At 65.6% G+C, this 112,107-nt stretch carries 109 protein-coding genes, 1 tRNA gene and 1 pseudogene (2 of these 111 cut by a window edge); 50 read left to right on the forward strand and 61 right to left on the reverse strand.

Going from position 1 to position 112,107, the window contains the following annotated elements:
* On the forward strand, positions 1-587 hold the 3' portion of the coding sequence (locus G9408_RS11885) for a dipeptidase (RefSeq protein WP_168454227.1). 670 nt of this gene lie to the left of the window's left edge; 587 of the gene's 1,257 nt are visible here — the last part of the coding sequence; the start codon falls outside the window, past its left edge; its stop codon occupies positions 585-587.
* 95 nt (positions 588-682) lie between these two features.
* Here the strand turns inward: G9408_RS11885 and G9408_RS11890 are convergent, their stop codons facing one another.
* Entirely contained in the window at positions 683-1,087 is a 405-nt protein-coding gene (locus tag G9408_RS11890) for a DoxX family protein (RefSeq protein ID WP_168454228.1), read from the reverse strand.
* A 22-nt stretch (positions 1,088-1,109) separates the two neighbouring features.
* Positions 1,110-2,402, reverse strand: a complete 1,293-nt coding sequence (locus tag G9408_RS11895) for an FAD-dependent oxidoreductase (protein ID WP_168454229.1) — start codon at positions 2,400-2,402, stop codon at positions 1,110-1,112.
* Positions 2,403-2,571: 169 nt separating this feature from the next.
* Between G9408_RS11895 and G9408_RS11900 the strand changes: the two genes are divergently transcribed.
* A tRNA-Gln gene (locus tag G9408_RS11900) sits at positions 2,572-2,645 on the forward strand.
* Positions 2,646-2,670: 25 nt separating this feature from the next.
* On the opposite strand, the gene G9408_RS11905 is transcribed toward G9408_RS11900, so the two are convergent.
* Positions 2,671-3,534 (reverse strand): helix-turn-helix transcriptional regulator, encoded by an 864-nt coding sequence (locus tag G9408_RS11905; RefSeq protein WP_168454230.1) that lies wholly within the window; start codon positions 3,532-3,534, stop codon positions 2,671-2,673.
* 122 nt (positions 3,535-3,656) lie between these two features.
* Between G9408_RS11905 and G9408_RS11910 the strand changes: the two genes are divergently transcribed.
* The 4 genes from G9408_RS11910 (at position 3,657) to G9408_RS11925 (ending at position 6,162) form a co-directional block, all read left to right on the forward strand.
* Entirely contained in the window at positions 3,657-4,430 is a 774-nt protein-coding gene (locus tag G9408_RS11910) for an SDR family oxidoreductase (protein WP_168454231.1), read from the forward strand.
* 268 nt (positions 4,431-4,698) lie between these two features.
* Positions 4,699-5,307, forward strand: a complete 609-nt coding sequence (locus G9408_RS11915) for a hypothetical protein (RefSeq protein WP_168454232.1) — start codon at positions 4,699-4,701, stop codon at positions 5,305-5,307.
* Complete coding sequence (locus tag G9408_RS11920) at positions 5,294-5,842, forward strand: RNA polymerase sigma factor (RefSeq protein WP_168454233.1); 549 nt, start codon at positions 5,294-5,296, stop codon at positions 5,840-5,842. The genes G9408_RS11915 and G9408_RS11920 overlap by 14 nt, the downstream gene beginning before the upstream one ends.
* The gene (locus G9408_RS11925; RefSeq protein WP_168454234.1) at positions 5,839-6,162 is read left to right on the forward strand and encodes a hypothetical protein; all 324 of its coding nucleotides are present in this window, start codon (positions 5,839-5,841) and stop codon (positions 6,160-6,162) included. The genes G9408_RS11920 and G9408_RS11925 overlap by 4 nt, the downstream gene beginning before the upstream one ends.
* A gap of 44 nt (positions 6,163-6,206) precedes the next feature.
* Here G9408_RS11925 and G9408_RS11930 read toward each other — a convergent pair whose 3' ends face one another.
* From G9408_RS11930 to G9408_RS11950, 5 genes are all read right to left on the reverse strand, one after another.
* Positions 6,207-7,916, reverse strand: a complete 1,710-nt coding sequence (locus G9408_RS11930) for a flotillin family protein (protein ID WP_168454235.1) — start codon at positions 7,914-7,916, stop codon at positions 6,207-6,209.
* 63 nt (positions 7,917-7,979) lie between these two features.
* Positions 7,980-8,600 carry an OB-fold-containig protein gene (locus G9408_RS11935; RefSeq protein ID WP_168454236.1) on the reverse strand — a complete coding sequence of 207 codons (621 nt, stop codon included), beginning with the start codon at positions 8,598-8,600 and terminating at the stop codon, positions 7,980-7,982.
* Between the two features lie 60 nt (positions 8,601-8,660).
* Positions 8,661-9,374 carry a hypothetical protein gene (locus G9408_RS11940; RefSeq protein WP_235957769.1) on the reverse strand — a complete coding sequence of 238 codons (714 nt, stop codon included), beginning with the start codon at positions 9,372-9,374 and terminating at the stop codon, positions 8,661-8,663.
* 16 nt (positions 9,375-9,390) lie between these two features.
* Positions 9,391-10,602, reverse strand: coding sequence for a toxic anion resistance protein (locus tag G9408_RS11945; protein WP_168454238.1), 1,212 nt, complete (start codon positions 10,600-10,602; stop codon positions 9,391-9,393).
* 64 nt (positions 10,603-10,666) lie between these two features.
* On the reverse strand, positions 10,667-11,626 hold the full coding sequence (locus G9408_RS11950) for a bile acid:sodium symporter family protein (protein ID WP_168454239.1): 960 nt from the start codon (positions 11,624-11,626) through the stop codon (positions 10,667-10,669).
* Positions 11,627-11,986: 360 nt separating this feature from the next.
* Between G9408_RS11950 and G9408_RS11955 the strand changes: the two genes are divergently transcribed.
* Positions 11,987-12,637, forward strand: a complete 651-nt coding sequence (locus G9408_RS11955; RefSeq protein WP_168454240.1) for a 5'-methylthioadenosine/S-adenosylhomocysteine nucleosidase family protein — start codon at positions 11,987-11,989, stop codon at positions 12,635-12,637.
* A 17-nt stretch (positions 12,638-12,654) separates the two neighbouring features.
* Here the strand turns inward: G9408_RS11955 and G9408_RS11960 are convergent, their stop codons facing one another.
* From G9408_RS11960 to G9408_RS11975, 4 genes are all read right to left on the reverse strand, one after another.
* Complete coding sequence (locus G9408_RS11960) at positions 12,655-13,173, reverse strand: PilZ domain-containing protein (RefSeq protein ID WP_168454241.1); 519 nt, start codon at positions 13,171-13,173, stop codon at positions 12,655-12,657.
* Positions 13,174-13,494: 321 nt separating this feature from the next.
* Complete coding sequence (locus G9408_RS11965; RefSeq protein ID WP_168454242.1) at positions 13,495-14,502, reverse strand: cytochrome d ubiquinol oxidase subunit II; 1,008 nt, start codon at positions 14,500-14,502, stop codon at positions 13,495-13,497.
* Positions 14,499-15,887, reverse strand: coding sequence for a cytochrome ubiquinol oxidase subunit I (locus tag G9408_RS11970; RefSeq protein WP_168454243.1), 1,389 nt, complete (start codon positions 15,885-15,887; stop codon positions 14,499-14,501). Before G9408_RS11970 ends, G9408_RS11965 begins: the two co-directional genes overlap by 4 nt.
* Positions 15,874-16,536, reverse strand: coding sequence for a GbsR/MarR family transcriptional regulator (locus G9408_RS11975; protein WP_168454244.1), 663 nt, complete (start codon positions 16,534-16,536; stop codon positions 15,874-15,876). The genes G9408_RS11970 and G9408_RS11975 overlap by 14 nt, the downstream gene beginning before the upstream one ends.
* 185 nt (positions 16,537-16,721) lie before the next feature.
* Between G9408_RS11975 and typA the strand changes: the two genes are divergently transcribed.
* A complete protein-coding gene (gene typA / locus G9408_RS11980) occupies positions 16,722-18,554 on the forward strand; it encodes a translational GTPase TypA (RefSeq protein WP_168454245.1) in 1,833 nt (610 codons plus the stop codon).
* 181 nt (positions 18,555-18,735) lie between these two features.
* Positions 18,736-19,293, forward strand: coding sequence for a pseudouridine synthase (locus G9408_RS11985; RefSeq protein WP_168454246.1), 558 nt, complete (start codon positions 18,736-18,738; stop codon positions 19,291-19,293).
* 125 nt (positions 19,294-19,418) lie between these two features.
* Here G9408_RS11985 and G9408_RS11990 read toward each other — a convergent pair whose 3' ends face one another.
* Positions 19,419-20,420 carry a DUF4238 domain-containing protein gene (locus G9408_RS11990; protein ID WP_168454247.1) on the reverse strand — a complete coding sequence of 334 codons (1,002 nt, stop codon included), beginning with the start codon at positions 20,418-20,420 and terminating at the stop codon, positions 19,419-19,421.
* 234 nt (positions 20,421-20,654) lie between these two features.
* Here G9408_RS11990 and G9408_RS11995 point away from each other — a divergent pair, with 234 nt between their 5' ends.
* The 5 genes from G9408_RS11995 to G9408_RS12015 all read left to right on the forward strand — a co-directional run bounded on the left by G9408_RS11995 (position 20,655) and on the right by G9408_RS12015 (position 26,661).
* Complete coding sequence (locus G9408_RS11995) at positions 20,655-21,665, forward strand: hypothetical protein (protein ID WP_168454248.1); 1,011 nt, start codon at positions 20,655-20,657, stop codon at positions 21,663-21,665.
* Positions 21,666-21,928: 263 nt separating this feature from the next.
* Positions 21,929-23,080, forward strand: coding sequence for a hypothetical protein (locus tag G9408_RS12000; RefSeq protein WP_168454249.1), 1,152 nt, complete (start codon positions 21,929-21,931; stop codon positions 23,078-23,080).
* Between the two features lie 270 nt (positions 23,081-23,350).
* Positions 23,351-23,779, forward strand: coding sequence for a hemerythrin domain-containing protein (locus tag G9408_RS12005; protein ID WP_168454250.1), 429 nt, complete (start codon positions 23,351-23,353; stop codon positions 23,777-23,779).
* Between the two features lie 122 nt (positions 23,780-23,901).
* On the forward strand, positions 23,902-26,241 hold the full coding sequence (locus tag G9408_RS12010; RefSeq protein WP_168454251.1) for a TonB-dependent receptor: 2,340 nt from the start codon (positions 23,902-23,904) through the stop codon (positions 26,239-26,241).
* Positions 26,242-26,373: 132 nt separating this feature from the next.
* On the forward strand, positions 26,374-26,661 hold the full coding sequence (locus G9408_RS12015) for a DUF3297 family protein (protein ID WP_168454252.1): 288 nt from the start codon (positions 26,374-26,376) through the stop codon (positions 26,659-26,661).
* A gap of 210 nt (positions 26,662-26,871) precedes the next feature.
* Here the strand turns inward: G9408_RS12015 and G9408_RS12020 are convergent, their stop codons facing one another.
* The 3 genes from G9408_RS12020 to G9408_RS12030 all read right to left on the reverse strand — a co-directional run bounded on the left by G9408_RS12020 (position 26,872) and on the right by G9408_RS12030 (position 31,849).
* Positions 26,872-27,447: a CHAP domain-containing protein gene (locus G9408_RS12020; protein ID WP_168454253.1), complete on the reverse strand. Its 576-nt coding sequence runs from the start codon at positions 27,445-27,447 to the stop codon at positions 26,872-26,874.
* A 176-nt stretch (positions 27,448-27,623) separates the two neighbouring features.
* Positions 27,624-29,933 (reverse strand): putative bifunctional diguanylate cyclase/phosphodiesterase, encoded by a 2,310-nt coding sequence (locus G9408_RS12025; protein ID WP_408021875.1) that lies wholly within the window; start codon positions 29,931-29,933, stop codon positions 27,624-27,626.
* Between the two features lie 164 nt (positions 29,934-30,097).
* Positions 30,098-31,849 (reverse strand): fatty acyl-AMP ligase, encoded by a 1,752-nt coding sequence (locus G9408_RS12030; protein WP_168454255.1) that lies wholly within the window; start codon positions 31,847-31,849, stop codon positions 30,098-30,100.
* A 179-nt stretch (positions 31,850-32,028) separates the two neighbouring features.
* Here G9408_RS12030 and G9408_RS12035 point away from each other — a divergent pair, with 179 nt between their 5' ends.
* The 4 genes and pseudogenes from G9408_RS12035 to G9408_RS16610 all read left to right on the forward strand — a co-directional run.
* Positions 32,029-32,601, forward strand: coding sequence for a RecX family transcriptional regulator (locus G9408_RS12035; protein WP_168454256.1), 573 nt, complete (start codon positions 32,029-32,031; stop codon positions 32,599-32,601).
* A gap of 32 nt (positions 32,602-32,633) precedes the next feature.
* Positions 32,634-33,089 (forward strand): DUF192 domain-containing protein, encoded by a 456-nt coding sequence (locus G9408_RS12040; RefSeq protein ID WP_168454257.1) that lies wholly within the window; start codon positions 32,634-32,636, stop codon positions 33,087-33,089.
* A gap of 170 nt (positions 33,090-33,259) precedes the next feature.
* Entirely contained in the window at positions 33,260-33,643 is a 384-nt protein-coding gene (locus G9408_RS12045) for an NADH:ubiquinone oxidoreductase subunit NDUFA12 (protein WP_168454258.1), read from the forward strand.
* Positions 33,644-33,873: 230 nt separating this feature from the next.
* Positions 33,874-34,044, forward strand: a pseudogene (locus G9408_RS16610) (DUF2155 domain-containing protein); the annotation flags it as partial.
* A 35-nt stretch (positions 34,045-34,079) separates the two neighbouring features.
* On the opposite strand, the gene aat reads toward G9408_RS16610, so the two are convergent.
* Both aat and G9408_RS12060 read right to left on the reverse strand, forming a co-directional pair.
* Positions 34,080-34,856 (reverse strand): leucyl/phenylalanyl-tRNA--protein transferase, encoded by a 777-nt coding sequence (gene aat, locus G9408_RS12055; protein ID WP_168454563.1) that lies wholly within the window; start codon positions 34,854-34,856, stop codon positions 34,080-34,082.
* A complete protein-coding gene (locus G9408_RS12060) occupies positions 34,853-35,686 on the reverse strand; it encodes a class I SAM-dependent methyltransferase (protein WP_168454259.1) in 834 nt (277 codons plus the stop codon). The genes aat and G9408_RS12060 overlap by 4 nt, the downstream gene beginning before the upstream one ends.
* A gap of 67 nt (positions 35,687-35,753) precedes the next feature.
* On the opposite strand from G9408_RS12060, the gene G9408_RS12065 reads away from it, so the two are divergent.
* Positions 35,754-35,927: a hypothetical protein gene (locus tag G9408_RS12065; RefSeq protein WP_168454260.1), complete on the forward strand. Its 174-nt coding sequence runs from the start codon at positions 35,754-35,756 to the stop codon at positions 35,925-35,927.
* Between the two features lie 101 nt (positions 35,928-36,028).
* Here G9408_RS12065 and G9408_RS12070 read toward each other — a convergent pair whose 3' ends face one another.
* The 6 genes from G9408_RS12070 to G9408_RS12095 all read right to left on the reverse strand — a co-directional run bounded on the left by G9408_RS12070 (position 36,029) and on the right by G9408_RS12095 (position 42,912).
* Positions 36,029-37,525, reverse strand: a complete 1,497-nt coding sequence (locus tag G9408_RS12070) for a CpaF family protein (protein WP_168454261.1) — start codon at positions 37,523-37,525, stop codon at positions 36,029-36,031.
* A gap of 387 nt (positions 37,526-37,912) precedes the next feature.
* Positions 37,913-38,170, reverse strand: coding sequence for an ATP synthase F1 subunit epsilon (locus tag G9408_RS12075; RefSeq protein WP_168454262.1), 258 nt, complete (start codon positions 38,168-38,170; stop codon positions 37,913-37,915).
* Positions 38,171-38,319: 149 nt separating this feature from the next.
* Positions 38,320-39,855 (reverse strand): F0F1 ATP synthase subunit beta, encoded by a 1,536-nt coding sequence (gene atpD, locus G9408_RS12080; RefSeq protein ID WP_168454263.1) that lies wholly within the window; start codon positions 39,853-39,855, stop codon positions 38,320-38,322.
* A gap of 24 nt (positions 39,856-39,879) precedes the next feature.
* The gene (locus tag G9408_RS12085; protein ID WP_168454264.1) at positions 39,880-40,755 is read right to left on the reverse strand and encodes a F0F1 ATP synthase subunit gamma; all 876 of its coding nucleotides are present in this window, start codon (positions 40,753-40,755) and stop codon (positions 39,880-39,882) included.
* A gap of 57 nt (positions 40,756-40,812) precedes the next feature.
* Positions 40,813-42,342: a F0F1 ATP synthase subunit alpha gene (gene atpA, locus G9408_RS12090; RefSeq protein WP_168454265.1), complete on the reverse strand. Its 1,530-nt coding sequence runs from the start codon at positions 42,340-42,342 to the stop codon at positions 40,813-40,815.
* A 3-nt stretch (positions 42,343-42,345) separates the two neighbouring features.
* Positions 42,346-42,912, reverse strand: coding sequence for a F0F1 ATP synthase subunit delta (locus G9408_RS12095; protein WP_168454266.1), 567 nt, complete (start codon positions 42,910-42,912; stop codon positions 42,346-42,348).
* A gap of 304 nt (positions 42,913-43,216) precedes the next feature.
* Between G9408_RS12095 and G9408_RS12100 the strand changes: the two genes are divergently transcribed.
* Positions 43,217-43,906, forward strand: coding sequence for a dienelactone hydrolase family protein (locus tag G9408_RS12100; RefSeq protein WP_168454267.1), 690 nt, complete (start codon positions 43,217-43,219; stop codon positions 43,904-43,906).
* Positions 43,907-43,911: 5 nt separating this feature from the next.
* Positions 43,912-44,691, forward strand: a complete 780-nt coding sequence (locus G9408_RS12105) for an alpha/beta hydrolase (protein ID WP_168454268.1) — start codon at positions 43,912-43,914, stop codon at positions 44,689-44,691.
* 3 nt (positions 44,692-44,694) lie between these two features.
* Here the strand turns inward: G9408_RS12105 and G9408_RS12110 are convergent, their stop codons facing one another.
* The gene (locus tag G9408_RS12110; protein WP_168454269.1) at positions 44,695-46,236 is read right to left on the reverse strand and encodes a S1C family serine protease; all 1,542 of its coding nucleotides are present in this window, start codon (positions 46,234-46,236) and stop codon (positions 44,695-44,697) included.
* 102 nt (positions 46,237-46,338) lie between these two features.
* On the opposite strand from G9408_RS12110, the gene G9408_RS12115 reads away from it, so the two are divergent.
* The 3 genes from G9408_RS12115 to G9408_RS12125 are packed head-to-tail and all read left to right on the forward strand — an operon-like array spanning position 46,339 to position 48,601.
* Positions 46,339-46,809, forward strand: coding sequence for a DUF1203 domain-containing protein (locus G9408_RS12115; protein ID WP_168454270.1), 471 nt, complete (start codon positions 46,339-46,341; stop codon positions 46,807-46,809).
* On the forward strand, positions 46,806-47,843 hold the full coding sequence (gene ada, locus G9408_RS12120) for a bifunctional DNA-binding transcriptional regulator/O6-methylguanine-DNA methyltransferase Ada (protein ID WP_168454271.1): 1,038 nt from the start codon (positions 46,806-46,808) through the stop codon (positions 47,841-47,843). The genes G9408_RS12115 and ada overlap by 4 nt, the downstream gene beginning before the upstream one ends.
* On the forward strand, positions 47,843-48,601 hold the full coding sequence (locus tag G9408_RS12125) for an isocitrate lyase/PEP mutase family protein (RefSeq protein ID WP_168454272.1): 759 nt from the start codon (positions 47,843-47,845) through the stop codon (positions 48,599-48,601). Before ada ends, G9408_RS12125 begins: the two co-directional genes overlap by 1 nt.
* Positions 48,602-48,607: 6 nt before the next feature.
* Here the strand turns inward: G9408_RS12125 and G9408_RS12130 are convergent, their stop codons facing one another.
* The 6 genes from G9408_RS12130 to G9408_RS12155 form a co-directional block, all read right to left on the reverse strand.
* Positions 48,608-50,146, reverse strand: coding sequence for a hypothetical protein (locus G9408_RS12130; protein ID WP_168454273.1), 1,539 nt, complete (start codon positions 50,144-50,146; stop codon positions 48,608-48,610).
* 79 nt (positions 50,147-50,225) lie between these two features.
* Positions 50,226-51,806: a tetratricopeptide repeat protein gene (locus tag G9408_RS12135; RefSeq protein WP_168454274.1), complete on the reverse strand. Its 1,581-nt coding sequence runs from the start codon at positions 51,804-51,806 to the stop codon at positions 50,226-50,228.
* Positions 51,807-51,861: 55 nt separating this feature from the next.
* The gene (locus tag G9408_RS12140) at positions 51,862-53,406 is read right to left on the reverse strand and encodes a tetratricopeptide repeat protein (protein WP_168454275.1); all 1,545 of its coding nucleotides are present in this window, start codon (positions 53,404-53,406) and stop codon (positions 51,862-51,864) included.
* Positions 53,407-53,487: 81 nt separating this feature from the next.
* Positions 53,488-55,656 carry a primosomal protein N' gene (locus tag G9408_RS12145; RefSeq protein ID WP_168454276.1) on the reverse strand — a complete coding sequence of 723 codons (2,169 nt, stop codon included), beginning with the start codon at positions 55,654-55,656 and terminating at the stop codon, positions 53,488-53,490.
* Positions 55,657-55,800: 144 nt separating this feature from the next.
* Complete coding sequence (locus tag G9408_RS12150) at positions 55,801-56,895, reverse strand: PepSY-associated TM helix domain-containing protein (RefSeq protein ID WP_168454564.1); 1,095 nt, start codon at positions 56,893-56,895, stop codon at positions 55,801-55,803.
* A gap of 2 nt (positions 56,896-56,897) precedes the next feature.
* Positions 56,898-59,087, reverse strand: coding sequence for a TonB-dependent receptor (locus G9408_RS12155; RefSeq protein WP_168454277.1), 2,190 nt, complete (start codon positions 59,085-59,087; stop codon positions 56,898-56,900).
* Positions 59,088-59,388: 301 nt separating this feature from the next.
* Between G9408_RS12155 and G9408_RS12160 the strand changes: the two genes are divergently transcribed.
* Positions 59,389-61,692, forward strand: a complete 2,304-nt coding sequence (locus G9408_RS12160; protein ID WP_168454278.1) for a patatin-like protein — start codon at positions 59,389-59,391, stop codon at positions 61,690-61,692.
* Positions 61,693-61,797: 105 nt separating this feature from the next.
* On the opposite strand, the gene dnaJ is transcribed toward G9408_RS12160, so the two are convergent.
* On the reverse strand, positions 61,798-62,916 hold the full coding sequence (gene dnaJ / locus G9408_RS12165; RefSeq protein ID WP_168454279.1) for a molecular chaperone DnaJ: 1,119 nt from the start codon (positions 62,914-62,916) through the stop codon (positions 61,798-61,800).
* A 174-nt stretch (positions 62,917-63,090) separates the two neighbouring features.
* The gene (gene dnaK, locus G9408_RS12170) at positions 63,091-64,995 is read right to left on the reverse strand and encodes a molecular chaperone DnaK (protein ID WP_120217340.1); all 1,905 of its coding nucleotides are present in this window, start codon (positions 64,993-64,995) and stop codon (positions 63,091-63,093) included.
* 152 nt (positions 64,996-65,147) lie between these two features.
* On the opposite strand from dnaK, the gene G9408_RS12175 reads away from it, so the two are divergent.
* The 5 genes from G9408_RS12175 (at position 65,148) to G9408_RS12195 (ending at position 68,697) form a co-directional block, all read left to right on the forward strand.
* Complete coding sequence (locus tag G9408_RS12175; protein WP_168454280.1) at positions 65,148-65,672, forward strand: copper chaperone PCu(A)C; 525 nt, start codon at positions 65,148-65,150, stop codon at positions 65,670-65,672.
* Positions 65,673-65,781: 109 nt separating this feature from the next.
* Complete coding sequence (locus G9408_RS12180; protein ID WP_168454565.1) at positions 65,782-66,258, forward strand: vgr related protein; 477 nt, start codon at positions 65,782-65,784, stop codon at positions 66,256-66,258.
* Positions 66,255-66,827, forward strand: coding sequence for a hypothetical protein (locus G9408_RS12185; protein WP_168454281.1), 573 nt, complete (start codon positions 66,255-66,257; stop codon positions 66,825-66,827). Before G9408_RS12180 ends, G9408_RS12185 begins: the two co-directional genes overlap by 4 nt.
* A gap of 15 nt (positions 66,828-66,842) precedes the next feature.
* Complete coding sequence (locus G9408_RS12190; RefSeq protein ID WP_168454282.1) at positions 66,843-67,286, forward strand: PH domain-containing protein; 444 nt, start codon at positions 66,843-66,845, stop codon at positions 67,284-67,286.
* A gap of 52 nt (positions 67,287-67,338) precedes the next feature.
* The gene (locus G9408_RS12195) at positions 67,339-68,697 is read left to right on the forward strand and encodes a DNA recombination protein RmuC (RefSeq protein ID WP_168454283.1); all 1,359 of its coding nucleotides are present in this window, start codon (positions 67,339-67,341) and stop codon (positions 68,695-68,697) included.
* Positions 68,698-68,804: 107 nt separating this feature from the next.
* Here G9408_RS12195 and G9408_RS12200 read toward each other — a convergent pair whose 3' ends face one another.
* The 8 genes from G9408_RS12200 to G9408_RS12235 form a co-directional block, all read right to left on the reverse strand.
* Positions 68,805-69,512 carry an META domain-containing protein gene (locus tag G9408_RS12200; RefSeq protein WP_168454284.1) on the reverse strand — a complete coding sequence of 236 codons (708 nt, stop codon included), beginning with the start codon at positions 69,510-69,512 and terminating at the stop codon, positions 68,805-68,807.
* Positions 69,513-69,767: 255 nt separating this feature from the next.
* Positions 69,768-70,580, reverse strand: coding sequence for a TrmH family RNA methyltransferase (locus G9408_RS12205; RefSeq protein WP_168454285.1), 813 nt, complete (start codon positions 70,578-70,580; stop codon positions 69,768-69,770).
* A 4-nt stretch (positions 70,581-70,584) separates the two neighbouring features.
* Positions 70,585-70,863, reverse strand: coding sequence for an HPr family phosphocarrier protein (locus G9408_RS12210; protein ID WP_120217332.1), 279 nt, complete (start codon positions 70,861-70,863; stop codon positions 70,585-70,587).
* Positions 70,860-71,264, reverse strand: coding sequence for a PTS sugar transporter subunit IIA (locus tag G9408_RS12215; protein ID WP_120218326.1), 405 nt, complete (start codon positions 71,262-71,264; stop codon positions 70,860-70,862). The genes G9408_RS12210 and G9408_RS12215 overlap by 4 nt, the downstream gene beginning before the upstream one ends.
* Before the next feature lie 38 nt (positions 71,265-71,302).
* Positions 71,303-72,241, reverse strand: a complete 939-nt coding sequence (gene rapZ, locus G9408_RS12220) for an RNase adapter RapZ (RefSeq protein WP_168454286.1) — start codon at positions 72,239-72,241, stop codon at positions 71,303-71,305.
* On the reverse strand, positions 72,238-72,684 hold the full coding sequence (locus tag G9408_RS12225; protein ID WP_120217330.1) for an HPr kinase/phosphorylase: 447 nt from the start codon (positions 72,682-72,684) through the stop codon (positions 72,238-72,240). Before G9408_RS12225 ends, rapZ begins: the two co-directional genes overlap by 4 nt.
* An 81-nt stretch (positions 72,685-72,765) precedes the next feature.
* Complete coding sequence (locus G9408_RS12230; protein ID WP_168454287.1) at positions 72,766-74,370, reverse strand: sensor histidine kinase; 1,605 nt, start codon at positions 74,368-74,370, stop codon at positions 72,766-72,768.
* Complete coding sequence (locus G9408_RS12235) at positions 74,363-75,073, reverse strand: response regulator transcription factor (protein WP_137870510.1); 711 nt, start codon at positions 75,071-75,073, stop codon at positions 74,363-74,365. The genes G9408_RS12230 and G9408_RS12235 overlap by 8 nt, the downstream gene beginning before the upstream one ends.
* A 246-nt stretch (positions 75,074-75,319) precedes the next feature.
* Between G9408_RS12235 and G9408_RS12240 the strand changes: the two genes are divergently transcribed.
* Both G9408_RS12240 and G9408_RS12245 read left to right on the forward strand, forming a co-directional pair.
* A complete protein-coding gene (locus G9408_RS12240) occupies positions 75,320-76,921 on the forward strand; it encodes a phosphoenolpyruvate carboxykinase (RefSeq protein ID WP_168454288.1) in 1,602 nt (533 codons plus the stop codon).
* Positions 76,922-76,969: 48 nt separating this feature from the next.
* Positions 76,970-77,422: a hypothetical protein gene (locus G9408_RS12245; protein WP_168454289.1), complete on the forward strand. Its 453-nt coding sequence runs from the start codon at positions 76,970-76,972 to the stop codon at positions 77,420-77,422.
* A 203-nt stretch (positions 77,423-77,625) separates the two neighbouring features.
* On the opposite strand, the gene G9408_RS12250 is transcribed toward G9408_RS12245, so the two are convergent.
* Positions 77,626-79,509 carry a DUF885 domain-containing protein gene (locus G9408_RS12250; protein WP_168454290.1) on the reverse strand — a complete coding sequence of 628 codons (1,884 nt, stop codon included), beginning with the start codon at positions 79,507-79,509 and terminating at the stop codon, positions 77,626-77,628.
* A gap of 205 nt (positions 79,510-79,714) precedes the next feature.
* Positions 79,715-80,116, reverse strand: coding sequence for a DUF3597 domain-containing protein (locus G9408_RS12255; protein WP_168454291.1), 402 nt, complete (start codon positions 80,114-80,116; stop codon positions 79,715-79,717).
* Positions 80,117-80,292: 176 nt separating this feature from the next.
* Here G9408_RS12255 and G9408_RS12260 point away from each other — a divergent pair, with 176 nt between their 5' ends.
* Entirely contained in the window at positions 80,293-80,895 is a 603-nt protein-coding gene (locus G9408_RS12260; protein ID WP_168454292.1) for a DUF937 domain-containing protein, read from the forward strand.
* 90 nt (positions 80,896-80,985) lie between these two features.
* Here the strand turns inward: G9408_RS12260 and G9408_RS12265 are convergent, their stop codons facing one another.
* From G9408_RS12265 to rplU, 3 genes are all read right to left on the reverse strand, one after another.
* Complete coding sequence (locus G9408_RS12265; protein WP_168454293.1) at positions 80,986-81,582, reverse strand: GNAT family N-acetyltransferase; 597 nt, start codon at positions 81,580-81,582, stop codon at positions 80,986-80,988.
* Positions 81,583-81,821: 239 nt separating this feature from the next.
* Positions 81,822-82,091, reverse strand: a complete 270-nt coding sequence (gene rpmA / locus G9408_RS12270) for a 50S ribosomal protein L27 (RefSeq protein WP_037513604.1) — start codon at positions 82,089-82,091, stop codon at positions 81,822-81,824.
* A 49-nt stretch (positions 82,092-82,140) separates the two neighbouring features.
* Entirely contained in the window at positions 82,141-82,617 is a 477-nt protein-coding gene (gene rplU / locus G9408_RS12275) for a 50S ribosomal protein L21 (RefSeq protein ID WP_168454294.1), read from the reverse strand.
* 229 nt (positions 82,618-82,846) lie between these two features.
* Between rplU and G9408_RS12280 the strand changes: the two genes are divergently transcribed.
* A complete protein-coding gene (locus G9408_RS12280) occupies positions 82,847-83,368 on the forward strand; it encodes a hypothetical protein (protein WP_168454295.1) in 522 nt (173 codons plus the stop codon).
* Here the strand turns inward: G9408_RS12280 and G9408_RS12285 are convergent.
* Both G9408_RS12285 and G9408_RS12290 read right to left on the reverse strand, forming a co-directional pair.
* On the reverse strand, positions 83,343-83,990 hold the full coding sequence (locus G9408_RS12285; protein WP_168454296.1) for a nucleotidyltransferase family protein: 648 nt from the start codon (positions 83,988-83,990) through the stop codon (positions 83,343-83,345). The two genes, G9408_RS12280 and G9408_RS12285, sit on opposite strands and share 26 nt — an antisense overlap.
* Positions 83,987-84,904 (reverse strand): XdhC family protein, encoded by a 918-nt coding sequence (locus G9408_RS12290; RefSeq protein ID WP_168454297.1) that lies wholly within the window; start codon positions 84,902-84,904, stop codon positions 83,987-83,989. Before G9408_RS12290 ends, G9408_RS12285 begins: the two co-directional genes overlap by 4 nt.
* Before the next feature lie 238 nt (positions 84,905-85,142).
* Between G9408_RS12290 and G9408_RS12295 the strand changes: the two genes are divergently transcribed.
* Positions 85,143-85,709: a MarR family winged helix-turn-helix transcriptional regulator gene (locus G9408_RS12295; protein WP_168454298.1), complete on the forward strand. Its 567-nt coding sequence runs from the start codon at positions 85,143-85,145 to the stop codon at positions 85,707-85,709.
* Between the two features lie 3 nt (positions 85,710-85,712).
* Here the strand turns inward: G9408_RS12295 and pspF are convergent, their stop codons facing one another.
* Positions 85,713-86,753 carry a phage shock protein operon transcriptional activator gene (pspF, locus tag G9408_RS12300; protein WP_168454299.1) on the reverse strand — a complete coding sequence of 347 codons (1,041 nt, stop codon included), beginning with the start codon at positions 86,751-86,753 and terminating at the stop codon, positions 85,713-85,715.
* 177 nt (positions 86,754-86,930) lie between these two features.
* On the opposite strand from pspF, the gene G9408_RS12305 reads away from it, so the two are divergent.
* The 10 genes from G9408_RS12305 (at position 86,931) to G9408_RS12350 (ending at position 90,625) form a co-directional block, all read left to right on the forward strand.
* Positions 86,931-87,101 carry a hypothetical protein gene (locus G9408_RS12305; protein ID WP_168454300.1) on the forward strand — a complete coding sequence of 57 codons (171 nt, stop codon included), beginning with the start codon at positions 86,931-86,933 and terminating at the stop codon, positions 87,099-87,101.
* 103 nt (positions 87,102-87,204) lie between these two features.
* Positions 87,205-87,870 (forward strand): phage shock protein PspA, encoded by a 666-nt coding sequence (gene pspA / locus G9408_RS12310; RefSeq protein ID WP_168454301.1) that lies wholly within the window; start codon positions 87,205-87,207, stop codon positions 87,868-87,870.
* A 12-nt stretch (positions 87,871-87,882) separates the two neighbouring features.
* The gene (pspB, locus tag G9408_RS12315) at positions 87,883-88,158 is read left to right on the forward strand and encodes an envelope stress response membrane protein PspB (RefSeq protein ID WP_120217315.1); all 276 of its coding nucleotides are present in this window, start codon (positions 87,883-87,885) and stop codon (positions 88,156-88,158) included.
* Position 88,159: 1 nt separating this feature from the next.
* Positions 88,160-88,540: an envelope stress response membrane protein PspC gene (gene pspC / locus G9408_RS12320; RefSeq protein WP_120217314.1), complete on the forward strand. Its 381-nt coding sequence runs from the start codon at positions 88,160-88,162 to the stop codon at positions 88,538-88,540.
* Between the two features lie 46 nt (positions 88,541-88,586).
* Positions 88,587-88,886 (forward strand): hypothetical protein, encoded by a 300-nt coding sequence (locus G9408_RS12325; protein WP_120217313.1) that lies wholly within the window; start codon positions 88,587-88,589, stop codon positions 88,884-88,886.
* 47 nt (positions 88,887-88,933) lie between these two features.
* Positions 88,934-89,215, forward strand: a complete 282-nt coding sequence (locus tag G9408_RS12330; protein WP_210423359.1) for a hypothetical protein — start codon at positions 88,934-88,936, stop codon at positions 89,213-89,215.
* Between the two features lie 11 nt (positions 89,216-89,226).
* Positions 89,227-89,475, forward strand: coding sequence for a hypothetical protein (locus tag G9408_RS12335; protein ID WP_137754210.1), 249 nt, complete (start codon positions 89,227-89,229; stop codon positions 89,473-89,475).
* Between the two features lie 47 nt (positions 89,476-89,522).
* Positions 89,523-89,789: a hypothetical protein gene (locus tag G9408_RS12340; RefSeq protein WP_168454303.1), complete on the forward strand. Its 267-nt coding sequence runs from the start codon at positions 89,523-89,525 to the stop codon at positions 89,787-89,789.
* Between the two features lie 27 nt (positions 89,790-89,816).
* Complete coding sequence (locus G9408_RS12345; protein ID WP_408021876.1) at positions 89,817-90,074, forward strand: hypothetical protein; 258 nt, start codon at positions 89,817-89,819, stop codon at positions 90,072-90,074.
* A gap of 140 nt (positions 90,075-90,214) precedes the next feature.
* A complete protein-coding gene (locus G9408_RS12350; protein WP_168454304.1) occupies positions 90,215-90,625 on the forward strand; it encodes a SufE family protein in 411 nt (136 codons plus the stop codon).
* 102 nt (positions 90,626-90,727) lie between these two features.
* Here the strand turns inward: G9408_RS12350 and G9408_RS12355 are convergent, their stop codons facing one another.
* The 6 genes from G9408_RS12355 to G9408_RS12380 all read right to left on the reverse strand — a co-directional run bounded on the left by G9408_RS12355 (position 90,728) and on the right by G9408_RS12380 (position 100,049).
* Entirely contained in the window at positions 90,728-93,412 is a 2,685-nt protein-coding gene (locus G9408_RS12355) for a TonB-dependent receptor (protein WP_168454305.1), read from the reverse strand.
* 302 nt (positions 93,413-93,714) lie between these two features.
* A complete protein-coding gene (gene clpX, locus G9408_RS12360) occupies positions 93,715-94,986 on the reverse strand; it encodes an ATP-dependent Clp protease ATP-binding subunit ClpX (RefSeq protein ID WP_120217306.1) in 1,272 nt (423 codons plus the stop codon).
* A 260-nt stretch (positions 94,987-95,246) separates the two neighbouring features.
* Complete coding sequence (locus G9408_RS12365) at positions 95,247-95,897, reverse strand: ATP-dependent Clp protease proteolytic subunit (protein WP_168454306.1); 651 nt, start codon at positions 95,895-95,897, stop codon at positions 95,247-95,249.
* A gap of 560 nt (positions 95,898-96,457) precedes the next feature.
* Complete coding sequence (gene fdxA / locus G9408_RS12370) at positions 96,458-96,796, reverse strand: ferredoxin FdxA (RefSeq protein ID WP_168454307.1); 339 nt, start codon at positions 96,794-96,796, stop codon at positions 96,458-96,460.
* 113 nt (positions 96,797-96,909) lie between these two features.
* Positions 96,910-97,260: an RNA-binding S4 domain-containing protein gene (locus tag G9408_RS12375; protein ID WP_168454308.1), complete on the reverse strand. Its 351-nt coding sequence runs from the start codon at positions 97,258-97,260 to the stop codon at positions 96,910-96,912.
* Positions 97,257-100,049, reverse strand: a complete 2,793-nt coding sequence (locus G9408_RS12380) for a helicase-related protein (protein ID WP_168454309.1) — start codon at positions 100,047-100,049, stop codon at positions 97,257-97,259. Before G9408_RS12380 ends, G9408_RS12375 begins: the two co-directional genes overlap by 4 nt.
* A gap of 298 nt (positions 100,050-100,347) precedes the next feature.
* Here G9408_RS12380 and G9408_RS12385 point away from each other — a divergent pair, with 298 nt between their 5' ends.
* From G9408_RS12385 to G9408_RS12405, 5 genes are all read left to right on the forward strand, one after another.
* Entirely contained in the window at positions 100,348-101,862 is a 1,515-nt protein-coding gene (locus tag G9408_RS12385; protein ID WP_235957775.1) for a M23 family metallopeptidase, read from the forward strand.
* 128 nt (positions 101,863-101,990) lie between these two features.
* Positions 101,991-102,989 carry a porphobilinogen synthase gene (hemB, locus tag G9408_RS12390; RefSeq protein WP_168454311.1) on the forward strand — a complete coding sequence of 333 codons (999 nt, stop codon included), beginning with the start codon at positions 101,991-101,993 and terminating at the stop codon, positions 102,987-102,989.
* Complete coding sequence (locus G9408_RS12395) at positions 102,986-103,528, forward strand: GNAT family N-acetyltransferase (protein ID WP_168454312.1); 543 nt, start codon at positions 102,986-102,988, stop codon at positions 103,526-103,528. The genes hemB and G9408_RS12395 overlap by 4 nt, the downstream gene beginning before the upstream one ends.
* Positions 103,513-105,786, forward strand: coding sequence for a fused MFS/spermidine synthase (locus G9408_RS12400; protein ID WP_235957776.1), 2,274 nt, complete (start codon positions 103,513-103,515; stop codon positions 105,784-105,786). Before G9408_RS12395 ends, G9408_RS12400 begins: the two co-directional genes overlap by 16 nt.
* Positions 105,783-106,337 (forward strand): gamma carbonic anhydrase family protein, encoded by a 555-nt coding sequence (locus G9408_RS12405; RefSeq protein WP_168454313.1) that lies wholly within the window; start codon positions 105,783-105,785, stop codon positions 106,335-106,337. The genes G9408_RS12400 and G9408_RS12405 overlap by 4 nt, the downstream gene beginning before the upstream one ends.
* Before the next feature lie 159 nt (positions 106,338-106,496).
* Here the strand turns inward: G9408_RS12405 and G9408_RS12410 are convergent, their stop codons facing one another.
* The 6 genes from G9408_RS12410 to G9408_RS12435 all read right to left on the reverse strand — a co-directional run.
* Positions 106,497-107,069 (reverse strand): urate hydroxylase PuuD, encoded by a 573-nt coding sequence (locus G9408_RS12410; protein WP_168454314.1) that lies wholly within the window; start codon positions 107,067-107,069, stop codon positions 106,497-106,499.
* 292 nt (positions 107,070-107,361) lie between these two features.
* Positions 107,362-108,042 carry an inner membrane-spanning protein YciB gene (locus G9408_RS12415; RefSeq protein WP_168454315.1) on the reverse strand — a complete coding sequence of 227 codons (681 nt, stop codon included), beginning with the start codon at positions 108,040-108,042 and terminating at the stop codon, positions 107,362-107,364.
* A complete protein-coding gene (gene ftsY / locus G9408_RS12420) occupies positions 108,039-108,965 on the reverse strand; it encodes a signal recognition particle-docking protein FtsY (protein WP_168454316.1) in 927 nt (308 codons plus the stop codon). Before ftsY ends, G9408_RS12415 begins: the two co-directional genes overlap by 4 nt.
* Positions 108,962-110,299 (reverse strand): MiaB/RimO family radical SAM methylthiotransferase, encoded by a 1,338-nt coding sequence (locus tag G9408_RS12425; RefSeq protein ID WP_168454317.1) that lies wholly within the window; start codon positions 110,297-110,299, stop codon positions 108,962-108,964. The genes ftsY and G9408_RS12425 overlap by 4 nt, the downstream gene beginning before the upstream one ends.
* Complete coding sequence (gene dapF, locus G9408_RS12430; RefSeq protein ID WP_168454318.1) at positions 110,296-111,102, reverse strand: diaminopimelate epimerase; 807 nt, start codon at positions 111,100-111,102, stop codon at positions 110,296-110,298. Before dapF ends, G9408_RS12425 begins: the two co-directional genes overlap by 4 nt.
* A gap of 169 nt (positions 111,103-111,271) precedes the next feature.
* On the reverse strand, positions 111,272-112,107 hold the 3' portion of the coding sequence (locus tag G9408_RS12435) for a putative bifunctional diguanylate cyclase/phosphodiesterase (RefSeq protein WP_168454319.1). It continues 808 nt past the right edge of the window; 836 of the gene's 1,644 nt are visible here — the last part of the coding sequence; the start codon falls outside the window, past its right edge; it ends in the stop codon at positions 111,272-111,274.

Raw genomic sequence — 112,107 nt, forward strand, 5'->3', positions numbered from 1 at the left:
AAGCGACGATGAAGGACGCGCTGGAAGCAACCAAGGCGCCGGTGATGTTCAGTCATTCGGGGGTGCGCGCGGTCAACGACCATCCGCGCAACGTCCCCGACAGCGTGCTGCCCGCCGTGAAGGCGAGTGGCGGGGTGATCATGGTGGTGTTCTATGCCGCCTTCGTCGACCCCAATTTGCGCGAACATGGCCTGAAGCGGACCGCCGAGCGGGCGCGGCTCGATGCGCTCTATCTCGGCAACCCCGACGGCGCCGCCGCGGCGCTCAAGGCTTGGGACGCGGCCAATCCGCCGCCGTCGACCCCGCTCGGGCTCGCCGCCGACCATATCGACCATATCAAGAAGACGATCGGCGTCGACCATATCGGGATCGGCGGCGACTATGACGGCATGGACGCGACCCCGGTCGGGCTGGAGGATGTCACCGGCTATCCGGCGCTGTTCGCCGAACTGGCGCGGCGCGGTTATACGCAGGCGGAGCTCGAGAAGATATCGAGCGGCAACATGCTGCGCGTGCTGAAGGCGAACGAAGCCTATGCCGCCAGCCAGAAGGGGCGGCCGCCCGTAGAGACGCCGGTCGCAAAGTAGGGAACCTCGTCATTGCGAGGAGCCGCAGGCGACGCGGCAATCCAGAGCGCGCGTAAACCCGCTCTGGATTGCTTCGCTGCGCTCGCAATGACGGATCAGGGTTTGCGCACTCCAAACGGCCACTCCACTGCCCCGCTGGCCCACAGCGCCCACCAGATGATCACCGGCTGCAACGCCAGCCGCGGGCCGTGGTACCACCAGCTCAATGTCTCGCCGCCGATCGCGACATTGGCGAGCGCGTGGTGGACATTGGCGGGCCATACGCAGAGAGCATAAAGCGCCAGTCCCCACCCTGCGGCCTTGCGCATCCGCGGAATCATCAGCCCGAGCGCTCCCAAAATCTCGGCGACGCCGGTGGCGGTGACCACCAGCTCGGGCTGCGGCACCCACGGCGGGGTGATCGCCAGAAACGGCTCGGGTCGCACCAGGTGCAGATAGCCTGCATAGCCATAAGCGAGCGCGAGCAGCCAGCGGAGCGCCGTGCGAACGGCGCGCTTCAACGCGCTTTGCCGTCTGCGGGCGTCACCGCCCGATCGCCTCCAGCATCGCCTCGACGCTGACGAATTTCTCGCGCGGGTTGCCGTCGAGCGCTGCGGCGACCTCGGCGGCCTCGATCCGCCGCCAGTCGGCGAAGGTCACCGGCGCCACCCCGCGGCTCGCCAGCAACGCATCGAGCCCCGGCCGCCCGGCCTTGCCCGCGCCGCGCCCGACATCCTCCAGCACCAGTTCGGCGATCCGCGCGCCGTCGGGCTTGTTGGTGCCGATCGTCCCCGACGGCCCGCGCCGCGCCCAGCCGACGCAGTACAATCCCGGCAAGATCCGGCCCTCGTCATTGGCAAAGCGGCCGCGGCCATGTTCATAGGGGACGCCGGGGATCGGCGGGGTCTGATAGCCGATGCAGCTGATGACCAGTCCGGCTTCGATGGCATAGGTTTCGCCGGTGCCATGGCTGCGCAGCTCGTCGTCCAGCGTGGTGCGCTCGACAATCACGCGCTGCGCTTTGCCGTCGCCCTCGATCGCCACCGGCATCGCGAAAAAGTCGAAATCGATCGTTACCGGCTTGGCGACCGGGTTGGCGGCAAAGCTCCGCAAATGCGTCACCGACTTGCGCATCCCGGGTTCGAGCAGCGCATCGTCGCCTTCCTGCGGCAGGTCGGCGGGGTCGACGCGCGGGCTGGCGCGCTCGAGATGCCCCAGTTCCCCCAGCTCCTTCGGCGTCATCGCAATCTGGTGCGGGCCGCGGCGACCCAATATGTGGATATGGCGCACCGCGCTTTCGGCGAGCTGCGCGCGCGCGTGCGCGACGATGTCGCTGCCCGCAAATTCCTGCGGGGTCTTCGCCAGAATGCGCGCGACGTCGAGCGCGACATTGCCGTTGCCGATCACCGCGACTCCGGCGGCGTCGAGCGGCGGATTCAGCCCGGCAAAATCGGGATGACCATTGTACCACCCGACAAAGGCGGCGCTGCCGATCACCCCCGGCAGGTCGGCGCCGGGAATATCGAGCGGCCGGTCGTTCGGCGCGCCGGTTGCCAGCACCACCGCGTCGTATAATTCGACCAGCTCGTCGATCGTCACGTCGCTGCCGACCGCGACATGGCCGACGAAACGGACATTGTCGGTCAGCGCGACGCCTTCGTAGCGCCGCGACACCGCCTTGATCGACTGATGGTCGGGCGCGACGCCGGTGCGAATCAGGCCATAGGGGACGGGCAGCCGGTCGATGACGTCGACCGCAATATCCTCGGCTTTCTGAAGTGTTTCGGCGGTGTAATAGCCCGCGGGACCCGACCCGACGATCGCGACATGACGCATCAACCCACTCCTTGCGGGTGTCCGCGCGGGCGCGCGGCCCCCCAACTGTTCTTTATCTGTTATGCCGTGATGCTAGCGGCGAAATGCGGCAGGGCAAGCGACCTTGTGCGGACCGGAACGGCGGTCTTGACAGCGCGGCGCTGGAATCATATTGCGCCCGCCTCACGATTGCCCTGTCGTCTAATGGTAAGACTGCGGTTTCTGATACCGCCTATCGAGGTTCGAATCCTCGCGGGGCATCCAATCCTTCCATCGCTGGATCCTGGCCCTAAGGACGAACTGCCGCGCGATAGCGTGACGGTGCCATGCCGAAGCGCCGGGCAAAGGCCGTCGCAAAGTGACTCGGCGTGGCAAAGCCGGTTGTCAGCGCGATGTCGGTCACCGATTCGTTGGTGTTCCGGAGCCGCCGCGCCGCTTCGTCGAGCCGCACGCGCATGACATATTGCCACGGCGACAGGCCGAACGCTTGCTGGAAGGCTGCCGTGAAGCGGCGAACATCCATCCCGATGAGCCTCGCCAGCACGTCAAGACTGTGGCGGGCGTCGAGCTGCCCGCGGATAGTGTCGGCCAGCAGGATCCGGTCGGACGCCGACAGCTGACGGCGCCGCGATCGTGGGGTGCCGGGCCCATATTGCCGACGAATATGCCATTCCAGGGCAACGCCAAGTCCGCGCGCCGCCATGATCGACAGATCGTCATCGGCGCTGCGCAAGAGATTCGCCAGCCGGACCGTGGCGCCGAAAAGGCTGTCGTCGCGATACTGGACGCGCGCAGCGAGCGGAGCATCGTCAAGCAGCGCGGTCGGCACGCGGAACTCGACGAACTCGGCCCGTTCGCCCTGCGCCAATGCCGCATAGCGGCACGCCGCCGGGACGACCCAGACATCGCCGCGCGATGGCAGCGCGCTGCCCGACGGCCCAACCGAAAATTCGCAGTCCATCCGGACCACTTGTCCGCCCAGATGGACAACGATGATGTGGTGATCTTCCTCGAACGCCCAGTCGGTCGGGCGCGCCAGATTTTCGGTCGCAGCCAATATGCCGAGACGACCAATCTGCGCCTGGTGCCGTGCGACGACGTCGCGCGGGGATCGCGGCCGGATCCCGTCCCATATCTGTGCGGCTTCGGTCAATCGCCCACCTCGCGAGTCCCCACGACTCGTCTTGCCTAAACCCAAAAACTGCGCCGGAATTGGAAAGCGGACAAGGCGAAAGCTTCTTATCCTCTGGAAAACAGACCCAAAGGAGACATTTGATGGCCGATCACAGCATTAAGGGAAAAACCGTTCTGATCGCGGGCGGCGGCAAGAATCTGGGCGGTCTTGTCGCCCGCGACCTGGCCGCGCACGGGGCCAAGGCGATCGCGATCCACTATAACAGCCCCGCCTCTGTTGCCGAGACGGAGGAAACGCTTGCCGCAGTCCGTGCCGCCGGGGCTGAAGCGGTTGCCTTTCAGGCTGACCTCACCTCTGCGGTCGCGGTCGAAAAGCTTTTTGCCGACACAATCGCCGCGATCGGTCGTCCCGACATCGCGATCAACACGGTCGGGAAAGTGCTGAAAAAGCCGTTCGCCGAGATCAGCGAGGCCGAATATGACGAGATGACGGCGGTCAATTCAAAGACCGCCTTTTTCTTTCTCAAGGAAGCGGGCAAGCATCTGAATAACCATGGCAAGATCTGCACCCTGGTGACGTCGCTGCTTGGCGCTTTCACGCCCTTCTACGCGGCCTATGCGGGCACGAAGGCACCGGTCGAACATTACACCCGCGCGGCGTCGAAGGAATTTGGCGAACGCGGCATTTCGGTCACGGCGATCGGACCCGGGCCGATGGATACGCCCTTTTTCTATCCTGCCGAAGGCGCCGATGCCGTGGCCTATCACAAATCAGCCGGCGCCCTGTCGGCCTTCTCGAAGACCGGCCTTACCGATATCGAGGATATCGTTCCCTGGATCCGTATGCTGGTGTCAGAGGGCTGGTGGATGACCGGCCAGACGATTCTGGTCAACGGCGGCTATACGACCAAGTGACCCCTCCCGGCGGGCGGCGGTTGCCGTCGCCCGCCGCTTTCGGGGCGATCAGGCGGCGTCCGTCGGTCCCCCGGAAAAAATGTTCCTCTCCTGCATCCATTGCCGCTCGCCGCGCCGTCTAGCTGATGATCGGCCGCTGCGCCGGTCCGGGCGACGGTTTCGCGCGGCGGTTGATTATGTGCTCCCCGGTGCAGTTCAGCCCCGTCTTGCGGGAAGCCGTCGCCTGTGGTTTCACCATGCCGGTGCGGCGTGACGGAGATTTATGTCGATGGATTTTTTGATTGCCGCTGCGGCCGCTGCCGCCACTGCATCCACCCCTGCGGCACCGCCGCCGACCCCGACGACCGTTTCGGTGCCGGTGTCCGAATCGATCAGCGCCGAAGAGATCGCGGCCTATATCAGCCCGCGCGAAATCGCCTCCTATGTCCCGGCGCCGCCGCCGACGACCGAGCTGGTGGCGGTCAGCGACCAGCTGTTCAGCCTGCTCGAAAATGTGACGGTCGTTGCGCTTTTCTGCGTCGGTTTTTTCCTGCTCGCGCGGCTGCTTCATGCGTGGATGCTCCACCGTTCGATCCGCCGCGCGCTCGAAGCGAAGTCGGAGGCGGTCGGCCCGCTGATCGAAAAGCTCAACAAGCCCTATGAGCATCTGAGCTGGCAGGGTGGCAAGGAAACGGTCAGCGTCGGCGACGACCGCAACGCGCTGGTCTTGCTGGCGATCGGCCTTGCAATGGCCGGCTTCGGGCTGATCCAGGGGCATGAACAGCTGATCCGCACGTCGGTCGGCGCGGCCCTCTTCCCCATCTTTGTCGGTGTCGCCCTGCTTGTCCGCCGCCGCCTCGCGCGCGCCGCGGCTGCCGAGGAGCGTGCCGCTGCGTGATGATGGGAGCGCCGAAGAAGATTGGGCTCTCAACCAGCGGGTTGCCGGGGGAGATCGCGCCGCTTTCCAGCTCCTCGTGCTGCGGTACGAAGGGCGGTTGCGCGCCTTCCTTGCACGCGCCGCGGGATGCGACGCCGACGATCTGGTGCAGGAAGCCTTCGTCCGCGCGTGGCAGCGTGCGGGCGATTATCGGGGGCAGGGGAGTTATGCGGCATGGATCATGGGAATCGGCTGGCGGCTGTTTCTCGACCAGCGGCGTACCGCAAAGCGGCGGGAGGGTCTGGCGGGCGCCGATGACGACGCGCCGACGTCGACCGATCCGCGCGGTGCCAGCGACGCGGCGATCGACGCCGACCGCCTGCTCGCCGCGCTGTCGCCGCAGGAACGCGCCGCGCTTACCTTATGCTTCGGCCACGGCTGGTCGCATGGCGAGGCGGCCGAGATCATGGGGGTGCCGCTCGGCACGCTCAAATCCTTGGTCTTGCGCGGGCGCGCCAAGGCGCAGAAGATGATCGGCGAAGGAGCGGACGGATGACGGCCCCGAACGACGCAGCGATGGACGCAATGCTGGCCGCGATGCTGGCGCCGCCGCGGCGCGCCGGCGACCGCGCCTTTACGCTCCAGGTCGAACGCGCGATCGACGCGCAGGCCGCCTACGCCCGCGCCCGCGCGCGCTTCTGGCGCAGCTTCGCGTTCGAGGCGCTGGCGATCGCGGCGCTGCTCGCGGCGCTGTGGCTGCTGTCATCGGCGCCGATCTTCGCGCCGCTGGCCAGCTCGACCCACTGGGGACTCGCCTCGCCGCTGCTGCTGATCCTGCTGCTGTGGTTCGGCACCCAGCGCTGGCGGAGCGCTTAGGGTCAGAACCCGAGGGTCCTGACCCCAGCGGGCCGCGCTGCCGGTCAGTCGTTCTCGATCTCGGCGTCGGGTGTCGGACGCGATTTTCGCGCCTTGGGGCTCGACGCAATCGATACCGGACGGTCCGCTTCATTTGCCGCCGCACCCTTGACCAGTGCGTCGAGCGAGCCGCCGTCAAAGCCGAGTTCCTTCATCAGGCTGTCGATCACCGGCGCCTGCGCGCGGTAAGCCAGCGCAGCCGACACAGCATTGCTCGCGAGGTTGCCATTGTCGGCACTGCCGCCGCTGCCGTTGCCGCCGCCGCTTCCGGCGCCGGTCTGGTTGATCCCGTCGACCTGGATGATCTTGATCGAATCGATCGCTTCCATCGGCTTGGCGGCTTCGCGCACGACTTCGGGCAGCACTTTCAACAGCGCCATCTTGGTTTGCAGCGAAATCTGGTCCGACGACAGCAGGTTCGCCGCCTCGTTGATCGCGCGCTGGCCCGCCGCTTCGACTTCGAACCGGATGCGCGCGGCTTCGGCGCGCAGCTTTTCGGCCTCGGCCTCGCCTTCGGCTTCCAACCGGACAGCGGCCGCGCGGTTCGCCGCGGCTTCCTTTTCGGCTTCGGCTTCGACCTTTACCGAAATCGCCTGCCGTTCGGCCTCCTTTGCCGCTTCGATTAGTTCGATGCGCTTCAAGCGCTCGGCGACTTCGGTTTCGCGCGCGGTCGCGACCTGTTCCTCGGCGGCAACAGCGATCGCGCGCGCGGCGTCGGCCTCGCCGCGCGCCTGACTTTCTTCGCGGCTCTTGTTCTGGATCAGGATCTGCTGTTCCTGGCGCGCCAGTTCGATCGCCTGCTCCTGCGCGATCCGCGCCTCTTCGATCGCGCGGTCAGCTTCGATCTGTTTGGCATCGACCAGCTGTTTCGCCTGGATGCGCGCATTTTCGGCTTCCTGGTTGCGCTGCGCCTGTTCACGCGCCACCTCCGCGGCCTGCTCGGCGCGCCGGATCTCGATCTCGCGCTGCTGGCCCAGCTTGGCAAATTCATTGTCGCGCGCGATTTCAAAGCTGCGCTTGTCGGCCTCCAGATTCTTGGTTTCGATCTGGACGCGCGTGTCCTGTTCGATGTCGTTGCGGGTTTTCTTGCGCAGTTCGATCTGTTCGGTCAGCTTGGTCAGACCTTCGGCGTCAAAGGCGTTGTTGGCGTTGAAATGTTCGATCGAGGTCTGGTCGAGCCCGGTCAGCGACACCGATTCCAGCTCGAGCCCGTTCATCGACAGATCGTTCGAGCTCACCTGCTGCACCTTCTGGACAAAGTCGGCGCGCTGTTCGTGCAGCTGGTTCATCGTCATGCCCGCGGCGACGGAGCGCAGCGCGTCGACGAACTTGCCTTCGACCAGATCCTTCAGCGCTTCGGGGTTCATCGTGCGCAGGCCCAGCGTCTGCGCCGCCATGGCGATCGATCCCGCATCGGGGCGGACGCGGACGTAGAATTCGGCCTTCACGTCTATTCGCAGGCGATCGAGCGTGATCAGCGCATCGACATTCTTGCGTTCGACCGCCAGCCGCACGGTGTTCATATTGACCGGCATCGTTTCGTGCAGCACGGGCAGGACCAGGGCGCCGCCGTTCATGATTACCCGTTCACCGCGAAATCCCGTGCGGACAAAGGCAATTTCCTTTGTCGCGCGATGATAAAGCCGCGTGACGATCAGTCCCAGAATAAGCAGCGCGGCCAGTCCGATACCCGCGTAAATAGCAATTTCGATCATGAACTCACCCGTTGCTGTCGATTCGTGCCGCCATCATTGGAAGCCCCTCGACGGATATTAGGGTCAGTCGAGCCGGGGTAAATAGAAATCGCCGCGGGTGAAGGCTTTGAATATATCGCCCTCGCGTTTTACCAGCAGCACGCTCTCGCCGGTCTGGAAAATCTGGTCGGCGCTGTCGGGTTCGACCATGATCTGATGTGGTTGCCCATGCTCGTCGGTCACGCGCGCCCGCGCCGGATGGCCCACGCGCGCGGTGCCGATGCTGATTTCTGCGAACCGCCCGATCAGGTCGTCGCGTTCGATCGCGGTGGTTTCGATCCCGGGCAAAACCCGCGCGACGACGCGCGCCGCGACGCCGGTCACCGGCAGCGCGCCGACGGCGGTCAGCGGCACCATCAGCAAATTGGTACCCGGACCGCCGGTCAGCGCGGTGATCAACTGTTGCAGCCCCAGCCCGAGCGCCCCGAACAGCGCCAGGAAAATCACCAGCCACATCAGGAACGGCACGCGGCCGATCCCGGCCCAGGCCAGCAATGTGTCGGCGACGCCCGCGTCGCCATCGGCATCGCCGTCCGCGTCGATGTCACCCGCCAGCCCGATTGCCTGCACCGCACCGACCATCAGCATCAGCAGCAGGGCGGCGCTGAAGACGACGTTTTCGGGCGCGAGAAATTGATCGAGCATCGGGTCTATGTGACGACGGCGACGAAGCTTGGCAAGCGAAGCCGCGCGATGCGTCGGACCCTAGGCCAGATCCTCACTCTCCGGCCCCTGATATTTCAGCTGCAAATAGCGTTCGCGCGTCGCCAGCTTGTCGAGTTCGCCCGCGGCCAGGCTGCGCGCGGCGCTGCCGATTTCGGCCTCCAGCATCTTGAGGCCGCCGACCAAAGTCTCGTCGGGGGTGCGACCGGCATGGGCTTCGCCGCGCAGCCCCGCCGGGATGCGCTGATAGCCCGCGACCAGTTCGGGCAAATCCTCGCCGACCAGCTTGCGGATGTTCGCCGCGGCGGGTTCGCCCGGGTCGAGCGTCTGGAGCTGCGGCGCTAGCAGGTCGAGCTGCACCCCGATGCCGTCGACCAGCTGGCGCGCCGGGGCGGGCAGCATCGGGCGCTGCGCCTCGAGCCAGATTTCGGTGCGCCCCGCAAGCTGCTTGAGGTCGGTCTTGGGCAAATCGGCCTGGCGCGGTTCGGGAAAGGGCGTCCGCCCGAACAATACCGCGACCCCGATCAAGAGCACGAACAGCGCGAGCAGCCCGGTGAACCCCAATGGCTGGATCAGCGCCCCGAACAGCGCCGCGCCGAGCAGGACGACCCCGCCCGCGATCAGCACCCGGCCCAGTTTCTTGTAGAGATGCTGGCGGCGCAGCGCGACGCTCTTGGTACCGATCGGGCGGCGGCGTTCGCGCGACCGTTCGATCGCACTTTCCGCCGACAGCCGGATCTTGTCGACCTCGCTCATGCTCATCGGTCCGCCGTCAACCTTCGATCGCCGCGAGCGGGCTGTCGGCGCCGCCGACGCTGGCCTGCGCCTGGCTCGCGCCCTCGGCGCGCGCAATATAGCCCTTCGACTTCGCGACCTCGCCCTCCAGCGTGTTGACCGTGGTCTTCATGCTGTCGAGCGCCTTCAGTTTGAAGGTGTCGATCGCGTCCATCGTGTCATAGATATTCTGGAACGCGCGTTGCAGTGTTTCCATCGGGATCGTGCTCGACGCCGCCTGCTCGTGGATGCGCGCGGTATTGTCCTTCAGCATCTTCGACGTGCCGTCGATGATGTTGGCGGTGGTGGTGTTGAGCGCGGTGATCTGTTCGAGCACCAGCTTCTGGTTGGTCATCGCCTGCGCGACGGTGATGGCGGTTTTCAAGGCGCCGACGGTGGTGGTGCTGGCGCGCTCGACCCCTTTCACCAGCTCGATATTATTCTTTTTGACGAGATCGAGCGCGAGATAGCCCTGCACCGTCACCGCCATTTGCGTCAGCAGATCCTGCGTCCGCTGGCGCGCGTAAAACAGCGCATTTTCGCGCAGCACTTTGGCCTTCGCGGGATCGACCCCGTCGAGTTCGGCGGCCTTGTCCTCAAGCTTGCGGTCGAGCGTCTGGGCGATGTGTACCATCTGCTCCAGCTTGCCCATCGCTTCCCACAATTTCCGCCGCTCGACGTCGATCGCGGCATTGTCCATCAACAGCTCGTCCTTGCCGTTCGCGAGCGCGGTCAGCACGCTCGAGATATGCGACTGGGCGCTGCGATATTTGGCGAAATAATTGGTGACGCTGCTGCCGAAAATCTTGTCGAGAAAGCCGCGCTTCGAAATCAGCTTGCCGTTCGCCGACGGGTCGAGCCGTTCGACGGTGTTTCGGAGCTCGATCAGATTCTGGCCGATGTCGGTGTCGCGGTCCATCGCCTTGATCGGGCGGTCGAGGAAGCGGTTCGACTGGTTCGCCGCCTCCAGCATTTCCTTGCGGCCCATGTTGGTGATCTGGTCGACCTTCTGGCCAAAGGCGGGCGAGTTGACGTCCTGCGCGACGAGGTCGTCGATAAAGCCGTCGACGCGCTCCTCCAGCTTCGATTTCTGTTCGCCGGACAGCGGCACCAGCCCCGCCGCCTTTTCGGGCGCGACCGCGGGAACGGGGTCGGGCGGGGTCAGCTTCAGCTCGTCGGTTGCGGTTGCCGTCGCGGTCTGCTCGCTCATTCGTCTTCCTTCCAGCCCCTTGCCGTCCCGCCTATATGGCATGCAGCACTGTGTTATTCAAGCATTACACTTGATTTGCGCGGTCCAATGCCGGCGCAATCCACGCCGACAGGATCAGCTGCGCCATGTGATAGACCAGGATCGGGACCAGCACCATGCCGGCGATCGCGGGCGGAAACAGCGTCGCCGCCAGCGGCGCGCCCACAGCGATGCTCTTTTGCGCGCCTGCGAACAGCAGCGTGATGCGGTCGGGCCGCGCGAGCCGCAGCAGCGCGCCAAATACCCACGCCCCGCCGAACGACAGCGCCAGCAACACCGCGACCGCGCCGCAGACGATGCCGATCTCGCGGCCGTCAAGCTGGTCCCATATCCCCGCGACCACCGCCGCCGAAAAGGCGACATAGACCGCGACCGCGATCGCGGTGCGGTCCATCGCGGTGGTCAGCCCCTTGTGCGCCAGCACCCACGGCCGCAGCCAGCGCTGCGCCAGTTGCCCGGCGATGAAGGGCAAGAGCAGGATGGCAACGATACGCAGCACTGCCTCGCCGCTGATCGCGCCCGCGCTGCCCGCGAGCGCCGCGAACAACAGCGGCGAGGCGATCACGCCGGTCAGGTTGAGCAGCGCCGCCGCAACGACGCTCGCCGCGACATTGCCCCCTGCCATCGAACTTGCCGCGGTCGCCGACTGGACCGTCGAAGGCAAGATGCCAAGGAACAGGAAACCCAGCGCCAATGTCGCAGGCAGAAATGGCGCCGTCGCGAGCTGCGCGCCAAGCCCGAACAGCGCCATGATCCCGAAGCAAAAGGCCAGCGCGCCGCCCTGCAATTTCCAGTTGCGGATACCGTGCAGCACTTCGTCGCGCGGGAGCCGGACCCCGTTGAGGAAGAACAGCAGCACGATCGCCGCGGTCGACACCCCCTGCGCCATCGGCACCGCCGCGCCGCGCACCGGCAACAGGCTGGCGAGCAGGATCGTGCCGAGCAGGATGGGGACGAAGCGGTCGGGAAAGATGCGGGATAGCATGGGAGGGCGATGGCGGGGCGGCGCGGATTTGGCAAGAATATGATCCTCCCTGTGGCGAAGCCATGGGGAGGGGGAGTGCAGGGTTGGATTGCCCCCGGCAATCCAAGTCCAGTCCGGGGGACTGGACGACCCCGCACTTTCGCGAAGCGAATGGTGGAGGGGCGACAACGTCTGAGCCAAAGCCCCTCCGTCAGCGCTTCGCGCTGCCACCTCCCCATCGCTACGCGACAGGGAGGATCGCCGCTGTCGCTTCCTCGCGCCCAGTCCGTTTGTCCCGAGCGAAGTCGAGGGACGCATCGCGCCGCGCCAGCGCGTCTCGACTTTGCTCGACACGAACGGGCAGGGAGCTAGATAGCAGGCATGCCCAACCTCCTCATCCTCGCCGCGCTCCCCGAAGAAGCCGAGTCCCTGTTCCCGAACGTCGGCACATCCGCCGCCGCCCCGATCCCCCTCCGCCGCCTCACCGCCCACGGTCACGCTCTCACCATCGCCACCTGCGGGCTCGGCAAGGTCAACGCGGCGCTCGCCGTCGGCCTGTTCGGCGCCGACGCCGACCTGATCCTGATGACCGGCACCTGCGGCGCGCTCGGCGCGGCACCGGGCGCGTACTGGATCGCCGAGGCGCTCCAGCATGACTATGGCGCCGCCCATCCCGGCGCCTTTCGCCGCTACCGCGCCGGAGACTGGCCGATGGGCGAGGCCGGGGCAGCACATTTCGCCGCGATGCCCGACCCCGGGCTCGGCCTGCCGCATGCCCGCATCGCCAGCGGCGACAGCTTCGTCGCCTGCCCCGATGCCGCCGCAGACCTCGCATCGCTCGGCGCGACGCTCGTCGATATGGAGGTCGGCGCGGTGGCGCAGGCGGCGGCGCGGCTGGGCAAGCCGTGGGCGGCGATCAAGGCGGTGACCGACGAAGCCAATGATGCCAGCGGCGGCGAATTTCAGGCGAATCTGGCGCGCGCAGCCCGCGCCGCTGCGGGGCAGATCGAACGGCTGGTGGCGATGCAGTGACCCGCCATCGATAAAGGCTAATAGTCGATGGTAATCCGCACCCGGTCAGGGCTGACCCCGGCGGCGCGCGCGATCTGTTCGCGGCTGCGGTCGACCACCTCCTGAAATCCCCCGGGCGCCGCGTCGTCGAGCAGGTCGGTGGGCGGAACGTCCGATGTGTCGGCAATTTCCGGCGCCGGTTCGAGCGGCGGGCCAATTGCGCTTTGCAGCTCTACGGCACTTTTCAGTTCCACCGCGCTCAGCGTCGCTGAAGACACCGGCCCTTCGAACTGGCAACCGAACAACCTCCCGCTGGCCCAGATCACGACCGCGGTGATGTCGCCCGCGTGGGGCAGCTCGATTTCGATCCGGTCGCACGGCGCCAGCTTGATGTCGCTTTCGAACAACAGGCCGGTGCCCGAGATATTGTGGATCTGCACTTCGATCCCGGTGCCGTCATGCTGCACCCCCCTGGCCAGCAGGCTGAGCTTCCGGCGCACGTCCTGGCGCTGGTCGGCGCCGGATGCCGCTGGCAGGAAATGTCCGAAAACAGCCATAGGCCGTTGTTGAGGTCGCGGCGTTAATAGAAGGTTAGCGGCGGCCGCCAAAGCTGACCGGGTGAATGGGCGGGATGGCAGCTGGCGACAGATAGCGAACGTAGCGAAGAGCAAGCCCCTCCCCTTCAGGGGAGGGGCAACGAAGACTTGGCAGCTTGCTGCCTAGTCGTAGTGGGGTGGGGGCCAGCGGCCATGGACAAGGCCGCTGGCCCCCACCCGCTGCGACTAACGAACAAGTTCGTAAGTCTCGCTGCCCTCCCCTGAAGGGGAGGGCGTGCCTTTGTCGCTACGTCCGCTCCCCACCCCAAAACCGCCATCCCGCTACTCATAACTCAGATGCGTCGCCTTCCCCCGGAAAATCCAGTGTGCCAGCACCGAATATCCCAAGATCACCGGCAGCACGAACAGCGCGCCGATCAGGATGATGCTCAGCGCCTCGGGGCTCGCCGCCGCCTGCCAGATGTCGAGCCGGTCGGCGATCAGATAAGGATAAAAGCTGTACGCGATGCCGACGAAGCCCAGCGCAAAGAGGATGCCCGCGACCGCCAGCGGCACCCATGACAGCTCGTCCTTCTCCCGTAGGGGGCGGCGCAGGAAGATCGCGAGGCCGACGAACAGCGTCGCCGACGCGATCGGGATCGGCAACAGCGCGATAATCTCGGGCAGGCGGAACCAGCGGTCGAAGATGCGTTCGGAGAGCAGCGGCGTCGCGATCGAGATGATCGCCATCGCCAGCGCCGTCGCCCACAGGCTGATTTCGGCCCAGCGCACCGCGCGTTTCTGCAAATCACCCTCGACCTTGTAGATCAGCCAGCAGGCGCCGACGAAGATATAGCCCGCGACCAGTCCCAAGGCGGCGAGCAGGCAGAACAGCACCGCGGCAAAGCTCTGGTCGAACCCCAGCACATAGGCGCCGAGCATATAGCCCTGACAGAGCGCGGTGAGCAGCGACCCGCCGAAGAAGGCATTGTCCCAGCGCTGCTTGTGCTCGGGCGGTGCCTTGGCACGAAACTCGAACGATACCCCGCGCAGGATCAGCGCGATCAGCATCAGCACGACGGGCAGGTAGAGCTGGGTCAGGATCAGCCCGTGCGCGACCGGAAAGGCGACGAGCAAGAGCCCGATGCCGAGCACCAGCCAGGTCTCGTTGGCATCCCAGAACGGCCCGATCGAGGCGACCATCAGGTCGCGGTTGGCGTCCTTTTCCAGCCGCGTCAGCATGCCGACGCCGAGGTCATAGCCATCGAGGATGACATAGAGCAGGATCGACAGCCCCATCAGCCCGGCGAAGATGACCGGCAGCCACCAGGGGTCGACGAACGGGGTCATGCGGGCGCCTCCGATTGCGGCTCGGCCGGGCCTTCGGCGACACCGGGCAGCGGGAACATCGGCTTGCCCTCGGGTGCCGCCTTGCCCAGCCGTGCGAGCCGGTACAGCACCGCGACATAGGCGGTCAGCAGCACCGCATAGACCGTCAGATAAAGCGTCAGCGAGCTTGCGACCATCGCGCCGCCGACCGGGCCGACCGCGTCGGCGGTGCGCAGCACCCCGGTGACCAGCCAAGGCTGGCGCCCGATTTCGGTGACATACCAGCCCGCGAGCGTCGCGACCCAGCCGGCAAAGGTCATCGCGACGAGCGCGCGCGCATACCAGCGCGGCAGGGCGTCGACTCCGCGCCGCCAGACCAGCCAGGCACCGAGCCACGACACCGCCAGCATCAGCATGCCCAGTCCGACCATGATCCGGAATCCCCAGAACAGGGGCGCGACCGGCGGATGATCGCCCCGATAATCGTTGAGCCCGGGGACGACGCCCGCCGCTTCATGCTTCAGGATCAGGCTGGCGCCCGACGGAATGGCCACTTCCAGATGGTTGGTGCGCGCCTTTTCGTTGGGGATGGCGAAAAGGATCAGCGGCGTGTGCGGCTGCGTCTCCCAATTGGCTTCCATCGCCGCGACCTTTTGCGGCTGGTGCTCCAGCGTGTTGAGCCCGTGCATGTCGCCGACGAAAATCTGGACCGGGATCAGCAGCGCCGCGGCATAGAGGGCGGCCTTCAGCGTCCGCCTGACGCCTTCGCCGCCGCCGTCCTTCAACCAGCGCCACGCCGACATGCCTGCGATCAGGAAGGCGACCGTGAGCGCCGAGGCGAGCAGCATATGCGTCAGCCGGTACGGCATCGACGGGTTGAAGATGATCGCCCACCAGTCGGTCGCATGGACGACGCCGTCGCGGATCTCATAACCCACCGGCGTCTGCATCCAGCTGTTGAGCACGATGATCCAGAACGCCGACAGCGTCGTGCCGGCGGCGACCAGAAAGGTCGCGAGCGTGTGGACCCAGTTCGGCACCCGGCTGAACCCGAACAACATGATCCCCAGAAAGACCGCCTCCAGGAAGAAAGCGGTGAGCACCTCATAGGCGAGCAGCGGCCCCGCGATATTGCCGACCTTTTCCATATAGCCCGGCCAGTTGGTGCCGAACTGGAAGCTCATCGTGATCCCCGACACGACCCCCATCGCAAAGCTCAGCGCAAAGACCTTCACCCACAGGCGATAGGCGTCCATCCACGCGCCGTCCTTGGTGCGGTTATAAGCGAGCTTGAAGCCGAGCAGCGCCCAGCCGAGCGCGATCGTGATCGTCGGGAACAGGATGTGGAAACTGATGTTCGCGGCAAACTGGATGCGTGCGAGGATCAGCGGGTCAAGCGCGTCCATGGTCGGCCTCCGAACTCAAAGCTCCGTTCGTGTCGAGCGAAGTCGAGACACCTTTTCCCCGCCCCAGCATGCGATCCTTGAACTCGAGCGCCTTCACCACGCGCTCGCCGAGCCGCAGCAGCTGGAGCAGCCGCTCATTGTCGAGCCGCCGCATCTCGGCATACCAGTCGGTCAGCAGCTCGATCTGCTCGTGCATCGCCGCCATCCGCTCCTGCGCAAAACGGTCGGCCGGATCGGTGGCGGGCTCCATCATCAGCGCGCGGAGCGTCGTCAGCGTCGGGTCGATCTCGCGCTTCTTGCGCTCCTCGACCAAAGTGCGGAAGATCGCCCACACGTCGCGCGGCGTCTCATAATAATCGCGGCGGTCGCCGGGGGCGTGGCGGAGCTGGACGAGGTTCCAGCTCGCCAGTTCCTTGAGGCCCATCGACACGCTGCCGCGCGACAGGCTCAGCGCCTCGCTGATCTCCTCGGCATGGCGCGGCGCGTCGGCCAGGAACAGCATGGCGTAGATCTGGCCGACCGTCCGGTTGATCCCCCAGCGGCTTCCCATCTCACCGAAATGCAGGACGAACGCCTGCGCAAGCGGGGAGAGCCGGAACGGCGGTGATGGCGAGGCCGCTGGAGAATCGGGGGCAGGCGACAAATCCATGTCCGCGCCATACGCTTCAATTTCTGAAGTTTCAATAATTATTGAAACTTGTCGCAGCCAATTCGACGCTACGCGCCACCTTCGACCACTTCGGCAATGATGTTGCGCCGCAGCACCGCTTCTGTTAGGGGCGCGGCGTTTCGCGGCGCTCCGGGCGCTGCCCCCTCCCATCAAGGCTCTCCCGCATGTCTTTGCGCAATATTGCCATAATCGCGCATGTCGATCATGGAAAAACCACCCTCGTCGACCAGCTGTTCCGCCAGTCGGGTACCTTCCGCGACAACCAGCGTGTCGAGGAAAGGGCCATGGATTCCAATGACCTGGAAAAGGAGCGCGGGATCACGATTCTCGCCAAGTGCACCAGCGTCGAATGGGGTGAGGGCGCCGACCAGACGCGGATCAACATCGTCGACACCCCGGGCCACGCCGATTTCGGCGGCGAGGTCGAGCGCATCCTCTCCATGGTCGACGGCGTCATCCTGCTGGTCGACGCCGCCGAAGGCCCGATGCCGCAGACCAAGTTCGTCACCGGCAAGGCGCTGGCGCTCGGCCTGAAGCCGATCGTCGTCGTCAACAAGATCGACCGCAGCGACGCCCGCGCCGCCGAAGTGCTCGACGAAGTGTTCGAACTGTTCCTGACGCTCGAAGCCAATGACGAACAGCTCGACTTCCCGATCCTCTACGCCTCGGGCCGCGGCGGCTATGCGTCGGAAAGCCCCGACGCGCGCGAAGGCGACCTGAACCCGCTGTTCGAAACGATCGTCCGCCACGTCCCCGAACCCGGCCTCGACGAGAATGCCCCCTTCACCTTCCTCGCGACCCTGCTCGACCGCGACAATTTCATCGGCCGCATCCTGACCGGCCGCGTCCAGTCGGGTACGGTCAAGGTCAACCAGCCGATCCACGCGCTCGACATGGACGGCAAGGTGATCGAAGCCGGCCGCGCGTCGAAGCTGCTCGCCTTCCGCGGTCTCGACCGCGTCCCCGTCGAGGAAGCCAAGGCGGGCGACATCGTCGCGATCGCGGGGCTGACCAACGCCACCGTCGCGAACACGATCGCCGACACCAGCGTCAGCGAACCGATCGCCGCGCAGCCGATCGACCCGCCGACGCTGTCGATGCGCTTTGCCGTCAATGACAGCCCGATGGCGGGCCGCGAAGGCAGCAAGGTCACGAGCCGCATGATCCGCGACCGCCTGTTCCGCGAAGCCGAAACCAATGTCGCGATCCGCATCACCGAAAGCGCCGACAAGGACAGTTTCGAAGTCGCGGGCCGCGGCGAGCTCCAGCTCGGCGTGCTCATCGAAACGATGCGCCGCGAAGGCTTCGAACTCGGCATCAGCCGCCCGCGCGTGCTGTATGGCGAGGACGAGGCCGGCAAGCGCACCGAACCCTATGAAACCGTCGTCATCGACGTCGACGACGAACATAGCGGCACGGTCGTCGAGAAGATGCAGATCCGCAAGGCCGACCTCACCGACATGCGTCCGTCGGGCGGCGGCAAGACGCGCATCACCTTCAGCGGCCCGTCGCGCGGCCTGATCGGCTATCATGGCGAATTCCTGTCCGACACGCGCGGCACGGGGATCATGAACCGCCTGTTCGAGAAATATGGCCCGTACAAGGGCGTGATCGAGGGCCGCAAGAATGGCGTCCTGATCTCGAACGGCAATGGCGAAGCGGTGGCCTATGCGCTCGGCCCGCTCGAAGAGCGCGGCATCCTGTTCGTCTCGCCCGGCGAGGCGCTGTATGAGGGCATGATCATTGGCGAGAATGCCAAGCCCGAGGATCTCGAGGTCAACCCGATGAAGTCGAAGCAGCTCACGAACTTCCGTTCGACAGGCAAGGACGACGCGATCCGGCTGACCCCGCCGAAGCGGATGACGCTGGAACAGGCGATCGCGTATATCGACGATGACGAGATGGTCGAGGTGACCCCGAAGAACATCCGCATCCGCAAGGCGATCCTCGACCCGCATGAGCGGAAGAAGGCGAGCCGCAAGAAGGAAGCGGCGTAAGACCAAGGGGGCGGCCAGCGATGGTCGCCCCCTTTCTTTTTCGACGGCTTGTTCCAGTCGTTTCCCCGCCTTCGTCATCCCGGGCTTGACCTGGGATCCATCGCAGCGCTGAAGTCATGGACCCCCGATCAAGTCCGGGGTGACGAGACAAAGGGACGGGGCGTATGGCAGGAAGCACAGCATGAGCCGCCTGATCCTGTTCAACAAGCCGTACGGCGTGCTGTCGCAATTCACCGACAAGGGAACGACCGCACCCGCCGACGGCCCGCGCGCGACCTTGTCCGACTATATCGACGTGCCGGGCGTCTATCCCGCCGGGCGGCTGGACCGCGACAGTGAAGGCCTTCTGATCCTGACCGACGACGGCGCGTTGCAGGCGCGGATTTCGTCGCCGAAGCACAAGATGCCCAAAACCTATCTGGCGCAGGTCGAGGGCGAGCCGGATGACGCCGCGCTGGCGGCCCTCAGCCGCGGCGTCACGCTGAACGACGGCCCGACCCGCCCCGCGACCGTCCGCCGCATCGAGGCGCCAAAGCTGTGGGACCGCGACCCGCCGGTGCGATACCGCAAGAGCGTGCCCGACAGCTGGATCGAACTCACCATCACCGAAGGCCGCAACCGCCAGGTCCGACGGATGACGGCGGCGGTCGGCTATCCGACGCTGCGGCTGGTGCGGTGGCGGATCGGGGCGTGGGAGATTGGGGATTTGGCGGTGGGGACGTGGCGGGAGGTTGGGTGAAAGTTCAGCCTAGAAGCGATTGGCCATTAATAGATCGAGCGCATTCAAAGCTGTCGCGCTTTCGGCGAGCAGACGTTCGCATCGTTCGCCAGCAAATTTGCGGCACCGCAGGATCTACGCAGGCGCTACCAGTCGCCGCCGAGACGGTCGAGCAAGCCATCACCGTCGAGCCACCGGCTGAACTGGCGGCGGCGGGCGATCGCGGGGCTACCGCCCTCGCCCCAGTTATTATATTGCGAGAGATCGTCGAGCAGCATGTCCGCCCAGTCGTGCCGGTGGTAGCGGAATTCGCGGTGCCCGTCGGCCGCATAGACCGGGAGCAAGTCAGGCTGCTCGGTCCGGAAAAACAGGAATTTCGATGCATAGACTTGCACCAACTCGTTGAGGCGCCCGGTCTCGTCACTGTCGACGCGCAAGGTCACGAGACTAGGTTCGCTAGGATGACTCATCGGCAGCATATATGCGATCGTAATGGTTGGAAGTATCGGCAGGATCAGCTTTCTTCCAGAGTGGACGGCGTTGGCCGACGCTGGAAAATTGTGGAAGAAGCCGTCGCCGGCGATGAACTCGCGGCTGTCACCGAACAGAATCGCCCATCGACCGCTGGTCTCCATCGGCGCCCTGTAGGCATCATAAAGGTGCTGCTGGTTGAGTGCGATGAGGGTTTTGTCGACCTTTGTCGCGGGAACACCGAAATTGGCCTGATATGCTGAAGTCGTACGGCGGATCACATGCCGGATTCGCGGGCTACGGGCGAGCAGGGAGGCGGTTATCCGCGCGAGCTGCAGTCGTCGATCTTCGGGAAGTGGTTGGGCGAGGATCCGCTCTACCATCGGCCGGTCACTGCCGGTGATTGAAGCTTCGAGCGTAGAGAGCCAATCGACGAAGTTTCCTATCTCGCCGTCGGGCTGGTTGAAGATGGGCTCGAAGGTCGAGTCCCACGGACCGCCCATCTTCATGTGATGCGCATTGGTTATTGCCCCAAACTGTCCGGCCGGTGCGCGCTTGATCTTGCCGTTGGGCGCGATGACCGACACCATCTGGTCGGGAGCGACCCAATGGTCGGCGAGCGTGCGCGGCCACCAGTGATGGAGTTCCGTTTTGAGCGGCTTCTTGGGATTATTCACGGGCGGGTCGGGCCTTCGAATGAGCAGTCTGTTCGAAGCTGGTGCCAGCATCGTACTCGCGAGCCAAGCATGTCATGATTTCGACAGTCACGGAAGTTGGACGCTGCTAATTTGAATGGGGAATTTAAGGCATCGCCCGCAACTGTTCCTCATTCGATTTCGAACGAAATCGGCGACGGCTTGCCGGAAGCGTTGACGCTGGTTGCGATTCCGAAAGTGAGCTAGGGGCGGAACATGACCCAGAAGCCCGGAAATCGTCCTATTGATCGCCTAAGGGAAGGGCCAGGTAGCGCCGAAATCCCACCGGGACACGGCAGCATAATCAGCATGAAAGTCATCGGCGACCGGATGTATTTTCTAGCTGAGCGCGGTTTCACTTCCGGAGTGATGGCGGACCAAATAGACCCAGAGCGGACCAACCCTAGAATTCCGTTTGTGATCCAGAGGGTCGAAATACCTTACGGCGTCGAGCATCCATTTATGCAGAAGACGGTTTGCGTGGCCTTCGAGCTCATAAATCAGACATATCTGCAGAACGGCGTTGATGTGGACGAGTGTCTAACTTTAGCCGTGAGCAATGCAATATCGCTCGCATCAGTGATGGACGTCGTCAACGAAATGACCGGTCATCAAGGCGCTACGCGAGCAGCCGGCAAAGCGGGTAAACTCTCCGCCGGTCACTTGCCCCACACGCTAAATCTCAAGAGCAAAGTGCATCAAAGCCTTGCGGCACTCCGAGATGTGGAAGTGGCCATTAAAAAAACCGTTTCAAAATTTTATCCGAAGGACGCCCCTAACGATGCTTGGGACAAAAAGTTCAAGGCAGAGCTGATCTCATCGCGTGACAAGACGGAAGGGTTTGTCGACCACGTAAATATGATCTGGAAATTTATGGAGGAAGTAGCGGATCACCGTCACGCGATGATCCATGCCGATGAATCAAAATCGCTCACAATCTATGACTACGAACTCGATCCCACGGGTGCATTTGTGGCCCCAACTATCGAAATCCTGCATCCACGTAGTCCTGTCACACGTCGTGACACCGCCCAATTTCTGGAATCCCAGACAATGAAAATTGCGAACGTCTATGAGAATTTGCTCGGTTATCTTTGTGACCTCAACGCCCGCGAACCGAGTGTCAAATTCGAACACCATGTGACAAGCCTACCGGCAGAGCAGCGTCGACACGGCTCAAAACTGGTTTGGACCACAAAAATCAGAGACGGAGAGACCTTCCCTTAATGATCCATCAAAATAACGGGTCTTAACCACATCGTTCGTGAGGCGAACAGCGTTAGGCGCTCAATACATAGTCAGCCCATAGGTTTGAATGTCCCTTTTTAGCTTCAACTCGGCCACCAACACGGCGGATCAGAACCAAAGCGACCAGTGGCTTAGGTGGAACAAAGCATAAACAAAACCCTTTCCTACAAATTTTCCGTCTGTCATATGCTGTCCGGTTTGGTCTCGCGGCTTCGCCCGGGACATATGGAGGAGGGCATATCATGCAGAATCGCACCCCGATCGCGAAGGAGGCGCGGCCGCCGCTTCCCGAGTTTACGCCGGTGCCGCGCAAGTACCGGCACGACGGGTGGACGCCCGAGCGGCAGAAGGCGTTTATATCGGCGCTGGCCGATACCGGGTCGGTCAGCCGCGCGGCGGCGATGGTCAATATGGCGCAGACGAACTGCTATACGCTGCGGCGCGCGCCCGGCGCGGAGAGCTTTCGGCGGGCGTGGGAGGCGGCGCTCGATTTTGGGCTCGCGCGGCTGAAAGACATCGCGTTCGAGCGCGCGATCGACGGTTATCTGGTGCCGGTCTTTGTCGCGGGCAAGCTGATGGGCTTTCGGCGGCGGCACAATGATGCGCTGCTGATGTTCTGCCTGCGCCATTATGGGCAGGATGCGGGGGGCAAGCGCACGACGATCAACTATTTTTCGACGCGGGCGAGCGCGGGTGCGGTGACTGCGGGCGGGGGTGTCGGGGGCGGTGTCGGGGCGATGGGTGTCTCGACTGCGCTCGATACGAACGGAATTGAGGGGAGTGCCGGGGCCGCCGGTGCGGTGGCCGAAGCGTCGACGACGACGGTGCGGACGGTGATCCATGGTCCGTCGGCTTCGCCCGGGGCGAACGGGGATGGGGTCGCGGCGCAGGATGCAGCGGCAGCGGCGATCGAGGGGTTTGAGGGGGCGGCGCTCGACGCGCAAGCGGAGGCCGAGATCGGCGCCGCGCTGCTCGCGCTGGCGGCGCGGCAGCGCGCGATGGTGGCGGCGATCGACGCGGGTGACGTGGACGCGGTGGCGATGCAGATCGACGACCCCGGGGTGCCGCTGGTCCAGCTGGGCGCGCATGGTTCACCCTATTACGGACCGCTGCAAATGCACCCGGGGCTGGTCGATGCCGACGCCGATGCCGAACCGCCGCTGCGCATCGGCGGCGAGGCGAGCTGGGTGGTGGCGGGGGCGGAGGTTCCCGAGGTGTATCGCGAGTGGATCGCCGCGGCCGAGGCGGAGGGGCGGTCGGTGCCGGTGGTGCCGCTGATGCCTGAGGTGGATGACGGGATCGCGGCGGTGCGCAAGCCGCCGTCGTGGCGGCAGGCGCGCAAGGCGAAGGCGGCGCGGGAGGCGGCGGCCGAGGGGGAGGGAGAGGCGGCGTGATCCTCCCTGTCGCGCAGCGATGGGGAGGTGGCCGTGCGCAGCACGGACGGAGGGGCTTTGGCGCTGGCGTCGCCGCCCCTCCGTCAGCCCTGCGGGCTGCCACCTCCCCATGCCTGCGGCACGGGGAGGATTGTCGGACGGCGCGCCATTGTGGCCTAAGCCGCCGCCGGGCGTGCGGCGCGCGCCGATAAGGGCTAATGCGCGTTTACCGTCTTTTCATGCCGACCCCATAGGACGGCGTTGAAGGGACCATTTACGGAAAGGCGCGTCATGCCCATTGGTCCCGAGATGCGACGGTTGCGCGCCGAACATGCGGCGCTGGCGACGCTGTCGCAGCTGTTGCTGGACCTGGTGCGCAAGCCCGAGCCGCCGCGCCCGACCGAGCTGGCGTCGGTGCGCGGAATGCTGCGCGATACATTGCTGCGCCACCTGAAGTGCGAGGACTGGATCCTCTATCCGCGATTGAAGTCGAGCGGCAATCCCGAGGTCGTCGCGATGGCGGGCGAGTTCGTCCGCGAAATGGGGCATATCGCGCAGGATTTCGCGGCCTATGACGCGAAATGGACCGCCGAGCGGATCGCGGACGACTGGCCGGGGTTCTGCCGCGAGACCGAGGCGGTGATGCACGTGCTGGGCATGCGGATCGAGCGCGAGAATTGCGATCTTTATCCCGCCGCCGAGCAGCTCGATTTCATGTGACGCCGAACCTTCTTTTTACCGTCATCGCTGCGTCACGCCTTCGCCGCAGCGCAGCAATATCGCCTCCCTAAAGCCCCCGCGACCACCGCGCCATTTCGGCGGCGGGATAGGGGGATTGATCGATGACCATTCAGTACAGGAACCGCCTGCTGGCCGGGGCCGCTTTGATCGTGATGCTGGCCGCGGCGCCGGTGTCCGCCGCGGAGGCCGCGGTGGAGGCGGCGGTCGAAGCGGACGCGGGCGAGGGCGATGTCGCCGAAATCGTCGTGCTCGGGCAGGGGCAGGCGCGGCAGGTGCAGGAAATCGCCGCCGCCGACATTGCGCTCGAAGTGGCGGGGATCAGCCCGCTCAAGGCCATCGACAAGCTGCCGGGGGTGAATTTTCAGGCGGCTGACCCGTTCGGCGCCTATGAATGGTCGTCGCGCATCTCGATCCGCGGCTTCGCGCAGCAGCAGTTGGGCTTTACCCTCGACGGCGTGCCGCTCGGCGACATGAGCTATGGCAACCACAACGGCCTGCACATCAGCCGCGCGATCATCAGCGAAAATGTCGGCCGGGTCGAGGTCGCGCAGGGCGCGGGTTCGCTGGGCGCCGCGTCGTCGAGCAACCTTGGCGGGACGATCGAATTTTTTGCGCGCGAACCCGGCGAGGCGTTCGGGGTCGAGGCGTCGGGCACCTATGGCAGCGAGGAAACCAAGCGCGCGTTCGTGCGCATCGACAGCGGTGCGATCGGCGCGAACGGCCCGCGCCTGTCGCTGAGCTATGCCTGGGCTGACGCCGACAAGTGGAAGGGCGACGGCGTCCAGCGCCAGCATCAGGTCAATGCGCGGATCGTCCAGCCGGTCGGCGACGGGCAATTCTTCGGCTTCGTCAACTATTCGGACCGCGCCGAGAACGACTATCAGGACCTGAGCGCCGGGATGATCGACCGGCTGGGGTACCGCTGGGACAATTTCGCCAAGGATTGGGACACCGCGGTGCGGGTCGCCAAAGTGTATCAGAACCAGGTGGCGCGCGCCGCGTTCAACACCGGGGTCGCCAATGGCTCGCTGCCGCTGGGGGCGGTGTTCACCGCCCCCTATGCCGGGGTTGGCGAGGCGTTTCCGGCGCCGGTCGCGAGCGTCGACGACGCCTATTATGACGCATCGGGTCTGCGCAAGGACTGGCTGGCCGGGGTCGGCGTCGAAGCGCCGCTGAACGAATTTTGGACGCTGAACGCCATGGGCTATTACCATGGCAACAAGGGGCGCGGGCTGTGGTTCACCCCCTATGTGACCACCCCGGGCGGCGCACCGATGACGATCCGCACCACCGAATATCATATCGAACGCTATGGCATCGTCGCCAGCAGCCTGTTCACGCTGGGCGACCACAAGGTCGAGCTTGGCATGTGGTACGAGGATAATGACTTCAATCAGGCGCGGCGTTTCTATGGCCTTGCCGACACCGCCGGGGCGCCGAGTCGCGGCAGCCTGAAATTCCCGAAAGACCCGCTGGCGACCCATTGGAATTTCGATTTCAACACCCAGACGCTGCAATATCATGTGCAGGACACGCTCGATCTGGGGCGGTTCCAGATCAACAGCGGGTGGAAAGGGCTGCGCGTCACCAACCTCGCGACCCCGATCGTCCGCGGCGGGCTCGCCGCGGGACGCACCGAGGCGAAGGACTGGTTCCTGCCGCAGACCGGCCTGCTCTATCGCGTCAACGACGATAATGAGCTGTTCGCGAGCTACACCGAAAATATGCGCGCGTTCGAAAGCTCGGCGACCGGCGGGCCGTTCGCGACGACGCAGGCGGGGTTCGACGCGCTCGACCTCAAACCCGAAACCTCGACGACTTACGAGCTCGGTTTCCGCACCAGGTCGCCGCGCTTTCAGGGGGTGATCGCGGGCTATTATGTCGATTTCAAGGATCGCATCATCGCCTTTGCCAATGGCTCGGGGATTCAGGGCAACCCCGCGATCCTGCAGAATGTCGGCGATGTGCGCTCATGGGGCGTCGAGGCGGCGGGGACGTTCCGCGTCACCCCCCAATTGTCGCTGTTCGCTTCCTACGCCTATAACGACTCCGAATATCGGGACGATGTCGTGAATGCGGCGGGAGCGATCGTCGCGGCGACCGCGGGCAAGACGGTGGTCAATTCGCCCAAGCATCTCGCCAAGGGCGAAGTCACCTGGGACGATGGCAGCTTCTTTGCCCGCGTCGGCGCGAACTACACCGGCAAGCGTTATTATTCGTTCGAAAATGACGCCGAGGTTGGCGGTTTTGTGATCGTCGATGCCAGCATCGGGTACCGGCTGAACGACCGGATTTCGGTGCAGGCCAATGCGACGAACCTGTTCGACAAGGAATATGTGTCGACGATCGGGACCAACGGCTTTGCCAACCGCGGCGACAACCAGACGCTGCTCGCGGGCGCGCCGCAGCAGTTTTTCGTGACGCTGAAGGCCGGGTTCTGAGCTTTGCGAAGAGGGGGAGCGGACGGGCGCCGTCCCGGTTCCGGATGACGGAACCAACGGATACGCCTTTCCGTTGACGATGGTGGCGCGGTCCCGCTAGGGCCGCGCCATCATTTATTGGGAAATATGTTCATGACCGATACGCCCCCCGACCGCATGTCGACCAACCCGCGCTCGCCCCATTTCGACATGGAAGTGCTACAGCGCGGCATCGGAATCCGCTTCAAGGGCAAGGAGCGCACCGACGTCGAGGAATATTCGATTTCCGAAGGCTGGATCCGCGTCGCGGCGGGCAAGTCGAAGGACCGTTTCGGCCAGCCGATGACGATCAAGCTGTCGGGCGAGGTCGAGGCGTGGTTCGAGGATACGGCTGCCGCCAGTGAGGGCGAAGCGCCCAAGGATGCGGGCGACGAAGCCTAGAGCCTGTCCTGCTCAGGCTGAATCAATTCACCGTAGCCCTGAGCCTGTCGAAGCACCGTCCTTCTTCTTTCGACGCTGGGAAGAAAGAACGACCCTTCGACAAGCTCAGGGCGAACGGATTTTGGAGACGGCAGTCGCCATGCGACTTCGCGCGCCGACCACGACGCGGCACGAATTCTCTTCGCATCAGCGATGGTTTGAATTGAGCCGTTACTGGCCGAGCGACGCGGCCACGACTTCCAGGCCGTTGCCGGGTTTCCAGTCGTTCTGCGCCCATACCGGCGCCTTGAAGCTCGGCGCCTTGTTCGGGGTGCCGCCCGCATAGATGAAACCCTGCACCGGGTTGGCGCGGAGGCCAAGGTCGCCGATCGGCGCGTACCACACGCGAACCATGCTCCAGTCGCCGGCGTCGCTGACGTCGACGACGCGGACGTTGCGCTCGATCTGGCCGCGGCGGCCGTTGATCGGCGACCAGTTGGCGTGGTCGATGCGGATTTCGCGGTCGCTGATGATTTTCTTGACCACCGCGACATGGCCCATCGGCATCCCGCGGGTCCCGGCGAACGCCATCACCGCGCCCTCGCGCGGTTCGTCGCCGCGGGCATAGTCATTGGCGGCCTGCGCCCACCAGGTCTTGGCATTGCCGCGAATGTCGATGCCCGATTCGGCGCGGGCAAAGGGAACGCACTGGAGATAGCTTTGCGCGGCGGCGGGGGTGCTGACGAGCAGGCCGGTGAGCGTCATGACGGACGCCACGGCGGCAGCCAGAAAGCGACGATAGAGCATGAAATGCGACCCCCAAGGCTTGTGTTCAAGCGTTGGAGCGTCCTTGCCATGCTTTGCGCCGTGCACCACCTGCCGAGCGACGAATTGCGCCGCCGATGCGGTAAGCGGCGGAACCTTTTGTTAAGCCCGTCAATTCGTCGTGCGACGGGTTCGGTTGGTCGCCGCCAGCACCATTGTCAGGCCGCGGCGCTCGCTGCCGAATCGGCCGGTCGGAACAGTGCCAGCACGTCGGTCGCGGGCATCGGGCGGCCGTAATAATAGCCCTGGATGTTGCTGCACCCCATCGTGCGCAGCGTTTCGACTTCCAGCTCGGTTTCGGCGCCCTCGGCGGTCGTGGACATGCCCAGGCTGTCGGCCAGCGCGACCACGGCGCGGATGATCGCGATCGATTCGATGCTGCCCTTGGCGGCGCCGACGACGAAGCTGCGGTCGACCTTGATCGTCGAAAATTGGGTCTTGCGCAGATAGCCGAGCGACGAATAGCCGGTGCCGAAATCGTCGAGGCTGAGGCGGATGCCCAGCCCGATCAACTGGTCGAGCAATTGCGCCGCGCCGCCGCCATCGCGCAGGAACACGCTTTCGGTGACTTCGATTTCGAGCCGCTGCGGCGGCAGCCCGCTCTGCGCCAGCGCCGATACGACGACCGAGGCGAAACTGGGGTCGGTGAGCTGTTCGGCCGACACGTTGATCGCGACCTTCAGGTTTGACGGCCATCGCATCGCTTCGTGGCACGCGGTGCGCAGCACCCATTCGCCGATCGGCGCGATCAGGCGGGCGTCTTCGGCCAACGGGATGAAGCGCCCCGGCGACACATTGCCAAGCTTCTGGTTGTTCCAGCGGATCAGCGCCTCGAACCCGTTCAATGTGCCGTCGGCCGCGGTCACCACCGGCTGATAATAAAGTTCGAATTCGCGGCGTTCGAGCGCGCCGCGCAATTCCTGTTCCATCACCCGCCGTTCTTCGGCCTGTGCGTGCAGCGACGCGACATAGGCGGCGACGACATTGCCGCCGCGGTCCTTCGACTTGTAGAGCGCCAGGTCGGCGTTGCGGGTCAGCGTTTCGACCGTCGCGCCGTCCTGCGGCCCGATCGCAAAGCCGATGCTGGCGCCGACGAACAATTGGTGATTGTCGACCACATAAGGCCGGCTGATCGTCGCGATCAGGCGCTTGGCCAGTTCTTCGGCGGCGTCGGCCGACGGGACATTGTGCAGCACGACCGCAAATTCGTCACCGCCAAGGCGCCCGCAGGTCATCCCGCGCTCCATCAGCCCCTTCAGCCGCGCCGCGACCTGCGCGAGCAATTTGTCGCCGACCGGGTGACCCAGCGTATCGTTGACCGCCTTGAACCGGTCGAGGTCGATCATCAGCATCGCGCAGCGCGATTTGGCGTCGATCGCATGGTTGAGGGCGCGCGCCAGATCCTCGTTGAGGCTGAGCCGGTTGGGCAGGCCGGTGAGATTGTCGAAGCGCGCCATCTTGGCGATTTGTTCGGCGGTGGCGCGCTGTTCGGTGACGTCCGATCCGACGCCGCGGAAGCCGAGGAACTTGCCCGCTTCGTCGAGGCGCGGCGAGGCCGACAATTCCCACCAGCGCGGCGCGCCGCCGATCGTCACCGGTACGATCAGGTTCGAAAAACTCTCGCGCCGCTTCATCCGTTCGGCCATTTCGTGCAGGCTTTTGGGAAACAGCCCGGTGTCCCACGCATCGCCGGACAGCGCCTGGAGCAGCGGAACGCCCTCCAGCGCTTCGGCGCTGGCACCCAGCGCAAAGGCCAGACGCGGCGACACATGGACCAGGCGGCGGCTGTTGTCGGTCTGCCACAGCCAGTCGGCCGAGGTTTCCTCAAATTCGCGCAGCAGCAGGCTGACCGTTTCGGTCTTTTCGTGCAGCGTTTCCTCGGCGCGGCGATAGCGGATGTGGTTTTGCGCGAAACGCACGCAGAAGCTGCACAGCAGGAATCCGGCGACCAGCGCGACGGCGGCCAGTTGCGGCGCCCCGGCGCGAACGAGCGCCGCAACCGCGGACAGCGTGACCGGCGCGATGAACAGGATGCACGCCATCGGGACGCTGTGCGCCACGATCGCCAGCGTGACCATCATCAGCACCGCGATCGTCCACATCGACAGGACATGATCGAGCGGCGGGGTGAGCCCGTGCAGCCAGAAGGGTGCGCCCCACAGCAGGGCCGAATAGAAGCCGTGGCGGTTGCACAGCCGATATTCGGCGATCCCCGACAATTTCGGATCGCCCAGCGGCAAGCGACGGAACTGGTTGTACGACCACAGGCTGAAGATCAGGCTGACACCCAGCCAACCGCCCGCGATCGCGATCGGAACGCTGAGGATCATGGTGAGGGCGGCGACCAGCGCCATCCCGAGCCCCATGAACAGGCGCAGCGAGCCGCGGCCGCGCAGCGGCGCCAGTTGCAACTGGCGGAGGTTGCCGATGTCCGCATCATGCGGTCCCAGCCCCAACAGGGTCCGCACGGGAATCTCTTCGGCTGGTATCTGGTCCAACGGGCTCTTCACCCGCCCTGTTTAGCGGGCGGGTGTTACCCGAAGGTAACCAGCGCGTTCATGTAACGCCTTTTTTGTCCAGCGGCGGGACAAGAATTTACGCGCAAGGTCAGGGGCTTGGATCGCCCTTGGCCCTAGGCCGCCATGGCAAAGGGCTGGATTTCCCCGGCCAGATATTGGGCGCGGGCTTTCGAGCGGCTGAGCTTGCCCGAACTGGTGCGCGGCAGGGTGCGCGGCGGGATCAGCTCGATCAGGCAATTCATGCCGGTGATCGCGCGGACGCGGTCGCGAATCGTCTCGCGCAGCGCAAGCCGTTCGGCATCGTCGCTGGTGCGGCACTGGACGAGCACCGCGGGGGTTTCCTCGCCCCCCGGTGCGGTGATCGCGAAGGCCGCGATGTCGCCCGATTTGAAGCCCGGCAATTGCTCGACCGCCCATTCGATGTCCTGCGGCCAGTGGTTCTTGCCGTTGATGATGATCATGTCCTTGGCGCGGCCGACGATATAGATGTAACCGTCTGACAAATAGCCCATATCGCCGGTGTCGAGCCAGCCGTCGACCAGACAGGCGGCGGTCGATTCGGGATCGCGATAATAGCCGGTCATCAGCGACGGGCCGCTGCACCACACTTTGCCGACCGTCTGGTCGGGGAGCGCATTGCCGAGCTCGTCGCGCACCTCGATCACCATGTCGCGCGCGGCGCGGCCGCAATTGACGATGGCGCGATAACGCGTCGGGCGTCCGGCGTCGCCCGCCGCGCCCGACAGTTCGGTTTCCTCGACCAGTTCGACGACAATGCCTTCGCCGGGCGGCATGATGCTGACCGCGAGCGTCGCTTCGGCAAGGCCGTAGCTCGGCAGGAAGGCGCTGGCCTTGAAACCCGCGTCGGCAAAGGCATCGACGAAGCTCTGCATCACGTCGGGGCGGATCATGTCGGCGCCATTGCCCGCGACGCGCCAGCGCGACAGGTCGAAGCGGTCGGCGACATGCGTCTGGCTCGACACGCGGCGCGCGCAAATGTCGTAACCAAAGGTCGGCGAATAGCTGAGCGTCGTCCCTTCGTTGCGGCTGATCAGGTCGAGCCAGGCGAGCGGTCGGCGCGCGAAATCTTCGGTCTTGAGATAGTCGACCGACACCTGGTTGGCGACGGGCGAGAGCAGGCAGCCGACGAGGCCCATGTCGTGATACCAGGGCAGCCAGCTGACGCAGCGGTCGCTATCCTGCACTTCCATGCCGTGGCTGTGCGCGGCGAGATTGTTGAGCAGCGCGGCGTGGGTCACCGCGACGCCGTGCGGGAAGCGCGTCGAGCCGCTGCTGTACTGAAGATAGCAGGTTTCGTCCGATTGCTGCGCGGGCAGGTCGGCAACCGGGGCGGGGCTCGCGGCAAATTCGCTCCAGTCGACGGGTTTGACGCCTTCCTTTTCCGCCGCTTCGACTGCCATCGCGGCGATTTCGGGCGGGAAGAACAGCATCGTCGGGTCGCAGCTCGTGAGCTGGACAACGAGCTGGCCGACATAGGAGTCGCGGCCGCCGAAGCTCGTCGGCAGCGGCAGCGGCACCGGCCAAGCGCCGGCATAGATGGTGCCGAAGAACAGCGCGGCAAATTCGGCGCCGGTTTCGGCGATCAGCGCGATGCGGTCGCCGGGCTTCACCCCTGCGGCGATCAGGCGATAGGCGGTCGCCAGGGCGTCGGCCTTGAGCTCGCTGTACGGATAGGGGCGGATCAGCTTCCCGCGCGGATCGTGGAAATTGAGCCCGCGGCTGCCCCTCGCGGCATAGTCGAGCGCCTCGCCAACGGTGGCGAAGTCCGAAAAGCGGCGCGGCAGGGCGCATTCGGTCGGCGTCGGCGCGAGCGCGTCCGCTTCGGTGGCAGTGAAATCGGTCATAGGGGGTGCGACATCCCGCGAAACGGGCCGCGCGGCAACAAGCATGTCATCTTTTTGAGCCATGTTACCGTGCGCGAGCCCTGTGTTGTTAGAACAATCGCCCATTTCCGGGCTTTGGCGCCCGATATGGCGGTGTTGATCGTTCTCAATCAGGCCCGACTGTGGCACAAACATGGCATATGCCCAAGCATCGCGCTCACCCCGACCGATCGAAAAGGCCGCTCGGCGCAGCGAAGCTCGACGAGCTGGCACTCGCCTATGTCGCGCGATTTGCGACCAGCCGCGCCAAGCTGACGCGCTATCTTGCCCGAAAAGTACGCGAATCCGAGTGGATGGACGAAAGTGACGCCATGGCGGCGTGCGAGGCGATCGCCGACCGGATGGAGCGGCTGCGCTATCTCGACGACCGCCAATATGCGGCGATGCGCGCGGGCGCGATGACACGCCGCGGCTTGGGGGTGCGGCGAGTGAAGGCACAGCTTTATGTCGACGGAATCGCCGAAGCGGACAGCGGCGAAGCGATCGAGACGGCGGAGGGCGCCGCGGTGGCGGCCGCCGTGGGATTCGCGCGGCGTCGACGGTTCGGGCCGTTTGCGGTCAGCGGCAGCGACGATCCAAAGCTGCGCGAGCGGCAGATCGCTGCCTTTCTGCGCGCGGGGCACAGCATGACGATCGCGCGCCGCATCCTCGCCGTCCCGCCGGGAGACGAGATGGCGCTGGCGGCGCTGGACGACGAAGCGGGGCTTGACTAGGTCGGGCGTCATCACGGGATAAGGAATTGCCGATGCGTGCCATTTTTACCGCCCTTGCCCTCGCGCTGGCGCTGCCGATCGCGGCGTGCAGCAGCGACGCCAGCGAGGAGGCGCGCGTCGCGACGATCCCGGTGACGATCACGGCGGCGGGCACGGCGCATGTCTTCAACGTCGAAGTGGCGCGAACCGACGCCGAACAGGACCAGGGACTGATGTTCCGCACCAGCCTGCCCGCTGACGGCGGCATGTTGTTCCCGTTCGAAAAGCCGCGGATCGGCAGTTTCTGGATGAAGAACACGCTGATCCCGCTCGACATGATCTTCATCCGCGCCGACGGCAGCATCGACCGCATCGCCGAAAACACGATCCCCGAATCGCTCGAACCCGTGGTCAGCGGCGGCGAAGTGTCGGCGGTGCTCGAACTCGCGGGCGGCACCGCGGCGAAGCTTGGCATCGACGAGACGGCGAAGGTGACGTGGAAGGATTAAGCCGTCCCCGTTTCCGTTTGTCCTGAGCTTGTCGAAGGACCGTTTTTGCTTTCGACGCCGACAAGAAAAAGGACAGCCCTTCGACAAGCTCAGGGCGAACGGACAAAGGGGAAGCTCGATGCCGCTTTGACGCTTGCGCGACCGCTCTCCTTGCCTGTAAACGCCTCGCCATGAGCATCCTTGGCAAGATTTTTACCTGGTGGGACGGTGCGACCGTCGGCACGCTGCTGAACAGCTGGAAAACCGGCGAAAAGGTGGGCGTGGACAGCCTCGGCAACACCTATTATCGCGCGCGCAAGGGCGACCGCCGCTGGGTGATCTACAACGGATCGAACGACGCCAGCCGGGTGCCGCCCGAATGGCATGGCTGGCTGCACCGCACCTATGACGAGCTGCCCGCCGATGTGCTGCCCGCGCCGCGCGCGTGGGAGCAGGCGCCGAGCGTCAACCTGACCGGGAGCACGGGTGCCTATCGCCCCGCCGGCGCGCTCGAGCGCGGCGGCCAGCGCGCTGCGGCGACCGGCGATTATGAGGCCTGGCGGCCCGGCGAATAATGTCGCGGCGGACGACGACCGCGCTGATCGCGCTGCTGACCGCGAGCACGCTTGCGGCCTGCGACCGGACGCCGTCGAAAGGGAATGGCAGCGCGACGGTGCAGACCGTCGCCAAATCCGAACGCGTCCCCGACGAGGTCGGCGGGATCGAAGGCGCGACCCCGATGGCCGAGCGCGTGGCCGTCGTCGGCCTGCTCAACAAGCGGAACGGGCTGGTCCGCGAGCTTGAAATGAAACCCGGCGAAGCCGCGCGGGTCGGCCGGGCGATCGTCCGGCTGCGCGCGTGCGAGCAAACCGCGCCGTGGGAGGATCCGCCCGAAACCGGCGCCTTTGTCCAGCTGACGGTGCAGGATCAGAGCGACGACAAATGGCGGCGCGTCTTTTCGGGCTGGATTTTCCGTGAACGCCCCGACCGCAATATCATCCAGCACCCGATCTATGACGTGTTCGTCAAAAGCTGCGCGATGACATATCCCGGCGGCGAACCCGTCGCCCCCGCGGCGACGAAATCGGGCTCAGCGGCAGCGCCCAAGGCGTCGAGCGCGCCCCAGTCGCCCGCGACGAACGGCGGCGAAGGCGGCGAAACGCCCGCAGCTCCGACGCCTGCGCCCGCCGCGGCGCCATCGCCGCCCGCCAACACCGAATAGAGCCGCGCCAGATAATCCGCCTGACGGATCTCGATCGCGCCGAGACTGGCGAGGTGGGGGGTGATGAACTGGCAGTCGAGCAATTTCCAGCCGCCCGCAACAAGGCGCGCGACGAGGTGCGCGAGCGCGACCTTCGACGCGTCGCGCACCCGGCTGACCATCGATTCGCCGAAAAAGGCGCGCCCGAGCGAGACGCCGTAAAGGCCGCCGACCAGCTCATCGCCCTGCCAGCATTCGACGCTGTGGGCATGACCGATCTGGAACAGCCGGTCATAACTCGCCTTGATCACCGGGTTGATCCACGTCGTCGGCCGGTCGCTGGCGGGTTCGGCGCAGAGCGCGACCATGTCGGCAAAGGCACGGTCGGTGGTGACGCGAAAGCGATCGGCGACGATCGTCTTCTTCAGGCTGTGCGACAGGCGGAAGCCATCCAGCGGCAGGATCGCGCGCAGCCGCGGCTCCACCCAATGGACCGACGGATCATCCGCCCCGTCGGCCATCGGGAAAATACCCTGCGCATAGGCGCTGAGCAGCAGCGCAGGGTCGATGGATTCGAAATGCTTCAGGACGCGGGCTTCACGAATTTCAGCGTCATGCGGTCCGATTCGCCGATCGCGACATATTTGGCGCGGTCGGTGTCGCCTTCGCGCAGGCTGGGCGGCAGCGTCCAGACGCCCTTTTCATAATCCTTCGTGTCTTTGGGATTGGCGTTGATTTCGCTCTTTTCAGCGAGCTTGAACCCCGCCGCCTCGGCAAAGGCGATGATCGAGCTTTCCTTCATATAGCCCGATTTTTCTTCCTTCGCGGCATCGTCGCTCTCGTTCAGCCGATGCTCGACGACGCCCAGCGTGCCGCCGGGTTTCAGCATCGCGAAAATCTGCTTGAACGCATTGGCGGTGTTGTCGGTGCCGCCGAAACGCCAGTTGTGGACGTTGCGGAAGGTCAGGACGACGTCGGCGCTGCCGTCGGGAACCTTGGGATTGGTGCCGGCATTGGGGAATTCGGCGAGCTTGATGCCACCATAGAGGTCGGCATTCGCACCCTGCCATTCCTTGATCCGGTTGAGCCCGCGTTCCCACGGCGCCGCGGCATAGAGCGTGCCGCCACCCGCTTTGGTGAGCGGCGCGAGGATTTCGGTATACCAGCCGCCACCCGGCCACAGCTCGACGACCGTGTCGCCGGGTTTGACGCCAAAGAAGGCAAGCGTTTCGGCGGGATGGCGATGGGGGTCGCGCGCCGTGTTCGCGGCGGTGCGGGTGGGGGCGGCGACGGCGGCGGCGATGGCGGCTTCGGCCTTGTGCGCGGCATGGGGATCCGCGGCATGACCGGCATGTTGCGCCGCAGCGGGGACGGCAATCAGGGCGGCTGCACTTGCAACCAGGAACAGGGAACGCATATGGGCACCTCTCTCCAAGGGGGAAGACTCCCTGTTTGCGAAGGTGCGCGCGTCAATGCAAGGGTCGATGCTGATTGTCAGTGCTGCGGGCGCCGCGGTGGCGGTCGCCGCCGAGGTCGCGGACTGGCGGCGGCGCAACCGGCGCGACGTCGATGCGGTCGGATTTATGCCGTGGCGCGGGATTGCGCTGGTGGGGGTAGCGGTCGCCTTGCTGGCCGCGGCGCTGGCGCTCAAGCCATGAATTGACCGTCGCCCCCGCGAAGGCGGGGGCCGCAATCGGTTCACGCAGCGACGAAGGAAAAGGCCGACAGCGGCCCCCGCCTTCGCGGGGGCGACGTCATGTTACAGACACGCTTCCAGATACGGCTGGTCAAAGCCGTATTGGCGTGCTTTTTCCAGCGTATAGGGGCGCAGGCCCATCGCGCGATATTCGCCGACAATCTTGCCGTCCTTGTCCTCGTCGAGATATTCGAACTTGAACAATTCCTGCGTGACGATGACGTCGCCTTCCATGCCGATCACCTCGGTGACGTTGGTGACGCGGCGCGAACCGTCGCGCAGGCGCTTGATCTGGACGATGAGGTCGACCGAGTCGGCGATCTGCTTCGAGATCGCTTCCTTCGGAATCTTGATGTCGCCCATCAGCACCATATTTTCCATACGGCCGAGGCATTCGCGCGGGCTGTTCGAGTGGAGCGTACACATCGATCCGTCGTGACCGGTGTTCATCGCGGCGAGCAGGTCGAAACACTCGGCGCCGCGGACTTCGCCCATGATGATGCGGTCGGGACGCATACGCAGCGCGTTCTTCACAAGGTCGCCCATGTGGATCGCGCCATTGCCTTCGAGGTTCGCGGGGCGCGTTTCGAGCGGCAGCCAGTGCGGCTGCTGCAGGCGAAGTTCGGCGGCGTCCTCGATCGTCAAAACGCGTTCGCCGGGGTCGATCATCTTGGAGAGGGCGTTGAGCATCGTCGTCTTGCCCGAGCCGGTACCGCCCGAAATGACGATATTGAAGCGGCTGGCGCCCGCGATCTTCAGCGCGGTGCACATCTTCTGGCTCATCGCGCCCCACTGGCAGAGCATGTCGAGCGTGATCGGCTTGGCCGAGAACTTACGAATCGAGATCGCGGTACCGCGAAGGCTCAGCGGCGGCACGATCACGTTCACACGAGAGCCGTCCTTCAGACGGGCGTCGGCGAGCGGGGTGGTCTGGTCGACGCGGCGGCCGACGAGGTTGCAGATGCGCTGCGCGATCTGGAACAGATGCTGTTCGTCGCGAAACTGGATCGGCGCGATGACCAGCTGGCCCTTGCGCTCGATATAGGTCTGATACGGACCATTGACCATGATGTCCGAAATGTCGGGGTCGGCGAGCAATTCCTCGAGCGGGCCGAAGCCCAGGAGCTCGTCGACGAGCACCTTTTCGAGCGCGAATTGTTCGCGGCGGTTCAAGGTGATGCGCAGTTCCGCGAGCACTTCGAGGATGATCGGGCGGAATTCCTCGGTCAGCTCGTCCTTGCTGAGCGTCGCCGCGGCTTCGGGATCGACGCGTTCGAGCAGGCGCGGCAGCACCTGTTCCTTGATCTTGTGGACGCTGGCTTCGAACCCTTGCGCCTTTTCGGGCTCCATCGCTTCGGCGGTCGAACGCTGGTTCAGCCGCTCCATCGCCTCTTCTTCGGGCGACAGGTTCGACGGCATTTGCGGGATGTCGATCGCGGGCGGCGTTTCGATCGCCGGGAATTGCGCGCCGCCGGGCACGCCCGATCCACCCTGCATCGGCTTCGCCACGCCAAAGGCGGGGCGGCCAGCGGTTCCGGGTCGGCGTCCGAATGCACTCATTCGCTTTGTCCTGTTCTTCCAAATCCATCGGGAGCATCGCCGCGCGGCTGGTGCATCCCCATCCGACACGGTGAATAAATCGGAAACTTTGACATTGTCCTAATGCGCGCGGGCGAATGCGAGGGGCGGTATGAGGGGGCGGGTTTGGGGTGGATTCCCGACCGTCTCCAACCTCCGTTCGTGTCGAGCGAAGTCGAGACACGCCGAAGGCTCACGCCAAGCCACGCGTATCTCGACTTCGCTCGATACGAACGGGGACTGGATTGCGCGGCTGATTCCGGTCGAGACCTGCCCCGCCGACCAACGCTCAACGCCACCCCACCCACGAAAAAAGCCCGCATCCATCGGGATGCGGGCTTTCGAATCGCCGTGGACGGGCGAAAAGGGTCAGCCGGCGATATGCTCGGCCAGCACGGTCAGCCCGGCTTCGTTAACCTCGGCAAAGCCGCCCTCGACCTCGATCACTTCGGGCGCGGCGCCCGCGGTGGCGTAGATCATCAGCGGGCCGTTGCGCAGCGTCGCCATGAAGGGTGCGTGGCCTTCGAGCACCGAAAAATCGCCCTCGGTCCCCGGCACGGTGACCATATGGACGTCGGCGGTCCGCTCGAGGCGGGCGGGGGTGACAAGTTCGAACTTCAGAGCCATGTCTTCATTCCTAAAGCCCCTCCCCTTCAGGGGAGGGGTTGGGGTGGGGGCCATCGGCCTAGCACGGACCTCGCGGCCCACCCCGTTGCGACTAGCGGCCAAGCCCGCAAGTCTCACTGCCCCTCCCCTGAAGGGGAGGGGGTATAAGATTACGCGTCTTCGGCGAGCTTCGCGGCCTTGGCGACCGCTTCGTCGATGCCGCCGACCATGTAGAAGGCCGCTTCGGGCAGATGGTCGTACTCGCCGTCGACGACGGCCTTGAACGACTTCACCGTGTCTTCGATCGCGACGAACTTGCCGGGGATGCCGGTGAAGACTTCGGCGACGTGGAAGGGCTGCGACAGGAAGCGCTGGATCTTGCGCGCGCGGGCGACGACCAGCTTATCTTCTTCCGACAGCTCGTCCATGCCGAGAATCGCGATGATGTCCTGCAGCGACTTGTACTTTTGCAGCGTTTCCTGAACGCGGCGGGCGGTCTCATAATGCTCCTGACCGACGGTCGCGGCGGTGAGCACGCGCGAGGTCGAGTCGAGCGGGTCGACCGCGGGGTAGATGCCGAGTTCCGAAATCGCGCGGCTGAGCGTCGTCGTCGCGTCCAGGTGAGCGAACGAGGTAGCGGGAGCCGGGTCGGTCAAGTCGTCCGCGGGAACGTAAATGGCCTGCACCGAGGTGATCGAGCCCTTGGTGGTCGAGGTGATGCGTTCCTGCAGCGCGCCCATGTCGGTCGACAGCGTCGGCTGGTAACCCACCGCCGAGGGAATACGGCCGAGCAGCGCCGACACTTCCGAACCCGCCTGGGTGAAGCGGAAGATGTTGTCGACGAAGAACAGAACGTCCTGGCCTTCCTGATCGCGGAAATATTCGGCCATCGTCAGACCCGAGAGCGCGACGCGGGCGCGGGCGCCCGGGGGCTCGTTCATCTGGCCGAACACCAGTGCCACCTTCGACCCGTCGGGGGTCGGGTTGCCGTCGGCGTCCTTGGCGATAACGCCGGCGTCGAGGAATTCGTGATAGAGATCGTTGCCTTCGCGGGTGCGTTCACCGACGCCCGCGAACACCGACACGCCGCCGTGGCCCTTGGCGATGTTGTTGATCAGTTCCTGAATGAGAACGGTCTTGCCGACGCCCGCGCCGCCGAACAGGCCGATCTTGCCGCCCTTGGCGTAGGGGGCGATCAGGTCGATGACCTTGATGCCGGTCACGAGGATCGCGGCTTCGGTCGACTGGTCGACGAATTCGGGAGCCTTGGCGTGGATCGGCGCCGACATGCCGGCGTTCACCGGGCCGCGTTCGTCGATCGGGTCGCCGATGACGTTGAGGATGCGGCCGAGCGTCTGCGGGCCGACGGGAACCGAGATCTGCGCGCCGGTGTCGACAACGGGCTGGCCGCGGGTCAGGCCGTCGGTCGCGTCCATCGCGATGGTGCGGACGGTGTTTTCGCCGAGGTGCTGCGCGACTTCGAGGACGAGGCGGTTGCCGTTGTTGTCGGTTTCGAGCGCGTTCAGGATCGCGGGCAGCTCACCCGTGAACTGGACGTCGACGACGGCGCCGATGACCTGCGCGACGCGGCCGGTTGCGGTGCCGGTGGCGGCAGCCTTCGGAGCGGCAGCCTTCTTCGGCGCAGCAGCCTTGGGCGCGGCGGCCTTCTTGGCGGGAGCCTTCTTTTCAGCGGGAGCGGTAGCCATTACGTTCTTCCTTGCTTGGATAGCTTACAGCGCTTCGGCGCCGGCAATGATTTCGATAAGTTCGGTGGTGATCGCCGCCTGACGCGTGCGGTTGTAAACGATGGTCAGCTTGTTGATCAGGTCGCCCGCGTTGCGCGTCGCATTGTCCATCGCGGTCATCGACGCGCCCTGTTCGGACGCGGCGTTTTCAAGGAGACCCTTGAAGATCTGGATGGTGACGTTGCGCGGGAGCAGGTCGGCGAGGATCGCTTCCTCGTCGGGTTCGTACTCGACGGCGGCGCCGCTCGACGCCGGGACGTCGGCGGGCGGCGGGACCGGGATCATCTGCTGACCGGTGGCGATCTGGAGCAGCGCCGAGCGGAACTTCGAATAGAAAAGATGCGCGACGTCGAAGGCGCCGGCTTCGTAAAGCTCCATCACCTTCGCCGAGATGTCGCTCGCCTGTTCGAAGCCGATGTCGCGGATGCCGGTGGTTTCATACTGCTCGATGATCTGGCCCGGGAAGAGGCGTGCGATCACCGGGCGGCCCTTGCGGCCGACGAGGTAGAAGAGAACCTTCTTGCCCTCGGCCTGCAACTCGAGCGCCTTATCGCGCGCGGCCTTGACGATGTTCGAGTTGAACGCGCCGGCAAGGCCGCGGTCGCTGTTGAGCACGACGAGCAGGTGCGTGTCGCTCTTGCCGGTGCCCGAAAGCAGCTTCGGCGCCGAATCCGACGCGCCGACCTTTGACGCGAGGCTGGCGACGACACCCTCGAGCCGCTCGGCGTAAGGACGCGCGGCTTCGGCGGCCGCTTGTGCTTTACGCAGCTTCGCGGCGGCGACCATCTTCTTGGCCTTGGTGATCTTCTGGGTCGATTTGACCGAGACGATCCGCCCTTTGAGTTCCTTAAGCGATGCCATTACGGCCCCTCTTGTTCGTCAGCCCGGCGCGACTGGCCGGGCTCACGGTAACTTGGCTTACGCGAAAATCTTGGCGAAGGCGTCGAGCGCCGCGACCAGACCCTTTTTGGCGTCGTCGCCCAGGTCCTTGGTGTCGCGGATCGCCTTCAGCACATCGGCATGGTCGCTGCGCAGATAGGCGAGCATCGCCTGCTCGTAGCGCGACACGTCGGTCGTCGCGACATTGTCGAGATAGCCGTTGGTGCCGGCGAAGATCGACGCGGTCTGCTCTTCGAACGGCATCGGCTGGAACTGCGGCTGCTTCAAGAGCTGCGTCAGGCGCGCGCCGCGGTTGAGCAGCTTTTGCGTCGACGCGTCGAGGTCCGAACCGAACTGCGCAAAGGCTTCCATTTCGCGATATTGCGCGAGCTCAAGCTTGATCGAGCCCGACACCTTTTTCATTGCCTTGGTCTGCGCGGCCGAACCGACGCGGCTCACCGACAGACCCACGTTAATGGCGGGGCGGATACCGGCGTTGAACAGGTTGGTTTCGAGGAAGATCTGACCGTCGGTGATCGAAATCACGTTGGTCGGGATGTACGCCGAAACGTCGCCCGCCTGCGTTTCGATGATCGGCAGTGCAGTGAGCGAACCCGCGCCATTGTCGCTGTTCATCTTTGCGGCGCGCTCGAGCAGGCGGCTGTGGAGATAGAAAACGTCGCCGGGATAGGCTTCGCGGCCCGGCGGGCGGCGGAGCAGCAGCGACATCTGGCGATAGGCGACGGCCTGCTTCGACAGATCGTCATAGACGATGACGGCATGCATGCCGTTGTCGCGGAAAAATTCGCCCATCGTGCAGCCGGTGTAGGGCGCGAGGAACTGAAGCGGAGCGGGTTCCGACGCGGTCGCGGCGACGACGATCGAATATTCCATCGCGCCATTTTCTTCGAGCTGACGCACGATCTGCGCAACCGTCGAGCGCTTCTGGCCGACCGCGACATAGATGCAGTACAGCTTCTTCGACTCATCGTCGCCGGCGTTGGCCTGCTTCTGGTTGATGAAGGTGTCGATCGCGACGGCGGTCTTGCCGGTCTGACGGTCGCCGATGATCAGCTCGCGCTGGCCGCGGCCGACGGGGACGAGGGCGTCGAGCGCCTTGAGGCCGGTCTGGACGGGTTCGTGGACCGAGGTGCGCGGGATGATGCCCGGCGCCTTGACCTCGACGCGCATGCGCTTGTCGGCCTTGATCGGGCCCTTGCCGTCGATCGGATTGCCGAGGCCATCGACGACGCGGCCGAGCAGGCCTTTGCCGACGGGGACGTCGACGATCGTTCCGGTGCGCTTGACCTGGTCGCCTTCCTTGATCTCGGCGTCCGAGCCGAAGATCACGATACCGACATTGTCGGCTTCGAGGTTCAATGCCATGCCCTGCACGCCATTGGCGAATTCGACCATTTCACCGGCCTGGACATTGTCGAGGCCGTGGACGCGGGCGATGCCGTCGCCGACCGACAGCACCTGACCGATTTCGCTGACCGTTGCGTCGGTGCCGAAATTGGCGATCTGGTCCTTGATGACCTTGCTGATTTCAGCGGCGCGGATTTCCATGGTTTAGCCTTTCATCGCCTGTGCGAAGCTATTGAGACGGGTACGGATGCTGCCGTCGATCAGCTGGCTGCCCAGCTGGACGACGAGACCGCCAAGGATGGCGGGGTCGACGGTCGTCGCGACGGAAACGTCGCGGCCGACACGGGATTTGAGGTTCGCGGTCAGCGCCTTGAGCTGGTCGGCGGTAAGCGGGTGCGCGCTGGTGACCTTGGCGGTCACTTCGCCGCGGTGGTCGGCGACGATCGCGTCGAAGGCGTCGATCATCTTGGGCAGATCGGCAAGGCGGCGGTTCTCGGCGAGTACGCCCAGGAATTTGGCGGTCAGCGAATCGAGCTTCATCGCCTTGGCAACGGCACCGATCGCGCTGGCGGCGTCGCCGCGACCGACGACCGGGCTGGCGATCAGCGCCGACAGGTCGGTCGATTCGGTAAGGCCGGTCTTCAGCGTTGCGAGGCTCTTGGCGACCGTGTCGATCGCGTTCGATTCGCGGGCCAGATCGAACAAAGCGACTGCATAACGGCCCGCGAGGCCCGCCGTGATGTTGCCCTGAATGCCGCCGGAATTCTCCACGCGTGAAAGTCCTTTGTTGCTATCCCGTGGGGGATGGGTCGCGCCGTTCATGGGGAGATTCGTCGAATGTCCCCTACGCGAAGTCGCGGCGCGCCTAGCAACGATTTTGCTGCAATGCAAGGTGGGGTTGGGAGTCTTCCGACCACCTTCCCAAACCCGTTCGCCCCCCGCCTTCGCGGGGGCAGGCTCTGAGCTTGTCGAAGGGCCGTTCTTTCTTCAAAGGTTGTGGGAAAGAAGGACGGGAGTTGACCTGCGGTCGCCTGCGGCCCCGACAGGCTCAGTCCGAACGGAAGTGGGGAAGCGCATGGGCGAGATGATTCGAATGACGATGGACGATGGCGCCGAAATCGCCGTCTATCACGCGCAGCCGGAAGGCGCACGACGCGGCGGGCTTGTCCTCATTCAGGAAATTTTCGGGGTCACCGATCATATCCGCGAGCTTTGCGACGAATATGCCGCCGATGGCTATGAGGTGCTGGCGCCCGCGCTGTTCGACCGCGAGCATCCGGGGTTCGAGAGCGACTATTCGGGGCCGCAGTTCGAACGCGCGGTGCAGCTGGCGCGCGAGCTGCATCCGTTCGAACAGAGCCTGAAGGACGCGCAGACGTGCATCGACGCGCTGAAGGGCCCAAAAGGTTCTCGAGGCCCGGTCTTTATCACCGGCTATTGCTACGGCGGCTCGGTCGCGTGGCGGATGGCGCAGATCAGCCCTGACCTCGCCGCGGCGTCGGCCTATTATGGCAGCCTGGTCCCCACGCAGTTCGCCGATCAGGCACCCGGATGCGCGACGATCGCCCATTTCGGCCGCTATGACGCGGGCATCCCGATGGAAGGCGTCGAGGCGCTGATCGCGAAGGATCACCCGACCGCGCAAATCTTTGTCTATGACGCCAACCACGGCTTCAACAGCGACCGGCGCAAGGATTATCACGAGGCGTCGAGCGAGCTCGCGCGTGAACGGACGCTGATGCTGTTCAGGGCGTGCGGCGGGTGAGGATATTGGCCCAGCTCCTTCTGGGGCTGTTCGTCTTTGCGCTCGTTGCCGCTGCGTTCCTCTATACGCAGCAGCGACGGATGATTTTTCCCGCGCCGCTGGATTATCCGCGCGCGGCGCTGCCCGGTTTCCGGCTCGTCCATACGGAGACGGAGGATGGGCTGCGGCTGTCGGCCTTTTATCGCCCCGCGGCGCCGGGCAAGAAGACGATCCTCTTCTTCCATGGCAATGGCGACAATATGCGGGGCGCGATCGAGGCGACGCGCGGTCCGGCGGCGGCGGGGCATGGGTTGATGCTCGTCGAATATCGCGGTTATGGCGGCAATCCGGGGTCGCCCGGCGAGGCGGGATTCTATCGCGACGGCGCGGCGGCAATGCGGTGGCTCGACGCCGCGGGGGTGGCGCCGCGCGACATCGTCGTCGTCGGCAATTCGATCGGGTCGGGGCCGGCGACCGAGATCGCGCTGCGCCATGAGGTCGCGGCGCTGATGCTCGTGTCTGGCTTTTCGGACCTGCCATCGGTGGTGCAGCGGCAGGTGCCGTTCGTCCCGCGCTGGCTGGTGCGCGATCGCTTCGACAATGGCGCGAAGCTGGGGCGGGTGAAAGCGCCCGTTTTCCTGATGCACGGCGACGCCGACACGCTGGTGACGCCCGACAATCTCGACCGGCTGGTGCAGGCGCGGCGCGATGCGACGGTCGCGCGCCTCGCGGGGGTCGGCCACGAGCTCGCCTATACCGCGCCCGCGCAGGCGCTGCTCACCAAATGGGTGGGCGGGCTGCGCTGAGGCTCAGCCGCCGGTCGCGGGCTTCGCCGCCGCGCCGCTCGCGGGCTGGCAGCGATAGACGAGGCGCTCGTTGGGGCTGGCGGGAAGCGCGCTGCGGATCGCGTCCTGCTGCGCCGCGAGGCCGGCGAGCTCGTCGGGGTTGGCGGTGCAGCTTTTGAGTGCGACGCCAGCGCGCGTCTCGCGCGCCTTCGCCATCGTCTCGGCGTCGAGCAGATAGCGTTCGACGCGATAGTCGCGTCCCGCCGCGTCGATCGACGCGACAGTCACCGTCGGCTCGTCATTGGGAACGAGGATGCGTTGCCAGCGGTCGTCGGCGCCGCGCGTATATTGAATGCGGCCGTTGACGCAGCCATCCTTGCCGATGCTGATCGGCACATCGGTCGTTGCCGACACGGTGATGCGGCTGCGATCGGGGCGGATCGTGCAGAGCAGATTCCCCGCCGCAAGTTTTGGCTCGGCGGCGGTCGGCGCCGGGGCACTGTCGGCGGCGATTTCGGCGCGCGCGTCGGGGCGCGTGACGAACAGCACCGCCGCGCCGATCATCAGCGCCGCGCCCGCCCCGCCGGCGATCTTGGCGTTGCGCATATTTTGCTGGCTGTAGAAGAGCAGCCCGGCGCCCGCGGCGAGCGCGCCGATGACGAAGAACACGCCCGCGAGCGCGATGCGGTTCTCGCGCGCCGCCAGCGCTTCCTCTTCGGCGCGCGCCTGTTTGAGGTTGCGGTCGAGCTGTGCCGCGGCGTTTTTCGCGGCGTTCGCCTCGGCGCTCGCGCGCGCTTCGGCGTCCATCGCGGCGCGATCGCGCGCGTCGGCCTCGGCCAGCGACAGGCAGGGAGTGCCGACGCTGGCATATTGTTGGTTCGCATCGGCCAGGAACCGGGTGAGTTCGCGCGCCGAAATCGCAAAGGCAAAGGGCGAATCACCATCGTCGGCGCGCGTGATCGCGGTGTTGATCCCGGCGATGCGGCCGCACGCATCGACCAGCGGCCCGCCCGAATTGCCGCGCGAAATTTTCGCGGTGTGGATCTGCATCGCGACGCCGTCGACGCTTTGCGTGTTCGACAGATTGCCCTCGCTGCGCGTCGGGGTGCGCGGGGTGATATAGTCGTTGGCGCTGCGCGCGGTCGCAAGGTCGACATTGCCCGGATAGCCCAGCGCGACGACATCGGCGCCCGATTCGAGCGGCCCGGTGTAAACCGCGGCGGCGGGCAACCGCGCCTCGGTAATTTCGAGCAGCGCCAGGTCGCGCGCCTTGTCGATCGCGATCAGCTTTGCCGCGAAGCTTTTTTGCCCCTCCGACGGGACGACACCAAGCGCGACATTGTTCGGATATTGCACCGCCGATTCGACGACATGGGCGTTGGTGACGATGCGCGTCGGCGAGATCGCGATGCCGCTGCCATGGCCGAAACCGACCACTTCGCCGTCGACCATCGCCACCGTGACGACGCGCACGACGCTGCGCGACGCGGCGCTGATGTCGTCGGCGGCGCGCGCGGGCAGGGTCAGGGCGAACAGGGCGAGCAGCAGCGCGAGGAGGCGGGTCATGGCGCGCACCCTAGCCGCGCCAACTTTGAACGCAAGCATCGGGACGCACCGGGCGGCGCAGGGTGGCAAGACGGCCGCAACCGAAGTGAAAGGAAAGATCCGATGACCTATATGATCGAAGGGCTCGCCCCCGACCGTTTTGCCCCCTTGTTCGCGATGGACGATGCGGGGCTGGCCGCGATCAACGCGCGCCGCGTTACCGCCACCGCCGATATGGGATTTCCCTGTCGGATCAGCCTGGAGGATGCGCGCGCCGGGGAGGAACTGATCCTGCTCCACCATGTCAGCCACGACGTCGAAACGCCGTATCGCAGCGCTTATGCAATCTATGTGCGACCGGGGGTCGACGCGGCCCGCTATCGCGACGAACTGCCGCCAGTATTTGCCGGGCGGCCGATCGCGCTGCGCGCCTTCGATGCCGCGGGCATGCTGCAAACCGCAAGGCTCGCGGCGCCGGGTGAGGCCGATGGTGCGATCCGCGACCTGTTCGCCGATGCCGGCATCGCGTATATCGACGCGCACAACGCCGCGCACGGCTGTTTCGCGGCGCGGATCGAAAGGGACGGGGTATGAGCGCCGCCGACACCATGACCGACGATGCGCGCTGGGCGGCGGTGCTGCGCCGCGACCGCGCGCTCGACGGGCGCTTCGTCACCGGTGTGCTCACGACGGGCATCTATTGCCGTCCAAGCTGCGCGGCGCGCCATCCCTTGCGCGAAAATGTGCGCTTTTTCGCCGACGGCGCAGCGGCGCGCGCGACCGGGCTGCGCCCCTGCAAGCGCTGCCTGCCCGACGATGTCGCGCGCGACGAGGGTGCGGTGCTCGCGGCGATCCACGCGATCAAGGCGAGCGAGGAGCCGCTCGCGCTCGCCGACCTCGCCGCGCGCACCGGCTATTCTGCGACGCATTTCCAGCGCGTCTTCACCCGCCACACCGGGCTGTCGCCCGCCGCCTATGCCCGCGCCTTGCGCGACGAGCGCGCGCGGCAGGCGCTGAGCGAGGGCGGGCGGGTCACCGACGCGATTTACGACGCGGGCTTTTCGGGGCCGTCGCGATTCTATGACAATATGGAAGGACGCATGGGGATGACGGCTTCGGCATGGGTGAACGGCGGCAGGGGGGTGACGATCCACTGGGCGGTGGTGGCGACCAGCCTGGGCGACATGCTCGTCGCGGCGACCGACAAGGGGGTGTGCCGCCTGTCGTTCGCCGAGGGGCGCGAGGCGCTCGAGGAGCGCTTTCCTGCCGCCGACCTGGTCGAGGGCGGTACCGAGTTCGCTGCGCTGCTGAAACAGGTGGTCGCCGCGGTCGAAGCCCCTACCGACGGTTTCGACCATATCCCGATCGACGTGAAAGGCACCGCCTTTCAGGAAGCGGTGTGGCGCGAGCTGCGCCGGATCCCGGCGGGCGAGACGCGCAGCTATGCCGACATTGCCGCCGCGATCGGCAAGCCCAAGGCGGTGCGCGCCGCGGGCAGCGCCAATGGTGCGAACAATGTCGCGGTACTGATCCCGTGCCACCGGGTGGTGCGCAGCGACGGGACGCTCGGCGGCTACGCCTATGGCCTGCCGATCAAGGAAGAATTGCTCAAGCGGGAGAGTTTTTGATGTCCGACAAAATTGCTGAATTTCGCGCGCTGCATGTTCCGGGCGACCCGCTGATCCTGGTCAATATCTGGGATGCGGGAAGCGCGAAGGCGGTCGCCGCGGCGGGCGCGAAGGCGATCGCGACGGGCAGCTTCGGCGTCGCGGGCGCGCAGGGGCGTGCCGATGGCGAGGATTTTCCGCTCGAAGATGTGTTCGAAAATCTCGCGCGCATCCTGGCGGTGACCGACCTGCCGGTGACGATCGACATGGAATCGGGCTATGGCGCCGATTCGGCGGCGGTCGGGGTCTCGGTCGCGCGCGCGCGCGATGCCGGGGCGGCGGGGATCAACATGGAGGATCGGCTGCCGGGCCAGACGGCGCTGCTGGCGATCCCCGATGCGGTGGCGCGCTATCGCGCTGCCGCCGACACCGGGATCTTCGTCAACGCGCGCTGCGACACCTTCCGCGGCGCCGATGTCGCGGAGGATGGGGACGCGCTGGTCGCCGCAACGCTCGAACGCGCACGCGCCTATGCCGATGCGGGCGCGGGGTCGCTGTTTGTGCCTTTCCTACTCGATCCCAAATGCATTGGCGCGATCTGCGACGCCTCGCCGCTGCCGGTGAATATATTGCGCGGCAAGGGCGGGCCGACGCACAAGGAACTGGCGAACCTCGGCGTCGCGCGGATCAGCCACGGGCACCAGCCATGGGCGGCGGCGATGGCGTGGCTGACCGGGCAGGCGGCGCAGGTACTGGACGGCGCCGAACCCGATTATTGACGGGAGTCAGCTCTCGCCGTCGTCGTCTTCCGCTTCGGGTGCGGCGGCGCCGCCGCTATCGCGCATCGTTTCGATCCGCTTCAGCAGTGCATCGCCGCGGCCATTGTCGTGCGGATCGAACGCGACGGTCTTGGCGAGGTTGATCGCGGGTTCGAAGCGCCCCAGATGCGCCAGCGAGACGGCGTAGGCGCTGCGAAGATTGAGGTTTTCAGGCGTCAGCGCAAAGGCACGCTCCAGCCCCTTGATCGCCATGTCGCTTGGGCGCGTCCGTTCGGTCAGAAAGCTCTGAAAATAGGCGTGGAGCGGGATCGGGTCGTTGGGGTCGGCGCGGTTCGCGATCTGGATCGGTCGCCGCGCGGCTTTCCACGCGGCCGGATCGGTCTCGCCCTTTTGGCGTAGCTGTTGGAGCTGGAGCTGCCCCAGCAGGACGTTGCCGCGCACATGCTCGGGCCTGGCTGCCAGCAGCTTGTCCAGTGCGGCGCGCGTCGCCGTCAGGTCGCGGGTGGCGGGCGCAATATCCCATTCGGCGGCGGCCAGTTCATACTGGAGATCGGGGTTCGTCGGCAGTTTTGCGGCGAGCGCCCGCAAATCGTCGCGGACCTTGGTCAGACGGGCCTGATCGGCGCGCGCATTCATCCGTTCGATGCGCAGCATCATCACCGCATCCTCGTCCGCCGACAGCGGGGTGATCTTGATCGCGGTCGATACCGGCACGGGATCGCGCGTCGTACGGTAGGACAGCCGCCCCTCGACATAGCGGTTGAGATCCTTGTCGAGCTGCGCAAGGTCGCCGAACGCGTCGGTCGCCGCCTTGCGCGGTTCGGTCCCGGCGTTGATCGCGTTGGTGTAGGCGTTGATCTGGTTGGCGCGCGCCGGGTCGTGGAACAGCATGTGGGTGAGCAGCCACGACCGGCCATAATAGACGTCGGTCTGGCCGCGGCTGCGCATCGCGCTGGGCGGTTCGAACAGGACGCGCTCGGCGGGCATCTTGGGCAGCATCAACAGGCCATAGGCGCGGCGATGGGCGGGCTGGCCGACCATCGCCCGCCCCTCTTTGTCGAAATCGACCGTCGAATAATATTCGGCAAAGCCTTCGATGAACCAGCCGGGAAAGGCGACGCGCAAATGCCGTTTCATGAAATGATGGCTATATTCGTGGAACAGCACCTGCTGCGCCGGCGACGTGCCGGGCAGGGTGCCGTCGTTCTGCCGGTGCGACAGGGCAAAGCTGCCATCGCGGTCCTGCCGGTAGAAACCCGAAACGGGGGCGCTGCGCGATCCGGTCGCGAGCCGGGCGACATCGTCGCGGCCGGGCAGCAGATAGATGGGCAGGCGGCTTTCCTCGCCCTTTGCCGCGACGTTGAACACGACGCGCAGCGTGGTGTCGAAGCGCTGCAGATTGGCGGCGAATTCGCGCAGCTGCTTTTCGTTGCTCTCGCTGTAGATGATGAAGCTCTCGGTATCGGCGCGCAGCCATTTGGCGTGCGCCGGGGTGGCGATGACGGCCAAAATGACCGCGACCATCGTCACGCGAATCCTGATCATGCTGCTGCTCCCGACTGGCATCCGCGGCGGTGCTGCCAGTCGCGGCAGCGGCTGTAAAGTCCTCTATGTGCTTGCAAATTCAGCGCCGGTCTTTGCCGTCGCGGGCGTCCTTCATCTTCTTGTAGATCTCGGCCATCTTGGTGCGCGCTTCGTCCAGATTTTTGGCGTCGATCGCGGCGATGACGGCCTGCAACGGATTTTCCTCGTCGCTGCTGTGCGACCCGAAAGCGATCGGGGCCAGCACGCTGCGCGCCAGGTCGCCCTTCTTTTCATCGATCAGCTGGCGTCCCAGCAGCAGGCGATAGGTGGGATCATAGGAGGCATAGGGAAACACTTCCTCCAGCGCGATGATCGCCGGTTCGGGAACCGCTTCGCCCGCGTCATAGAAGGATTGGTAATAAGCGATGGCGGGACGCGGATCCTTGGGGTCGATCCGCCGCGCCTTGACCAGATGCGGCCGCGCCGCGGCATAGGCCGCCTTGTCCTTTTCGCCCCGGCCCATCGCCACCATCGCCTTCCAATAATGCGCCAGCGGCGAATTGGCATCGACGGCGATCGCGCGATCGGCGGCGGCGTCGGCAGCGTCGAAATTCTGGGCGTCGATTTCGGCTTCGGCCAGCGCCAGCTGGACGAACAGGCTTTCGGGATAGGGCGCCGCCTTGCTGCGCAGGTCGCTCGCGACGTCCTTCGCCTGCGACCGCGTCACCCCGCGGACCGACCGCATATGCGCCTGCATCACGGCCTCTTCGGCGGCGCTCATCCGGCGCATCGTGACGACCGGTTCGGCATAATTGGCGGGCTTGATGTCATAACCGAGGAACGGGCCGCTCTTGTACCGGCGCACCTCGCGTTGCAGCGCGTCGAGGTCGCCGAACGCATTTTTGGCGGCGGCGAGCGAATCCTCACCTCGATTGACCGCCGACAGATAGGTCTGGATCTGGCCTTTGCGCGCCGGATGGAAATTGAGATAATGCGCGAGCAGCCAGCCAAAGCTGTACGACTGATAATATTCCAGCCCGTTGAGCTTGACCTTGGTGTCGAGCAGGCGCGTCAGCTTGGTGTCCGACAGCTGTTTGAGCATCTCGCCGCGATGCTGCGGCACGTCGCCGACGTGAAAGCTGCCGTCGGGATTGAAGCGGATCGTGCTGTACAGTTCCGCGAACCCTTCGGTGTACCAATGCGGATAGGCGGTGCTGAAATTGCTCAGCATGAAATGATGGGTATATTCGTGGAACAGCGTCGACCGGATGTCGAGCTGGGGGCCGCTGGTGTCGATGCCGCGCGACAAGGAGCGCTTCTCGCGCGCTGGAACGAACGAGGTCGGATTGCCGGCGCGGCCGAAATAGATGCCGCCGATCCCGGCGCCCGATGCGTTGAGGATATAGCCGAGCCGGTCGGTGTCGCCGGTGCGATAGACTTTCAGGCGGTTGGCGTCGCCGACATCGGGGCCGGGGACGGGCATGTTCTGCATCGTGCGCAGCGCATTGTCGAAGCGTTCAAGGTCGCGTGCGAACGCTTCGGCATCTTCGCGCTTGGTTTCGGAATAGATGATGAAATGGCTGGTGCGCGCTTCCCACCATTCGGCGCGCGCCGTCGTGGCGGTCGCCGCCAGGGTCAGGGTCATGATCGTGCAGACGATCCGCGCGGCAATTTTCAACATCACAGTCCCGTTCCTCTTTCCCCGTCGATCGATCCCCTGGCCGATCGCGGTTCGTTCAATCTTCGGTCGCGCCTGCATCGGCAGCGGTCACCGCGCTATCCTTGCCGCGATCGCGCATGGCCTCGATCTGGTCGAGCAGATTCTGTCCATTGCCACGATCGTGCGGGTCGAACGCGATCGTTTTGGCGAGGTTCGCCGCCGCGTCGATTTTGCCCGCATTGGCAAGGGCAAAGGCATGGTTCATGCGAATGGTGACATTTTCCGGCTCCAGCGAAAAAGCCTGCGCCAGTCCCTGCAACGCGATCGCGGGCGGGCGCTGTCCCTGGTCGACATAGGATTGGAAAAATTCGAAGAGCGGCAGCGGATCGTCGGGGTTGGTCCGGTTGGCGAGTGCAATCGGTTTGCGCACGGCGCGCCAGGCCGCATCGCTATAATCGCCTTTCGTGTCCATCTCCTTCGCCAGCAGCCGCCCGAGCAGGACGTTGGCGCGGACATGGTCGGCCTTTAGCGCCAGGGCTTTGTCGACCGCCGCGCGGGTCGCGGCCAGGTCGCGCTGATCGTCGTCCTTGTCCCATTCGCTGGCCGCCAGTTCGAACCAGACCCCGGCGTCGCCGGGATGCTGTGTCGCCAGTTTCTGCAGGTCGGCGCTGATCTTGGTCAGGCGCTCCTGATCGCCGCCCGCGCTCAGCCGTGCCAGCCGCAGCGGCAGCAGCGCGTCTTCGGCCGCCGACAACGGGGTGATGCTGATCTCGCCTTCGACGACCATCGCCTTGTGGAGCAGCGTGTAGTTCAGGCGGCGATTGAGATAGGCGTTGAGGTCCTTGTCGAGCTTCGCAAGATCGCCGAACGCCGCCGCCGCGGCCTTGGCCGGATCGTCGCCGCGATTGATCGCCTGCATATAGGTCAGCAATTGCCCGGATCGCGCCGGTTCCGAATAAAGCATGTGGGTGAGCAGCCAGGCGCGGCCGTAATAGGCGTCCTGCTGCGCCGTCGTCTTCATCGCGGTCGGCCGTTCGGACAGCAGCCGTTCGGCAGGAATTTTCGGCAGCGCGAGCAGGCCATAGGCGCGGCTGTACACCGGCATGCCGACCGCGGGGCGGCCGTCTTTTTCGAAATCGACGGTGGACAGATATTCGGCGAAACCCTCGATAAACCAGGCCGGAAACGCCACCGGCATATATCGTTTCATGAAATGGTGGCTGTATTCGTGAAACAATATCTGCTGCGACGCCGGGGTGCCGCGCCCGGTGCTGCCGTCATCCTCGCGGTTCGACACCGCAAAGCTGCCGTCGGTGGTCACGCTGTAGAATCCGGCGGTTCCCGGCCCCAGCCGCCCGCCCGACAGGCGGTTGACGTCGGCCGCCTCGCGCAACAGGTAAATGGTCAGCCGATTGGGTTCGAACCCGCCGGGCACGTTGAAACGGTGGCGCAGTGTCGCGTCGAACAGCTGGAGGTTTTCGGCAAAGCGGCGCAGCGATTTTTCGTCGCCTTCGCTATAGATGATGAAATTATTGGTGTCGGCGCGCAGCCAGCGCGCGGCTGCCGGCTGCGCCGCGCAGCAACAGATCAAGGCAATGGCGGCGCACCACCGCTTCATCATGCCATTTGTCATGCGATCCCCCCGGATTTTCGTTACCCGCCATGCTGCCAAGCCGGTCGCCGACTGTAAAGCCTTGTGCGGTCAGACGAAACTATAGGGATCGATGTCGATCGCGAGCCGCGCCTTCGATGGCCAGTCGATGCTGTTCACCCAGTCGCGGATCGTGCCTTGCAGGTCGAAACTGCGCGGGGCGTGGAGCAAGAGGCGGAAGCGGTGGCGCCCGCGCAGCATCGCGAGCGGGGCGGGGGCGGGGCCATAGACGGCGAGGCCTTCAGCGACCGGCGCCTTGTCGCCGAGCCGCTTGGCGACGCCGCGCGCGACCTCGAGCTCTTCGGACGAAATGACGAGCGCGGCGAAGCGGCCATAGGGCGGCGCCCCCGCCTGTTTGCGTGCCGCGGCCTCGGCGGCATAGAAGCCGTCGCGATCGTTGGCGACGAGCGCAGCCATGACGGGGGCATCGGGCACGCGCGTCTGGATCAGCACCTCGCCGGGCTTGACCCCGCGCCCCGCGCGCCCCGCAACCTGCGCGATCTGCTGAAAGGTGCGCTCGGAGGCGCGCAAATCGCCGCCGTCGAGCCCGAGGTCGGCATCGACGACGCCGACGAGCGTCAGGTTGGGGAAATGATAGCCCTTGGTGACGAGCTGGGTGCCGATGATGATGTCGACCAGCCCGCCCTCGACATTGTCGACGAATTCGGCGGCCTTTGCGGGCGACCATAAGGTGTCGCTGGTGACGATCGCGGTACGCGCTTCGGGGAAGCGCAGGGCGATCTCGTCGGCGACGCGCTCGACGCCGGGGCCGCAGGCGACGAGGCTGTCTTCATCCTCGCATTCGGGGCAGAGCCGCGGCGGCGGCATGACGTGGCCGCAATGGTGGCAGGCGAGACGGTGGACGAGGCGGTGCTCGACCATCCACGCGGTGCAATTGGGGCACTGGATGCGGTGGCCGCAGGTGCGGCAGAGGGTCAGCGGCGCAAAGCCGCGGCGGTTGAGGAACAGCAGGCTCTGCTCGCCCTTGGCCAAGCGGTCGGCGAGCGCATCGACGAGCGGCGGGGCGAGCCAGCGGCCGCGGTCGGGCGGGTCTTGCCGCATGTCGATCGCGGCGAGGTCGGGCAAGGTGGCGCCGCCGAAGCGCGCGGGCAGCTCGATATGGCGATACCGCCCCGCCTCGACCATCGCGAGGCTTTCGAGCGCGGGCGTCGCGCTGGCGAGGATGACCGGCAGCCCTTCGAAATGCCCGCGCATCACCGCGACGTCGCGCGCATGATAATGGACGCCATCCTCCTGCTTGAAGCTCGTCTCATGCGCCTCGTCGACGACGATGACGCCGAGCTTGGCATAGGGCAGGAACAGCGCGGAGCGCGCGCCGACGACGATCCGGGCCTCGCCGCTGGCGATCGCGTGCCAGGCGCGGCGGCGCTCGGTCGAGCGCAGGCCCGAGTGCCACGCCACGGGCTCGCAGCCGAAGCGCGCCGCGAAGCGCGTCAGCATCGGTTCGGTGAGCGCGATTTCGGGGAGCAGGACGAGGGCTTGCTTGCCTGCGTCGATCGCGGCGGCGATCGCCTCCATATAGACTTCGGTCTTGCCCGATCCGGTGACCCCGTCGAGCAACAGCGTCTCGAACTTCGCGGCGGCGACCGCGGCGGTCAGCTGGGCGGCGGCGGCGGCCTGCTCGGCGGACAGGTCGGGCGGCGCGAACGCGGGATCGGGCCGCGGATAGGGCGCGTCGGCCGACACGGCGACGGCTTCGAGCGCGCCGGTGTTCACGAGGCCGCGGATCACCGCCTCACTGACCTCGGCCAGTGCGGCGAGCTCACGGACCGTCCCCTGCCGGTCGCCGATCGTTTCGAGCGCTACCGTCCGCTGCGGCGTCATGCGTTTGGGGATTTCGCCGGTGGCGCGATATTCGACGATCGGGCGCCGCGCATCGGCAAAGGCGACCCCGGGCAGCACCATGCGCAGCACCGATCCCGGCGGGCTCAGATAATAGTCGCTGGTCCATTCGACTAGCTTGCGCAGCGGCGTGGAAACCGGCGGCACCGGCACCACCTCGAACAAATTGCGCAGCCGATTGTCGCCGACGGGTTCGGGCGCGCCGAAGCTCTCATCCCCCCACACCACGCCGCCCATCCGCCGCGGCCCCAGCGGGGCGATGACGACGCTGCCGAGCGGCGCTTCGCTTTCGCGCGGGACGCGATAGTCGAGCGGGCCAAGGGCGGCGGTGAGGAGGAGGACGCGGGCGCGGGTCATGGGTTGGGGAGGATATAGGGCGGCGGGTAAAATAGGAAAGCGCGCTTGCACACGGTCGCCCCCGCGAAGGCGGGGGCCGCCATCGGTCGGTGCGGCGCTGCTGAGCTAGGCCTCCAGCGGCCCCCGCCTTCGCGGGGGCGACGATTAGGTCGGCGCCAGCGCCTTTTTCACCACCCGCTTCACCGGTTTCGGCCGCCGGAACCAGAAGCTCCACACGGCGAAACTACCGAGCATCGTCATCGCGAGGCCCGAGAGTGTCATCACGATGCGCCACGTCCAGCCGCCAACCTTCGACGCGTGGATCGGAAAGGCCATGTTGAACGCTTGCGCGCCGCCCGGCATCGTCAGCGCATCGCGCGCGCCCAGAACTTCGCCCGTCGCGGCGTCGAACCATAAGGTCGAGCGACCATTGGGCAGCCATTCGGCCTGCTGGCGCATCCGCAGCATGATCGGGTCACCCGCCTTGCGCGGCAGGCTGAGGATACGGAATTCGGCGTCCGGAAAACGCTGCCGCGCGGCGGTCAGCATCGCGGTGTAGTCGGGCTTTTCGGCGAGCGCGCCGCCCGTGTATTTGGGTGGCTCGATGGCTTTGGCGGCCTCGGCGGGCGAGCCGAAGGGAGCGATCATCACCAACGCAAAGGGGCGGAAGATCATCATCGTGCCGGTAACGATCGAGATGAGGAGCAGCGGCGCGGCGATGATGCCAAGGTCGCGGTGGTGCATGACGATCGACGGGCGCGACATGCGTTTCGGCCACAGGCGGAGCTGAAAGGTTTTGCGCGTCCGCCACCAGAGGATCGCCCCGCTGATTACGAAGAAAAGCCCGGCAAGCCCCGCGATGCCGATCACCCACTCGCCGCTGTCGCCCGCGAAAAGATGATGGTGGAAATCAAAGATCCAGAGCTCGGGCCGCTCCCACTGGCTGGTCCAGCGCGTGACGATTTCGCCCGACTGGCTGGCATAGGCGCCCGCGCCGTCGTTCCCTTGGCCACCGAAGCGCATCTGGTGCAGCCCGAAGCGGTCGTCGGCGAAAATGACGCCCTGCGCGCCCGGCATCGCCATCAGCTTTTCGGTGGTCGCGGCGACCGTCGCCAGGTCGCCGCGCAGCGGGTCGCCGGTCCCCGGCAAGCCGATCCACAGATGCTCGTAGAGCAGGATCGTCCCCGACAGGCCGAGCAGCGCGAGCACGAGGCCGATGAGGCCTCCCGTCCAGCGGTGTAGCGTGTCGAGCAATTTCATCATCAGAAGCGGTAATCCCAGCCCAGCGTGAAGGTGCGTCCGCGCCCGGCGAAATAGGACAGCTGATCGGTCGGCAGCCGCGTATCGCTCGAATAGTCGATATATTGCTTGTTGAAGAGATTCTGCACCGACAGGCTGATCCCGCCGATGCCGGTCTGGTAACGGACATTGGCGTCGGTCAGCGTGTAGCCGCCGAAGTCATTGTCGCCAAGCTTTAGCGGGCGCAGCGGGTTGGCGTCGTCGGCGGCGCGCGCCTTGCTGTCGAAGCGGCGATTGAAATAGACCTGCGTCTGGATGCGCGCCGAGAACGGCCCGCTGGCATAGCTGGCCGCGAGGTTCAGGCGGTCGGGCGAGATGTTCGACCCGTCGAGATCGCTGTCGACGATGCCGTCGGGCACCGCGTCGCTGTCGAACCGGCCGACCAGATGCGCGTAGCCGACGTTGAGCTTCAGCCCGTCGATCGGGGTCTGGACCCCGAGGTTGAGTTCGAGCCCCTGGATTTCGACGCGGAGCCGCTGGACGTCGAAAATCCGGTCGGGACGGGCGATCAACAGCTGCCCCTTGTCGCTCGACGACCAGAAATAGGACGCGCTGGCGTCGAGCGGCCCGCGCTTGACCTCGAACCCGATCTCGCGGTTGTTCGAAACGACCGGCGAGATGTCGAGAAAATTGTCGATGTCGACCCCGGCGGTGCCGATCGACCGGGTGATGCGGCCGACATCGGGAACCGTGAAGCCCTCGGCATAGCTCGCATAGGCGCGGATGCCGTCGATCGGTTCGATGATGACGCCGCCGTTGATCAGTATGTCGTCAAAGGTCGGCGACCCGCCCGCGACCGACACCCCGCCGCGCGGCGTCGTCGTGGTCGCCAGCGTCGTATAATCGTCGATCTTGATCTTCACATTTTCATAGCGCGCACCGCCCGCGACGCGGATCAGCCCGTCGAACAATTTGAGGTTCGCCTGCGCAAAGGGCGCGAGGCTGCGGAAATCGGTCGGCGGAACCCAGGTGCGCCCGGTCGCAATCAGCCGCTGTTCGGTGGTGTCCCACAGCGCGTCGAAACCCAGCGTCAGCGTCAGATCTTCGAACCCGGGAATGCCGCGCTCATAGCTCAGCTTGCCGCCGAATTTGCGGCTGCGGTTCTGCGACTGGTCGAACAAGGTACCGATCGGGGCGATGCGGACGTCCTGAAAGGTCGCCTGCGTCGCGACTTCGCCGCCAAAGGTGTCGCGGCTGCGGTTGAAAAAGATCTGGCTGACGAAATTGCCGCCGCCCAGGTCGCTGTCGGTCAGGCTCAGGGCAATGCTTTCGGTGCGGTTCTGCGCCGACTTGCCCGGCGGATTGCCGCGCACCGCGCTGGTCGGCAGGCCGAGCGCGCGGTTGCCGGGGGTCGCGACATAATCGCCGTCGCCCTTCAATTCGAAGCGGCTGGCGATCAGGTCGATCCGCGCGCTGGGCGACAGTTCATAGCCAAAGCGCCCGAACAGCGAGAGCGTCTTGGAATCCTGCGTTTCGCCCTGCGTCAGGTTGAGCCCGATCGGGCGGCCCCTGGCGTCCGAGAACACGCCGCGGATTTCATAGGCGGCGCCGACGGTGGCGTCGAACGCCCCTGCCTTGTACTGGATCAGCCCCGCGAGCTTGCCGCCCATTCCGGCCTTGGAAAAATCATTGTCGGCGGTGCCCTGCACCAGCGCGCGGCCCGCCAGGCCTTCTTCGCTCGGCGCGCCGACGGTGACCTGGTTGACGATACCGCCGGTGCCGCCGATCCCCTGCAACGCGTTCGAGCCATAGATCAGCTCGACGCGATCGACGAAGAAGCCGTCGATGGTAAAGCCGTCGCGGCTGCCGTCGCGGAGCGGGGTCGATTGCGGGATGCCGTTGATCGCATAGAGCGGCGAACGGCCGCGCAGCGTCTCGCCGGCGCCCGAGAGTTTCTGGCGCGTCGGCGAAAAGCTGGGGGTCAGGTTGGCGACCGCGTCGGTGACCGATCCCGCCATCGCGATCTGCTGGTCGAGCGCTTCCTTGTCGATCACGTCGATGGTCAGCGGCAGCGCGCTCGGCGGCAGGATGGTGCGGGCGGCGGTGACGATGATCGTGTCGTCGCTGGTGGCGGCGTCGGCGGCTTCCTCCGCCAGCGCCGGGGCAGAAAGCGCGGTGGAAGCCAATGCAGCGACGAGCAATTTGCGAATCATTCTTAACTCCTGTTCGGAGCGCCGCTAATGCGAAGGATTTGCAGATGCAAGGATAAAGGCGACTGTCAGAGGTGGAGATCGCGATTCCCTCCCCCTTGATGGGGGAGGCGCGAGACTTGGCAGCTTGCTGCCTAGTCGCAGCGGTGGGGGTTTGCTCTCGGCCTGAAACGAAGGTGCATTGACGCACCAGCACCCTCATCCAACTTCGCCTAATCGCTTCGCGATAAGGCTACGTATCCTTCTCCCATCAAGGGAGAAGGAACTCTCCCCACATATGCAAAACCGCGCTACACCCCAACCCATGCGGGAAAAGGAACTGCGCTTCGCCCTGATTTGCTACGGCGGCATCAGCCTTGCCGTCTATATGCACGGTATCACCAAGGAAGTGTGGCGCCTCGCCGCGGCGTCGCGGGCGTTTCATGACGGCACCGCATCATCGGGGGCAGGCGCGGTCTATGCCGATCTGCTCGCCGAGCTTGCGGCGCGCAGCAACGTCCGCCTGCGCGTGCTTGCCGATATTGTCGCGGGGGCGAGCGCGGGCGGGATCAACGGCATTTTCCTCGCGCGCGCGCTCGCGACCGGGCAATCGCTCGATCCGCTCACCGACCTGTGGCTGGGCAGCGCCGACGTTGACAAGCTGATCGATCCCGACGCGCGGCCGCTGTCGGCGGCAACCAAATTCTGGGCGGTGCCGATCGCCGGCTGGATGATGAAAAGGCGCGGCAATGCGATCGACCGCACGGTGGGCGCGGCCGCGCAGGATGAAGTGCGCGCCAAGCTGTCGCGCTTCGTGCGCGCGCGCTGGTTCGAACCGCCGTTCGGCGGCGAGACGTTTTCCAACCTTCTGCTCGACGCCTTCGATGCGATGGAACAGGGGCCGCGCGGGCCGGTGCTGGTGCCGAACGGCCAGCCGGTCGACCTGTTCGTGTCGGTCACCGACTTTGCCGGGCATAGCGTGCCGTTGGCGCTCAACAGCCCGGCGCGGGTGAGCGAGGATGAGCATCGGCTGATGCTTCATTTTCGCGAGGATGATCGCACCGGCGCGCGGCTCGACGATGTGCCGGGGCTTACCGCCGCCGCGCGCGCGACCGCCAGTTTTCCCGGCGCCTTCCCGCCCTTCACGCTGCGCGAGCTTGACCGGGTGCTCGCCAACCGTGAAATCGAATGGCCGAACCGCGACGATTTCATCCGCACCCAATTGCCCGCGACCGGCGACGGCGATCCTGCCGACCGGGTGCTGATCGACGGATCGGTACTCGCCAATGCGCCCTTCCGCCCCGCAATCGCGGCGCTGAAGCAGCGCCCGGCGCGGCGCGAGATCGACCGGCGTTTCGTCTATATCGACCCCAAGCCCGATTATCGTTCGATCAGTTTCGGCAAACCCGCGGTGACCGAGGAGGCGCGGCTCCCCGGCTTTCTGCCGACGATCCTCGGCGCGCTGTCCGAAATCCCGCGCGAACAGCCGATCCGCGAAAATGTCGAGGCGATCGAGGGCATGTCGCGCCGCATCCGGCGGATGCAGCATATCGTCGACGCGATGAAGGTCGAGGTCGAGGAACAGGTCGCGGCGCTGTTCGGTAGCACCTTTTTTCTCGACACGCCGACGGTGGCGCGGCTCGAAAAATGGCGCGCGAAGGCGCAGGACCAGGCCGCGGCGCGCGCGGGGTTCGCTTTTGCGCCTTATGGACATCTGAAATTGTCGGCGGTGATCGAGGAGCTGGCGAGCCTGATCGACCGGCTGCTCCCGCCCGAGGGCGCGGTGCATCAGGCGAAGCGGCGCATGGCATTGTGGGACGAGGCGCGAGCGCGCGGGCTCGACCGGATTTCGGGCAAACGTGGTGCGGGCGCCAGCGGCGACGCGATCGCCTTTTTCCGTACCCATGATCTGGGCTTCCGTATCCGCCGCCTGCGCTTTTTGGCGCGTGAACTCGACACCGCGGTCGAGGCGACGCGCGACGGGCGCGACCCGGTGTGCGAGGATATGCGGGCGGCGATTTTCACCGCGCTCGGCCTTTATCTCGATCGTCAGGGCGATGCCTGGCTGGCGGGGCTCGACCTGCCCGCCGATGCCGGGCCGGGCGACTGGATCGACGCGGTCGCCGCGCGGCGCGACCTGACCGAAATCGATGGTGAGGCCGACGCGCTGATTGCGGCGGGGCTGGCGGCGATGCCGAAAGACGACCGCCGCACGCTGCTCCTCGCCTATCTTGGCTATCCCTTCTACGACATCGCGACCTTGCCGCTGCTCCAGGGCGAAGGGTTCGACGAATATGACCCGATCAAGATCGACCGCATCTCGCCGTCGGACGCGACCGCGATCCGCACCGGCGGCGCGGCGGCGATGCTGAAAGGGATCGAATTCAACAGCTTCGGCGCCTTCTTCAGCCGCGCATACCGCGAGAATGACTATCTATGGGGCCGCCTGCACGGCGCCGACCGGCTGATCGACATCGTCGCGAGCAGCATCGGCGGCGAGAAAGGGCTGTCGGCGGAGGAACTGAAGGCGCTGAAACGCCGGGCGTTCCATGCGATATTGGATGAGGAAGAGGCGCGGCTGCCCAAGGTGAAGGCGTTGATTGACGAACTTAGGGTGGAGATCGGCTGAGTAGCCTCGTCATTGCGAGCGAAGCGAAGCAATCCAGGGCGGTTTACGCCTGCTCTGGATTGCCGCGTCGCCTTCGGCTCCTCGCAATGACGAAAATGGGACGGATCAATCCGTCAGATCGTCCCACATATCCTTGATGCGGCCAAAAAAGCCCTGGCTTGCCGGGCATTCGTCGCCGGTTTCGGTCTCGCGAAACTCGGCGAGCAATTCCTTTTGCCGCGCGGTCAGCTTGGTCGGGGTTTCGACATCGACCTGCACCACCAGATCGCCGTGGCCACGGCCGTTGAGCACGGGCATGCCCGCGCCGCGCTGGCGCAACTGCTTGCCCGACTGGATGCCTGCGGAGATGTGGATGTCGTGCTTGGTGCCGTCGAGGCCGGGAATGCTGATCTCGCCGCCCAATGCCGCGGTGGTGAAGCTGATCGGCGCGCGCGTGAACAGCGTCGTGCCTTCTCGCTCGAACAGCTTGTGCCGCGCCATGTGGAGGAAGATGTAGAGGTCGCCCGGCGCGGCGCCGCGCGCGCCGCTCTCGCCCTCGCCCGACAGGCGGATGCGCGTGCCTTCGTCGACCCCGGCGGGGATGTTGACGGTCAGCGTCTTGCGGCGGTCGACCCGGCCCTCGCCATGGCAGCTGTTGCAGGGGTCGGCGATGACCTCGCCCGCGCCCTGACAGGCGGGACAGGTGCGCTCGACCATGAAAAAACCCTGCTGCGCGCGGACCTTGCCATGACCGCCGCAGGTGCCGCAGCGGTTGGTCGTCGTGCCGGGCTTGGCGCCCGACCCCTCGCAGCTGTCGCAGCGTGCCGCGACGTCGACCTGAATTTCGCGGCTGATCCCGGTGAAGGCATCCTCCAGCCGGATTTCCATGTCATAGCGCAGGTCGGCGCCGCGCGCCGGGCCGCGTTGCTGGCGCCCGCCACCGAATGCCGAGCCAAAGATCGATTCGAAGATATCGCCGATGTCGCCGAAATCGGCGTTGCCGCCGCCGAAACCGTTGGGGCTGCCGGTCTTTCCGAACCGGTCATAGGCGGCCCGTTTTTGCGGATCGCGCAGGCAGTCATAGGCCTCGCTGATCGCCTTGAAGCGCGCCTCGCTGTCCTTGCACCCCGGATTCTTGTCGGGGTGAAATTTCATCGCCAGCTTGCGGTAGCTCGATTTCAGCGTCGCCTCGTCGGCGGTGCGATCGCATTCGAGCAGTTCGTAATAATCGATGTCGAGAGACATAATCGATCGGTCCCTAGCCTTGCCCCTCAAATCCGTTCGCCCTGAGCCCGTCGAAGCCTGTCCCGAGCGACGCCGCAGGCGGCGTCGAGGGGGGCCGTTCTTCTTCTTCGCGGCGGAAGAGGGAAGAACGGTGCTTCGACAAGCTCAGCACGAACGGCATGAGGGGATAGCCCCTTACTTCTTGTCGTCTTCGACTTCGGAGAATTCGGCGTCGACGACATCTTCGTCGGCCTTCTTCTCGCCAGCGTCGGCATCGGGCGAAGCCGCCGCCTGCTGTTCCTTCTCGTAGATCGCCTGACCAAGCTTCATCGCGACCTGCGCCAGCGCGCCGGCCTTCTCCGTCATCGCGGCGGCATCGCCGCCTTCGATCGCGGCCTTCGTTTCGGCGATCGCAGCCTCGATCTCGGACTTGAGGCCCGCGTCGACCTTGTCGCCATGCTCGGCGATCTGGCGTTCGGTCGAGTGGACCAGGCTTTCGGCGTTGTTCTTTGCCTCGGCTGCCTCACGGCGTGCCTTGTCTTCTTCGGCGAACTGCTCGGCGTCCTTGACCATCTGGTCGATGTCGGCGTCGCTGAGCCCGCCCGAGGCCTGGATCTTGATCTGCTGTTCCTTGCCGGTGCCCTTGTCCTTGGCATGGACCGACACGATGCCATTGGCGTCGATGTCGAAGGTCACCTCGATCTGCGGCACGCCGCGCGGCGCGGGCGGAATGCCGACCAGGTCGAACTGGCCCAGCATCTTGTTATCCTGCGCCATTTCGCGCTCGCCCTGGAACACGCGGATCGTCACCGCCGACTGATTGTCGTCAGCCGTCGAATAGACCTGCGACTTCTTGGTCGGGATCGTGGTGTTGCGGTCGATCATCTTGGTCATGATGCCGCCCAGCGTCTCGATGCCCAGCGACAGCGGGGTCACGTCGAGCAGCAGCACGTCCTTGACGTCGCCCTGCAGCACGCCCGCCTGGATCGCGGCGCCGATCGCGACGACTTCGTCGGGGTTCACGCCGGTGTGCGGTTCCTTGCCGAAGAAGTCCTTCACGACTTCGCGGACGCGCGGCATGCGCGTCATGCCGCCAACCAGCACGACTTCGTCGATGTCCTTGGCGCTGACGCCCGCGTCCTTGATCGCCTTCTTGCAGGGCTCGAGGGTGCGCTTGACCAGCTCCTCGACGAGCTTTTCGAGGTCGGCGCGGGTGATCGTCTTGACGAGGTGCTTCGGCCCGTTGGCGTCGGCGGTGATGAAGGGCAGGTTGACCTCGGTCGTCGCGGCCGACGACAGTTCGATCTTCGCCTTTTCGGCGGCTTCCTTCAGCCGCTGGAGCGCGAGCTTGTCGCCGCGAAGGTCAATGCCTTCGTCCTTCTTGAAGCCGTCGGCGAGATATTCGACGATCTTGCTGTCGAAATCCTCACCGCCGAGGAAGGTGTCGCCATTGGTCGACTTCACCTCGAACACGCCGTCGCCAACCTCGAGGATCGAGATGTCGAAGGTGCCGCCGCCAAGGTCATAGACCGCGATCGTCTTGTTCTCGGTCTTGTCGAGGCCATAGGCGAGCGCCGCCGCGGTCGGCTCGTTGATGATGCGCAGCACTTCGAGGCCCGCGATCTTGCCGGCGTCCTTGGTCGCCTGGCGCTGGGCGTCGTTGAAGTAGGCGGGAACGGTGATCACCGCCTGCTCGACCTTTTCGCCGAGATAGGCTTCGGCGGTTTCCTTCATCTTCTGCAGGATGAAGGCGCTGATCTGCGACGGCGAATAATCCTCGCCGCCCGCCTTGACCCACGCGTCGCCGTTCGAGCCCTTGGTAATGGTATAGGGGACGAGTTCCATGTCCTTCTTGGTCATCGGATCGTCGAAGCGGCGGCCGATCAGGCGCTTCACCGCAAAGATGGTGTTTTCGGGGTTGGTGACCGCCTGGCGCTTCGCCGGCTGGCCGATCAGGCGCTCGCCATCCTTGGCAAAGGCGACGATCGACGGGGTCGTGCGCGTGCCTTCGACATTTTCGATAACCTTGGGCTTGCCGCCTTCCATCACCGCGACGCAGCTGTTCGTGGTGCCGAGGTCGATCCCGATCACTTTGGCCATTTATACTCGTCCTTGTTGCTTCTGCGGCGCCCTGAAAAGGCACGCCGGACATGGGGTTCTGGGCGCGATATAGGTGCGCTTCTCCTTGGCACAAGGGCTTTGAAGGCTTATCGGGGATGCGAATTCACGCACCGTCACGGAGTCCTCGCAAAATGAAAGCTTTCGCAATTGCCGCCATTGCCGCCACGGCGCTGACCCTGACCGCCTGCGGCGAAAATCTGGGCAAGGGACAGCCGCTCAATGTCGTGAGCGGTCATATCGTGATGGGTGCCACCGACGACCGCCCTGCGGTGGGCTATTTCCGCATCGAAGGCGGCCCGCAGCCGGTACAGCTGGTCGCGGTCACCGCCGACCTCGCCCAGCGCGTCGAAATGCATGAAAGCGTGCGCGAAAACGGCATGATGACGATGAAACCGCTGGCGCGCGCTGACGTTCCGGCCAAGGGTGAGCTGGTGTTCAAGCAGGGCGGCAAGCATCTGATGATCTGGGGCATCAACGGCGCCGCGGTGCGCGCGGGCAAGCTGCCGATGGCATTCGTGTTCACCAACAACAACAATGAACGCATCCTCTTCGACATGGTGATCAAACCTGCCGAGGGCGCGGCCGGGGGCGAGGCGGCGATGGACCATGATGCGATGGGGCATGGCGAGGACAAGGCGGCGGACGCGAAGAAATAGGCGTGGCTTCCCGCACCCCGTCATTGCGAGGAGCGCAGCGGCGCGGCAAACCAGAGCGGCGTAAACCGCACCTGGATTGCTTCGCTTCGCTCGCAATGACGGCAGGGTGATGCCGCGTCCGTCGCGTCCCCTGACGGCGGGTGAAATCGCACTCGCCCGCACCGTGTTCGGCGACGCGATCCGTTACGCCGACGTCCGCATCTGCCATCACAAATGGATCTTCTTCCAGCCGCGCGGCGTCGTCATGGCGCCGATGGGCAGCCTGCATTTCAACCCGCATGGCGAGCTCTATTGCGATGATTTCAGCGCTGCCTCGCAACGTCTCAAAGGGCTGTTCATCCATGAAATGGTCCATGTGTGGCAGGCGCAGACGCGCGGGCGCTGGTATCTGGTGCTGATGCGCCACCCGTTCGCGACGTACAGCTACAGCCTGAAACCCGGCTGGCTGCTCGAACGCTATGGGCTGGAACAACAGGCCGAAATCGTTCGCCATTACTGGCTGCTGATGCAGGGCGTGGTCGTCGGCGGCGCGCCGGGGATCGAGGCCTATCGCGCGATCCTGCCCGAGGCATGGGGTGCGGAATGAGCGATTTCGAGTTTATTTTCGGGCTCTACAGCCTGCTCCTCGGCCTTTCGATGGTCGAGCTGCTTGGCGGGCTGGGGCGCGCGCTCGAGGTGCGTTTTGCGGCTGAGGCCGAGCGCGAGGCGTTTGCGATCGGCTGGCTGACCCCGCTGCTCGCGATTTTCGTGATGCTCGACCTTCTGTCCTTCTGGAGCGCGGCGTGGACCGCGCGCGGCAGCCTGACGGTGTCGAACACGGTGCTGATGGCGGTCGCCGCCTTTGCCGCCGTCTATTTCCTCGCGGCGCGGCTGGTGTTCCCGTCGCATCCCGAAGGCTTCGCCAACCTCGACGTCCATTATTTCCGCGTGCGGCGGATCATCCTCGGCCTGCTGCTGGTACTCCTCGGCGCCCAGCTCGGCTTTTACCTGTCGCAGCCGGACCTTGCCGTGACCCTGTCGCGCCCGATCGCGCGGGTCATGACGATCGTCCTCGTCGCGTTGATGGTCGCCGCGATGTGGGTGAAGGACCGCCGCTGGAGCATCGCCATTCTCGCGGCGCTGATCGCGCGCTATGTCGTCATCTATCTGCTTTGACCGAAGGAGACGCCCATGCCCGAAGTTCTCGACCGCTTCCGCTCCTCGACCTGGGGCTGGCTGCGCGGCACGCTGCTCGGTTGGCTGACGCTCCTGCTCTGTCTGGTCGGGGTGGGATTGGTCATCGTGCTGATTCAGTGGATCCGTTTTCTCGACCTCACCTATGAGCTGACCGAAGACCGGCTGATCCTGCGCAAGGGCATTTTCGTCAAAAGCATCGACGAGATCGAGCTGTACCGCGTCAAGGACGTGCGGATGGACTTCACGCTGATCAACCAATGGGCGGGGATCGGGACGATCAGCATCGATTCGAGCGACGAGACGACGCGCGGCGGCTCGCTGGTCATGCCGCATATCGAGCGTGCGGCCGAACGGCGCGAGGCGCTGCGCGGGCTCGTCGATGCGGCGCGCCAGAAGCGCCGGGTGCGCGAACTCGATGTGTCGAGCGATATGCTCTGACCGGGTAATTAGCGGCTAGCCAGAAGGGCATCGTTCGTCCTATGTTCCGCCTATGGATGGAAGCTCGCTTGTTGTCGCCCTTGTTGCCCTCGCCATTGGTGGCCTGATCGGCTGGTTGTTCGCGGGGCGGCAGGCGGGTGCGCTCAAGGCCGAGCGCGACGGGCTTTCGGAACGGTTCAGGGCCGCGGTGACCGATCTCGCCGCCGAGGCCGAGGCGCGCAAGGCCGCCGACATCCAGCTCGCGGCGCTGCTCAGCGAACAGCGCGCGCGCGATGCGGCGCATGACGCGCAGATCGCGCAGCTCAAGGACGCGCAGGCGGCGCTCACCGCGCAATTCCGCGAGGTTGGGCAGGCGATGCTCGATGGTGCGCAAAAGGCTTTCCTCGACCGCGCCGAGGCACGCTTCAAGGAAAGCGAAGCGACCGCGGGGCAAAATCTGAAGGCGCTGCTGAACCCCGTCCACGAGCGGCTGCAGAAATATGAGGAAGCGGTCGGCAAGGTCGAGGCCGAGCGGCGCGACGCCTTTGGCCTGCTGCACGGTCAGATCGCGGCGATGCGCGAGGGGACCGAGCGCGTTTCGAGCGAGGCGGCGAAGCTGGTCAACGCGCTGCGCAATGCGCCCAAGGCGCGCGGGCGCTGGGGCGAGCAGCAGCTCAAGAACGTCCTCGAAAGCTGTGGCCTGTCCGAACATGCCGATTTCCAGACCGAGGTCAGCGTGGCCGACGGTGAGGGCGGGCGGCTGCGCCCCGACGTGGTCGTCAAGGTGCCGGGCGGGCAGAGCCTGGTGATCGACGCCAAGGTGTCGCTCAACGCCTATCAGGACGCGTTCGGCGCGGTCGAGGAGGGTGAAAAGGCGCTGCATCTCGCCGCCCACGCCGCCGCAATGAAGGCGCATGTCAACACGCTTGGCGCCAAGGCCTATTGGAACCAGTTCGACGACACGCCCGATTTTGTCGTGATGTTCGTCCCCGGCGAACATTTCCTCGCCGCGGCGCTCGATCAGGACGCGGGGCTGTGGGACTATGCGTTCGAGCGCAAGGTGCTGCTCGCGACCCCGACCAATCTGATCGCGATCGCGCGCACTGTGGCGGCGGTGTGGCGGCAGGAAAAGCTCGCCAATCAGGCGCGCGAGATCGCGGCACTGGGCAAGGAGCTCTATGCGCGCATGTCGGTGATGGGCGCGCATATCGCCAAGGTGGGGCGCAATCTCGACCAGGCAACGGGAGCGTACAACGCCTTTGTCGGCAGCTTTGAATCGCAGGTGCTGACGCAGGCGAAGCGGTTCGAGGCGCTCGACATCGAAACCGGCGACAAGGAGATTGCGGTGCTGCCGGTCGTCGAGCAATCGGCGCGCCCGCTCGCCAAGCTGGCTGCGGTGGCCCCGGCGGCGGTGAACGACGCAGGGGAGTAGCGACCCCATAAACCCGTTCGTGTCGAGCGAAGTCGAGACACGCTGAGGTCGCGCTTGACTTCACGTGTCTCGACTTCGCTCGACACGAACGGAACATTGAGGCGGCGCTAGATTACCCGCTTCAACACCGCCGTCTGCCCCGCGCTGCCGGTCAGGATCAGCGTCCCGTCATCGGCAAAGGTCAGGCTGACCGGCGCCGCCATCAGTTTGAAGAACGCCGATTCCTGCGTCATTCCGGCGCCGGGGCAAGCCATTTTTGTTGCCATCAGCGGCCCGGCGGTCAGCGTGCCGTCGGTCGCGCTATAGCCGCCCGAAAAGCGGTTGCATCCCGCGCTGCCGCTCAGCCGCGTGCCGTCGAACTGCAGCGAGGTGGGGCGGTCGGCCGCTACTGCGACGCCGCCGATCGACACCAAGGTCCAGTTCGATCCCGCCAGCGTCTCGGGCGGCAAGATCGCTCCGCCGCAACCGTTCAGCATCTTGCCGTCGGCGACCACGCGCACCGTGTCGGCGTAGCGGCGGTCGCTCATCCCGTCGCCGCACGGGGCGGTCTTGATCACCACCGACAGCCGATCGCTGACATAGGTGCGCCCGCTCAGCGACGGTTTGGCGCCGGGGTTCGGCACCATGATCTTCGTCGCGCCATAGTCGCCGTCATAATTCAGCCGGTCGGGCGTGATCTCGAGCGTCCAGCCGGGCTCGGTGCCGAGCGCCATATAAGCGGCTGGCGCCTCGCCGGGGCTCTGCGGCGGTGCATCGGCGGCGGGGACGCATGCAGCGAGCGCGGGAAGGGCGAGCAGGGGCAATATGCGGGTCACGGAACCATCTCCTCTTCTCGTCTTACTGAACTTGGTTGGCGCACATATCTTTCGAGCAAATATCCGTTCCCCGGCGAAAGCCGGGGTCCAGGGCGTCATAAAGCACCGCCTGTTCTAGGGCGCCCTGGGCCCCGGCTTTCGCCGGGGAACAGTTTCCCTTGTCCGGTGGATATATGCGTCAAATACATTCCGGGTGACGAAGTTACTATGGATCGGCCCTCTAAGCGAAAGCGAATTGCGCTCTGCTGAACGCCACTATTTCCGCCGCTGGTTCAGCACCTCATACGCCATCACCGCCGTCGCGACCGCAGCGTTCAGGCTGTCGGCCTTGCCCATCATCGGCATTTTGACGCGGACATCGGCGGCGTCGGCATAGGCGGGCGGCATCCCTTGCGATTCATTGCCGGTCAGGATGAAGGTCGGCGCGGCATAACGAACCGTCTGATAATCCTGCGTGTCCTCGCCCAGCCATGTTGCAACCAACTGCCCTGGCCCGCCGCGTAGCCAGGGCAGGAATTCGTCCCAGCGCGCCTGCACCAGCTTTTGCGTAAAGATGGCCCCCATGCTCGCGCGTACCGCCTCGACCGCGTAGGGATCGGTTGATTCGTCGAGCAGGATCAGGCCGCCCGCGCCCACCGCATCGCCGGTGCGCAGCATCGTGCCGAGATTGCCCGGGTCGCGGAGCCGCTCGGCGACGAGCCAGATCGGCGCGGCGTTGCGGTCAATGTCGGCGAGGGTCGTTTTGGGTTCGGCGTAGATGCCGACGACGGTCTGCGGATTATCCTTGCCCGACAGTTTGGACAGGATCGCAGGGGTGGTGTCGATCACCTCGCCGCCGGCGCCCAGCGTCCCGGCGATCAGCGCCGCGGCCAGCGGGTGCGCGTCGCCCTCGGGCCCCAGAAACAGCCACAGCGGCAGTACCCCCGCCTCGCGCGCTTCGGTGGCGATCCGCAGTCCTTCGGCCAGAAACAGCGCCTCGGCGCGGCGATGACGTTTTTCGCGCAAGAGCCGCATCCGCTTGATCAGCGGGTTGGACAGGCTTTCGATGGTGGTGCGGCGACCGGTCATCCGGTCAATCCTCGCCGAAGCTGTCCTTGACCAGCCCGACCAGTTTCAGCAGCGCGGCGTCGGCGCCGTCGCCGCTGGTATGGATCGTGATCGAGTCGCCCTTCGCGGCGCCCAGCATCATCAACCCCATGATCGACGTTCCGTTGACCCGCGATCCGCCCTTTTCGACCTCGACCGACACGGTTTCGGGCAGGCGGCTGACGAAGGTGACGAATTTTGCGCTGGCGCGCGCGTGGAGTCCGCGCTGGTTGGTGATCTCGACGGTTTCGGACACCGCGGTCACAGGCCGACCCCCAGCATTTCAGAGGCGACCGAAATATATTTCTGTCCGGCTTCCTTGGCGGCGATCACCGCGGCGCGCAGTTCCATCGACTTGCGCGCGCTTTCCAGACGGATCAGCATCGGCAAATTGACCCCGGCGATCACTTCGGTGCGCCCCGATTCGAGCAGGCTGATCGCCAGGTTCGACGGGGTGCCGCCGAACAGGTCGGTCAGCATGACGACGCCGCGGCCCTCGTCGACGTCGCGAATCGCATCGGCGATTTCGCGGCGGCGCATCTCCATATTGTCGTTGGGGCCAATGCACACTGTCGCGACCGCGCGTTGCGGCCCGACGACATGCTCCATCGCGCGAACCATTTCCTCGGCCAGACGGCCGTGGGTGACAAGGACCATTCCCAGCAGCGGCAAGGCTTTATCGGTGGGCATGAAATGCGAGACCCTTATGTTCTTCCGCCAACGGCGGTGGCCGGAGGCGGGGGCTTGCCCTCAAGCCCATCTTGCGGGGCAGAGTCAAGGTTGCGGTGGGTCAGCACTGGCTCATATCCGGACGCGCGTAGCGTTTGGGCAACACGCGCGGCGACATGGACCGACCGGTGGCGACCCCCGGTGCAGCCGAAAGCGATGGTGACATAGCTTTTCCCTTCGGCGCGGTAGCGCGGCAGCAAGGTCAGGATCAGCCTTTCGATCTGCGCCAGGCTGTCTTCATAGGCGGGGTCGGCGATCACATAGGCGGCGACGTCGGGGTCGAGTCCGGTGCCGGGCTTCAATTTCGCGTCCCAATGCGGGTTGCGCAGATAGCGCATGTCGAACACCAGGTCGGCGTTGCGCGGCAGCCCGCGCGCGAAACCGAAGCTCAGGATGTTGAGCACCGGCTCGTTATCGCTGGCATCGCCAAAGCGCTGGCGGACCTCCTGCTGGAGATCGTTGCTGCTGTAATTGGTGGTGTCGACGACATGCTCGGCCCAGCGACGCAGCGGCTCCATCATCTCGCGTTCGCGTGCGATGCCGTCGGCGGCGGGGCGGTCCTCGGCCATCGGGTGGCGGCGGCGCGTTTCCGAAAAACGCCGTTCGAGCTCGGCGCCGGCGCAGTCGAGGAACAAGGTCTGGACGTCGCGTCCGCCGACCTCGCGCAGCGCCTTGATCCGCTGGACGAGCAGCGCCGGGCGGAACCCCCGGCTGCGGCTGTCGATCCCGACCGCCAGCGGGCGCCCCGCCTCGCTGCGTTTGACCGGCGCGTCGATCAAGGTTTCGAGCAGCGCGAGCGGCAGATTGTCGACCACCTCCCAGCCCAGATCCTCGAGCACCTTGAGCACCGTCGATTTGCCCGCGCCCGACAGGCCGGTGACCAGGAGCAGCCGCGGTTCGGGGGCGTCCTTCATGCCCCGCTCGCCAGCCGGTCGAGCGCCAACAGGACCTTGATCGGCGCCGATGCTTCAAAGGCCGACAGGGTGAGCGAGGGCAGGTCGTGCCCGGCGATCCGTTCGACCGCGCGCTCGGGCGGCATGCGCTCGTACCGATCGGCCAGCCGCACCGCCATCGCCAGCGGGACCGGCGCAACCCACGCCTTTTCGACGATGCCCAGCCCGCGCACTTCCAGCTTGCCCGCCAGTTCCGCGGGCGGGCGACACCACAGGCGATCGCGCTCGAACCAGATGTCGCAGCGGTCGTCGGCGACCAGCCGCGCGCCGCGATCGATCAGCCGCAGCGCCAGGTCCGACTTGCCCTGTCCCGACAGGCCGAGCAGCAAAATGCCGCGGCTGCCCGCGGCGACACAGCTCGCATGGATATTGACGATATCGGGTCGGGTCCGGCTGGGCAGCATCGGTGAAGGCTTACCGGCGACGAAGCGGGGCCGCAAGGCGGCAAACCGATCCTCCCCATGGCTGCTCCAAAGGGAGGATATTTAGCCGGCCGCCGCTCCCCCCTCGCTCGCGGGCAGGGTCATCAGCAGGCTGCCGCCGGGCTTACCATCGTCGCGGTCCTTGGCGTTGATCGTGCCGCTATGCCCCTCGATGATCGTGCGCGCGATCGCCAGCCCCAGCCCGCTGTGGCGGCCAAAGGCCTCGCCGGCGGGGCGTTCGCTATGGAAACGGCGGAAAATGGCCTCACGCTGGTCGGGATCGATGCCCGGGCCGTCGTCGTCGACCCGGATATGCACCTCGTCGCCCAGCCGCGTCGCCGCGATGCACACCAGCCCGGTGGGGGGCGAGAAACTGATCGCATTGTCGATGACATTGTCGATCGCGCGTTCGAGCCGGTGGCCGTCGCCCATCACCAGCGTCGTCCCCTTGCGGGGGCGGGCGAAGGCAAGGCGCGGGTGCGGCGTATCGGCATCGATCCGCGCCGTGCGCGCGGCGAGCATCGATTCGATCATCATGCCGACGTCGATCGGCTCGAACAATGTGCGCGACAATTGCGCATCGACGCGGCTCGCCTCGCTGATGTCGCTGACCAGCCGGTCGAGCCGCCGGACATCCTCGTCGGCGATCGCGAGCAGCTGCGCGCGCTGCGCATCGTCCTTGACGCGGCCCAGCCCCTCGATCGCCGAGCGCACCGACGCGATCGGGTTTTTCAGCTCGTGGGTCACGTCGGCGGCAAAATGTTCGCCGGCGTCGATGCGCTGGCGCAGCGCCTGCGTCATGTCGCTGAGTGCACGCGCCAGCGTGCCGATCTCGTCGCGGCGGCTCGGCAGGCGCGGCACGACGACCTCGCGCGCGCGTCCCAGCCGGACGCGCACCGCGGCGCGCGCCAGCCGCCGCAGCGGGCGGACGATGGTGCGCGCAAGGAACAGCGACAACAGCACCGACGTCATCAGCACAACCGCGACGACGATCGCCAGCCGGAAGCGTTCGGCGCGCACGGTGCGGGTGATGTCGCGCGCGTTCAGCGTCATCAGCACCGTCTGCGGCGCTTCCAGGTCGACGACGCTGGCGGCGCTCAGCAACGGGGTGCGTTCGGGGGCGTAGCGGAAGCGGCTGGCGGCCTGCCCGCTGCGCTGCGCCTCGATCACCTCGGGCCACGCCGCGGCGCGATCGACCGCCGGTTCCTGGAAATCGGGATAGGAAGGCGCGCCGACGATCCAGTCGATGCCGCGATCCATCGCGCGCGCGGCGTCGCGCTGCCACGCCTGCAAATTGGGGTCGCGCAAGGTGTAGGTGGCGGGGCCGGTTTCGAAGCTGTCCGAAATCCGTCGCCCGTCGGTGTCGTAGAAGCGCAGTCGCGATTCAGTCGCGGCGGCAAATTCGTCGATCAGCGTCGCGCGCTGGTCGGGCCGGGCCGCTTCGAGCGCGCGGTCGAGCATCGCGAGCTGATCCTTCATCACCTCGATCCGCGTATCGACCAGGCGGCTGCGATAGGTGTCGAGATAATAGAATCCCCCCGCAAGCAGCGCGACCGCGAGGATATTGACCGCCAGGATGCGCGTCGTCAGCGACCAGCGCGCCGACCAGACGAGCGGCGATTCCTCCTGCTCGGCGATGCTCGCATCGGGCTTCAGCGGCTCAGCCATCGTCGGCAAAACGGTATCCCGCGCCATAGAGCGTCGCGATGCCGTCGAATTCGGGGTCGACCTCGCGGAACTTGCGGCGCAGGCGCTTGATGTGGCTGTCGATCGTGCGATCGTCGATATAGACATCGTCCTGATAGGCGGCGTCCATCAGCTGGTTGCGGCTGCGCACGATGCCGGGGCGGCTGGCCAGCGTTTCCAGGATCAGGAATTCGGTGACGGTCAGCGTAACGTCCTTGCCGTCCCACGCGACCTTGTGACGCGCCGGATCCATGCTCAGCCGACCGCGGGTGATCGGCTCGGCGACGGGCTCGTCGTCCTCGGCGGCGGCATTCTGGTTGAGCGCCACGCGGCGCAATATGGCGCGGATGCGCGCGATCACCAGCCGCTGGGAAAAAGGCTTGGCGATATAATCGTCGGCGCCCATCGCCAGCCCCAGCGCTTCGTCGATCTCGTCGTCCTTGCTGGTCAGGAAAATGACCGGAAGCTGGCTTTTCTCGCGCAGCCGCCGCAGCAGCTCCAGCCCGTCCATGCGCGGCATCTTGATGTCGAACACCGCAAGATCGGGCGGATTGTCGATCAGCGGCTTCAGCGCCGCCTCGCCGTCCGAATAGACGCGCGTCACAAAGCCTTCGGCCTGCAGCGCGATCGACAGGGATTGCAGGATGTTGCGGTCGTCGTCGACCAGCGCGATGGTTGCCGTCATGCTCTTTCCGTTGGGCGGGGCCGGGTGCAGAGCTAGCCTATCCGGCCTCGACCGACAACCGCGCACGGCTTGCCCGCGATTCACCCTTTAATCTTTTGACCTCGGCGCCCATCCTCGCTAACGCGACCGGAATTTCGGAATCGACGACCCGTCGGCACCCCATGTTCATGCGGGCCCAATCGCTTTCGCATGGCATGTTTTGCATACCTATGCGAAGGGGCCGCGGGCGAAGGAAAGGCGAGTGAAATGACCAAGGTTGTGATCGGCAGCGACACCGTCGAAACCCAGGCCGAAGTGGCCGAAAACTGGGGTCCCTCGGCGCTGATCGAGGATGCCGTCCGGCATGGCGAAGGCCTGCTCGCGAAGGACGGCCCGCTCGTCGTCGCGACCGGCAAGCACACCGGCCGCAGCGCCAAGGACAAGTTCATCGTCCAGGACGACGAAACGCGCGACACCATCTGGTGGGGCAAGACCAACGTGGCGATGACCCCCGACCATTTCGCGGCGTTGAAGGCCGATTTCTTCGCACACCTCGCCGAACGCCCGCGCCTCTATCGTCAGCAGCTGTTCGGCGGTTCGCAGCCCGAACACCGCGTCGGCGTCCAGGTCATCACCGAATTCGCCTGGCACAGCCAGTTCATCCGCACCTTGCTCTGCCGCCCGACCGCGGCGGAGCTGGCAGCCTTTGCCGCTGAATATACGATCATCGACCTGCCGAGCTTCCGCGCCGATCCGGCGAAGCATGGCTCGCGCACCGAAACGGTCATCGCGGTCAACTTCACCGAAAAGCTGATCCTGATCGGCGGCACGCAATATGCCGGCGAAATGAAGAAGTCGGTGTTCGGCATCCTCAACTATCTGCTCCCCGTGAAGGGCGTGATGCCGATGCATTGTTCGGCGAACATGGGCCCCAACGGCGACACGGCGGTGTTCTTCGGCCTCAGCGGTACCGGCAAGACCACCTTGTCGGCCGATGCGTCGCGCACGCTGATCGGCGACGACGAGCATGGCTGGTCGGACACCGCGGTCTTCAATTTCGAGGGCGGCTGCTACGCCAAGATGATCCGCCTGTCGCCCGAGGCCGAGCCGGAGATTTTCGCGACGACCAAGCGTTTCGGCACCGTGCTCGAAAATGTCGTGATGGACCCGGTGACCCGCGAACTCGATTTCGACGACGCCAGCCTCGCCGAGAACAGCCGCGGTTCGTACCCGATCGATTTCATTCCGAACACGTCGGAAAAGAATATGGGTCCGGTGCCGCAGAATATCATCATGCTCACCGCCGATGCTTATGGCGTGCTACCCCCGATCGCCAAGTTGACCCCCGACCAGGCGATGTATCATTTCCTGTCGGGCTACACCGCGCGCGTCGCCGGTACCGAAATCGGCGTGACCGAGCCCGAGGCGACCTTCTCGACCTGCTTCGGCGCGCCCTTCATGCCGCGCCACCCGTCGGTCTATGGCAACCTGCTCAAGGAACGAATCGCCAAGGGCGGCGTCCAGTGCTGGCTCGTCAACACCGGCTGGACCGGCGGCATGGCGACGATGGACGGCATCAAGCGCATGCCGATCAAGGCCACGCGCGCCTTGCTCAACGCGGCGCTCGACGGCAGCCTGAACGACGCCGAATTCCGCAAGGACCCGAACTTCGGCTTCATGGTGCCGGTCGCGGTTCCGGGCGTTGACAGCAGTCTGCTCGATCCGCGCGAGGCATGGGCCGACAAGGCCGCCTATGACCGCACCGCGCAAACGCTGGTCGGCCAATTCATCGACAATTTCGCGCAATTTGCCGAGCATGTCGATGAAGGCGTCCGTCAGGCAGCTCCGCAGGCAGCCGTCGCAGCATAATTGACCCGGAAACTTCCGGGTGCTCATTCACCCGGAAGGACCGGACCAATGACTACCGAATATTCGCCGCGCCTGTTTGAGCGCGATTCCGACATTCGCACGATCGGCGAGGGATTGCTCGCCTGCACCCTGCCGCGCGCGGCATGGACGCACGAGGCGCATCTGGGCGCATGCCTCTGGCTGCTCAGCGAGCGCCCCGACATCGACGTCGATGCCGAGATCGCGGGAATCATCAGTCGCTTCAACGAGAGCGTCGGCGGCGTGAACGACGACACGCAGGGCTATCACGACAGCATCACGCGCGCTTATGTCGCCGGGGTCCGGTGGTTTCTGTCGGAAACGGACGCGACCGAACTGGCGGCGCGCGTCAACGCGATGCTGCTCTCCGACGTCGGTCGCCGCGACTGGCCGCTGCGCTTCTACAGCCGTGAACGGCTGTTTTCGGTGGAAGCGCGGCGGGGGTTTGTCGAGCCCGACCTTGCGCCTTTGCCTTCGAGCTGAGGGGCTTAAACAAAGATTTTCGCACGAAGACACAAAGACACGAAGGAGCGCCGCCCCCATTCGCCCCGAGCTTGTCGAAGGGTCGTTCTTCTTCACCGCCCGAAGAAAGAACGGCCCTTCGACAAGCTCAGGGCAAACGGGTGTTTCAGCCCCCTTCGTGTCTTTGTGTCTTCGTGCGAACCAAATAGATACGACCTCTCGGCCTATGTCCCCTTCGCGCCCGCCACATAGGCGTCGACATTCTGCGCCAGCACGTCGAGCGGGACGTTGCCGCCCTCGACCACGACATTGTTGAAATCGCGCAGGTCATATTTCGGCCCGAGCGCCGCCTGCGCCAGCCCGCGTTGGCGGACGATCTCGCTGTGCCCGACCTTGTAGCCGCACGCCTGCCCGGCCCAGCTGCAATAGCGATCAACCTCGCTCGCGACCTCGAGCGGGTTCGAGCCGTTTTCCTTGACGAAAAACTCGACCCCCTGTTCGCGCTTCCAGCGCTTCGCGTGCAACCCGGTGTCGACCACCAAGCGGCACGCGCGGAACGCCAGCGACTGGAGATAGCCGAGCCGCCCGACCTCGAAATCGTCATACAGCCCCAACTCGTCGGCCAGCTGCTCGGCATAGAGCGCCCACCCTTCCGAATAGGCGTTGAACGCCAGCATCGTGCGGATCAGCGGCATCTGGTTGGCATATTCGCCCTGCCACACATGCCCGGGGATCGCCTCGTGCATCGTGAGGTCGGGCAGGGAATATTTGCTGTGCAATTCGGTGGTGCGCAGGTTGATCCAGAATTTGCCCGGAATGCTGCCGTCGATCGACCCGGCGCCGCCATAAGCGGCGGGCGCGCCGGGTTCTTCGGCGAGCGGCAGGCGCTTCACCTCGACATTGCCCTTCATCAAGGTGCGGAAGGCGCGCGGCAGCTCGGCGCGGATCTTGCCAAGCCAGGTCTGGATATAGGCATGGATTTCGGCGCGTCCGGCGTCGTTGTCGGGGAATTTGAAACGCGGATCCTTGGCCAGTGCGTTCATCCGGTCGCCGACCGAGCCTTGCGTATAGCCGAGCTTCCTCAAAATCGGATCCATCCGGCCATGAAGCTCGGCCAGCTCGTCGCGGCCCATCTGATGCACCTCGTCGGGCGTCATTCGCGTCGTGGTGCTGGCGCGCAGCCCCCACGCATACCATTCGTCGCCGCCCGGCCGCGCCCACATCCCGGCGTCCATCGTCGCCTTGCTTCGCTGCGCCTTCAGTTCGGCGAGCTGGCGTTCGAGCGCTGGGACGACGGCGCCCCGCGTGATCGTCTCGGCGCGCGGACCCCAATTGCCGGCGATGTTACCCTCGCGCGTGCGCTTTGCGAGGCTCTCGACCAGGCTGCCGCCCTCGCGGGCATCGACCAAGCTCGCCTCCATCTGCTTCACCGCCTTGTCGATCAGGAAAGCGGGGGCAATCATTCCTTGGCCACCCGCCACCTTCAGCCGCTCGGTCTCGCCGTCGAGCACCTTGGGATAGGCATTGAGGCGCGCCAGATAGGCTTCGGCGTCGGCGGCATTCTTGACCGGATGGTCGCTGTCGAGGAATTTCGGAATGTCCAGATAGGCGCCGACATTCTGGATCACCACATAGGGGGTGTTGCGCCAGCCGCCGACCGCGACGTCGCCATAGGGCAGGGCAAAACCGTCGAGCGCCACGCCATAGGCGCTTTCGACCACCGCGAGGCTGGTGCGCGTCTTGTGGTCGAGGCCAGTCTTGTCGAACGCGCGGACGCGCGCGACATCGGCCTTCAGAGTATCGGCGACCGCTTGCTGGCCCGACGCCGAACGGTCGGAAAGCTTGCCACGTTCGGCGGCGCGCGCGCCGGTGTCGATGCCCAGCGAAGTCGCGCCTTCGGGGGAGAGCGCGAGGAGATTGTCGGCGATCGAGGACAGCAGACGGTTCGCCATTTCGGTCGGGGTGTCCACGCCCGCCGGAATTCCCGGTGTGATTTCATCGGCGCGAAGTTCATGGGCGCAGCCAGATAGGGCAATCGCCGCACCGCTAGCGCCGAGCGCGGCGAGCGTTTGGCGGCGGCTGAGCGGGGTGGAAAGATTGTCGTTCACGCTGCGGCTCCCTTACGATCTTGTTTCTGTTGAAACCTGTCTAGGCGGCGGGCGGCGCGGGTCAATGGGAACCATATCCTCCCTGTGGCGAAGCCATGGGGAGGGGGGCATCCGAAGGATGGTGGAGGGGCGCGACGTCGCGGCCCCTCCGTCAGCCCTGCGGGCTGCCACCTCCCCATCGCTGCGCGACAGGGAAGATTCAAGGTCAGTCGGTCAGATCGGCGGGCACCTTGCCGCCGTTCGCGGCGAGTTCGCGCATCACCGCCTTGTGCAGCCAGATGTTCATTTCGGCGCTGCCGTCGAGGGCGCCGGTATAGCCAAGCTCGGTCGCGAGCTCCTTGCGGTTGGCAAGGCTCGAATCGATGCCGAGCAATTTCATCAGGTCGACGATCGAGGTGCGCCAGTTGAGGTCCTTGCCCGCCGCCTCGGCGGTCAGGATCGCGTCGACGTCGACCTCGGCGGGCGGCGCCGCGGCGGCGGCGGCCATCGCGCTGGTCGCGGCGTCGAGCGCGGTGCCGACCGGGTTCGGCGCGGCCGGTGCTGCGGGCTCGGCGGCAACCGCCTTCTTGCCGAAAATCGCGTCCTTGATGCTGCTGAAAATGCCCATGATTTCACTCCCACTTTGACGCGGCCCAGCCCGGAACGGGCGAGTCGGATGGCCACAGGCTAGGACTATGCATTTGAAAATGACAGCCAAATGAACGACTCGTGCTTCGCCCGCGCGCTGGTATAGTCGTGCCCGTGGGCGCGATCCGACCGGCGCCGGAGTGGGAGGATAAAGACATGAACCTGACCGACATTTTGGCGCAGGCTGGCGGCATCGAATCGATGGCGAAAGATCTGGGCATTCCGCCGGCCATGGCGAAGCAGGGCGCCGAGGCGCTGCTCCCCGCGATTTTGGGCGGGTTCAAGAAACAGGCGCAATCGGGCGGGATCGAGGGGCTCGGCGGCTTGCTGGGGCAACTCGGCGGCGGCGGGTTGCTCGATTCGGTGCTGGGGTCGCAGCCGACCCCGATCGCGCCGGGCAACGAGGTGCTCGGGCAGATCTTCGGATCAAAGGACGTCAGTCGCACCGTCGCCGGACAGGCGGCGGCGCAGACCGGGCTTGATTCGGGGCTGCTCAAAAAGATGCTGCCGATCCTGGCGATGATGGTCGCGGGCTATATGGCGAAGCAGGGCGGTCAGTCCGGCGCAAGCGGTGGGCTTTCCGGCGGTCTCGGCGGGATGCTCGGCAATGTGTTGGGCGGCGCGCTGGGTGGCGGCACCGCGCCGTCGGCTGGCGGCCAAGGGGGCGGTTTGGGCGGGCTCGGCAAGATGCTCGACATGGACGGCGACGGCAATCCGCTCGACGACATCATGGGCATGGTGAACAAGATGCGCGGGTAAGGGGGAGCGTCTCCCCCGCGAAGGCGGGGGCCGCCAGCCACCTCGCGCAACGCCGCTAGCGGCCCCCGCCTTCGCGGGGGGCGACGGTTTTCAAGCCGCCATCAGCCGCAGTTCCTCACGGAAATCTTCGTCCACCCCGATGCGGCTTCGCATCGGGGTGACAAGGCCGTCGACATCGCCGTCGCCCTCTTCGAACAGCGCGCAGGCTGCATCGCCGCCGCGCGCGAGGCTGTAACGCTGCGCGACCTTGCCGGTCGGGCGAAAGCCCAACTTGCGCAGCACCGCGCCCGATGCCGGATTGTCGAGGAAATGGCCCGCGGTCAGCTTGGGCAGATGCATCGCGCGCGCAATGCCCATCAGCTGGCGCCCGGCCTCGGTGGCAAAGCCGAGCCCCCAATAGGGGCGCGCGATCCAATAGCCCATTTCGAGCCTGCCGTCGGGGTCGGGCGAAATGCCGCAGCCGCCGACAAGGCGCGGGGCGCCGCCGGTGCGGGCGAAAATCAGGAACCGCGGCTGGGCGGGGTCGATCGGCTTGCTCAGAAACTCGCGCGCCTCGCTTTCGCCATAGGGCCAGGGCGCGGTCGCGAGATTGCGGACCACGGCTTCTTCGCCGATCGCCCGGGCCAGTGCCGGGGCGTCTTCTTGCCAGCCGGGCCGCAGCAACAGTCTTTCGGTACGCGCGAACATGCTTTTCACTCCCAATTGCCGCCGCCTTGGCGCCCGATGGTGACGCTTTGACGACAGTCGATGTGGAGGGAGATGGATGGCCCGATTTTCGCGCCCGTCCGCCAAGTCGCGGACAATGGGCAAGAAAAAAGGGAGTCCGGGGGTGACCCGTCTCCCTCTTTTCGAACTTTGTTTCCGCTTGCTGGCGGAAAGGACCGTTCCGGGTCATCCCTTGGTGGGCGACCCGTGCGGATCGTCCTTTATTCGGCGGCTTCCGCCATGGCGTCGACCGACACATATTTGCGGCCAAGCTTGCCATCGTGGAATCGGACCTGGCCGTCGGCGGTTGCGAACAGCGTGTGGTCCTTGCCCATGCCGACGTTGACACCCGGGTAAACCTTGGTGCCGCGCTGGCGCACGATAATGTTGCCGCCGATCACTTCCTGACCGCCGAACTTCTTCACGCCAAGGCGACGGCCGGCTGAGTCGCGACCGTTGCGCGATGAACCGCCTGCTTTCTTATGTGCCATGACTGATGCTCCTTAATTCGTTTGGAGGGGCCGAGCCGCGTTGCCGCGCTCAGGCGTCCTTCTTGGGGGCTGCCTTCTTGGCAGCGGGCTTCTTTTCGGCGGTCTCGGCCTTGGGCGCGGCGGCCTTCTTCGGCGCAGCAGCCTTCTTTTCGGCGGCCGGAGCGGCAGCGGCTTCGGGGGCCGTTTCGGCCTTCGGCGCAGCTTCCTTCTTCGGCGCAGCCTTCTTGGCTTCGCCGACGGCCAGGATGCGCAGCAGCGTCAGCGACTGACGGTGACCATTGCGGCGGCGGTAGTTGTGCCGACGGCGCTTCTTGAACACGATGACCTTTTCGCCGCGCGTCTGGGCGATGATCTCGGCCGAAACGGTCAGACCCTTCGCGTCCTTCACTTCGCCGCCGTCGCCGGCCAGCAGGACGTCGCCCAGCGACACGGTGTCGCCAGCTTCGCCGTCGATCTTTTCAACGGCGATCTTGTCTCCGGCGGCAACGCGATACTGCTTTCCGCCCGTGCGCACGATTGCGAACATGGTCTTCCATCCAATCAAAAAACTAAATCACCCGCGCACCAATCACCCACCAAGGCAGGCGATTTTTCCGGCATGCGGGAAAGTCAGCGCCACTAGCGATCCAGGCCCAAGCTGTCAACCGCCAAATTCCGTGCTTTTCGTGCAAAAAGCGGGTCGGTTGGCGAATGGCGGGATGCGCCCCCGATTCGGTGCTTGCCGCCTTGCGCCCGCACCCATATCAGAGGCGGCGATGACGCGCACCCTTCTTGCCCTGTCGCTGGCGCTCGCCATGTCCCTGCCGCTTTCGGCCTGTGCGGCGGCACAGAACGCGGGCGCGCCCTCGCTTGCCAAACGCGCGGTCGAGGGGCGATTCGATGTCGCGCCGCCCGCGGTTATCGTGGCGCCGCCGGGGCCGCTTCCCGCCGATCTCGACGGACGGCTCGCGCGCTGGGAATCGGATGCAACCGCTGCGCAGCAGGCCTTTGCCGCCGAGCGCAATGTGACCGCGCCGCTGGTATCCGCCGCGGCGGGAGCGCCGGTTGCCAGCGAGCGCTGGGTCGTCGCGCAGCAGGCGATTTCGCGCCTCACCGCCACGCGCGCCCCGCTCACCGCCGCGCTCGCCGACATCGACCGGCTTTATCTTGAGCGCAGCGTCGACGAAGCGGTCGACGGCTTGCCCGAAATCTATGCGCTGCGCGATCGGCTGGCCGACTTGGTGGCGGCGCAGGATGCGGTTCTGGAAGCGCTCAGCCGCGAGCTGCCCGGGCAATAAGCCCGAAATCGGTGCGCGCGATTTCCCGGCGCGACCGACGCTCGATCAGCATGGCCTCAGCCTGCGCCAGATCCTCCGGGCTATCGACATCGTGCAGGTCCGTGTCGCCGGTGATCGCGCGCAGCGTCGGCTGCGCGGCGAGCAATGCCGCAGCGCCGACATCCGCGCCGCCGCCGGTCAGCGCCGCGAACAGCGCGCGCGGCAGGCGGGCGGGAACGCCCAGCGTGCCGCCGGGGTACAGCGTCGCCACCGGTCGGTCGGGCTGCCCTGCCGCGGCAATGGTGCGAACATGGGCTGCGGTGATCAGCGGCATGTCGGCCAGGAAAATCGCGGCAGCGTCATGCGCCGCATCCTCGGCGTGGCCGATCGCGCGCGCCAGCGACGTCGACAGTCCGCGCTCGGCGTCGGCGTTGATCGCGAGTGTCCAGCCGCTGCGCTCTGCCTCGAGCGCAAAGCGCGGGGTCGATGGCGGCACGATGATTGTGCCGGGCGCGAGGCCCGCGGCTTCGATCGCGGCGATGATCCAGGCTCCGAGCGGTCGCGCTGCGCACATCGCATCCAGCTTGGGCGCACCAAATCGCGTGCTTTGCCCGGCCGCGAGCACATAGATGCCGACGCTCATTGGCCGGGCTCCAGCGCGGCATAACGAAAGATGATGTCCGACAGGGCGGACAACGCCAGCGTGGCGGGTTGCCGCGCCTGCGGGAAAATCCCGACCGGGCTGGTGATGCGCGCGCGGTCTGCGGGCGAGACGCCGCCGTCGGCCAGCATTTCCAGCCGCCGTTGCCGCGCGACCGCGCCGCCTTGCGCGCCGATGTAAAAGGCGTCGCTGCCCAGCGCCCAGCGCAGCAGCTCGCGCTCCCATTCATGGTCGTGGAACAACAGGATCACCGCGGTCCACGCATCGGGCGCGGGAAGGTCGGGAGCGCGGCCCAGCGCGATCTCCGCGCTATCGGGGCCATAGCTGCGGATATCCACCCCGGCGGGATGGGCGAGATGCGTCAGTGCTTCGCTTTCGGGGCCGCTTCCCAAGGCGATGATGGTGAGGTCGGGAAGGAAGTGCCGGTGCCGCAGCAGCCCGCGATCGCATCCATCGGGCAGCGGCAGCGCGAGCGTGGCTGGGCGTCGTTCGGACAGGTCGCGCGCCACCCGGGCGATCGCCTCCCGGTCCGGCGCCGGGTCGATCAGGATATGGATGGCGCTACCGCACGGCAGGCGAAAATCGATCTGTTCGGAGCCGCGGCCATAGAGCCGCACGACCGGCGCGTCGATCCGCGCGACCTCGGCGACCAGCTGCGTTTCCAAACAGCCGTCGGCCAGCGATCCGACCACCGTGCCGTCGCGGCGAATCGCCAGCTGTGCGCCGAGCTGGCGCGAGAAGCTGCCCTCGATACCGACGATCGTACACAGCGCGCCGCCGCCTTCGGCGACGGCATGAAGCGCAGCATTGTCGGAGAAATTGCGCGCGGCGAACGCGGTGGTCGCTGCCGCGTCGGCCGCCTCTTGCGCGCTGGAATGGCGATTCGCACTCTTCATGTTTAACGGCCTGCCCTTCGCTGCCCCATGGATCAACAGCGCCGATCCAGTCGCGGTCGCGTCATAAACACCGTGGCACTGCCTATTGTATCGGCAGCGCGGTGCAAACCCATCCGTTTGAACCGGGTTTGCATCGCTTCAGCGCCGCACCTGGGCGCTTTTCAGCAGTTGCGCGCGGACGGACTCTGGTTAGAATCGACGACGACCGATCGCCCTTACCGACGGTATTGTGTGCGGGATGGAGCCGCGCTGTCGGGGCCATTTTCGGGCGAGAAACGGAGGGCCAGGTTTGACGAGTGATCGGAACAGGAAAGCTGAAGGCACGAATGGTGTCGATGCTCTTTACAAGCGCCCGGGTTTCCTGCTCCGCCGCGCGCATCAGATCAGCGTTTCGCTATTCCTGTCCGAAAGCGCGGGTATCGGGGCGACCACCACCCAATATGGCGTGCTCGTGATTCTGCGCCATTACGAGGGCCTCGATCAGATCAGCCTGTCGAAGAAAGTGGGGTTGGACCGTTCGACCACCGGACTTGTCGTCAAGAAGTTGGCCGATGATGGATTCATCGTGCGCGTTGACGATCCCAAAGACCGCCGCCGCAAAATCCTTGTCCTGACCGCTAAAGGCGAGCGGCATCTGGAACGGCTACGCGAACCCGCCATCAGGGCGCAAAAAATCGCCCTGTCGGCGTTCACGCCCGACGAGGCCGAGACGTTCCTGTCATTGCTCGGCAAGTTCGTCGATGAATTCAACGGTGTCGTCCGCGCACCAATTATCGCCGACGCCGTTCCTGCGCAGAATCGATAGGCGTCATTGGTTCAGCCCGTGCTTTTTCAGCGCATGGCGGATCTGGTCGTAGCTCAGCCCCAGCGCTTCCGCCGCGACCTTCTGGTTGAAGCGGCAGCGGGCCATCGTGTCGGACAGGATCTGGCGTTCATAGGCGTCGACCGCGGCGCGCAGGTCGCTGACCGGGCCGCTCGGCGTGGCGCTTGACGTAGGGGCGGGAGCGGCGGAGGCGGGGGCCGGGGAGGCGCCGCCGCCCTCGGCCTTCGCCGCCGTTTTGCGCGCCACCGGCTGCCAAGGGCTGGCGAAGGGATCGAAGCTCAGCGCGTCGACGGGCTTTTCGGGGTCGGCCCAGCGATAGATGGCGCGCTCGATGACATTGCGCAGTTCGCGGACGTTGCCCGGCCAGTCGTGCCCCTCCATCGCCGCGAGCGCGCGCGGCCCGAACCCCGGCCATTCTTCCCAGCCAAGGACGGTCGCCATGCGCTGCCCGAAATAGGTGGCGAGCACCTCGATATCGCCCTCGCGCGCACGTAGCGGGGGCAGGGTGATGACCTCGAACGACAGCCGGTCGAGCAGGTCGGCGCGGAAGCGGTTTTCGTCGACCAGCGCGGGCAGATGTTCGTTGGTTGCCGCGACGATGCGGACGTCGACGCGGATCGGGCGCGACGAACCGACGCGCGTCACCTCGCCATATTCGACCGCGCGCAGCAGCCGCTCCTGCGCTCCCATCGACATCGTCGCGAGCTCGTCCAGGAACAATGTGCCGCCGTCGGCCTCTTCGAATCGGCCTGCGCGGGTGCGTGTCGCGCCGGTGAAGGCACCCGCCTCGTGCCCGAACAATTCGGACTCGATCAGCGTCTCGGGCATCGCGGCGCAGTTCATGATCACATAGGGTCGGTCCCAGCGCGTCGACAGGCGGTGCAGGCGTTCGGCGATCAGTTCCTTCCCCGTCCCGCGCTCACCGATCACCAGCACCGGCCGGTCGAGCGATGCGGCCAGGCTGGCGCGTTCGACCGCGTCCTGAAAGGCCGCGGACTGGCCGATAAACTGGGTTTCGCGCTCCATTCCCAATCATTGGCAAATTTTCCCGCTCGATGGCAAGTCAAATCGATGGCGAAAGCGATTTGCGAGTCAATTTGCGCGGTTTTGCGTCGCTTTGAGCAATTGGCACGGTGTCTGCATCGTGGAAACCGAACCGGGACAAATGTTCCGGTGCAGCGACAACCACAGGAAGGTTAGATCATGAAGTCGATGTTTGCCCAAGCCGCCACTTTCGTGCTGAGCACGGCCGGAGCGCTGGCCATCCTCGTCGGAGCGATCGACCAGCCGCAGGTTGCGGCCAGTGCCACCGGCGTTCACGCCGGCCCGCTGGTTGCCGCTGTCATGTCCCCGGCGGTCAGCGCTTTGGCCTGACCGGCACTGGTGCCGGGGCACTCTCCCCCCTTGCCCCGCCCCGGCACCAGCCTTTTTGTTTAGAACAGACCAAGGTCTCCAGATTTCGACAGGAGTTTTTCAGATGGGTATTTTTTCACGCACCCGCGACATCATCGCCGCCAACGTCACCGACCTGCTCGACCGGGCCGAAGATCCCGAAAAGATGATCCGCCAGATCATCTTCGAGATGAACGAAACGCTCGTCGAAGTCCGCGCGTCGGCTGCCCGCACGATCGCCGACCAGAAGGAAATGCGCCGCCACATCGCGAAGCTCGAAAGCCTGCAGGACAGCTGGAAGGAAAAGGCCGAACTGGCGCTGTCGAAGGACCGCGAAGACCTGGCCACCGCCGCGCTGGTCGAAAAGCAGAAGGCCGGCGACATGGCCGACAAGCTGAAGGCCGAGATCGCCACGCTCGACGACGCGCTCAAGGGCTATGAGGCCGATATCGCCAAGCTGCAGAAAAAGCTTTCGGAAGCGCGCGCGCGCCAGTCGAGCGTCGTCAACCGCCTCGAAAGCGCGGAAAACAAGTATAAGCTGCGCGAAATGACCAACGGCGACCGCGTCGAAGATGCCTTCTCGCGCTTTGAAATCCTCGAACGCCGCGTCGATGAAGCCGAAGGCCGCGCCGATGCGCTGAACCTCGGCTATAAAAAGTCGCTCGACGAGGAAATCGCCGAACTGCAGGCCGCCGACAAGGTCGCCGACGAACTCGCCGCGCTGAAGGCCGCGCAGGCCAGCAAGCAATAAGGAGCCAGACCGATGGAAGAAGTCATCGTCGTCCCGATCGTCATCGGCACGCTCTTCCTTGGTCTGCCCTGGCTGATCCTCCACTACATCACCAAGTGGAAGCAGGCCAAGACGCTGACCGGAGAGGACGAGCAACTGCTCGACGAATTGTACGACACCGCGCGCCGCCTCGAAAACCGGCTGCACACTGTCGAACGGATCATCAGCGCCGACCATCCCGACTTCCGCCCTGCGGTGCGTAGCGATGAAGAACTGGCGCAACTTGAAAATACCAGCCGGAGGAACTGAGATGTCTGCCAGCCGCACGAAATTCTACCTCGACAAACAGAACGCCAAATGGAGCGGCGTCTGCGCCGGGATCGCCGATTACAGCGGTGTCGACGTCCTCTGGGTCCGCGTCGGCGCGGTGCTGCTGACCCTGATGGGGGGCTTTCCCTGGACGCTGATCGCTTACTGGATGATCGCCTGGATGGGGACGCCAAAACCCTTCGCGCTCTATGGCTCGAGCGAAGAGGCGAAATTCTGGCAGGGGGTGCGCAGCAACCCGACCGCGTCGACCCGCGACATCAAGTCGCGCTTTCGCGACATCGACCGCCGCCTCGCCGACATCGAACAATATTACACCAGCCACAACCGCCGCCTCGCCGACGAGATCGACGCCCTGCGTTAATTCGGGGCGCTGAGCGAACGGGCTGGATGCAACAGGGAGAAGACAGATGAATTTCGGTGGTACCGGTTTCGTCCTCGCCATTATCGCATTGTCGATCGGCGGCTGGATGTTCACCACCTGGATCCGCGCCAAGCACGGCTATCCGGTTGAAAATGAATGGGGTGGCACGGTTCATCGAACCGACCCCGACGCTGATCGAAAAATCGCACTGCTGACCGATGACAATGCCAAGCTGGCAGGGCAGGTCAGCCGCCTGGAAGAGCGGATTTCGGTGCTCGAACGCATCGCCACCGAAAATCATGGTCAGGCGGCGCAGCTCGCCGACCAGATCGACCGCCTGCGCTGAGGGGAACCACAATGAATGCAGAATTACTGAATACCATTGCCCCGGGGATGGCTGTTCTGGGCCTCGCCGCAATCGGTGGCTGGATCTTCACCACCTGGCTGCGCGTCAAGAACGGCTATCCGCTCGAAAACAGCTGGGGCAAGGCGGTCTATCCCAAGACCAGCGACGAGGCGATGGAACGCGTCAAGCTGATCAGCCAGGAAAATGCCCAGCTGCGCGCCGAACTGGGTTCGGTGAAGGATCGCCTGGCCGTCGTCGAACGCATCGTCACCGACGAAGGGCACCGGGTGGCGGCGGAGATCGAGGCGCTGCGGCGCCCGGCGAACTGAGGAGAGCGGTCATGGGCGACGCCATCTGGATCCTGATCCCCCTCGCTCCCTTCCTGCTTGGCGGTTTTGCCATCTGGTCGAAGCACCAGCAAAAGATGATCGAGAAACAGTCCGAAATGACCGCCGAAAAGGCCGCGCAATATGCGGCGGCGACCGAACGGCTGGAACAGCGGGTCCGGGTTCTCGAGCGGATCGTTACCGACAAGGGAATTGACGTCGCCGACGAGATCGAAAAGCTGCGCGACGCTCCGCTGAACTGAAGCAACCGAATTGAAGCAACGATAAGAAAATACGGAAGGATCCCCCCATGAACCCGTTTGAAATGGTTATCGGCATCGTCCTGATCGTCACGATCGGTAGCGTCGTCCGCGCCAAATATGGCGTCCGCCGCGACCACAAGGGCAACGAGTTTTTCGCCGCTCCCGCCGACAATGGCGAGACCAAGGCGCTGCAGGCCGAAATCCGCGCGCTCAAGGACCGTATCCAGGTGCTCGAACGCATCGCCACCGACAACAACCGCGCCGTGACGCTCGATCAGGAAATCGAGAAGCTGCGCGACCGGTCGCCCTCCTGACGACCTTGACGAAGAAGGAGCCGCATCATGGCCACCATTACGTCTGATCTTGCCTCCAACCTGATGGTGAGCGCCGTCGCCCTGACCGCCCTGACGATCATGAGCCTGGCTGCGCTGCGCGGCTGGCGCGACTGGATCCAGCTCAAGCGCGAAGAACTCGCCGCTGGGCATGTCAACGTCGCCCACGACGCGGCGGTCCCCCACGCCGGGTCGCGGATCGAGATCGCTGACCTCAAAGAACGGCTGCGCAAGCTGGAAGCGATCGCCGCGGGGGTCGATCTATAATGTCCGTCGCCCCCGCGAAGGCGGGGGCCGCGGGCGAGACAGCGTGAGGCCGACAACGGCCCCCGCCTTCGCGGGGGCGACGAAAAGGCGGAAAGCTTCTCGCTCTTCCCACTCCCTCCCAAATCTGCCAGTGCCGCCCCATGCGCAGCCTGACCGACATCCACGACGAATATGACTTCCTCGACGGCGACGACCGTTATCGCCTCCTGATCGAACTCGGCCGCGAGCTGGAGCCGATGCCCGAAGCGCTCAAGACCGACGCGACGCTGGTGCGCGGATGCAGCGCCAGCGTCTGGGTCTATCCGGTGCCGCAGGCCGACGGCCGCCTGCATTTCCTCGCCGACAGCAACGCCGCGATCACCAAGGGCATCGTCGCGCTCGTCCTCGCCGCGGTGCAGGACAAACCCGCGGTCGAGGTCGCGGACATGGACATCGCCGCCGCGCTCGCCCCCTTCGACCTCACGCGCCAGCTGTCGTCGAACCGCACCCAGGGCGTCCCCAACATGATCGCGCTGGTCCAGGACACGGCCCGTCGCATCGCCGCCGACTGACGGCCACCGCCGCCAGCGCCGCGGCCCGCAATTCAGAACGAACATGAAAAAGGGCGCGGGAGTTGCCTCCCGCGCCCTGTTTTCTTTGCCTGTCGGTACGGCTTAGAAGCCGACGACGATCGAGCCGATGAAGGCGCGCGGCGCGCCGATCTGCACGAACGGCACCGAGTTGTCGGCGAGCTGGCCGTCGAAACCGCCGACATACAGCTTGTCGAACAGGTTGGTGACGTTGAGCTGGATGTACGTCGTTTCGTTCAGGCCCGCCCATTCCAGGCCGATCCGCGCGTCGAGATCGACGATCGTGTAGGCCGGGGTCTTGGCCGGGTAAACGACGGTGTTGGCAACGCCGTTGACGGTCTGCAGCAGCGGCAGATTCTGGTCGTTGACGTAACGCGGACCGGTGCGCTTGACCTGTGCACCGAGTTCGATCGGACCAAGCTTGCCCTGGGCGCGGCCGCCGAAGGTGTAGGTCGGCGAACCCGATTCACGCTTGCCCGCGGTCAGTGCAAAGGCCGGTGCGCCGACGGTGGTGCACAGGAACTGACCGGCAGTGACCTGCGCCGCGGTGCAGATGCCGTTCTGGACATTGTCCTTGATCTTCGACTTCAGATACGAACCGAAGGCGTAGATCGAGAAATTGTCGACCGGGCGGTACGAGATGCTGACGTCGATGCCATATTTGTCGACGCGGCCAAGGTTGCGATACACGTTACGCTCGGTTTCGGGATCGAACGACGAGGCGAGGCGATCGTTGAAGATCGTGTACCACAGGCCGGCCTGCGCCTGCACCTGGCTGCTGCGATAACGGAGGCCAACGTCGAAGTTGTCGGTGGTTTCCGGGATCGGGTTGGCCGATTCGGTGTCAGCCGGGAAGTAGAAGGCGTTGTAGAGGTTGTCCGTGCCCGGAACCTGCACACCCTTCGAATAGTTGGCGAACACGCTCAGCTGATCGGTCGCATCAAAGGTCAGGCCGAGGTTCGGCGTGAACTTGTTGTACTTGCGCTTGCGCTGCTGCGGACCCTGGACCGGCGCGGTGACGCCCGGCGCAATGGTGACCGTCGGGTTGGCGGCAAGCCATGCCGCAAGACCCGCGTCGTTCGTGCCGAAACATTCGACGAAACCGGTCACGCTCGACGTGGCGCAATTGTTGGTCAGATCGCGCGTGAACATCTTGTACGCGCCGCCGATCTGAACCGTCAGGCGGTCAAACTCGCCGCGATATTCGCCGCCGAACATGTTCAGCAGCGCAATCGACTTGCGGTCACGCTTTTGCAGGACGTTGCCATTCACATCGGCCAGCGGATCGTTGACCGGGAAAACGTCGGTCGCCGAACCGTTCAGCTTCAGGAAGTTGGTTTCGCCGGTCTGCCGGTGACGCGCACGATCATAGCTGTAGAAGACGCGGAAGGTGTTGCTGTCGTCGAGGTCGTAGCGCAGGCCTGCGATCACGCCATAGCGGCGGGTCTGGGTCTGGCTCGGCGCGAGGACGCGCACGGTGTCGAGCAGGTCGCCGTCGCCGTTGAGGTCACGCCCATAATAGGGGACACCGCCAATGTAACCGGTCTGGCAGCTGATGCCGGCGCCGGTCGGGGTGGTGTTGCAGTTCGCGGCGCCGCCGGTCGGATTGACGTCGCGGCGTACTTCCTGGCCGACGACGGTGCCGCCGCCGTTCGCCTTCACATATTGGAAGCTCGGGTCGACGGTCAGGACCAGGCCTTCCGCCAGCGTGAAGCGCGAATTGCCGCGGATGTTGCCGGTGTTCGACGGGTTGTAGCGTTCGTCAAACGCCGAACCGCAGCTGTTGGCCACATCGGCGAGGCCGGGACGCGCGACGGTGTTGATCTGGCACTTGGCGATACCGTAGTCGCGGTCGTCCTTGTTCTGCGGGAAGATGTTCGGAACGAAGTTCGAAGCGATGTTGTGGACATTGCGCAGGCCGGTCGAACCGAAGAAATTGTTTCGGTTCTGGTTGTAGTGGCCCGAGATCGAAATGAAGTCGCCATCGGCGCCGATCGGCTGATAGATCTTGGCGTTATACTGCTGCTTGTCGATCTTGCCGGTGCGCGAATCGATCGCGGCGCGGGCGGCAGTCGTCGAGTTTGCAGCATAGGCGGGCTGATCGGCGTTGCCGAACACGGTGTCGTTCGTCGCGGTGCTGGCCGAGAAGAACGCGCGCGTGCCCCACGGGGTGAACACGCCGGTGTCGATCATGCCAAAGATGCGGAAGAAGCTGAAGTCGCCAGCCGAACCGACCAGCTTGAGGCCGGGTTCTTCGCCCGGGTTGCGGGTACGATAGTTGACGGTCGAACCCGAAGCGGCAGCGGTCGGGCTGTCGACGTCGGTCGAACCCAGGTTGACGTTGACCTGTTCGATCAGCTCGGGGTCGAGCTGCTGGTTCGAATAGAGCGCGTAGTTGCCCGAATCGTTGAGCGGAATACCGTCAAAGGTCTGGTTGATGCGGGTGTTGTCGAAGCCGCGGATCGACATCTTGCCGCCGGCCGAACCGAACGGGTCGTTGTTCTGGAAGCTGACGCCCGGAAGCTGGTTGATGATGTCGTTGACGGTCTGGCCCGGCGACTGGCGCTCGATGAATTCCTGGGTCAGCACGGCCTTGGCCTTCGTCGTGTCGGGCGCGATCACGCCTGCGACATCGGTCGTCCGGCTGCCCGTAACGACGATTTCCTCGTCGAAGTCGACCGAACCGGTCGACTGGGCAAAGGCCGGCGTGGAAAGCAGCGCGACCGGGATCAGCGCGCAGCTGGCGGCAAGCGTGTGACGGAATTTCATGTCAGGATGTCCCCTTGGTGTGGTGTCGTTCGGCAGGCGCGCGAAATGGGGCGCGCAAGTCCTGCGAGCGCCCCTGAAGCCCGCATGTGGCACGATTGTGACAGCAATTGTGACAGTGCAAGCGGCGCGCGGCGAACGCCGCGGCGAAAGATCGAAAAACCGCGAATTTCCGTTGCGATCCGCGATTTATCCACAGGCGCGATTGCGTTTTTCTCGGCAACTGTTGCTGCAATGCAACAATTTTCCGCGCACGCAGCCGCCGAGTCGCCTGATTTCAGGGCGACTGGCGGACCCGCCGCGACTCAGGCGGCGTCGCCCGCTGCTTCCTTCGCCTTGTCGGCATAGACGCGCACCGGGTCCTTGCGGCCCTCGACGACATCCTTGTCGACAACGATCTCGACCACGTCGGTGAGGTCGGGCAGGTCGAACATCGTGTCGAGCAGGATCGCCTCGACGATCGAGCGGAGGCCGCGCGCGCCGGTCTTGCGTTCGATCGCTTTCTTGGCGACCGCAATCAGCGCATCGTCGGTAAAGGTCAGCACGACCTCTTCCAGATCGAACAGCTTGCGATACTGTTTCACCAGCGCGTTCTTGGGCTCGCCCAGAATCTTGACCAGCGCGTCAATGTCGAGATCCTCGAGCGTCGCGATCACCGGCAGGCGGCCGACGAATTCGGGGATCAGGCCGAATTTCAGCAGATCCTCGGGCTCGATATTCTTCAGCACTTCGCCCATGCGGCGCTCGTCGGGGCCGGCGACATGCGCGCCGAAGCCGATCGACTTGCCCTGCAGGCGGTCGCCGATGATCTTTTCCAGCCCGCTGAACGCGCCGCCGGCGATGAACAGGATGTTCGTCGTGTCGACCTGCAGGAATTCCTGCTGCGGATGCTTGCGCCCGCCCTGCGGCGGCACCGACGCGGTCGTGCCTTCCATCAGCTTGAGCAGCGCCTGCTGCACGCCTTCACCCGACACGTCGCGGGTGATCGACGGATTTTCGGCCTTGCGGCTGATCTTGTCGATTTCGTCGATATAAACGATGCCGCGCTGCGCCTTTTCGACATTATAGTCGCTGGCCTGCAGCAGCTTGAGGATGATATTCTCGACATCTTCGCCGACATAGCCGGCTTCGGTGAGCGTCGTCGCGTCGGCCATGGTGAAGGGCACGTCGAGGAAGCGCGCGAGCGTTTGCGCCAGCAAGGTCTTGCCGCTGCCGGTCGGGCCGACGAGCAGGATGTTCGACTTGGCGAGTTCGACCTCGTCGCCGCGGCCCGAGTTGGCGAGGCGCTTGTAGTGATTGTGCACCGCAACCGACAACACGCGCTTGGCCTTGTTCTGGCCGATCACATAGGCGTCGAGATGCTGGCAGATTTCCAGCGGCGTCGGCACCGCGCCGTCCTTGCGCGCGGCAACCCCGCCCTTGATCTCCTCGCGGATGATGTCGTTGCACAGTTCGACGCATTCGTCGCAGATGAACACGGTGGGACCGGCAATCAGCTTGCGGACTTCGTGCTGCGACTTGCCGCAGAAGGAGCAATAGAGAGTGCTCTTGCTGTCCGAGCCGCTCAATTTCGTCATAATTCTTCCTCTGGCAGGCGCCGAAATGGCGGTGCCGTCCTTATCCTAGTCCGCGGTCACCCAATTACAATATGGCAATTGGGTGACATTGCGGTCCTGTCCCGCCTAGCGCCAAGGCGCAAAACGGGCGTCAACAAATGCGGTTAAGCCCTTGTCTTTGGTTGCCACGCGGTACCGGCCCGCGCCTTTTCGGGTTTCCCCGGCGATGGTCAGCCGGGGTGCCCGGATGGCGAGCGGGGCATGTCCGCACCCGCGCCGAATCAGGGCGTCGGGCCTTCGCTCAGATCCTTTGCCGCGTCGCTTTCCAGCGCGCCGGGGCGGCGGTCATAGACATGATCGACCAGCCCGAACGCCTTCGCCTCGTCGGCTTCGAGGAAGGTGTCGCGGTCCATCGCCTTTTCGATCTCTTTCAGCGAGCGTCCGGTGTATTTCACATACAAATCGTTCATCCGCTTGCGGATGCGCAGGATTTCCTTGGCCTGGATTTCAATGTCCGATGCCATGCCGCGCGCACCGCCCGACGGCTGGTGGACCATCACGCGGGCGTTGGTCAGCGCGACGCGCATGCCGGGTTCGCCCGCGGCGAGCAGGAAGCTGCCCATCGATGCCGCCTGACCGATGCACACCGTTCCGACGCGCGGGCGGATGTACTGCATCGTGTCGTGGATCGCCATGCCCGCCGTGACGACGCCGCCCGGCGAGTTGATGTACATGTAAATGTCCTTCTTCGGATTTTCCGATTCGAGGAACAGCAGCTGCGCGGTGATCAGCGACGCCATATTGTCCTCGACCTCGCCAGTGACGAAGATGATCCGTTCGCGCAGCAGGCGGGAAAAAATGTCAAAGCTGCGTTCGCCGCGGCTCGTCTGTTCGACGACGACGGGGACAAGAGCGGCGAGCGGGTCGATCATGCGATTTTAGTCCTTGATTATCGGGCTGCCCGGCCGAGGACCGGCAGGCTATCCCTCCGGCGCCCTACATCGGCGGCGAGGCCGAGGGTTTCAAGAGGGCAAATCATCGCGGTGGCGATCGGCCATGGCGGCTGTGGGGGTGGTTAGCTGCCCTAAACTCCTCTCCCCTTGAGGGAGAGGATAGCGCAGCTTGCTCCGTCAGGAGCTAGCGAAGCTTGGAGAGGGGGTTGGACGCCAGCGGACGAAGAACCCCTCTCAACTGCGGCTAGGCAGCGAGCTGCCAAGCCTTCGTATCTCTCCCACAAGGGGAGAGAGGAAATGACGTACGCCCGCAATCGGTTGTTCCCGACCTCTTCTCATCCGTCATCCCGGCGAAGGCCGGGATCTCGCCGGTGCGGTAAGCCGATAGGGTGAGATCCCGGCCTTCGCCGGGATGACGACAGTGCTACGTCCGCAACCAGTCGAAAGCCGCCGTAACGCGACATGCGGTGCTCGCGCCTGTAGCGTCGACGAAAAAGGGGCGGGAAAGTCCCGCCCCGATCGAATCAAAGATTTGGCGATCAGTCGCCGCTGCCCGGTTCGGGCGAGAAATGCGTTTCGAACTTGCCCTCGACGCCCTTATATTCGTCGGCGTCGGCGGGGGTTTCCTTCTTCACCGTGATGTTCGGCCATTCGGCGCTGAACTTGGTGTTGACCTCCAGCCATTTCTCGAGGCCGCTTTCGGTGTCGGGCAGGATCGCTTCGGCGGGGCATTCGGGTTCGCACACGCCGCAATCGATGCATTCATTGGGGTTGATGACGAGCATATTCTCGCCCTCATAGAAACAGTCGACGGGGCACACCTCGACACAGTCCATATATTTGCACCGGATACAGGCATCGGTGACGACATAGGTCATGGTTTCAGGCTCCCTTAGATGACGGCAGACGGGCCGTCAGGCTCTCTCTTGGCTCGCCTCTATGCCGCGCGGCGGCGGTGCGTCAACGCCTAGCGCACAGTTGCGAATCACTCTCACTCGATAGGGCCGGGCGCCGGATTTGGATGCACAGCTTTTCCATCGCCGCTGATAGCTGGGTTGGCAGCGGCGGGCGGCCCCGCGTCGAGACTGCGATAACAGGCCCGCGCCTCGGCGGCGGGGCCGCGGCGGACGGGCAGGGCGAGCAGCCGCACCACCTCGATCCGCTCGCCGACCGGCAGCACCAGCGTCTGTCCGACATGCACCGCGCAGGACGGGCGGGTGACCCGCCGACCGTCCAGCCGGATATGTCCCGCCGCGACGATCGCCTGCGCCAGGCTGCGCGAACGGGCAAAACGCAGGAACCACAGCAGCTTGTCCAGCCGGATGCTGCCCGCCGCGCTCATCCGTCCTTGCGGCTTTCGGCAAGCAAGGCGGCAAGGCCCGCGAACGGACTGTTCGGCGACGCGCCACGCCGCGCCGGGCGGTCGGCGCGGGGCGGGCGCGGTGGATCGGCGCGGGGCTTGTCGGCCCGCGGCTGTTCGGGCGCGCGGCGCTTGCCCTTGCCCTGCTGGACCGGCGGGCGCCGAACGTCGCTGTTTGCGGCCCCCTTGCGCGGCGCGTCGGCGCCCTTGCGCCGCTGTTTGCGGCGCGGCCGCTTGTCGGGCTTGCGCAGCCCCGACCAGCGCCAGCGTTGCAGCGCGGGCTCACCGACGCTGCGAAAGCCGAAGCTGCCGAGCAGCCCGCGCCGCGTTTCTTCGTCGAGCCCGAGCGAGGTGGCGAGCGCGGGGTCGATCACAAAGCCCGGCGGCGGCGCCGCGGCAACGCCTTCGGTCTCGTCGGCCGCGCCATGATCGTCGTGGTGGTGGTCGTCGCTGCCCGCGATCGGCGCGGTCGGCGGCGCCGATGCCTGCATCCGCGCGGCATGCGCCTGCCGCGCCAGCTTTTCGGCCATGTCGATGCGCAGCCAGCCGGTGGCGCAGCGGCGAAAGCCCGCGATCGTCAGCCCGGCATGGCTGCCGGTCTTTTGCAGCACCGCGCCGTGCGGCGGCAGCGCCGGCACCGGCGATCCCTGCTGCGCCGCGATCAGCGCCGCGCGCCAGCGCACCGCCTCGGGCTTCAGCAGCGTCGGGTGAAAAATGTCAAGCGAACCGATCGTGAAGCCCAGTTTGCGCAGTTGCGGGCGTTCGTCGGCGGCAAGCGCGTTCAGCTGGTCCTCGACCGCGGCTCGGCCGATCATGCCGCTGTTGTCGGTCAGCGCAGCGAGCAGTGCGCGGACCCGCGGAGGGGTGAACAGATCGCCCGCCGCTTCGCCCATCGCGGCGAGCGGACCGGCGTGGCGCGCCAGTTGCGCGGCGATGAAGCGGTGGAGCCGTTCGGTGATGGCCTGCACCTGGACGGGCTCCAACCGCCGCAGCGATGGATCGACCAGCACCGACGGCTGCACCAGCGTCGGTCCCTTGGCCAGCGTCGCCACCGCATGGCCGTGCCAGGCTAGCCGCGGCGGCGCGCCCGGTTCGGCGATCAGCGACAGCGCGCTGTCATCGCCCTCGGCCAGCGCCGAGGCGCGGCGCGCCAGTTCGGCGCGCAGATGCTTTTCGGCGGCGGCGAGCAGCATCCGGTGATCGCTGGCCTTCGCCACCGGGTCGACCTTGAACTGAAAGCCCTTGAGTGTGCCGATTGCCTCGCCGTCGACCGCGACGGTGCCGTCGGGGCCGACCGCAACCGGCAGCGCGGCATTGCGTTGCCCGGCGTCGCGCAGCAGCAGCGCCAGCCGCCGGTCGACGAAGCGCTGCGCCAACGCCGCGTGCAACGCGTCGGACAGCCTGGATTCGAGCGCTTGCGTCTGTTCGGTCCACCCCGCCGCGCCTGCGATCCAGTCGCCACGCTGGGCGATGAAGCACAAGGTGCGGACCGCGGCGATGCGGCTTGCGAGCTGGTCGATGTCGCCCTCGACATCGTTGAGCTTGGCCAGCCGCCGCGCGAACCAGTCGGGATCGATCATCCCGTCGCCGCTGGTGCGCCATTGCCATAGCTTGAGCACCGTCCGGCTGTGGTGCTCGGCGCCCAATTGTTCAAAATCGGGCAGGCCGCAAATGTCCCACAGGCGCTGGACCGCATCGAAATCGCCGCCGCGTGCGCGCACCTCCATGTCGCCCGCCAGATGCTTGAGCACCGCAATGTCGACCGCTTCGGGGGCGGGGCGCAGCGCGGGTGCGGTCGGTGGCTGCGCGAGGTCGGCGAGCAGCTGGTCGAGCGAGCCGAAGCCGGGGGTCGGGTTGCGCCAGAACAGGCTGGGCAGCGGCGGGAAATGATGCCCCTCGATCGCCGCCACTTCCTCGGGCGTGAAGCCGCCCTGCGGCTGGCCGACGGTGCCAAAGCTGCCGTCCTGCTGGTGGCGTCCGGCGCGCCCCGCGATCTGCGCCATTTCGGCGATCGTCAGGCGGCGGAGGCGCCGCCCGTCGAATTTCTGCAAACTGGCGAACGCGACATGCTGGACGTCGAGGTTCAGCCCCATGCCGATCGCGTCGGTCGCGACGAGATAATCGACTTCGCCCGCCTCGAACATCGCGACCTGGGCATTGCGCGTCTTGGGGCTGAGCGCGCCCATCACCACCGCGGCGCCGCCCGAAAAGCGGCGCAGCATCTCGGCGATCGCATAAACCTCCTCGGCCGAGAAAGCGACGATCGCCGATCGTTTGGGCAGCCGCGACAGCTTCGACGTCCCCGCATAGCTCAAGGTCGAAAAGCGCGGGCGAGTGATGATCTCGGCCTCGGGAATCAGGTTTTTCACGAGCCCGCGGATGCTCGCCGACCCCAGGATCATCGTCTCCTCGCGCCCGCGCGCGCGCAGCAGGCGGTCGGTGAAGACATGGCCGCGCTCGGGGTCGGCGCCGAGCTGCGCCTCGTCGATGCCGACGAAGGCGACATCGCGTTCGATCGGCAGCGCCTCCATCGTGCCAAGCAGATAGCGCGCATCGGGCGGAATGATCCGTTCTTCGCCGGTGACCAGCGCGACTTGGCGCTCGCCCTTGATCGCGACGACGCGGTCGTACACCTCGCGCGCCAGCAAGCGGAGCGGAAAGCCGATCATGCCGCTCGAATGGGCGGTCAGGCGCTCGACCGCCAAATGGGTTTTGCCGGTGTTGGTGGGGCCAAGGACAGCCTTGACCGGCTGGGAAGAGGATGACGTCATTTTCTTGGGGACCAAGCTGGCATGGCGGCAGGCACGGCGCAACCGCCGATCGTCGAATGGCGGGCAGGCGACCGATTTTTCCGCGCCTGTTGCATAATATCCCACCCCCGCCACGACTGACCGCAACCCGCCGCGGCGCAACCGCCATTAAATTGACTTTAACGACCTTTCTTTACAGACAGGCGGCCGAATATCATTCGGCGGCCGGGTTATGGGAGGCCCGCCGAGCGGGGGTTGCAGTTTGTTCCAGCGTCACGAACCCATCGCGGGGATGTCCGGCAATGCCGCCGCCCTCACGATGTCGCAAGCGATCCCGCTGCGGCGCGCCGACGCCGATTCGGACGCGCTCGGCTGGCGCGACCGGCTGGCACAGCTCGATCTGGTTCCCGATCTTGGCGATAATATCGGTTCGGCCGAATGGTGGCGCGGGCTCGCGACATTAACCCTGCTGTGCGGCACCGCGATCGCCACCTTCCCCGGAATTCAGCCGCTTAGCATCGGTGGCGCTCCGGCGCTTGGCACGGCCGACTTCAACGAAGCGCGCGCGCAGATGATCGTGCCGCTGGCGCTTGGCGGCGACACCGGACGCCATATGGCGGCGACCGACGCGGTGCGCCCGCTGACCCAGACCCCCGAACGGCCGCAGATCGAACTCACCGCGACGCTTGGCAGCGGCGACAGTTTTGCGCGGGTTCTCGAACGCTCGGGCGTCGGCAGCGGCGAGGCGCAGGCGCTGGCGAATCAGGTATCGACCGCGGTGCCGCTCGCCGACATTGCGCCGGGCACGCGCATCGACCTCATCCTCGGCCGCCGCGCCGCGCGCACCATGCCGCGCCCGGTCGATGCGCTGGCAATGCGCGCGCGCTTTGACCTGCGCATCGAAATGGAGCGCGAGGGCGACCGACTGGTGATGCGCCGCATCCCGATTGCGGTCGACACCACCCCGCTCCGCATCCGCGGCCGGGTTGGTGACAGCCTCTATCGCTCGGCGCGCGCCGCCGGGGCGCCAGCGACGGCGATCCAATCCTATCTGCGCGTCATCGGGCGCCAGATTTCGGTCGGCAGCGACATTCGCGCCAATGACGAATATGACATCATCGTCGATTACCGCCGCGCCGAAACCGGCGAGAGCGAAACCGGCAAACTGCTCTATGCGGGCCTGATCCGCGGCGGCAAACCCAAGCTGTCGATGCTCGAATGGACGGTCGACGGCCGCACCCAATGGTATGAGGCGTCGGGGGTCGGCGAACAGCGCGGCGGCATGGCGCGCCCGACCAACGGCCGCATCACCTCGACCTTCGGCATGCGGCGCCATCCGATCCTCGGCTATAAACGCATGCACAGCGGCATCGATTTCGGCGGCGGTTATGGCGCGCCAATCTATGCGGTTACCGACGGTGTGGTCACGATTGCCGGTCGTCACGGCGGCTACGGCAATTTCGTCAAACTGAACCACGGCAACGGCCTCGGCACCGGCTATGGCCACATGAGCCGCATCGCGGTGCGCCCCGGCCAGCGCGTCAGCCGCGGCCAGGTGATCGGCTATATCGGCTCGACCGGCCTGTCGACCGGCCCGCATCTCCATTACGAACTCTATCGCAACGGCCGCGCCGTGAACCCGTCGTCGGTAACCTTCGTCACCCGGGCTTTGCTCGAGGGCAAGGCGCTCGCCGATTTCCGCGCCCGCATCCGGTCGCTGACCGCCGTCGCCCCGGGCGCGGCGCTGACCCCGATCGCGGCGAAACAGGTCGAAGGACCGAAACTCGGCAGCCTCGCCGATGTGGCATCGAAAAGGGCCGAGGGCGGGATTTGACGTCTCGTAAATGAGCATCCTCTAATTCCGTTCGTGTCTCGACTTCGCTCGACACGAACGGTGGTTAGGGTTCCTGGAATCCGCCAATATCCATTTGCCCTGCGCCCGCACGCCGCTATGCACGCCGCATGACCCACGCTGCCTTTCCCGACCTCCGCCTCCGCCGTACCCGCCGCACCGGCTGGAGCCGCGCGATGGTGCGCGAAACGACGCTGGCGCCGTCGAACCTCATTTGGCCGCTGTTCGTCTGCGACGGGTCGGGTACGGAAGAACCCGTCACCAGCCTGCCCAGCGTTTCGCGCTGGTCGATCGACCGCATCGTCGATCGCGCCCGCGACGCGGTGGCGGCGGGCATCCCGTGCCTTGCGCTCTTTCCGTACACCCAGCCCGACCGGCGGAGCGAGCACGGCGCCGAGGCGCTCAATCCCGATAACCTCATGTGCCGCGCCACCGCCGCGATCAAGCAGGCGCTCGGCGACGACATCGGCGTGCTGACCGACGTCGCGCTCGATCCCTACACCAGCCACGGACAGGACGGGCTGTTGGGCGACAACGGCTATGTCCTTAACGACGAGACGGTGGAGGTTCTCGTCGGGCAGGCGCTGAACCAGGCGCGCGCCGGCGCCGACATTATCGCGCCCAGCGACATGATGGACGGCCGCATCGCCGCGATCCGCGCGGCGCTGGAGGCCGAAGGCTTCGGCCATGTCCAGATCATGAGCTACGCCGCCAAATATGCGTCGGCCTTCTATGGCCCGTTCCGCGACGCGGTGGGCTCGCACGGGTTGCTCAAGGGCAACAAGAAAACCTATCAGATGGATCCCGCCAACGCCGAAGAAGCGCTGCGCGAAGTCGCGCAGGATCTGGCCGAAGGCGCCGACAGCGTGATGGTCAAGCCCGGGCTGCCCTATCTCGATATCGTCCGCGCGGTGAAGGATCATTTTGCGGTGCCGGTCTATGCGTATCAGGTGTCGGGCGAATATGCGATGATCGAGGCCGCGGCAGCGGCAGGCGCAGGCGACCGCGACGCGCTGGTGCTCGAAACCCTGCTGGCGTTCCGCCGCGCCGGGGCGTCGGGGGTGCTCACCTATCATGCGCTCCACGCCGCGCGGCTGCTTGGCGCATGATCGAAACCGAGCGGCTGCGGATGCGATCGTGGCGCGACGACGATGTCGCGCCGTTTCAGGCGATCTGCAGCGACCCCGATGTGATGGCGACGCTCGGGCCGCCGCTCGACCTTGCTGCGACGGCGGCGCGGATCGCGTGGATGCGCGAGCATGAAGCCCGCTACGGCCATTGTTTTTGGGCGCTCGAGCGCCGCGCAGACGCGCGGCTGGTGGGCTGGTGCGGCATCATCCGCGGCGACATGGCACCCGTGGCGGACAAGCTCGAGATCGGCTGGCGGCTCGCGCGCGACTGCTGGGGCGTCGGCTTCGCGAGCGAAGCGGCGCGTGGCGCGACCGCGTGGAGCTTTGCAAATCTGCCCGACGATGAAATCCGGGCGATCACCTGGCGGGGCAATGTCCGCAGCCGCGCGGTGATGGAACGGCTCGGCATGCGATATTGCGTCGACCTCGACTTCGATCACCCCAAGCTGGCCGAGGAGGATTCCTTGCGTCCACATGTGACCTATTCGCTATCGCGCTCAACATGGACAAACGCATGACCGCCTCCCCCTCTCCGCGCCGCTGGCTGTTCGTGCTGACCATATTGGTCGGCAGCTTCCTGCTGTTTCAGGTCCAGCCGATGGTCGCCCGCATGGTGCTGCCCAAATTGGGCGGCGCCCCGGCGGTGTGGAACAGCGCGATGCTGGTCTATCAGGCGCTGCTGCTCGGCGGCTATGCCTATGCGCATTGGCTCGGCCGCTTCGACGTGCGGCGGCAGGCGATCATCCATGTCGCGCTGTTTGTGGTCGCCGCGCTGTGGCTCCCGATCGGCATCGCGCACATCGCTCCGCCCGGTGCCGGGCAAGAAGCCTTGTGGGTGCCGCTGCTGCTGCTTGCTTCGATCGGCCCCGTTTTCTTCGTCGTGTCGGCGCAGGCGCCGCTGATGCAGCGCTGGTTCGCCGCCGATGCTCGCGCGGGCGATCCCTATTATCTCTACGCCGCGTCGAACCTCGGCAGCTTCGCCGGGCTGATCAGCTATCCGGCGCTGGTCGAACCCAGCCTGCCGCTCGCCGCGCAAAGCTGGGGCTGGACCGCGGGCTATGCGCTGCTCGTGCTGCTGGTCGCGGCCTGTGCCGCGGCGCGCTGGCAAGGACGGGTCACCGATCCCGCGGTCGATGCCGCCGCCACCGACGAGCCGCGCCCGACCTGGCGCCGCCAGCTTCACTGGCTGCTGATCGCGGCGGTGCCGTCGGGGCTGATGCTGTCGACGACCACGCACCTCACCACCGACATCGTCGCGATGCCGCTCCTCTGGGTGCTGCCGCTCGGCCTCTACCTGCTCAGCTTTGTCATCGCCTTTTCGACGATGGACCGGCTGACCGAGGTGATCACCTTCATCGCGCCCGCGGTGCTGCTCGCGGTTGGCGGGTTGGCGCTGCTCAGTTCGGGTGGCGGGTCGATGATGGTCGCGATGGCCAGTCTCGCGATGCTGTTCGTCGTCGCGACGGCGCTGCACGGCTATCTTTATCATTTGCGCCCGGCGCTTCAGCACCTGACCCTATTCTATCTCATCATGTCGGCGGGCGGCGTCGTCGGCGGGCTGTTCGCGGCGCTGTTCGCGCCGCTGCTGTTCGATTGGGTTTATGAACATCCGCTGCTCGTGCTGGCGGCGGCGGCACTGTTGCCGCTGCCCGCGCTACTGCCGTGGGACAAATGGCTGCGCCTGTCCGCCAGTCGCACCGCGATCGCGGTTGCGGTGCTGGTCGCGATCGCGGCGTTCGCAAGCTGGCATATGGTGAGCGAGTGGGGCGGCGTGCTCGAAGGCGCGACCGCTGCCTGGGGGATCGTCATTTTTGTCATCGGGCTCTTGGTGATCGGGTGGCGCTGGGCGTTCGTGGCGACGCTGGCGCTGTTGATGATCGGGGTCGGTGGCTGGGACACGGTGCAGGAAAGCTTCACCGGCGCGCGCGTGCGCAGCTATTTCGGCGTTTACACCGTCACCGATTACCCGGCGCAGCAGCAGCGGCGTCTGGCGCATGGCACGACCCTGCATGGGCTCCAGCGCACCGACCCGGCACACCGGCGCGAACCGACGACCTATTATGGGCCGAAGTCGGGGGTCGGACTGACGCTGAGCAAGGCCGAAGCGCTTGCCGGACCGGGGGCGTCGGTCGGGATCGTCGGGCTGGGCGCGGGGACGCTCGCCTGTTATCGCAAGCCCGGCCAGCAATGGACGATTTTCGAAATCGATCCGGTGATGGTCGATATCGCCCGCGATCCTGCCAAATTCACCTTCCTGTCCGATTGTGCGGGCGACAGTCCGATCGTCATTGGCGACGCGCGGCTGAAGATCGCCGAACAACCCGCGGGGCGTTTCGACATTCTGGTCATCGACGCCTTTTCGTCCGACGCGATCCCGCTGCACCTGCTGACGAAAGAAGCGATCGGCATCTACCAGCGCGCGCTGAAACCCGATGGCATTTTGCTCATCCACATCTCGAACCGTTTCTTCGGGCTCGAACCCGTGCTGGCCGAAGAGGCGCGCGCGCGCGGCTGGTCGAGCGCTATTCGGCTCGATCCGGGGCCGCCCGAGTATGGTATCGACGATCTGACCGGATCGAACTGGGTCGCGCTGACCGCGACGGCGGCGCGGATGCAGCAATTGACCGGCGGCCTTCGCCCGCGCGATGCCGCGCGCGAAGACGGCGCCTGGGTGCCGCTGGCGGCGCGCCCGGGCTTCCAGCGCTGGACCGACGATTATGCCTCAACCCTGCCCGTGCTCATGTGGGGCAGCTTGATCGGAAAGCGTGACGAATGACCTATCGCGATGTCAGCATCATCAGCGTCAACGGCAAGACGCCGGCGATCCACCCCAGCGCCTTCATCGCGCCGGGATGCCGCATCATCGGTGACGTGACGATCGGCGCAGACGTCAGCATCTGGTATAATTGCGTGCTGCGCGCCGACGTCAGCCGCATCGTGATCGGCGCCCGCTCGAACATCCAGGACGGCAGCATCGTCCATTGCGACGGCCCGATGCCGCACCGGCCCGAAGGTTTCCCGACGATCATCGGTGCGGATGTGCTGATCGGCCATCTCGCGATGGTCCATGGCTGCACGCTCGCCGACCGCGCGTTCGTCGGTCTGAAGGCGACGGTGATGAACGGCTGCCGGATCGGCAGCGATGCGATGCTGGCAGCGGGCGCGCTGCTCACCGAGAATAAGGAAATCCCCGATCGCGAGCTCTGGGCGGGATCGCCCGCGCGCCGCGTGCGCGAGATCGGCGACGAGCAGGCGGCGGGCATGCAGATGGGCGTCGCGCATTATGTGATGAACGGGCGCATGCACAAGGCGGCGGTGGAGGGCTGATCACAAAGCCGACCTAAAACCCGTTCGTGTCGAGCGAAGTCGAGACACGTTGTGGTCGTGCGCGCCTTCGGGGTGTCTCGACTTCGCTCGACACAAACGGAAGTGAAGAAGGGCGCCCGGTTTCCCGAGCGCCCCTCCTTTTAACCCGCTATTTCCAGCTCAGCTGAAGTTCACCATCGCATAGAGCATCGGGATCGACAGCAGGGTGTTGGTGCGCGAAAAGATCATCGCAGTTTTCGCCGCCTTGGCCTTGGTCGCATCGTCGGCCTCGACGATGCCGAGCGCCTTTTTCTGGTTCGGCCAGATCACGAACCACACGTTGAATGCCATGATCAGCCCCAGCCACATGCCGACACCGATCAGCTTGTAGGGATCCTGCAGGCCCAGCGCGGGCGCCAGATATTGGGCGTGACCGGCGATGGCGATGCCCAGCAGCACCGTGATCAGCGCCGCCCAGCGGAACCAGAACAGCGCAGCAGGCGCGATATGCTTGCCGACCGCGGGTTTCAGTTCGGCCGGGATTTTCGGCATCGTCGGAATCTGGACGAAGTTGAAATAATAAAGCAGGCCGATCCACAGCACGCCAAAGAAAGTGTGCAGCCAGCGCATCACTGCATTGGCGGCAGCCATGCCATCCTCGAAATTCTGGCCGTTGAGGCCCAGCATCAGCACGATGGCCAGCACCAGCCCGGCGCCGAGTACGGCGTGCAGATTACCGAAAAACTTGTCCATTATGTTCCCCCTCGCTTTGTGTGCGGCGCGGCGCGACCCCGTGCCCTGCGGGTTCTATGCCAGTGTCGGGAGTCTTGCTCAAGCGTGGTAACAAGAGCGTGGGCGCCGGGAGGGACGGGGGTGATGAACGCAGGCCCACGTTATTGCGCGTCACCCTGAACTTGTTTCAGGGTCCATGGCCTGCCACTTCCTTCGACGCCGCCACAAATTCGAGCTCAGGCCATGGATGCTGAAACAAGTTCAGCATGACGAGGTCTGAAGGCTGTTTTTGTCTAAAGCCGAGCTAGCCGAGCTATTTCTCGACGGTTGCTTCCTCAGGCACCGCCAGCCCGTTCTTCAGCATCACCGGCACCTGCGTCAGCGTGAACAGGAACGACAAGGCGGTGATCCCCCACACCTTGACCGTCAGCCAGGTGTCGAAGCTGAATTCGCCGCGCTGGATCAGCACATACATGACATGATTGGCGATGCCGAGCGCAGCAAAGAACAGCCCCCAGTTGCGTGACAGCAGCAGCCAGCCCTTTTCGGTCACCCCCTCCAGCGCCGACTGGAGCAGATATTTCAGCATCGGTTTCTTGAACCACCACCCGCCGAGCAGCAGCACGGCAAAGGCGCCATAGATGATCGTCGGCTTCATCACGATGAAGCGCTCGTCGTGAAACCAGATGGTCAGCGCGCCAAAGCCGATCACCAGCACCCCCGACAGCCACAGCATCGGCGAAATCTTGCCAAGCTTCCACTTCGACACCGCCATCGCGATGACGATCGCGACCATGAAGGCGACAGTGCCTTTGATCGCCGCCGCGGTCGCAGCAAACGCGCCGTCGCCGTCGGAGGTGAATTTGAAGGTCAGGAAAAAGACGAGCAGCGGCCCGAAGTCGATCACGAAATTGAGCCAGCCATGCTTGGCGGGCGGGGTGGCGGGAAGGGCTTCCGGGCCGGTCGGCGGCACGTCGATCGGGGAGGCGGTCATCGAATATTTCCTGCAATAATGGCTGCGATCTCGTCGGCATCGAACGGACGAAGATCGTCGATGGTTTCACCGATGCCGATTGCATGGATCGGAAGCCCGTGGCGTTCGGCCGCCGACACCAGCACGCCGCCGCGCGCGGTGCCGTCGAGCTTGGTCATCACGAGGCCCGTGACCCCGGCGACCTCGCGGAACACGTCGATCTGCGACAGCGCATTCTGCCCCGTCGTCGCGTCGAGGACGAGCACCACATCGTGCGGCGCCGCGGGGTTGAGGCGGCCGAGCACGCGCTTGATCTTGGCAAGCTCATCCATCAGCTCGCGCTTGTTCTGCAGCCGCCCGGCGGTGTCGACGATCAGCACGTCGATGCCCGTCGCGGTCGCCTGCTTCACCGCGTCGAACACGATGCCCGCGCTGTCGCCGCCCTCCGGCCCCGCCATGATCGGCACGCCCAGCCGCTCGGCCCAGACCTTCAATTGCCCGATCGCGGCGGCGCGAAACGTGTCGCCCGCGACCAGCATCACGCCATAATCCTGTTCCTGGAACAGGTGCGCGAGCTTGGCGATCGTCGTCGTCTTGCCCGATCCGTTGACCCCGATCACCAAAATGACCTGCGGGCGCGGGAAGGCGTCGATGTCCAGCGGTTCAGCAACAGGGCGCAGCACGGTTGCGATCTCGTCGGCGACGATCTTTCGCAATTCTTCGACACCGCCCGCCACCGCGTCGCGCCGGTCGGCCAGGCGGTCGCGGATGCGCGCGGCCATCGCGGGGCCGAGGTCGGCAGTGATCAGCGCCTCCTCGATCCGGTCGAGATCCTCCTCGTCGAGCCGTGCCTTGCCGGTCAGCCCGGCGAGATTTTCTCCGAGCCGTTCGGAAGTACGGCGAAAGCCGCCGAGCAGCCTTTCGCTCCAGCTTTGGCCGGTCATGCGGCGATGTCCTTTTTCTCGATAGGGGTTGCGACCATGCGGTCGCCGTCGCGCGCCGTCAGGCGCACGTCAAGGACGGTGCCGGGCGCGGAGGGCGCGGTCAGCGCCAGCGCGGCGAAATTTTCGGCGTGACCGCTCAGCCCGTCGCGCTCGACGAGCATCGACGCGGCGCGGCCGATCTGCGCGTCGAGCCAGCCGTGCCGCCGCCGCGCATTGGCCTCGCGCAGCGTTGCCGCACGTTCGCGCGCGATGGCGCGCCCGACCTGCGGCATCCGCGCGGCGGGCGTTCCGGCGCGCGGGCTGTAGGGAAAGATATGGCCAAAGACGATGTCGCAATCGTCGATGAGCGCCAGCGAATTGGCGAACATCGCCTCATCCTCAGTCGGGAATCCCGCAATCAGGTCCGCGCCGATCGCGATCTCGGCGCGTGCGGCCTTGAGCCGTTCGATAAGGCGCACGGCGTCGGCACGGCGGTGGCGGCGCTTCATCCGCGTCAGCACCATGTCGTCGCCCGCCTGCAGCGACAGATGGACGTGCGGCATCACGCGCTTTTCCTGCGTCAGCAGCGCGAACAGCGCATCGTCGATGCGGTCGGGATCGAGCGACGAAAGACGCAGCCGTTCGATCGGCAGCGTCAGCAATGCTTCGACCAGCGCGGCAAGGCTGGTCCCGCTGTCGTCGCCATAGCTCGCCAGATCGACCCCGGTGAGGATGATCTCGCGCTGACCGCGGTCCAGCGCGGTGCGGGCCGAATCCAGAACCGCATCGACACTTGCCGAACGCGCGGTCCCGCGCGCCATCACCGTCGCGCAAAAGGTGCAGCTGTGCGAGCAGCCGGTCTGCGCGCCTAGGAAAGCACGCGCGTGGTCGGCGCCCGAGAGAGCGGGGGCATAAGGCAAACTGCGCCCCTGCGAAGGCAGGGGCCCATCACCTACGCTCTCGTCTTGCCGTCGCCCTTCGTTTGCTGACGCGATTGCAGAAGATGGACCCCCGCCTTCGCGGGGGAACGGAGGAGAATCGGGAAGATAGCTCGCGACCAAACCCTTGGCGTCATTCCGCACCACCCGCGCGCCCATGTCCGCAAAGCGCGCCGCCTCCAGCTCCGCCGCGCACCCGGTCACCACGACCTCGGCACCCGGCCGCTCGCGCAGCGCGCGGCGCACCGCCTGTCGCGCCTGCCGCACCGCCTCGTCGGTGACCGCGCAGCTGTTGAAGACGATCGTGTCGGTCGCACCCGCGGCGCTGATCGCCGACCGAATGGCCTCGCCCTCGGCAATGTTCAGCCGGCAACCGAAATTGACGACCTCGTGGCGGTCGACGACTGCTGCGCTCATCCGAACTGCGCCCAGTCGGTCTCGCCCTCGTAAACGCGCGTCGCCGCGCCGCTCATCACGATCGGCTCGCCCGGCGCCCAGCGGATGATCAGGTCGCCGCCGGGCAGCGCAACGGTCACCGGCGACTGGACGAGGCCCGCGCGGATCGCCGCGACCGCGGTGGCGCAGGCGCCGGTGCCGCACGCCTGCGTCAGCCCGACCCCGCGCTCCCACACGCGCAACTGCAACTGGTTGTCGCCGTCGAGGCTCGCGACATTGACGTTGACGCGCTCGGGAAACAGCGGGTCGGTCTCGATCCGCGGTCCCAGCGCATCGAGCGCGACCGCGTCGGCCTCGGGCACGAAAAAGACGATGTGCGGGTTGCCGACATTGACCGCGGCGCCATGTTCCAACTCGTCCCACGCCACCGGCATGTCGCGCGTGTCCATCGGCATCGCGAGCGGGATATGTTCCCAGTCGAACACGGGCTCGCCCAGCACAACCTCGGCACCACCATCCGCCGGCGTGACGCGCAGCATGCCGCCCAATGTTTCGATCACCGCGGGCTGGCCGATCAGCGTGGCGACGCAGCGCGTCGCATTGCCGCACGCCTCGACCTCGCCGCCGTCGGCGTTGAAGATCCGCATCTTCACATCGGCGCTGGCCGACGGTTCGAGCAGGATCAGCTGGTCGCACCCGATGCCATGGCGCCGGTCGGCAATCGCATGCGCACGCGCCGGCGTCATCTCGACGGGCGCCACGCGCGCGTCGATCACGACAAAATCATTGCCGAGGCCATGCATCTTGGTGAAGCGGTCCGCCATGATCGCGCATGTAAGGGGGCGGGGCAGGGAAGTCTAGCGAGGCCGTTCCGTCGCCCCCGCGAAGGCGGGGGCCGTTGTCGGCCTTATTCTTCGCCGCTGCGTAAACCTCGAGCGGCCGCGTTCAGAGGCGCGTGACTCTGAAACGCCCTTCGCGGGGGCGGCGCCCAAATTACGCCGTCTTGCGCAGCGGTTCGGCGCCGTCCGCGTCCGATCCTGTGTCGGGGCTCGTCGGCGGCACCATCGGCGCGCGCAGCAGCCCGCGATCGGCGAGCAGGCGTTCGGTGTCGGCGGCCGATGCGGCGCGGCCGAAATACCAGCCTTGACCCTTCGCACAGCCCAGCCGCGTCAGTTCGATCGCCGTCGCTTCATCCTCGACGCCTTCGGCGGTGATCGGCATCGCCAGGCTTTCGCCCAGCCGCACGATCGCGACGACGATCGCCTGCGCATCGGGGCTGCCGCGCATTGCGGCAACAAAACTGCGGTCGATCTTGATCCGGTCGAACGGCAGCGCGCGCAGGTGCGACAGCGACGAATAGCCGGTGCCGAAATCGTCGAGGCTCAGCGACACGCCCTGATTCTTCAGGCTGGTGACGATCGAACGGACGAGCGGGAGGTTCTCGAACAGCGAGCTTTCGGTAATCTCGACCTCGAGCTGCGCGGCGGGAAAACCCGTTTCGACGAGCAGCTTGGTAAGCTTCTGGCTGAACCACGGGTCCTTCAGCTGCTGCGGCGAAATATTGACCGCCAGCATGATCGACGGATCCCAGCTTTTGGCGATTTCCATCGCCTGGCGGATCACCTGAAGGGACAATTCGCCGATCAGCCCGCTTTCTTCGGCCACCGGAATAAAGCGTTCGGGCGGGATCATCCCATATTCGGGCGATTCCCAGCGCATCAGCATCTCGAAGCCGACCAGGCGGCCGCTGGCGATATCGACCTGCGGTTCGAAATGCGGCACGAATTCGCCGCGCGGCATGCCCTCGCGGATCCCCGTTTCGATCTGGT

The sequence above is a fragment of the Sphingopyxis microcysteis genome, assembly GCF_012274265.1.
Lineage (GTDB): Bacteria > Pseudomonadota > Alphaproteobacteria > Sphingomonadales > Sphingomonadaceae > Sphingopyxis > Sphingopyxis microcysteis.

What these genes read in the sequence shown, in the direction of transcription:
- G9408_RS11895 (WP_168454229.1), bottom strand. Translation starts at nt 2,402, where the DNA reads ATGCGTCATGTCGCGATCGTCGGGTCGGGTCCCGCGGGCTATTACACC.
- G9408_RS11910 (WP_168454231.1), top strand. Translation starts at nt 3,657, where the DNA reads ATGGCCGATCACAGCATTAAGGGAAAAACCGTTCTGATCGCGGGCGGC.
- G9408_RS11915 (WP_168454232.1), top strand. Translation starts at nt 4,699, where the DNA reads ATGGATTTTTTGATTGCCGCTGCGGCCGCTGCCGCCACTGCATCCACC.
- G9408_RS11925 (WP_168454234.1), top strand. Translation starts at nt 5,839, where the DNA reads ATGACGGCCCCGAACGACGCAGCGATGGACGCAATGCTGGCCGCGATG.
- G9408_RS11930 (WP_168454235.1), bottom strand. Translation starts at nt 7,916, where the DNA reads ATGATCGAAATTGCTATTTACGCGGGTATCGGACTGGCCGCGCTGCTT.
- G9408_RS11935 (WP_168454236.1), bottom strand. Translation starts at nt 8,600, where the DNA reads ATGCTCGATCAATTTCTCGCGCCCGAAAACGTCGTCTTCAGCGCCGCC.
- G9408_RS11940 (WP_235957769.1), bottom strand. Translation starts at nt 9,374, where the DNA reads ATGAGCGAGGTCGACAAGATCCGGCTGTCGGCGGAAAGTGCGATCGAA.
- G9408_RS11945 (WP_168454238.1), bottom strand. Translation starts at nt 10,602, where the DNA reads ATGAGCGAGCAGACCGCGACGGCAACCGCAACCGACGAGCTGAAGCTG.
- G9408_RS11950 (WP_168454239.1), bottom strand. Translation starts at nt 11,626, where the DNA reads ATGCTATCCCGCATCTTTCCCGACCGCTTCGTCCCCATCCTGCTCGGC.
- G9408_RS11955 (WP_168454240.1), top strand. Translation starts at nt 11,987, where the DNA reads ATGCCCAACCTCCTCATCCTCGCCGCGCTCCCCGAAGAAGCCGAGTCC.
- G9408_RS11960 (WP_168454241.1), bottom strand. Translation starts at nt 13,173, where the DNA reads ATGGCTGTTTTCGGACATTTCCTGCCAGCGGCATCCGGCGCCGACCAG.
- G9408_RS11965 (WP_168454242.1), bottom strand. Translation starts at nt 14,502, where the DNA reads ATGACCCCGTTCGTCGACCCCTGGTGGCTGCCGGTCATCTTCGCCGGG.
- G9408_RS11970 (WP_168454243.1), bottom strand. Translation starts at nt 15,887, where the DNA reads ATGGACGCGCTTGACCCGCTGATCCTCGCACGCATCCAGTTTGCCGCG.
- G9408_RS11975 (WP_168454244.1), bottom strand. Translation starts at nt 16,536, where the DNA reads ATGGATTTGTCGCCTGCCCCCGATTCTCCAGCGGCCTCGCCATCACCG.
- typA (WP_168454245.1), top strand. Translation starts at nt 16,722, where the DNA reads ATGTCTTTGCGCAATATTGCCATAATCGCGCATGTCGATCATGGAAAA.
- G9408_RS11985 (WP_168454246.1), top strand. Translation starts at nt 18,736, where the DNA reads ATGAGCCGCCTGATCCTGTTCAACAAGCCGTACGGCGTGCTGTCGCAA.
- G9408_RS11995 (WP_168454248.1), top strand. Translation starts at nt 20,655, where the DNA reads ATGACCCAGAAGCCCGGAAATCGTCCTATTGATCGCCTAAGGGAAGGG.
- G9408_RS12000 (WP_168454249.1), top strand. Translation starts at nt 21,929, where the DNA reads ATGCAGAATCGCACCCCGATCGCGAAGGAGGCGCGGCCGCCGCTTCCC.
- G9408_RS12005 (WP_168454250.1), top strand. Translation starts at nt 23,351, where the DNA reads ATGCCCATTGGTCCCGAGATGCGACGGTTGCGCGCCGAACATGCGGCG.
- G9408_RS12010 (WP_168454251.1), top strand. Translation starts at nt 23,902, where the DNA reads ATGACCATTCAGTACAGGAACCGCCTGCTGGCCGGGGCCGCTTTGATC.
- G9408_RS12015 (WP_168454252.1), top strand. Translation starts at nt 26,374, where the DNA reads ATGACCGATACGCCCCCCGACCGCATGTCGACCAACCCGCGCTCGCCC.
- G9408_RS12020 (WP_168454253.1), bottom strand. Translation starts at nt 27,447, where the DNA reads ATGCTCTATCGTCGCTTTCTGGCTGCCGCCGTGGCGTCCGTCATGACG.
- G9408_RS12030 (WP_168454255.1), bottom strand. Translation starts at nt 31,849, where the DNA reads ATGACCGATTTCACTGCCACCGAAGCGGACGCGCTCGCGCCGACGCCG.
- G9408_RS12035 (WP_168454256.1), top strand. Translation starts at nt 32,029, where the DNA reads ATGCCCAAGCATCGCGCTCACCCCGACCGATCGAAAAGGCCGCTCGGC.
- G9408_RS12040 (WP_168454257.1), top strand. Translation starts at nt 32,634, where the DNA reads ATGCGTGCCATTTTTACCGCCCTTGCCCTCGCGCTGGCGCTGCCGATC.
- G9408_RS12045 (WP_168454258.1), top strand. Translation starts at nt 33,260, where the DNA reads ATGAGCATCCTTGGCAAGATTTTTACCTGGTGGGACGGTGCGACCGTC.
- G9408_RS12060 (WP_168454259.1), bottom strand. Translation starts at nt 35,686, where the DNA reads ATGCGTTCCCTGTTCCTGGTTGCAAGTGCAGCCGCCCTGATTGCCGTC.
- G9408_RS12065 (WP_168454260.1), top strand. Translation starts at nt 35,754, where the DNA reads ATGCTGATTGTCAGTGCTGCGGGCGCCGCGGTGGCGGTCGCCGCCGAG.
- G9408_RS12070 (WP_168454261.1), bottom strand. Translation starts at nt 37,525, where the DNA reads ATGAGTGCATTCGGACGCCGACCCGGAACCGCTGGCCGCCCCGCCTTT.
- G9408_RS12075 (WP_168454262.1), bottom strand. Translation starts at nt 38,170, where the DNA reads ATGGCTCTGAAGTTCGAACTTGTCACCCCCGCCCGCCTCGAGCGGACC.
- atpD (WP_168454263.1), bottom strand. Translation starts at nt 39,855, where the DNA reads ATGGCTACCGCTCCCGCTGAAAAGAAGGCTCCCGCCAAGAAGGCCGCC.
- G9408_RS12085 (WP_168454264.1), bottom strand. Translation starts at nt 40,755, where the DNA reads ATGGCATCGCTTAAGGAACTCAAAGGGCGGATCGTCTCGGTCAAATCG.
- atpA (WP_168454265.1), bottom strand. Translation starts at nt 42,342, where the DNA reads ATGGAAATCCGCGCCGCTGAAATCAGCAAGGTCATCAAGGACCAGATC.
- G9408_RS12100 (WP_168454267.1), top strand. Translation starts at nt 43,217, where the DNA reads ATGGGCGAGATGATTCGAATGACGATGGACGATGGCGCCGAAATCGCC.
- G9408_RS12110 (WP_168454269.1), bottom strand. Translation starts at nt 46,236, where the DNA reads ATGACCCGCCTCCTCGCGCTGCTGCTCGCCCTGTTCGCCCTGACCCTG.
- G9408_RS12115 (WP_168454270.1), top strand. Translation starts at nt 46,339, where the DNA reads ATGACCTATATGATCGAAGGGCTCGCCCCCGACCGTTTTGCCCCCTTG.
- ada (WP_168454271.1), top strand. Translation starts at nt 46,806, where the DNA reads ATGAGCGCCGCCGACACCATGACCGACGATGCGCGCTGGGCGGCGGTG.
- G9408_RS12125 (WP_168454272.1), top strand. Translation starts at nt 47,843, where the DNA reads ATGTCCGACAAAATTGCTGAATTTCGCGCGCTGCATGTTCCGGGCGAC.
- G9408_RS12130 (WP_168454273.1), bottom strand. Translation starts at nt 50,146, where the DNA reads ATGATCAGGATTCGCGTGACGATGGTCGCGGTCATTTTGGCCGTCATC.
- G9408_RS12135 (WP_168454274.1), bottom strand. Translation starts at nt 51,806, where the DNA reads ATGTTGAAAATTGCCGCGCGGATCGTCTGCACGATCATGACCCTGACC.
- G9408_RS12140 (WP_168454275.1), bottom strand. Translation starts at nt 53,406, where the DNA reads ATGATGAAGCGGTGGTGCGCCGCCATTGCCTTGATCTGTTGCTGCGCG.
- G9408_RS12145 (WP_168454276.1), bottom strand. Translation starts at nt 55,656, where the DNA reads ATGACCCGCGCCCGCGTCCTCCTCCTCACCGCCGCCCTTGGCCCGCTC.
- G9408_RS12150 (WP_168454564.1), bottom strand. Translation starts at nt 56,895, where the DNA reads ATGAAATTGCTCGACACGCTACACCGCTGGACGGGAGGCCTCATCGGC.
- G9408_RS12155 (WP_168454277.1), bottom strand. Translation starts at nt 59,087, where the DNA reads ATGATTCGCAAATTGCTCGTCGCTGCATTGGCTTCCACCGCGCTTTCT.
- G9408_RS12160 (WP_168454278.1), top strand. Translation starts at nt 59,389, where the DNA reads ATGCGGGAAAAGGAACTGCGCTTCGCCCTGATTTGCTACGGCGGCATC.
- dnaJ (WP_168454279.1), bottom strand. Translation starts at nt 62,916, where the DNA reads ATGTCTCTCGACATCGATTATTACGAACTGCTCGAATGCGATCGCACC.
- dnaK (WP_120217340.1), bottom strand. Translation starts at nt 64,995, where the DNA reads ATGGCCAAAGTGATCGGGATCGACCTCGGCACCACGAACAGCTGCGTC.
- G9408_RS12175 (WP_168454280.1), top strand. Translation starts at nt 65,148, where the DNA reads ATGAAAGCTTTCGCAATTGCCGCCATTGCCGCCACGGCGCTGACCCTG.
- G9408_RS12180 (WP_168454565.1), top strand. Translation starts at nt 65,782, where the DNA reads ATGCCGCGTCCGTCGCGTCCCCTGACGGCGGGTGAAATCGCACTCGCC.
- G9408_RS12185 (WP_168454281.1), top strand. Translation starts at nt 66,255, where the DNA reads ATGAGCGATTTCGAGTTTATTTTCGGGCTCTACAGCCTGCTCCTCGGC.
- G9408_RS12190 (WP_168454282.1), top strand. Translation starts at nt 66,843, where the DNA reads ATGCCCGAAGTTCTCGACCGCTTCCGCTCCTCGACCTGGGGCTGGCTG.
- G9408_RS12195 (WP_168454283.1), top strand. Translation starts at nt 67,339, where the DNA reads ATGGATGGAAGCTCGCTTGTTGTCGCCCTTGTTGCCCTCGCCATTGGT.
- G9408_RS12205 (WP_168454285.1), bottom strand. Translation starts at nt 70,580, where the DNA reads ATGACCGGTCGCCGCACCACCATCGAAAGCCTGTCCAACCCGCTGATC.
- rapZ (WP_168454286.1), bottom strand. Translation starts at nt 72,241, where the DNA reads ATGAAGGACGCCCCCGAACCGCGGCTGCTCCTGGTCACCGGCCTGTCG.
- G9408_RS12225 (WP_120217330.1), bottom strand. Translation starts at nt 72,684, where the DNA reads ATGCTGCCCAGCCGGACCCGACCCGATATCGTCAATATCCATGCGAGC.
- G9408_RS12230 (WP_168454287.1), bottom strand. Translation starts at nt 74,370, where the DNA reads ATGGCTGAGCCGCTGAAGCCCGATGCGAGCATCGCCGAGCAGGAGGAA.
- G9408_RS12235 (WP_137870510.1), bottom strand. Translation starts at nt 75,073, where the DNA reads ATGACGGCAACCATCGCGCTGGTCGACGACGACCGCAACATCCTGCAA.
- G9408_RS12240 (WP_168454288.1), top strand. Translation starts at nt 75,320, where the DNA reads ATGACCAAGGTTGTGATCGGCAGCGACACCGTCGAAACCCAGGCCGAA.
- G9408_RS12245 (WP_168454289.1), top strand. Translation starts at nt 76,970, where the DNA reads ATGACTACCGAATATTCGCCGCGCCTGTTTGAGCGCGATTCCGACATT.
- G9408_RS12255 (WP_168454291.1), bottom strand. Translation starts at nt 80,116, where the DNA reads ATGGGCATTTTCAGCAGCATCAAGGACGCGATTTTCGGCAAGAAGGCG.
- G9408_RS12260 (WP_168454292.1), top strand. Translation starts at nt 80,293, where the DNA reads ATGAACCTGACCGACATTTTGGCGCAGGCTGGCGGCATCGAATCGATG.
- G9408_RS12265 (WP_168454293.1), bottom strand. Translation starts at nt 81,582, where the DNA reads ATGTTCGCGCGTACCGAAAGACTGTTGCTGCGGCCCGGCTGGCAAGAA.
- rpmA (WP_037513604.1), bottom strand. Translation starts at nt 82,091, where the DNA reads ATGGCACATAAGAAAGCAGGCGGTTCATCGCGCAACGGTCGCGACTCA.
- rplU (WP_168454294.1), bottom strand. Translation starts at nt 82,617, where the DNA reads ATGTTCGCAATCGTGCGCACGGGCGGAAAGCAGTATCGCGTTGCCGCC.
- G9408_RS12280 (WP_168454295.1), top strand. Translation starts at nt 82,847, where the DNA reads ATGACGCGCACCCTTCTTGCCCTGTCGCTGGCGCTCGCCATGTCCCTG.
- G9408_RS12285 (WP_168454296.1), bottom strand. Translation starts at nt 83,990, where the DNA reads ATGAGCGTCGGCATCTATGTGCTCGCGGCCGGGCAAAGCACGCGATTT.
- G9408_RS12290 (WP_168454297.1), bottom strand. Translation starts at nt 84,904, where the DNA reads ATGAAGAGTGCGAATCGCCATTCCAGCGCGCAAGAGGCGGCCGACGCG.
- G9408_RS12295 (WP_168454298.1), top strand. Translation starts at nt 85,143, where the DNA reads ATGGAGCCGCGCTGTCGGGGCCATTTTCGGGCGAGAAACGGAGGGCCA.
- pspF (WP_168454299.1), bottom strand. Translation starts at nt 86,753, where the DNA reads ATGGAGCGCGAAACCCAGTTTATCGGCCAGTCCGCGGCCTTTCAGGAC.
- G9408_RS12305 (WP_168454300.1), top strand. Translation starts at nt 86,931, where the DNA reads ATGAAGTCGATGTTTGCCCAAGCCGCCACTTTCGTGCTGAGCACGGCC.
- pspA (WP_168454301.1), top strand. Translation starts at nt 87,205, where the DNA reads ATGGGTATTTTTTCACGCACCCGCGACATCATCGCCGCCAACGTCACC.
- pspB (WP_120217315.1), top strand. Translation starts at nt 87,883, where the DNA reads ATGGAAGAAGTCATCGTCGTCCCGATCGTCATCGGCACGCTCTTCCTT.
- pspC (WP_120217314.1), top strand. Translation starts at nt 88,160, where the DNA reads ATGTCTGCCAGCCGCACGAAATTCTACCTCGACAAACAGAACGCCAAA.
- G9408_RS12325 (WP_120217313.1), top strand. Translation starts at nt 88,587, where the DNA reads ATGAATTTCGGTGGTACCGGTTTCGTCCTCGCCATTATCGCATTGTCG.
- G9408_RS12330 (WP_210423359.1), top strand. Translation starts at nt 88,934, where the DNA reads ATGGCTGTTCTGGGCCTCGCCGCAATCGGTGGCTGGATCTTCACCACC.
- G9408_RS12335 (WP_137754210.1), top strand. Translation starts at nt 89,227, where the DNA reads ATGGGCGACGCCATCTGGATCCTGATCCCCCTCGCTCCCTTCCTGCTT.
- G9408_RS12340 (WP_168454303.1), top strand. Translation starts at nt 89,523, where the DNA reads ATGAACCCGTTTGAAATGGTTATCGGCATCGTCCTGATCGTCACGATC.
- G9408_RS12345 (WP_408021876.1), top strand. Translation starts at nt 89,817, where the DNA reads ATGGCCACCATTACGTCTGATCTTGCCTCCAACCTGATGGTGAGCGCC.
- G9408_RS12350 (WP_168454304.1), top strand. Translation starts at nt 90,215, where the DNA reads ATGCGCAGCCTGACCGACATCCACGACGAATATGACTTCCTCGACGGC.
- G9408_RS12355 (WP_168454305.1), bottom strand. Translation starts at nt 93,412, where the DNA reads ATGAAATTCCGTCACACGCTTGCCGCCAGCTGCGCGCTGATCCCGGTC.
- clpX (WP_120217306.1), bottom strand. Translation starts at nt 94,986, where the DNA reads ATGACGAAATTGAGCGGCTCGGACAGCAAGAGCACTCTCTATTGCTCC.
- G9408_RS12365 (WP_168454306.1), bottom strand. Translation starts at nt 95,897, where the DNA reads ATGATCGACCCGCTCGCCGCTCTTGTCCCCGTCGTCGTCGAACAGACG.
- fdxA (WP_168454307.1), bottom strand. Translation starts at nt 96,796, where the DNA reads ATGACCTATGTCGTCACCGATGCCTGTATCCGGTGCAAATATATGGAC.
- G9408_RS12375 (WP_168454308.1), bottom strand. Translation starts at nt 97,260, where the DNA reads ATGAGCGCGGCGGGCAGCATCCGGCTGGACAAGCTGCTGTGGTTCCTG.
- G9408_RS12380 (WP_168454309.1), bottom strand. Translation starts at nt 100,049, where the DNA reads ATGACGTCATCCTCTTCCCAGCCGGTCAAGGCTGTCCTTGGCCCCACC.
- G9408_RS12385 (WP_235957775.1), top strand. Translation starts at nt 100,348, where the DNA reads ATGTCGCAAGCGATCCCGCTGCGGCGCGCCGACGCCGATTCGGACGCG.
- hemB (WP_168454311.1), top strand. Translation starts at nt 101,991, where the DNA reads ATGACCCACGCTGCCTTTCCCGACCTCCGCCTCCGCCGTACCCGCCGC.
- G9408_RS12395 (WP_168454312.1), top strand. Translation starts at nt 102,986, where the DNA reads ATGATCGAAACCGAGCGGCTGCGGATGCGATCGTGGCGCGACGACGAT.
- G9408_RS12400 (WP_235957776.1), top strand. Translation starts at nt 103,513, where the DNA reads ATGGACAAACGCATGACCGCCTCCCCCTCTCCGCGCCGCTGGCTGTTC.
- G9408_RS12405 (WP_168454313.1), top strand. Translation starts at nt 105,783, where the DNA reads ATGACCTATCGCGATGTCAGCATCATCAGCGTCAACGGCAAGACGCCG.
- G9408_RS12410 (WP_168454314.1), bottom strand. Translation starts at nt 107,069, where the DNA reads ATGGACAAGTTTTTCGGTAATCTGCACGCCGTACTCGGCGCCGGGCTG.
- G9408_RS12415 (WP_168454315.1), bottom strand. Translation starts at nt 108,042, where the DNA reads ATGACCGCCTCCCCGATCGACGTGCCGCCGACCGGCCCGGAAGCCCTT.
- ftsY (WP_168454316.1), bottom strand. Translation starts at nt 108,965, where the DNA reads ATGACCGGCCAAAGCTGGAGCGAAAGGCTGCTCGGCGGCTTTCGCCGT.
- G9408_RS12425 (WP_168454317.1), bottom strand. Translation starts at nt 110,299, where the DNA reads ATGAGCGCAGCAGTCGTCGACCGCCACGAGGTCGTCAATTTCGGTTGC.
- dapF (WP_168454318.1), bottom strand. Translation starts at nt 111,102, where the DNA reads ATGGCGGACCGCTTCACCAAGATGCATGGCCTCGGCAATGATTTTGTC.